General features: G+C 63.6%; 98 protein-coding genes, 2 rRNA genes, 4 pseudogenes and 1 riboswitch (1 of these 105 running past the window's edge). Of the genes and pseudogenes, 67 read left to right on the forward strand and 37 right to left on the reverse strand.

Annotated features, from left to right (window positions below; genetic code table 11):
• Positions 1-293: 293 nt before the first annotated feature.
• The 15 genes and pseudogenes from BDD18_RS11830 to BDD18_RS11900 all read left to right on the forward strand — a co-directional run.
• Positions 294-3172, forward strand: a 23S ribosomal RNA gene (locus BDD18_RS11830).
• Positions 3173-3313: 141 nt separating this feature from the next.
• Positions 3314-3426: ribosomal RNA gene (rrf, locus tag BDD18_RS11835) — 5S ribosomal RNA — on the forward strand.
• Positions 3427-3923: 497 nt separating this feature from the next.
• Positions 3924-4319, forward strand: coding sequence for a MerR family transcriptional regulator (locus BDD18_RS11840; protein WP_044396927.1), 396 nt, complete (start codon positions 3924-3926; stop codon positions 4317-4319).
• 122 nt (positions 4320-4441) lie between these two features.
• The gene (locus BDD18_RS11845) at positions 4442-4825 is read left to right on the forward strand and encodes a PaaI family thioesterase (protein WP_082758569.1); all 384 of its coding nucleotides are present in this window, start codon (positions 4442-4444) and stop codon (positions 4823-4825) included.
• Positions 4826-4854: 29 nt separating this feature from the next.
• Entirely contained in the window at positions 4855-6045 is a 1191-nt protein-coding gene (locus tag BDD18_RS11850) for an isovaleryl-CoA dehydrogenase (protein WP_066690655.1), read from the forward strand.
• A 28-nt stretch (positions 6046-6073) separates the two neighbouring features.
• The gene (gene can / locus BDD18_RS11855; protein ID WP_066690647.1) at positions 6074-6733 is read left to right on the forward strand and encodes a carbonate dehydratase; all 660 of its coding nucleotides are present in this window, start codon (positions 6074-6076) and stop codon (positions 6731-6733) included.
• 53 nt (positions 6734-6786) lie between these two features.
• Positions 6787-8592 (forward strand): bifunctional isocitrate dehydrogenase kinase/phosphatase, encoded by a 1806-nt coding sequence (gene aceK / locus BDD18_RS11860; RefSeq protein WP_142083371.1) that lies wholly within the window; start codon positions 6787-6789, stop codon positions 8590-8592.
• Positions 8593-8642: 50 nt separating this feature from the next.
• Positions 8643-9836 carry an acetyl-CoA C-acyltransferase gene (locus tag BDD18_RS11865; protein WP_066690642.1) on the forward strand — a complete coding sequence of 398 codons (1194 nt, stop codon included), beginning with the start codon at positions 8643-8645 and terminating at the stop codon, positions 9834-9836.
• Positions 9837-9946: 110 nt separating this feature from the next.
• A complete protein-coding gene (locus tag BDD18_RS11870; protein WP_142083372.1) occupies positions 9947-11032 on the forward strand; it encodes a DUF695 domain-containing protein in 1086 nt (361 codons plus the stop codon).
• Between the two features lie 110 nt (positions 11033-11142).
• Positions 11143-11811 (forward strand): SDR family oxidoreductase, encoded by a 669-nt coding sequence (locus BDD18_RS11875; protein ID WP_142083374.1) that lies wholly within the window; start codon positions 11143-11145, stop codon positions 11809-11811.
• A 38-nt stretch (positions 11812-11849) separates the two neighbouring features.
• Positions 11850-12980, forward strand: coding sequence for an acyl-CoA dehydrogenase family protein (locus BDD18_RS11880; protein WP_142083376.1), 1131 nt, complete (start codon positions 11850-11852; stop codon positions 12978-12980).
• Positions 12981-13137: 157 nt separating this feature from the next.
• Complete coding sequence (locus BDD18_RS11885) at positions 13138-14217, forward strand: IS630 family transposase (RefSeq protein ID WP_142083378.1); 1080 nt, start codon at positions 13138-13140, stop codon at positions 14215-14217.
• A 276-nt stretch (positions 14218-14493) separates the two neighbouring features.
• Positions 14494-15111: pseudogene (locus tag BDD18_RS11890) on the forward strand (alpha/beta fold hydrolase); the annotation flags it as partial.
• Between the two features lie 122 nt (positions 15112-15233).
• The gene (gene tnpA, locus BDD18_RS11895; protein WP_142083381.1) at positions 15234-15665 is read left to right on the forward strand and encodes an IS200/IS605 family transposase; all 432 of its coding nucleotides are present in this window, start codon (positions 15234-15236) and stop codon (positions 15663-15665) included.
• 107 nt (positions 15666-15772) lie between these two features.
• Positions 15773-15946, forward strand: a pseudogene (locus tag BDD18_RS11900) (alpha/beta fold hydrolase); the annotation flags it as partial.
• 36 nt (positions 15947-15982) lie between these two features.
• Here BDD18_RS11900 and BDD18_RS11905 read toward each other — a convergent pair.
• Positions 15983-16471, reverse strand: coding sequence for a DUF421 domain-containing protein (locus BDD18_RS11905; RefSeq protein ID WP_142083383.1), 489 nt, complete (start codon positions 16469-16471; stop codon positions 15983-15985).
• A gap of 150 nt (positions 16472-16621) precedes the next feature.
• Here BDD18_RS11905 and BDD18_RS11910 point away from each other — a divergent pair, with 150 nt between their 5' ends.
• The 4 genes from BDD18_RS11910 to BDD18_RS11925 all read left to right on the forward strand — a co-directional run bounded on the left by BDD18_RS11910 (position 16622) and on the right by BDD18_RS11925 (position 19884).
• Positions 16622-17320, forward strand: a complete 699-nt coding sequence (locus tag BDD18_RS11910) for a DUF4197 domain-containing protein (protein ID WP_142083384.1) — start codon at positions 16622-16624, stop codon at positions 17318-17320.
• Complete coding sequence (locus BDD18_RS11915; RefSeq protein ID WP_044396940.1) at positions 17317-17754, forward strand: YchJ family protein; 438 nt, start codon at positions 17317-17319, stop codon at positions 17752-17754. The genes BDD18_RS11910 and BDD18_RS11915 overlap by 4 nt, the downstream gene beginning before the upstream one ends.
• Positions 17755-17826: 72 nt before the next feature.
• Positions 17827-18489 (forward strand): HAD family hydrolase, encoded by a 663-nt coding sequence (locus BDD18_RS11920; protein WP_142083386.1) that lies wholly within the window; start codon positions 17827-17829, stop codon positions 18487-18489.
• Positions 18490-18840: 351 nt separating this feature from the next.
• Positions 18841-19884, forward strand: a complete 1044-nt coding sequence (locus tag BDD18_RS11925) for an IS110 family RNA-guided transposase (protein WP_066695817.1) — start codon at positions 18841-18843, stop codon at positions 19882-19884.
• A 285-nt stretch (positions 19885-20169) separates the two neighbouring features.
• Here the strand turns inward: BDD18_RS11925 and BDD18_RS11930 are convergent, their stop codons facing one another.
• The 3 genes from BDD18_RS11930 to BDD18_RS11940 all read right to left on the reverse strand — a co-directional run bounded on the left by BDD18_RS11930 (position 20170) and on the right by BDD18_RS11940 (position 22887).
• A complete protein-coding gene (locus BDD18_RS11930) occupies positions 20170-20958 on the reverse strand; it encodes an alpha/beta hydrolase (RefSeq protein WP_142083388.1) in 789 nt (262 codons plus the stop codon).
• Positions 20959-21003: 45 nt separating this feature from the next.
• The gene (locus BDD18_RS11935) at positions 21004-21672 is read right to left on the reverse strand and encodes a glutathione S-transferase family protein (RefSeq protein ID WP_142083390.1); all 669 of its coding nucleotides are present in this window, start codon (positions 21670-21672) and stop codon (positions 21004-21006) included.
• A gap of 81 nt (positions 21673-21753) precedes the next feature.
• Positions 21754-22887, reverse strand: coding sequence for an AraC family transcriptional regulator (locus BDD18_RS11940; RefSeq protein ID WP_142083392.1), 1134 nt, complete (start codon positions 22885-22887; stop codon positions 21754-21756).
• 106 nt (positions 22888-22993) lie between these two features.
• On the opposite strand from BDD18_RS11940, the gene BDD18_RS11945 reads away from it, so the two are divergent.
• From BDD18_RS11945 to BDD18_RS12020, 15 genes and pseudogenes are all read left to right on the forward strand, one after another.
• Complete coding sequence (locus BDD18_RS11945; protein WP_142083394.1) at positions 22994-24724, forward strand: AMP-binding protein; 1731 nt, start codon at positions 22994-22996, stop codon at positions 24722-24724.
• A gap of 166 nt (positions 24725-24890) precedes the next feature.
• Positions 24891-26495: a carboxyl transferase domain-containing protein gene (locus BDD18_RS11950; protein ID WP_142083395.1), complete on the forward strand. Its 1605-nt coding sequence runs from the start codon at positions 24891-24893 to the stop codon at positions 26493-26495.
• Positions 26496-26510: 15 nt separating this feature from the next.
• The gene (locus tag BDD18_RS11955) at positions 26511-27296 is read left to right on the forward strand and encodes an enoyl-CoA hydratase/isomerase family protein (RefSeq protein ID WP_142083397.1); all 786 of its coding nucleotides are present in this window, start codon (positions 26511-26513) and stop codon (positions 27294-27296) included.
• Positions 27297-27316: 20 nt separating this feature from the next.
• Entirely contained in the window at positions 27317-28036 is a 720-nt protein-coding gene (locus tag BDD18_RS11960; protein WP_142083399.1) for a DUF4126 domain-containing protein, read from the forward strand.
• Between the two features lie 115 nt (positions 28037-28151).
• Complete coding sequence (locus tag BDD18_RS22505; RefSeq protein WP_244939076.1) at positions 28152-30275, forward strand: acetyl/propionyl/methylcrotonyl-CoA carboxylase subunit alpha; 2124 nt, start codon at positions 28152-28154, stop codon at positions 30273-30275.
• Positions 30276-30312: 37 nt separating this feature from the next.
• Positions 30313-31233 carry a 2-hydroxyacid dehydrogenase gene (locus tag BDD18_RS11975; protein ID WP_066786770.1) on the forward strand — a complete coding sequence of 307 codons (921 nt, stop codon included), beginning with the start codon at positions 30313-30315 and terminating at the stop codon, positions 31231-31233.
• A gap of 32 nt (positions 31234-31265) precedes the next feature.
• A complete protein-coding gene (locus BDD18_RS11980; RefSeq protein ID WP_142083400.1) occupies positions 31266-32180 on the forward strand; it encodes a hydroxymethylglutaryl-CoA lyase in 915 nt (304 codons plus the stop codon).
• 32 nt (positions 32181-32212) lie between these two features.
• Positions 32213-32743, forward strand: coding sequence for a YbaK/EbsC family protein (locus BDD18_RS11985; RefSeq protein ID WP_142083402.1), 531 nt, complete (start codon positions 32213-32215; stop codon positions 32741-32743).
• Positions 32740-33003 carry a DUF1289 domain-containing protein gene (locus BDD18_RS11990; protein WP_066786778.1) on the forward strand — a complete coding sequence of 88 codons (264 nt, stop codon included), beginning with the start codon at positions 32740-32742 and terminating at the stop codon, positions 33001-33003. The genes BDD18_RS11985 and BDD18_RS11990 overlap by 4 nt, the downstream gene beginning before the upstream one ends.
• Before the next feature lie 49 nt (positions 33004-33052).
• A complete protein-coding gene (locus BDD18_RS11995) occupies positions 33053-33712 on the forward strand; it encodes a 2-hydroxychromene-2-carboxylate isomerase (RefSeq protein ID WP_142083404.1) in 660 nt (219 codons plus the stop codon).
• Between the two features lie 185 nt (positions 33713-33897).
• Positions 33898-35715 carry a DUF294 nucleotidyltransferase-like domain-containing protein gene (locus BDD18_RS12000; protein ID WP_142083406.1) on the forward strand — a complete coding sequence of 606 codons (1818 nt, stop codon included), beginning with the start codon at positions 33898-33900 and terminating at the stop codon, positions 35713-35715.
• 48 nt (positions 35716-35763) lie between these two features.
• The gene (locus BDD18_RS12005) at positions 35764-36696 is read left to right on the forward strand and encodes an IS5-like element ISAav2 family transposase (protein WP_142083407.1); all 933 of its coding nucleotides are present in this window, start codon (positions 35764-35766) and stop codon (positions 36694-36696) included.
• 170 nt (positions 36697-36866) lie between these two features.
• Positions 36867-37466: pseudogene (locus BDD18_RS12010) on the forward strand (porin); the annotation flags it as partial.
• Between the two features lie 97 nt (positions 37467-37563).
• Positions 37564-38613 (forward strand): IS110 family RNA-guided transposase, encoded by a 1050-nt coding sequence (locus tag BDD18_RS12015; RefSeq protein ID WP_125958942.1) that lies wholly within the window; start codon positions 37564-37566, stop codon positions 38611-38613.
• A 272-nt stretch (positions 38614-38885) separates the two neighbouring features.
• Positions 38886-39257: pseudogene (locus BDD18_RS12020) on the forward strand (porin); the annotation flags it as partial.
• A 594-nt stretch (positions 39258-39851) separates the two neighbouring features.
• Here the strand turns inward: BDD18_RS12020 and BDD18_RS12025 are convergent.
• Complete coding sequence (locus tag BDD18_RS12025) at positions 39852-41585, reverse strand: cation acetate symporter (RefSeq protein WP_066694662.1); 1734 nt, start codon at positions 41583-41585, stop codon at positions 39852-39854.
• Positions 41582-41890 carry a DUF485 domain-containing protein gene (locus BDD18_RS12030; RefSeq protein WP_066694664.1) on the reverse strand — a complete coding sequence of 103 codons (309 nt, stop codon included), beginning with the start codon at positions 41888-41890 and terminating at the stop codon, positions 41582-41584. The genes BDD18_RS12025 and BDD18_RS12030 overlap by 4 nt, the downstream gene beginning before the upstream one ends.
• 438 nt (positions 41891-42328) lie before the next feature.
• Here BDD18_RS12030 and BDD18_RS12035 point away from each other — a divergent pair, with 438 nt between their 5' ends.
• Both BDD18_RS12035 and BDD18_RS12040 read left to right on the forward strand, forming a co-directional pair.
• Positions 42329-43990, forward strand: a complete 1662-nt coding sequence (locus BDD18_RS12035) for an MFS transporter (protein WP_067511647.1) — start codon at positions 42329-42331, stop codon at positions 43988-43990.
• 148 nt (positions 43991-44138) lie between these two features.
• On the forward strand, positions 44139-44318 hold the full coding sequence (locus BDD18_RS12040; protein ID WP_044396957.1) for a hypothetical protein: 180 nt from the start codon (positions 44139-44141) through the stop codon (positions 44316-44318).
• Between the two features lie 95 nt (positions 44319-44413).
• On the opposite strand, the gene BDD18_RS12045 is transcribed toward BDD18_RS12040, so the two are convergent.
• Complete coding sequence (locus BDD18_RS12045; protein WP_142083411.1) at positions 44414-45526, reverse strand: ABC transporter substrate-binding protein; 1113 nt, start codon at positions 45524-45526, stop codon at positions 44414-44416.
• Positions 45527-45772: 246 nt separating this feature from the next.
• On the opposite strand from BDD18_RS12045, the gene BDD18_RS12050 reads away from it, so the two are divergent.
• The 3 genes from BDD18_RS12050 (at position 45773) to BDD18_RS12060 (ending at position 52981) form a co-directional block, all read left to right on the forward strand.
• Entirely contained in the window at positions 45773-51667 is a 5895-nt protein-coding gene (locus tag BDD18_RS12050; RefSeq protein ID WP_142083413.1) for an excinuclease ABC subunit UvrA, read from the forward strand.
• A gap of 174 nt (positions 51668-51841) precedes the next feature.
• Positions 51842-52342, forward strand: coding sequence for a hypothetical protein (locus BDD18_RS12055; RefSeq protein ID WP_142083414.1), 501 nt, complete (start codon positions 51842-51844; stop codon positions 52340-52342).
• Positions 52343-52639: 297 nt separating this feature from the next.
• A complete protein-coding gene (locus BDD18_RS12060; protein ID WP_142083416.1) occupies positions 52640-52981 on the forward strand; it encodes a hypothetical protein in 342 nt (113 codons plus the stop codon).
• A gap of 45 nt (positions 52982-53026) precedes the next feature.
• Here the strand turns inward: BDD18_RS12060 and ctlX are convergent, their stop codons facing one another.
• Together ctlX and BDD18_RS12070 are read right to left on the reverse strand one after the other, a co-directional pair.
• On the reverse strand, positions 53027-54022 hold the full coding sequence (ctlX, locus tag BDD18_RS12065; RefSeq protein ID WP_370541287.1) for a citrulline utilization hydrolase CtlX: 996 nt from the start codon (positions 54020-54022) through the stop codon (positions 53027-53029).
• Between the two features lie 107 nt (positions 54023-54129).
• Entirely contained in the window at positions 54130-55179 is a 1050-nt protein-coding gene (locus BDD18_RS12070; protein ID WP_142083418.1) for an ornithine cyclodeaminase, read from the reverse strand.
• A 237-nt stretch (positions 55180-55416) separates the two neighbouring features.
• On the opposite strand from BDD18_RS12070, the gene BDD18_RS12075 reads away from it, so the two are divergent.
• From BDD18_RS12075 to BDD18_RS12090, 4 genes are all read left to right on the forward strand, one after another.
• Positions 55417-55848 (forward strand): Lrp/AsnC family transcriptional regulator, encoded by a 432-nt coding sequence (locus tag BDD18_RS12075; RefSeq protein ID WP_142083420.1) that lies wholly within the window; start codon positions 55417-55419, stop codon positions 55846-55848.
• A gap of 128 nt (positions 55849-55976) precedes the next feature.
• Positions 55977-57065 (forward strand): IS5 family transposase, encoded by a 1089-nt coding sequence (locus tag BDD18_RS12080; RefSeq protein WP_142083422.1) that lies wholly within the window; start codon positions 55977-55979, stop codon positions 57063-57065.
• Between the two features lie 234 nt (positions 57066-57299).
• Positions 57300-58262, forward strand: a complete 963-nt coding sequence (locus BDD18_RS12085; protein WP_142083424.1) for a Bug family tripartite tricarboxylate transporter substrate binding protein — start codon at positions 57300-57302, stop codon at positions 58260-58262.
• A 72-nt stretch (positions 58263-58334) separates the two neighbouring features.
• On the forward strand, positions 58335-59831 hold the full coding sequence (locus BDD18_RS12090) for an NYN domain-containing protein (protein WP_142083426.1): 1497 nt from the start codon (positions 58335-58337) through the stop codon (positions 59829-59831).
• Positions 59832-59834: 3 nt separating this feature from the next.
• Here BDD18_RS12090 and BDD18_RS12095 read toward each other — a convergent pair whose 3' ends face one another.
• Entirely contained in the window at positions 59835-60893 is a 1059-nt protein-coding gene (locus tag BDD18_RS12095) for a PfkB family carbohydrate kinase (RefSeq protein WP_142083428.1), read from the reverse strand.
• A gap of 136 nt (positions 60894-61029) precedes the next feature.
• Here BDD18_RS12095 and BDD18_RS12100 point away from each other — a divergent pair, with 136 nt between their 5' ends.
• The 5 genes from BDD18_RS12100 to BDD18_RS12120 all read left to right on the forward strand — a co-directional run bounded on the left by BDD18_RS12100 (position 61030) and on the right by BDD18_RS12120 (position 65842).
• Complete coding sequence (locus tag BDD18_RS12100) at positions 61030-62043, forward strand: sugar ABC transporter substrate-binding protein (protein WP_142083429.1); 1014 nt, start codon at positions 61030-61032, stop codon at positions 62041-62043.
• 164 nt (positions 62044-62207) lie between these two features.
• A complete protein-coding gene (locus BDD18_RS12105) occupies positions 62208-63167 on the forward strand; it encodes an ABC transporter permease (protein WP_094291658.1) in 960 nt (319 codons plus the stop codon).
• 2 nt (positions 63168-63169) lie between these two features.
• Positions 63170-63976: an ATP-binding cassette domain-containing protein gene (locus BDD18_RS12110; protein ID WP_063461946.1), complete on the forward strand. Its 807-nt coding sequence runs from the start codon at positions 63170-63172 to the stop codon at positions 63974-63976.
• Positions 63977-63985: 9 nt separating this feature from the next.
• The gene (locus BDD18_RS12115; protein ID WP_066696364.1) at positions 63986-64438 is read left to right on the forward strand and encodes an RbsD/FucU family protein; all 453 of its coding nucleotides are present in this window, start codon (positions 63986-63988) and stop codon (positions 64436-64438) included.
• A 153-nt stretch (positions 64439-64591) separates the two neighbouring features.
• Positions 64592-65842: an ROK family transcriptional regulator gene (locus tag BDD18_RS12120; protein ID WP_142084079.1), complete on the forward strand. Its 1251-nt coding sequence runs from the start codon at positions 64592-64594 to the stop codon at positions 65840-65842.
• A gap of 241 nt (positions 65843-66083) precedes the next feature.
• Here the strand turns inward: BDD18_RS12120 and BDD18_RS12125 are convergent, their stop codons facing one another.
• Positions 66084-66869 (reverse strand): HAD-IIB family hydrolase, encoded by a 786-nt coding sequence (locus BDD18_RS12125; RefSeq protein WP_142083431.1) that lies wholly within the window; start codon positions 66867-66869, stop codon positions 66084-66086.
• 16 nt (positions 66870-66885) lie between these two features.
• Positions 66886-68514, reverse strand: a complete 1629-nt coding sequence (locus BDD18_RS12130; protein WP_142083433.1) for a peptide chain release factor 3 — start codon at positions 68512-68514, stop codon at positions 66886-66888.
• Between the two features lie 176 nt (positions 68515-68690).
• A riboswitch (S-adenosyl-L-homocysteine riboswitch) is annotated at positions 68691-68771 on the forward strand.
• 63 nt (positions 68772-68834) lie between these two features.
• On the opposite strand from BDD18_RS12130, the gene ahcY reads away from it, so the two are divergent.
• The 4 genes from ahcY (at position 68835) to BDD18_RS12150 (ending at position 72804) form a co-directional block, all read left to right on the forward strand.
• Positions 68835-70271, forward strand: coding sequence for an adenosylhomocysteinase (gene ahcY / locus BDD18_RS12135; RefSeq protein WP_142083435.1), 1437 nt, complete (start codon positions 68835-68837; stop codon positions 70269-70271).
• A 111-nt stretch (positions 70272-70382) separates the two neighbouring features.
• On the forward strand, positions 70383-71384 hold the full coding sequence (locus BDD18_RS12140) for a TlyA family RNA methyltransferase (RefSeq protein ID WP_142083437.1): 1002 nt from the start codon (positions 70383-70385) through the stop codon (positions 71382-71384).
• Positions 71381-72232 (forward strand): methylenetetrahydrofolate reductase [NAD(P)H], encoded by an 852-nt coding sequence (gene metF, locus BDD18_RS12145; protein ID WP_142083439.1) that lies wholly within the window; start codon positions 71381-71383, stop codon positions 72230-72232. Before BDD18_RS12140 ends, metF begins: the two co-directional genes overlap by 4 nt.
• Before the next feature lie 122 nt (positions 72233-72354).
• Positions 72355-72804 carry a septal ring lytic transglycosylase RlpA family protein gene (locus tag BDD18_RS12150; RefSeq protein ID WP_420837319.1) on the forward strand — a complete coding sequence of 150 codons (450 nt, stop codon included), beginning with the start codon at positions 72355-72357 and terminating at the stop codon, positions 72802-72804.
• An 18-nt stretch (positions 72805-72822) separates the two neighbouring features.
• Here BDD18_RS12150 and BDD18_RS12155 read toward each other — a convergent pair whose 3' ends face one another.
• Positions 72823-73710 (reverse strand): 23S rRNA (adenine(2030)-N(6))-methyltransferase RlmJ, encoded by an 888-nt coding sequence (locus tag BDD18_RS12155; RefSeq protein ID WP_142083440.1) that lies wholly within the window; start codon positions 73708-73710, stop codon positions 72823-72825.
• A 243-nt stretch (positions 73711-73953) separates the two neighbouring features.
• On the opposite strand from BDD18_RS12155, the gene BDD18_RS12160 reads away from it, so the two are divergent.
• From BDD18_RS12160 to erpA, 6 genes are all read left to right on the forward strand, one after another.
• On the forward strand, positions 73954-75891 hold the full coding sequence (locus BDD18_RS12160) for a serine/threonine protein kinase (RefSeq protein ID WP_142083443.1): 1938 nt from the start codon (positions 73954-73956) through the stop codon (positions 75889-75891).
• A gap of 196 nt (positions 75892-76087) precedes the next feature.
• The gene (rplM, locus tag BDD18_RS12165) at positions 76088-76519 is read left to right on the forward strand and encodes a 50S ribosomal protein L13 (protein WP_044396978.1); all 432 of its coding nucleotides are present in this window, start codon (positions 76088-76090) and stop codon (positions 76517-76519) included.
• A 12-nt stretch (positions 76520-76531) separates the two neighbouring features.
• A complete protein-coding gene (rpsI, locus tag BDD18_RS12170) occupies positions 76532-76924 on the forward strand; it encodes a 30S ribosomal protein S9 (protein WP_044396979.1) in 393 nt (130 codons plus the stop codon).
• 108 nt (positions 76925-77032) lie between these two features.
• On the forward strand, positions 77033-77749 hold the full coding sequence (locus tag BDD18_RS12175; RefSeq protein ID WP_142083445.1) for a DUF6776 family protein: 717 nt from the start codon (positions 77033-77035) through the stop codon (positions 77747-77749).
• Positions 77750-77877: 128 nt separating this feature from the next.
• Entirely contained in the window at positions 77878-78276 is a 399-nt protein-coding gene (locus BDD18_RS12180) for a bactofilin family protein (RefSeq protein WP_044397058.1), read from the forward strand.
• 59 nt (positions 78277-78335) lie between these two features.
• Entirely contained in the window at positions 78336-78701 is a 366-nt protein-coding gene (gene erpA / locus BDD18_RS12185) for an iron-sulfur cluster insertion protein ErpA (protein WP_044396980.1), read from the forward strand.
• A gap of 25 nt (positions 78702-78726) precedes the next feature.
• Here erpA and BDD18_RS12190 read toward each other — a convergent pair whose 3' ends face one another.
• Together BDD18_RS12190 and BDD18_RS12195 are read right to left on the reverse strand one after the other, a co-directional pair.
• On the reverse strand, positions 78727-79836 hold the full coding sequence (locus BDD18_RS12190) for an anhydro-N-acetylmuramic acid kinase (RefSeq protein ID WP_142083446.1): 1110 nt from the start codon (positions 79834-79836) through the stop codon (positions 78727-78729).
• Between the two features lie 56 nt (positions 79837-79892).
• Positions 79893-81251 (reverse strand): M23 family metallopeptidase, encoded by a 1359-nt coding sequence (locus BDD18_RS12195; RefSeq protein WP_142083448.1) that lies wholly within the window; start codon positions 81249-81251, stop codon positions 79893-79895.
• A 198-nt stretch (positions 81252-81449) separates the two neighbouring features.
• On the opposite strand from BDD18_RS12195, the gene tyrS reads away from it, so the two are divergent.
• Positions 81450-82682 (forward strand): tyrosine--tRNA ligase, encoded by a 1233-nt coding sequence (gene tyrS / locus BDD18_RS12200; RefSeq protein WP_142083450.1) that lies wholly within the window; start codon positions 81450-81452, stop codon positions 82680-82682.
• Positions 82683-82704: 22 nt separating this feature from the next.
• Here tyrS and BDD18_RS12205 read toward each other — a convergent pair whose 3' ends face one another.
• The 3 genes from BDD18_RS12205 to BDD18_RS12215 all read right to left on the reverse strand — a co-directional run bounded on the left by BDD18_RS12205 (position 82705) and on the right by BDD18_RS12215 (position 84936).
• A complete protein-coding gene (locus BDD18_RS12205) occupies positions 82705-83160 on the reverse strand; it encodes a diguanylate cyclase domain-containing protein (RefSeq protein ID WP_142083452.1) in 456 nt (151 codons plus the stop codon).
• The gene (locus BDD18_RS12210) at positions 83049-83879 is read right to left on the reverse strand and encodes a hypothetical protein (protein WP_142083454.1); all 831 of its coding nucleotides are present in this window, start codon (positions 83877-83879) and stop codon (positions 83049-83051) included. The genes BDD18_RS12205 and BDD18_RS12210 overlap by 112 nt, the downstream gene beginning before the upstream one ends.
• A gap of 61 nt (positions 83880-83940) precedes the next feature.
• Positions 83941-84936 (reverse strand): LysR substrate-binding domain-containing protein, encoded by a 996-nt coding sequence (locus BDD18_RS12215; protein WP_142083455.1) that lies wholly within the window; start codon positions 84934-84936, stop codon positions 83941-83943.
• A 346-nt stretch (positions 84937-85282) separates the two neighbouring features.
• On the opposite strand from BDD18_RS12215, the gene BDD18_RS12220 reads away from it, so the two are divergent.
• Together BDD18_RS12220 and BDD18_RS12225 are read left to right on the forward strand one after the other, a co-directional pair.
• A complete protein-coding gene (locus BDD18_RS12220; protein WP_066695817.1) occupies positions 85283-86326 on the forward strand; it encodes an IS110 family RNA-guided transposase in 1044 nt (347 codons plus the stop codon).
• Positions 86327-86641: 315 nt separating this feature from the next.
• A complete protein-coding gene (locus BDD18_RS12225; protein ID WP_142083457.1) occupies positions 86642-87199 on the forward strand; it encodes a DUF2917 domain-containing protein in 558 nt (185 codons plus the stop codon).
• Positions 87200-87263: 64 nt separating this feature from the next.
• Here the strand turns inward: BDD18_RS12225 and BDD18_RS12230 are convergent, their stop codons facing one another.
• On the reverse strand, positions 87264-87656 hold the full coding sequence (locus BDD18_RS12230; protein WP_142083459.1) for a BLUF domain-containing protein: 393 nt from the start codon (positions 87654-87656) through the stop codon (positions 87264-87266).
• A gap of 134 nt (positions 87657-87790) precedes the next feature.
• On the opposite strand from BDD18_RS12230, the gene BDD18_RS12235 reads away from it, so the two are divergent.
• From BDD18_RS12235 to BDD18_RS12245, 3 genes are all read left to right on the forward strand, one after another.
• On the forward strand, positions 87791-88546 hold the full coding sequence (locus tag BDD18_RS12235; RefSeq protein WP_142083461.1) for a Crp/Fnr family transcriptional regulator: 756 nt from the start codon (positions 87791-87793) through the stop codon (positions 88544-88546).
• A 169-nt stretch (positions 88547-88715) separates the two neighbouring features.
• Complete coding sequence (gene glmU, locus BDD18_RS12240; RefSeq protein WP_142083463.1) at positions 88716-90134, forward strand: bifunctional UDP-N-acetylglucosamine diphosphorylase/glucosamine-1-phosphate N-acetyltransferase GlmU; 1419 nt, start codon at positions 88716-88718, stop codon at positions 90132-90134.
• Between the two features lie 175 nt (positions 90135-90309).
• The gene (locus tag BDD18_RS12245) at positions 90310-91074 is read left to right on the forward strand and encodes a sensor histidine kinase (protein WP_142083464.1); all 765 of its coding nucleotides are present in this window, start codon (positions 90310-90312) and stop codon (positions 91072-91074) included.
• 29 nt (positions 91075-91103) lie between these two features.
• Here the strand turns inward: BDD18_RS12245 and BDD18_RS12250 are convergent, their stop codons facing one another.
• On the reverse strand, positions 91104-91595 hold the full coding sequence (locus BDD18_RS12250) for an Lrp/AsnC family transcriptional regulator (protein WP_142083466.1): 492 nt from the start codon (positions 91593-91595) through the stop codon (positions 91104-91106).
• A gap of 138 nt (positions 91596-91733) precedes the next feature.
• On the opposite strand from BDD18_RS12250, the gene glmS reads away from it, so the two are divergent.
• Positions 91734-93662 carry a glutamine--fructose-6-phosphate transaminase (isomerizing) gene (gene glmS / locus BDD18_RS12255; protein ID WP_142083468.1) on the forward strand — a complete coding sequence of 643 codons (1929 nt, stop codon included), beginning with the start codon at positions 91734-91736 and terminating at the stop codon, positions 93660-93662.
• A 65-nt stretch (positions 93663-93727) separates the two neighbouring features.
• Here the strand turns inward: glmS and ureG are convergent, their stop codons facing one another.
• The 17 genes from ureG to urtA all read right to left on the reverse strand — a co-directional run bounded on the left by ureG (position 93728) and on the right by urtA (position 109657).
• The gene (gene ureG / locus BDD18_RS12260) at positions 93728-94387 is read right to left on the reverse strand and encodes an urease accessory protein UreG (RefSeq protein ID WP_142083470.1); all 660 of its coding nucleotides are present in this window, start codon (positions 94385-94387) and stop codon (positions 93728-93730) included.
• A 62-nt stretch (positions 94388-94449) separates the two neighbouring features.
• A complete protein-coding gene (locus tag BDD18_RS12265; protein WP_066784564.1) occupies positions 94450-95160 on the reverse strand; it encodes an urease accessory protein UreF in 711 nt (236 codons plus the stop codon).
• Between the two features lie 11 nt (positions 95161-95171).
• Positions 95172-95861 carry an urease accessory protein UreE gene (ureE, locus tag BDD18_RS12270; protein ID WP_142083472.1) on the reverse strand — a complete coding sequence of 230 codons (690 nt, stop codon included), beginning with the start codon at positions 95859-95861 and terminating at the stop codon, positions 95172-95174.
• Positions 95862-95940: 79 nt separating this feature from the next.
• Entirely contained in the window at positions 95941-97659 is a 1719-nt protein-coding gene (gene ureC / locus BDD18_RS12275) for an urease subunit alpha (RefSeq protein ID WP_142083474.1), read from the reverse strand.
• 88 nt (positions 97660-97747) lie between these two features.
• Positions 97748-98053, reverse strand: coding sequence for an urease subunit beta (locus tag BDD18_RS12280; protein ID WP_066694813.1), 306 nt, complete (start codon positions 98051-98053; stop codon positions 97748-97750).
• 22 nt (positions 98054-98075) lie between these two features.
• Positions 98076-98690 (reverse strand): HupE/UreJ family protein, encoded by a 615-nt coding sequence (locus BDD18_RS12285; RefSeq protein WP_142083476.1) that lies wholly within the window; start codon positions 98688-98690, stop codon positions 98076-98078.
• 46 nt (positions 98691-98736) lie between these two features.
• Positions 98737-99039 carry an urease subunit gamma gene (locus BDD18_RS12290; protein ID WP_066694819.1) on the reverse strand — a complete coding sequence of 101 codons (303 nt, stop codon included), beginning with the start codon at positions 99037-99039 and terminating at the stop codon, positions 98737-98739.
• 230 nt (positions 99040-99269) lie between these two features.
• Positions 99270-100949, reverse strand: a complete 1680-nt coding sequence (locus BDD18_RS12295; RefSeq protein WP_244939077.1) for a nitric oxide reductase activation protein NorD — start codon at positions 100947-100949, stop codon at positions 99270-99272.
• Positions 100933-101757 (reverse strand): CbbQ/NirQ/NorQ/GpvN family protein, encoded by an 825-nt coding sequence (locus BDD18_RS12300; protein WP_211360749.1) that lies wholly within the window; start codon positions 101755-101757, stop codon positions 100933-100935. The genes BDD18_RS12295 and BDD18_RS12300 overlap by 17 nt, the downstream gene beginning before the upstream one ends.
• 60 nt (positions 101758-101817) lie before the next feature.
• The gene (locus tag BDD18_RS12305; protein ID WP_054254879.1) at positions 101818-102864 is read right to left on the reverse strand and encodes an aliphatic amidase; all 1047 of its coding nucleotides are present in this window, start codon (positions 102862-102864) and stop codon (positions 101818-101820) included.
• A gap of 156 nt (positions 102865-103020) precedes the next feature.
• Positions 103021-103371 carry an FmdB family zinc ribbon protein gene (locus BDD18_RS12310; protein ID WP_142083478.1) on the reverse strand — a complete coding sequence of 117 codons (351 nt, stop codon included), beginning with the start codon at positions 103369-103371 and terminating at the stop codon, positions 103021-103023.
• A 16-nt stretch (positions 103372-103387) separates the two neighbouring features.
• Complete coding sequence (gene fmdA / locus BDD18_RS12315; RefSeq protein ID WP_066696757.1) at positions 103388-104620, reverse strand: formamidase; 1233 nt, start codon at positions 104618-104620, stop codon at positions 103388-103390.
• Between the two features lie 51 nt (positions 104621-104671).
• Positions 104672-105361 carry an urea ABC transporter ATP-binding subunit UrtE gene (urtE, locus tag BDD18_RS12320; protein ID WP_044397000.1) on the reverse strand — a complete coding sequence of 230 codons (690 nt, stop codon included), beginning with the start codon at positions 105359-105361 and terminating at the stop codon, positions 104672-104674.
• A gap of 19 nt (positions 105362-105380) precedes the next feature.
• The gene (urtD, locus tag BDD18_RS12325; protein WP_044397001.1) at positions 105381-106124 is read right to left on the reverse strand and encodes an urea ABC transporter ATP-binding protein UrtD; all 744 of its coding nucleotides are present in this window, start codon (positions 106122-106124) and stop codon (positions 105381-105383) included.
• A 17-nt stretch (positions 106125-106141) separates the two neighbouring features.
• Entirely contained in the window at positions 106142-107347 is a 1206-nt protein-coding gene (urtC, locus tag BDD18_RS12330) for an urea ABC transporter permease subunit UrtC (protein ID WP_142083479.1), read from the reverse strand.
• A gap of 27 nt (positions 107348-107374) precedes the next feature.
• A complete protein-coding gene (gene urtB, locus BDD18_RS12335; protein ID WP_142083481.1) occupies positions 107375-108289 on the reverse strand; it encodes an urea ABC transporter permease subunit UrtB in 915 nt (304 codons plus the stop codon).
• A gap of 90 nt (positions 108290-108379) precedes the next feature.
• Positions 108380-109657 (reverse strand): urea ABC transporter substrate-binding protein, encoded by a 1278-nt coding sequence (urtA, locus tag BDD18_RS12340; protein ID WP_066698459.1) that lies wholly within the window; start codon positions 109655-109657, stop codon positions 108380-108382.
• A gap of 204 nt (positions 109658-109861) precedes the next feature.
• Between urtA and BDD18_RS12345 the strand changes: the two genes are divergently transcribed.
• Together BDD18_RS12345 and BDD18_RS12350 are read left to right on the forward strand one after the other, a co-directional pair.
• Positions 109862-113242, forward strand: a complete 3381-nt coding sequence (locus BDD18_RS12345; RefSeq protein WP_142083482.1) for a hybrid sensor histidine kinase/response regulator — start codon at positions 109862-109864, stop codon at positions 113240-113242.
• Positions 113232-113972, forward strand: partial view of a response regulator transcription factor gene (locus BDD18_RS12350; protein ID WP_066698448.1) — the 5' portion only. The gene runs 171 nt beyond the window's last position; only the first 741 of its 912 coding nucleotides appear in the window; it begins with the start codon at positions 113232-113234; the stop codon falls past the right edge of the window. The genes BDD18_RS12345 and BDD18_RS12350 overlap by 11 nt, the downstream gene beginning before the upstream one ends.

Raw genomic sequence — 113972 nt, forward strand, 5'->3', positions numbered from 1 at the left:
TCGGCTGTTCTTTAAAAATTCATAGAGTCGAATCAGAGTTGTCAGAGGAAATTGCACATTCGTAAAGGTTTAGTGCAGACCGTGCCTCTGATGACAATTTTTTGATTGCGTCAAAACGAATATTCAATAAGCGAAAGCTAGTTGAAATTCAGTAATGACGAATGTTCTCAGATGAAAGGCAGAAATGTCTGGAGTCGAAGAATTATTCACATTGCGGCATAACGCGTCAGGTGAAAGACCTGACAAGTCCTTGAGATGACGGCGATATCTTGCAAGAGATGTCAAAGTTATAGGGTCAAGTGACTAAGAGCATGTGGTGGATGCCTTGGCGATTACAGGCGACGAAAGACGTGATAGCCTGCGATAAGCTTCGGGGAGCTGGCAAATAAGCTTTGATCCGGAGATTTCTGAATGGGGAAACCCACCTCGCAAGAGGTATCGCATACTGAATACATAGGTATGCGAGGCGAACCGGGTGAACTGAAACATCTCAGTAGCTCGAGGAAAAGACATCAACCGAGATTCCGAAAGTAGTGGCGAGCGAAATCGGAAGAGCCTTCTAGTGATAGCACGACTGTTAGCAAAACGGAATGGAAAGTCCGGCCATAGCAGGTGATAGCCCTGTATGCGAAAACAGACGTGTGGTACTAAGTTAGAGAAAAGTAGGGCGGGACACGAGAAATCCTGTCTGAATATGGGGGGACCATCCTCCAAGGCTAAATACTCGTAATCGACCGATAGTGAACCAGTACCGTGAGGGAAAGGCGAAAAGAACCCCGGGAGGGGAGTGAAATAGATCCTGAAACCGCATGCTTACAAAAAGTAGGAGCCCGCAAGGGTGACTGCGTACCTTTTGTATAATGGGTCAGCGACTTACATTCAGTGGCAAGGTTAACCGAATAGGGAAGCCGTAGAGAAATCGAGTCCGAATAGGGCGAATCAGTCGCTGGGTGTAGACCCGAAACCAAGTGATCTATCCATGGCCAGGATGAAGGTGCCGTAACAGGTACTGGAGGTCCGAACCCACTAGTGTTGCAAAACTAGGGGATGAGCTGTGGATAGGGGTGAAAGGCTAAACAAACTTGGAAATAGCTGGTTCTCTCCGAAAACTATTTAGGTAGTGCCTCAAGTATTACCTGCGGGGGTAGAGCACTGTTTAGGCTAGGGGGTCATGGCGACTTACCAAACCTATGCAAACTCCGAATACCGCAGAGTACAGCTTGGGAGACAGAGCACCGGGTGCTAACGTCCGGACTCAAGAGGGAAACAACCCAGACCGCCAGCTAAGGTCCCTAAAATTGGCTAAGTGGGAAACGAAGTGGGAAGGCTAAAACAGTCAGGATGTTGGCTTAGAAGCAGCCATCATTTAAAGAAAGCGTAATAGCTCACTGATCGAGTCGTCCTGCGCGGAAGATGTAACGGGGCTAAGCCAGTTACCGAAGCTGCGGATGTGCAATTTATTGCACGTGGTAGGAGAGCGTTCTGTAGGCCTGTGAAGGTGTCTGGTAACGGATGCTGGAGGTATCAGAAGTGCGAATGCTGACATGAGTAGCGTTAAAGGGGGTGAAAAGCCCCCTCGCCGTAAGCGCAAGGTTTTCTACGCAACGTTCATCGGCGTAGAGTGAGTCGGCCCCTAAGGCGAGGCAGAGATGCGTAGCTGATGGGAAACAGGTCAATATTCCTGTACCGATCAATAGTGCGATGTGGGGACGGAGAAGGTTAGCTCAGCCAACTGTTGGATATGTTGGTTCAAGCCTGTAGTCGTGCCTGGTAGGCAAATCCGCCGGGCTTAGATGAGGGGTGATAACGAGTCTGCTTGCAGACGAAGTGAGTGATACCCTGCTTCCAGGAAAAGCCACTAAGCTTCAGCTATTGACGACCGTACCGCAAACCGACACTGGTGCGCGAGATGAGTATTCTAAGGCGCTTGAGAGAACTCAGGAGAAGGAACTCGGCAAATTGATACCGTAACTTCGGGAGAAGGTATGCCCCAAGTAGGTGAACTCGTACAGAGGGAGCCCAAAGGGGTTGCAAAAAATCGGTGGCTGCGACTGTTTAATAAAAACACAGCACTCTGCAAACACGAAAGTGGACGTATAGGGTGTGACGCCTGCCCGGTGCTGGAAGATTAAATGATGGGGTGCAAGCTCTTGATTGAAGTCCCAGTAAACGGCGGCCGTAACTATAACGGTCCTAAGGTAGCGAAATTCCTTGTCGGGTAAGTTCCGACCTGCACGAATGGCGTAACGATGGCCACACTGTCTCCTCCTGAGACTCAGCGAAGTTGAAATGTTTGTGATGATGCAATCTCCCCGCGGAAAGACGGAAAGACCCCATGAACCTTTACTGTAGCTTTGTATTGGACTTTGAACAGATCTGTGTAGGATAGGTGGGAGGCTTTGAAGTGAGGACGCTAGTTCTCATGGAGCCAACGTTGAAATACCACCCTGGTGTGTTTGAGGTTCTAACCTAGGTCCATTATCTGGATCGGGGACAGTGCATGGTAGGCAGTTTGACTGGGGCGGTCTCCTCCCAAAGCGTAACGGAGGAGTTCGAAGGTACGCTAGTTACGGTCGGACATCGTGACGATAGTGCAATGGCATAAGCGTGCTTAACTGCGAGACTGACAAGTCGAGCAGATGCGAAAGCAGGACATAGTGATCCGGTGGTTCTGTATGGAAGGGCCATCGCTCAACGGATAAAAGGTACTCTGGGGATAACAGGCTGATACCGCCCAAGAGTTCATATCGACGGCGGTGTTTGGCACCTCGATGTCGGCTCATCTCATCCTGGGGCTGTAGCCGGTCCCAAGGGTATGGCTGTTCGCCATTTAAAGAGGTACGTGAGCTGGGTTTAAAACGTCGTGAGACAGTTTGGTCCCTATCTTCCGTGGGCGCTGCAGATTTGAGGAAGCCTGCTCCTAGTACGAGAGGACCGGAGTGGACACACCTCTGGTGTATCGGTTGTCACGCCAGTGGCATTGCCGAGTAGCTAAGTGTGGAAGAGATAACCGCTGAAAGCATCTAAGCGGGAAACTCGTTTCAAGATGAGATCTGCCGGGGCCTTGAGCCCCCTAAAGAGTCGTTCAAGACCAGGACGTTGATAGGCTGGGTGTGGAAGCGCAGTAATGCGTTAAGCTAACCAGTACTAATTGCTCGTGCGGCTTGACCCTATAACTTTGATAGCCAATGCACTTCAGTGCAAAAGCTCAAAGATTGTTATGCCAAGTTAGACGCAGTCAAATACAAAATCTGATTCCAAACTCTATGAATTCGCCAGGCTGTTCACAAAAACAGCCCAGCACCAAGTTATGCCTGATGACCATAGCAAGTTGGTACCACTCCTTCCCATCCCGAACAGGACAGTGAAACGACTTTGCGCCGATGATAGTGCGGGTTCCCGTGTGAAAGTAGGTCATCGTCAGGCTCTTACAGCCCAAACCGCCCCTGTGCTCATTCGAGTACAGGGGCGTTTTGCTTTGGGGACGAAAGAATACCAAGGGTGACACCTGCTTGGCAGGCTAACGGGCCGCACAGCCCGTAGTCCATGGCGCTGCGATTGTGCTCGGTGGCTTTGGACCGGCCTACACCTCCAGCCTCCTGCCCTCGCTAAACACCACCAGCTCCCCCTTCCCAAACGCCTTCCACGCCTTGCTGGTTAAGGTAAGCGCTATTGGACTGTCGAATCGCTTTGTCGCCTAGGGGGTCCGCTTCCGGATGTCTGTATATCCTTCAGTTCGTGATCTCAGAGCCTCTGTACCCACATGTGCCTCCTCCCCTAGTTTCTCGTCTTCTTCGGTCTGAGCTTTTCCCAAGCTCCGAAGTCGAGGAAGCACAGTACCGTCATTGCTGTACGATTAACGTTGACGTAAAGGTCATAGCGGATTCAGTCTTTTTCGAACTTCCTTTGGGCTTCCCTTTTTCATGGCGACCACATACACAATTGGCGATCTTGCCAAAGAGTTTGATCTGACAACGCGGGCTATTCGCTTCTATGAGGACATGGGGCTGTTACAGCCAGAGCGCACGGGCGCGGGGGGGAGAAATCGTATCTATAGCCCCCGAGATAGAACCCGACTGCGGCTGACGCTGCGCGCCAAGCGCTTGGGCCTCTCCCTGACTGAGGCCAAGGAAATCATTGACCTGTACGACAGCCCGCGAGACACCGGCGTGCAGCTTCGCAAGTTTCTGGATGTATTGACGGTGCACCGCAAGCAGCTGGAAGCGCAGTTGGCCGATCTACAGGCCAACTTGGAAGAGGTGCGAGAGCATGAAAAAGAAGCGCGCACCCTACTGGCAAAGTCAGAAAAGCAAAAATGATCCATAATTGACGTTTACGTAAACGTCAATTTTTTGGGGGTGCCGTGACAGCTAACGCTTTTCAGCCCAAGCATCTCGCGTACAAAGCGCGAGTGGAAGAGAGCTTTCGCAAGCAAGGGGTGATGGCAACCTTGGGAGCCTCCCTTCAGTTGGTTGAGCCTGGAGTCGTTGATATCGCTCTTGACTGGGCCGAAGGTCTGACGCAACAACATGGTTTTTTGCATGCAGGGGTTGTTGCCACAGCGCTCGATTCCGCTTGCGGGTACGCCGGCTTGACCTTGATGCCAGAAGACGCTGCCGTCCTCACCATTGAATTCAAAATCAATTTGCTGGCGCCTTCTGCCGGAGAGCGCTTTCGCATGGAGGGACGTGTGCTCAAACCAGGGCGCACGATCACTGTGTGCGAAGGCCGCGCCTTTGCCTTGCAAGGCGAGCAAGAAAAGCTGGTCGCCACGATGGCCTGCACCTTGATGGCGGTATCGGGCCGAGAACAGCTACGCGACTGACAACAATTCATTTTGACAAGGAGACACCCATGAGCCTTCCATCCAACCTTCCTGGCCTCAACTTTCAACTGGGCGAAGACATCGACGCCCTGCGCGATGCTGTGCGTGACTTTGCCCAGTCAGAAATTGCGCCTCGTGCAGCAGAAATTGATCGGACCGACCAGTTTCCTATGGATCTCTGGCGCCGCATGGGTGACTTGGGTGTGCTCGGCATTACCGTACCCGAGCAGTACGGCGGCGCAGCGATGGGCTATCTGGCCCACATGGTGGCTATGGAGGAAATCTCTCGGGCCAGCGCTTCGGTGGGGCTGTCCTATGGTGCTCACAGTAATCTCTGCGTGAACCAGATCAACCGCAACGGCAACGAAGCCCAAAAGCAGAAGTATCTGCCCAAGCTCATCAGCGGTGAGCATGTCGGCGCCTTGGCCATGAGTGAACCGGGCGCTGGTTCGGACGTGATCAGCATGAAGCTGAAGGCCGAAGACAAGGGTGGCTACTACTTGCTCAACGGCAGCAAGATGTGGATCACCAACGGTCCCGACGCCGACACCTTGGTGGTGTACGCCAAAACGGAGCCTGAATTGGGTGCGCGGGGTGTGACTGCCTTCCTCATTGAAAAGGGCATGCCAGGCTTCAGCATTGCGCAAAAGCTCGACAAGCTCGGCATGCGCGGCAGCCATACGGGCGAGTTGGTGTTCAACAACGTGGAAGTCCCAGCGGCCAATGTGCTGGGTGGTGTGAACCAAGGTGCCAAGGTGCTCATGAGCGGCCTTGACTACGAGCGCGCCGTACTGACCGGAGGGCCTTTGGGCATCATGCAGTCGGTGATGGACAACGTCATCCCCTATATTCACGACCGCAAACAGTTCGGCCAGAGCATTGGTGAATTCCAGCTCATCCAGGGCAAGGTCGCTGACATGTACACCGTGCTGCAAGCCGGACGTTCGTTCGCCTATACCGTGGCGAAGAACCTGGACATGCTAGGCACGGACCATGTTCGCCAAGTGCGCAAGGACTGCGCCAGCGTTATTTTGTGGTGCGCCGAAAAGGCTACCTGGATGGCGGGCGAGGGCGTACAGATTTTTGGTGGCAACGGCTACATCAACGAGTACCCCTTGGGTCGCCTCTGGCGCGATGCCAAGCTGTATGAGATTGGTGCCGGCACCAGCGAAATCCGCCGCATGCTGATTGGCCGCGAGCTGTTTGCCGAAACCTGCTGACCACCATTGAACCTGACCTGAGGACACCATGCCCACATCCATCGACGACCTGTTTGTACACAACCGCGCCTGGGCGGCTCAGATGGAGCGTGAACGGCCCGGTTTTTTTACCAGCTTGCTGGCACAGCAAAAGCCCAAGTACATGTGGGTAGGGTGTTCCGACAGCCGGGTGCCAGCCAATCAGATCACCGGGCTGGAACCCGGTGAGGTCTTCGTTCACCGCAACGTGGCCAACGTGGTGGTGCCAACGGATCTGAATTGCCTGTCCACCATTCAATACGCGGTGGATCAACTCAAGGTGGAACACCTAATGGTGGTGGGTCACTACGGCTGCGGCGGTGTACTGGCTGCGCTGGAAGGCATTCGCGTGGGGCTGGCGGACAACTGGATTCGCCACGTGACCGACGTGCGTGATCGCCATCGTGATTTGATCGCCTCGGTGGAGCCGCAATGGCGCCATGATGTGCTGTGCGAACTCAACGCCATCGAACAGGTGGTCAACATCGCGCAGACCACGGTGATGCTGGACGCCTGGGGTCGGGGCCAGAAGGTCACGCTGCACGGTTGGTGCTATGGCCTGAAGGACGGGCTCATCAACAACCTGCACATGACGGTAGACAGCACCGAAGGCCTGGACGCTCTGTACCGCGCGGCCATCGCAGGTGTGGCCGCCACGCGCCGGGGTTAATACACCCGAGCAGGCCCAGGGTTACCCGGCGATCAGCTCCCACCGGCGAAGCCATGTTTCCCCAACGGCTTGACTCACCGCTGGCCTACGCCATTGCGAAGGCGATGATGGATGGTTTTAACCGCCATTACCGCCTTTTCCGCACCGAATCGGCCCGTGCCAAGCACCGTTTTGAAACCGCTGACTGGCTGGGCCAGCAGCGGGCACAGCGCGAGCGCATCGAGTTTTATGACCTGCGGGTGAAGGAATGCGTGCGGCGGCTGGAGAAGGAGTTTGGCGCAGGCAGCCAGCCCATGGAGGTGTGGCACCAGGCCAAGTTCCACTACATCGGGCTGCTCGTCAACCACCACCAGCCTGAACTGGCCGAGACCTTTTTCAACTCGGTCACCTGCAAGATCTTGCATCGCACGCATTTCCACAACGATTTCATCTTTGTGCGCCCTGCCGTCAGCACCGAGTACATTGAGAACGACGAGCCTGCGGCCAAGCCTACCTTCCGGGCCTATTACCCCACGCGCGAAACGCTGCACCAGACGCTGATCACGATTGTGGAGAACTTCCAGCTGCAGCGCGCGTTTGCCCACCTGGAGCGGGACACCCACCATGTGCTGGCTGCCGTGCAGGATCGGCTGGCGCTGGACCAGGTCAAGCTGCGCGCCAATTTCCAAATTCAGGTACTCACCAGCCTGTTCTTTCGCAACAAGGGTGCTTACCTGGTGGGCAAGATCATCAACGGCTTTACCGAAGTGCCGTTTGCCCTGCCCATCCTGCACGACCACCAGGGCAAGCTCACCATCGATGCAGCCCTGTTTGGCGAGGAAGACCTGCAAATCCTCTTCAGCTTTGCTCGCGCCTATTTCATGGTGGACATGGAAGTGCCCAGCGCCTATGTGCAGTTCCTGCGCAGCCTCATGCCCCGCAAGCCGCGGGCCGAGATCTACAACGCCCTGGGCCTGGCCAAGCAGGGCAAGACGCTGTTCTACCGCGACTTTCTGCACCACCTCAAGCACTCCAGCGACCAGTTCCGCATTGCGCCGGGCATCAAGGGCATGGTGATGCTGGTGTTCGATCTGCCCAGCTTTCCGTATGTGTTCAAGCTGATCAAGGACTTCTACCCCGCGCAGAAGGACACCACGCGCGAGCAGGTGAAGGCCAAGTACATGCTCGTCAAGCAGCACGACCGGGTGGGGCGCATGGCCGACACGCTCGAATACAGCGAAGTCGCCTTCCCGCGCGATCGCTTCAGCGACGAGCTGATTGCCGAGATTGAAAAGTTTGCCCCCAGCCAGCTCGAAATCAGCGACCGCGATGGTGACGGGCAGACCGAAGTCATCATCAAGCACCTGTACATCGAGCGGCGCATGATCCCGCTCAACATCTACCTGCAGGAGGCGCTGGACGCAGGCCCCGATGACCCGCACGCGCGCCAGCAGATCGAGCGCTGCGTCATCGAATACGGCAACGCCATCAAGGACATGGTGGCCGCCAACATCTTCCCGGGCGACATGCTGTGGAAGAACTTTGGCATCACCCGCCATGGCAAGGTCGTGTTCTACGACTACGACGAGATTGAATACCTCACCGACTGCAACTTCCGCCGCGTGCCCGCGCCCCGCAACGAAGAAGACGAGCTGAGCGGCGAGATTTGGTACACCGTGGGGCCACGCGATGTGTTCCCTGAAACCTTTGGCCCCTTCCTGCTGGGCAGCCCGCAAGTGCGTGATGTGTTCATGCAGCACCACGCAGACCTGCTGGACCCCGCCTTCTGGCAAGAACACAAAGAGCGCATCCAGGCTGGCCACTTGCTGGATGTGTTTCCGTACCACCAGGAACGCCGCTTCGTTCACACGCCTGCCTAAACCACAGGCCGCCTTTTCCCATCACCCCATTTCAACTCAGGAGACTTTCCATGCCTACACCCCACCAAGACCCCATCGTCATCGTCGGCGCAGCGCGCACCCCCATGGGCGCGTTCCAGGGCGACTTCTCCGACCTCGCTGCGCACGACCTGGGCGGCGCTGCCATCAAGGCCGCCGTGGCGCGCGCCGGCGTGGCCCCTGAGAAGGTAGACGAAGTGCTGTTCGGCAACTGCCTGATGGCAGGCCAGGGCCAGGCGCCTGCACGCCAGGCCGGCTTCAAGGGTGGCTTGCCGCGCAGCACCGGCGCGGTGACGCTGTCCAAGATGTGCGGCGCCGGCATGGAAGCCACCATCCTCGCGCACGACCAGCTCGTGGCCGGTAGCCGTGACGTGATGGTGTCCGGCGGCATGGAAAGCATGACCAACGCGCCCTACCTGCTCAAGAAGGGCCGTGGCGGCTACCGCATGGGCCACGACAAGATCTTCGACCACATGATGCTCGACGGCCTGGAAGACGCTTACGAAGCTGGCCGCTCCATGGGCACCTTTGGCGAAGACTGCGCCGCCAAGTACCAGTTCACCCGCGAACAACAAGATAAATTCGCCATGACGAGCGTCCAGCGTGCGCAAGATGCTATCAATTCGGGAGCGTTCAAGGCCGAGATCACCCCCGTCACCTTCAGCACCCGCAAGGGCGAAGTCACGGTGGAGCAGGACGAAGGCCCGCTGAAGATCCGCCTGGACAAGATCCCCACGCTCAAGCCCGCGTTCAAGAAGGACGGCACCATCACCGCCGCCGCCAGCTCCAGCATCAACGACGGCGCTGCTGCTCTGGTGCTGATGCGCCAGTCCACCGCGCAAGCGCTGGGCTGCAAGCCCCTGGCCAAGATCGTCTCCCACGCCACGCACGCGCAAGAGCCTGAGTGGTTCACCACCGCCCCCGTAGGCGCCACACAAAAGGCCCTCAAGAAGGCGGGCTGGTCGGTGGAAGACGTGGACCTGTGGGAAATCAACGAAGCCTTCGCCGTGGTGCCCATGGCTCTCATGGCCGACCTGAAGGTGCCGCACGACAAGGTGAACGTGAACGGCGGCGCCTGCGCCCTGGGCCACCCCATCGGCGCCAGCGGTGCGCGCATCATCGTCACGCTGCTGCACGCGCTGCAGGCCCGTGGCAAGAAGAAGGGCTTGGCCACGCTGTGCATTGGCGGTGGTGAAGCCACGGCCATGGCCATCGAGCTGGTCTGACGCAGACGGGGTGCCGCAACACCGTTGGCCTGGCCCCGCAGCCAGGTCCGGTGGCGGCACCACCGGCTTCTGAAATACTACGGCTCCTTCATTTTTTACCGGACCCCTGCATGCACCCCGCTTCCCCCGCCATCGCCGCTTTCTGGGCTGACTTTTCCGCGCAGGAGGCTGCACTGCACGCGCAGCCCCTGGTCGAGCGGGTGGAGCAGGCCAACACCCTGCTGGAGGCGCATGTAAAGGGCCTGGCCCTGGAGTTGCAGGGCCACCCGGAGGACGCCGTGGTGGACCTCATCATCACCGCGCACGGCAGCATCGAGCAGTTTCCGCTGCTCACGCAGCTGGTGGACGCCGCCCCCAAGCTGCGGCACCACCGCGTGGTGGCCTTCCGTGCCCGCACCGCCGAGCCAGACTTCCCCATCGGCATGGATGGCTTTGAGCTGGCCACCGCCGATGTGCTGGTGGCCCTGCAGCCCGACAACGGCCAGGCCGCGCTGGAACTGCGCTTTGCCCGCGACATCCCCGCTGAATTTGCCGAGCACGCGCGGCACATGACCTTCATCATGCTGGACCATGTGCTGGGCGAATACGACTTCGCCGTGAAAGTGGGCGCGGTGGACTTTGTGGGCGAAGACGACTACGACGCCGATGTGTCGTGGACGCCGCTGAGCCAGCTGCCCCCCGTGTTTGATGCCTTCTGGACCCAGACCCTGGGCCACACCGGCCACTTCCCGCAAGGCGAGCCGCAGTGGGAAGGGCTGGAGCTGGAATTCAACTGCGCCGTGGACGACGAAGGCAACCCCGTGGACGACCCTGAGGGCGATGCCGAAACCGGGGGCAGCGACGAAGGCGTGGTGGCGGTCAACCTGGCTGCCAACGCCGTGGCCATGCGCGCCGATTTGCCCTACGCACTCACGCTCGACCTGGCGGTGCCTGACAGCGCTGCGTTGGCTGCCGCACAAAACCTGCAAGAGCAGGCCGCCACCTTGCTGCAACTGCCGCAACTGGGCGTGGCTGCACTCACCCTGGCGCGCGCAGGCCGCCGCCAAGCGCTGTTCTATGTGAGCGACGAGCAGCTTGCCAAGCAAACGCTGGCCCCGCTGCTGCTGCGCGACGAAGCCGCCACGCTGGAGCTGAAGCTGCGCTACGACCCGGCCTGGACGGGCTACTTTGAGTACGCAGGCTACCTGCTCCACTGAAGGTTCTTGCCTCGCCCCGGCCATGCGCATTGAGTGATTTGCTATCGAAAGCATAGCTGCTTGCGCTTTCTGGATAAGCGCTAGAGGCCTATTTGATTGAAATATTTGCCATGAAGTCCATCCTCATCATCGGTGCATCGCGCGGCATTGGGCTGGAACTGGTGCGCCAGTACACCGAAGACGGCCGCCGCGTCATCGCCACCGTGCGTGACGACGCGGGGCGCGAACGCGTGCAGGCCCTGGGCGCTGACGTGCTCACGGTGGATGTGGCCCACCCCGCCAGCGTGAGCGGCCTGGCCTGGCAGCTCGATGGTGAAAAGCTCGACCTGGCGATCTATGTGGCTGGCATCATCCGCCGCCCCAACGCGCTTACCCCGCCCACGCAGCAAGACTTCGATGCTGTCATGCACACCAACGTGCTGGGCGCCATGCAGACCATTCCGCAAGTGGCTCCGCTGGTGGCCGATGCGGGCGGGGTGTTTGCCTTTCTCTCATCGTCCATGTCGCAAATCGGCAGCGTGCCGGGCAGCGACTCGTGGCTGTACCGCACCAGCAAGGCGGCTCTGAACATGGCCGTGGCGGCGGCGCAGCACAACTACCCCGGCGCAACGCTGGTCACCATCGACCCCGGCTGGGTGCAGACCGACATGGGCGGTGGCACGGCACCGCTGACGGTGGAAGACAGCGTGCGCGGCCTGCGCAGCACGCTGGCCAGCGTCACCCCGGCTGACAAGGGCCGCCTGCTGCACCACGATGGCCGCCGTGCCACGCACTGGTAAGGCCCCTTCATCACGAACAACAACTCTGGAGACAACCCATGCTGCTGACACAAGACCAGGAAATGATCCGCGACGCGGTGCGCGACTTTGCCCAGACCGAGCTGTGGCCGAACGCCGCGCGCTGGGATAAGGAACACCACTTCCCCAAAGAAGCCCACCAGGGCCTGGCCGCGCTGGGAGCCTACGGCATCTGCGTGCCTGAAGAGTTTGGCGGCGCGAACCTGGATTACGTGACGCTGGCGCTGGTGCTGGAAGAAATCGCCGCCGGTGATGGCGGCACCAGCACGGCCATCAGCGTGACCAACTGCCCCGTCAACGCCATCTTGCTGCGCTACGGCAACGCGCAGCAAAAGCGCGACTGGCTCACGCCCCTGGCGCGCGGCGAAATGCTGGGCGCGTTCTGCCTGACCGAGCCGCATGTGGGTTCCGACGCCTCTGCACTGCGCACCACGGCCGTCAAGCAGGGCGATGAATACGTGATCAATGGCGTCAAGCAGTTCATCACCAGCGGCAAAAACGGCCATGTGGCCATCGTCATCGCCGTCACCGACAAGGGTGCGGGCAAGAAGGGCATGAGCGCCTTCCTCGTGCCCACCAGCAACCCCGGCTACGTGGTGGCGCGGCTCGAAGACAAGCTGGGCCAGCACAGCAGCGACACGGCGCAGATCAACTTTGACAACTGCCGCATCCCGGCAGAGAACCTGATTGGCGCGGAAGGCGAGGGTTACAAGATCGCGCTGGGCGCGCTCGAAGGTGGCCGCATCGGTATCGCCGCGCAAAGCGTGGGCATGGCGCGCAGTGCGTTCGATGCCGCGCTGGCGTATTCCAAAGACCGCGAGAGCTTCGGCACCGCCATCTTCAACCACCAGGCCGTGGGCTTTCGCCTGGCCGACTGCGCCACGCAGATCGAGGCGGCGCGCCAGCTCATCTGGCACGCCGCCGCGCTGCGTGATGCGGGCAAGCCCTGCCTGAAGGAAGCCGCTATGGCCAAGCTGTTTGCCAGCGAGATGGCCGAGCGCGTGTGCAGCGCAGCCATCCAGACGCTGGGCGGCTACGGCGTGGTCAACGACTTTCCGGTCGAGCGCATCTACCGCGATGTGCGCGTGTGCCAGATCTACGAAGGCACGAGCGACGTGCAGAAGATCATCATCCAGCGCGCGCTGGCCTGATGTTGCTCTTGAGTTGATAGCTGATGGCGCCTTCCAGATAAGGGCTTGCGGCCAATTTCAGGCTCTTCTAGCGAATGCTAGTGTGGTGTCTCAAAAATAGATAGAACTATTTTGACCGGTGTTGGTCGAATCAGCTTCCTTATAGGAGACTACGCTGATGGCCCACCCTGGACGCCCCGCCACGAAGCTGCAGATCACCGATGCCGAGCGCGCAGAGCTGCATGCGCAACTGCGCGTACGCAAAGCGCCCGAGGACGAGAAGCTGCGCATGCGAATCGTGCTGGGCTGCGCAGATGGGGAGTCGGGCACCATGATTGCCCAACGCTTGGGCACGACGGTGCAAACTGTCTCCAAGTGGCGGCGGCGCTACCGGGCGTATCGTCTGGCGGGTTTGACCGATGCCCCGCGCGCTGGCCGCCCGCGCAGTGTGGGCGACGAGCAGGTTCAGCTCATTGTGGACAAGGTTCGCCAGAGCAAGCCTGACAACGCCACGCACTGGAGCGTGCGCCAGATGAGTCGGCACGCTGGCGTATCGCCCGCGACGGTGCAGCGCATCTGGCATGCCTTTGGGCTGAAGCCGCACCTGCAAGAAACCTTCAAGCTATCGACGGATCCCCATTTCGTGGACAAGGTACGGGATGTGGTGGGGCTGTATATGGCACCACCCGATCGCGCCTTGGTGCTGTGCGTGGACGAGAAGAGCCAGATCCAGGCTCTGGATCGCACCCAACCAGGGTTACCACTGACGTTTGGCAAACCCAGCACGCGCACGCACGATTACAAGCGCCATGGCACAACGTCGCTGTTTGCAGCGCTGGATGTGGCCACTGGCAAAGTCATAGGACAGCTCAAGCGCCGTCACCGCAGTGTGGAATTCCTGCAGTTCCTCAAAGCCATCGATGCAGCGGTGCCTGGCGAACAAGACATCCACCTGATCATGGACAACTACGGCACGCACAAGACGCAGGCAGTGCGGGCCTGGCTAGCAGCCCATCCTCGCTACCACGTTCACTTCACGCCCACCTCAGCGTCCTGGCTCAATCTGGTCGAGCGTTTCTTTAGCCAGATCAGCGAGCAGTGGATCAAGCGCAGCGCCCACACCAGCGTTGCTCAGCTGGAGCAATCCATACGGGAATACATTGATCGTCACAACGAGGATCCCAAGCCGTTCGTGTGGCATAAAAGTGCGGACACCATCTTGGCATCTGTGGCGCGGGCAGCGAGTACCATTATTTGATGCTTACTTTTGAGACACCACACTAGTGATGCACTCGATAAATGTCGTACGTCGAAATCGTCGTTTACAGACGTGCGGCGATTTCCATCACTACTATTCGCTAGAAGAGCCCAATTTCATTCATTTTTTGCCACCGCCGACTGCGGGGTGGTGCGCGTACCGGCACCTGCGGGCTGACGCCTGGGTGACTCGTGCGCAGCCTTTCGCGGGTTGCGCCGGTTGCAGTGCGGGCGGGCTTGTTCAAGGATGGAGGCCTGTTTTTTTCAGGAGCTCCGCATGCCTTTCGCGCACGTCAATGGCCAGAAGTTGTATTACGAAGACACGGGCGGAGAAGGCCCGGTCATCGTGTTTTCGCACGGGTTGCTGATGGATGGCAGCATGTTCGCGCCGCAAGTCGAGGCCCTTCGCAGCACATGGCGCTGCATCACCTGGGACGAGCGGGGCCATGGGCAGACGGCCGACCTCGCGCGCTGCGACCCCTTCACCTACTACGATTCGGCCAACGATCTGGCCGCGTTGCTAGGGCACCTGGGCGTGCGCCAGGCCGTGCTGGCGGGCATGTCGCAGGGCGGCTACCTGTCGCTGCGCTGCGCGCTCACCCACCCCGACCTGGTGCGGGCGCTGGTGCTCATCAACACACAGGCCCTGCCGGAGCAGCCGGAAAAGATGGCGGGCCACGAGGTGCTGATGAAAGCCTGGATGGAGAACGGCCTGTCGGACGAGATTGCCGGGGTGGTAGCCCACATCATCCTGGGCGACGGCTGGGCAGGCGCCCCGCAGTGGCAGGCAAAGTGGCGCGGGTTCACCGTGCCCAATCTGATGCAATGCTTTACCACCCTGGCCAGCCGCGACGACATCAGCGACCGCCTGGGCGCCATCACAGTGCCGGCGCTAGCTACCAAAAGGAGGCCCCCCGGCTCTGCCGGGGAGGCAGTAGAAGTTTGACTTTTCAGGAGGTTGTCCACCGTAGAGACTTTCAATCGTGAGCCGCCAAGCAAACGAAAGGAAGAAACACGATGGACAAGTATGAAAGTTTGAGTCCCACGGCCTGGGATTGCAAATATCACGTGGTCTTCATCCCCAAGTGTCGAAGGCGAACGCTGTACAAGCAGCTACGCGAACACCTGGGTGAGGTATTCAGAAAGTTGGCCGCGCAAAAGGAATGCAGGGTTGAAGAGGGGCATCTGATGCCCGATCACGTGCACATGATGCTGTCGATCCCACCGAAGTACTCGGTGTCGCAGGTGGTGGGCTTTATCAAAGGCAAGAGCGCAATCCACCTTGCGCGGGTGTACGGAGAGCGAAAGCGCAACTTCGTGGGTCAGCACTTCTGGGCGCGAGGGTACTTCGTCTCGACGGTGGGACGCGACGAAGCGGTGATACGGGAGTACATCCGAAACCAGGAGAAGGAAGACGAGAGGTTGGACCAACTCGGTCTATGGAGGTGAGTAGCCACCGATAGGTGGCCCCAAGAATGAGGGGCCGCGTTAGCGACCCCTTACAGCCGCTTTGAGCGGCTCACATCCCGAATGCCCCCGGCTTTGCCGGGGGATGGTTACTGGTGCATGGCGAACTGGACAACGCCATTGATCTGCAACGTGCTCAGGCTATGGCCGACGGCCTGCCGCGCGCGAGCATGGTGGTGGTGCCCGGCGCCGGGCATGCCAGCAACCTCACGCACCCCGAGCCCGTGAATGCTGCATTGGCGGCGTTTCTCGCCCGCCTGTAAAACACCAAGCGCCCGTGATGGGCGGGGGCGCCGCGGTCACGTTGCGTTCAGTGGCCGGTGCGCGGGCCGCAGCACCACGGTAATTTGTCCATTGGTTTCGATGGTGGCACGTTCCACCTCGTGCGCGTGCAGGCAGCCGCCAGCACGCAGCGCGGCCTCCACGTCGTCGCGGGTCAGCAGCTCCTTGCGCATCAGCGTCTGGTTCAGTTCACCCTTGTCAATCAGCACCTGGGCCTTGCCATCCACCCAGGAGCCCACGCGCGGAAAGTGAAACGCCAGCCGCGCCAGCGCCGCATGGCACAGCATCAGCGTGCTGGCAGAGATCAATCCGCCCACCAGCGAGTTGTCGCCCGCGTTCATCGAGTTTTGCACCGCGTTCGACAGAATCAGCAGCAGGATCAAATCAAACGGCTCGTACTGCCCCGTCTGCCGCTTGCCCGTGAGGCGCATGAACACCAGCAGGAACAGGTACACGACGATGCCGCGCAGTACAAACTCCCACCACGGCACGCTCATCTGCCACATTGCAAGGCTCCTTCCTGGATGCTGGACGGGTGCAGTCTACGGCCTGTGAACCAAGCTTGGAGCCTGAGCGAAAATCGGGTACCTCCGGCCCGCGGTGCAGTTGCTGCCCTGCGGGAACCATCCGTCGCTTTCACCGAAAGAACCGCCGCCATGCAACGCCGCCAATTCCACCAAACCAGCCTCGTCGGGGCGCTGCTGTGCACCACCTATCAGCATGCCTGGGCGCTGTCGCTGGGCGATATTTCCAACGCCGATGCCGGCCGTGGCGTCAAGGCTGCGCTGGCGCAGGGCGCGCAGGCCGCCGTGGCGCTGCTGGGGCGCCCCGATGGCTTTCTGGGCAACCCCAAGGTGCGCATTGGTCTGCCGGGCTACCTGGAAGATGCCGCCAAGGTCATGAAATCCATGGGCCAGGGCAAGCGCATTGATGAACTGGTCACCTCCATCAACCGCGCCGCTGAAGCCGCCGTGCCGCTGGGCAAGGACATCCTGGTCCAGGCCGTGCAGTCCATGAGCGTGACCGATGCCAAAAACATCCTCACAGGCGGCGATACGTCGGTCACCGAGTTCTTCGTGACCAAGACGCGCGCTCCGTTGTCTGAGCGCTTTTTGCCCGTGGTGAACAAGGCCACAGAAAACGTGGGCCTCACCCAGAAGTACAACGCCTTTGCCGGCAAGGCGGCCAGCTTTGGCCTGCTCAAGCCCGAAGAAAGCAACCTGGCAGGCTACGTCACGGGCAAGACGCTTGACGGCCTGTTCTTCATGATTGGCGAAGAAGAACGCAAGATTCGCCAGAACCCGGCAGGCGCAGGCAGCGCTGTGTTGCAGCGCGTGTTCGGGGCCTTGCGGTGAGCCGCACGCCTGCCGTTCCTTCTGCTGCCTGCCCCTGCGGCCGCCTGCAAGGCTCCGGCGCCAAGGCCAAGCCCCTGGCCTATGCCGACTGCTGCGGCCGTTTTATCGACCATTGGGATGCCCAGCCCGCGCCCGACGCCGAATGCCTCATGCGTTCGCGCTACACCGCCTTTGTGCGCGAGCGGGCCGACTACCTGCTGGCCACCTGGCACCCCAGCCACCGCCCCGCCACGCTGGACTTTGACCCCGCCACCCAATGGCTGGGGTTGGAAGTGCGCGGCCACTGGGTGAAAGACGTCGACCACGCCGAGGTCGAATTCGTCGCTCGCCACCGCCTGGGCGGCCGCGCCGTGCGCCTGCACGAACGCAGCCGCTTCCTGCGTGAAGGCGGACGCTGGTACTACGTCGATGGCGACATGCTCCCTGTGCGTTGAACTGGCTTCCCACCACTTTTCCATTTTTAATGAAATTGGCCTCCAGCGCTTTCTGGATAAGCGCTACCAGCTATGAAATTTGAAGCAATATTGTTCGACTGCGATGGCGTGCTGGTAGACAGCGAACCCATCACCAACGGCGTGCTGTGCACCATGCTCAACGAAGCGGGCTGGGCCATTAGCGCGCAAGACTGCATGGAGATCTTCATCGGCAAAACCGTGCGCAGCGAAGCCGCTCGCATTGAAGCGCACACCGGCCAGCCGCTCACTGATGCCTGGATGGCCCAGTTCTACGCCCGCCGCAATGCCGAACTGCAAGCGCGCCTGCAGCCCATCGCCGGTGCGGTGAATGCCGTGCGTGCCGTGCACGCGCTGCTCGGTGGCCGCATCGCCTGCGCCTCGGGCGCAGACCGGCAGAAGGTGGAGATGCAACTCGCCCAGGTGGGGCTGGCCAGCTACTTTGGTGACCGCGTTTTCAGCGGCCACGAAATGCCTCGCACCAAGCCCGCGCCTGATGTGTACCTGGCTGCCGCCGCCGCGCTGAAGGTAGACCCCGCCCGCTGCCTGGTGGTGGAAGACACGGTGACCGGCGTTACCGCCGGTGTGGCGGCCGGGGCCACGGTGGTGGGCTACAGCCCTTCATCGGTAGGCCACAGCTCGCCCGAAGCCCTGCGCGCCGCCGGGGCCGTGCAGGTGATTGCCGACATGGCCTTGCTGCCTGCGTTGCTGGCATAGCGCCGCTGCGTGGATGGGGCTTGGCGCGCCCTGGACGATGTGCGCAGAAGATCCATAGGGATGTCCTGCATAACTCCCTGCGGTCTGTGATAGCGCGGCCTCGGGCAGTCCGCTGCGTTGCTTTTCTTGCCAATAGCCCGGCTATTGGCTGCAAAAAGACGCCTTGCAGCCTATCCCGATCCGCACTACCACCGACTCGCGAGGGTTATGCAGATGGCATGGACGTCTCCACCTACACCGCCGTTGGCGCCGTCGGCCTGTTACCCGATACAAGGTGGGGCCTGGCGGTAACGGCATCAAAGTGCCAAAGTGGAAGTTCGTCGCAACCACCTTTGAACCGGAGGCCCCACCATGCAATTTACTGCAACGCTGCCAGTCATCGGAATGGATATTGCCAAGCACGTGTTCCAGCTGCACGTCGTGGATGCCCAGACAGGCGAGGTCACCCGGCACAAGCTCAGGCGTGATCGAGTAACCGCATTCTTTGCCAATCGTCAGAAGTCCCTCGTCGCGATGGAGGCTTGTGGCGGTGCGCACCACTGGGCCAGAACGCTGCAGACGCTGGGACATGAGGTCAAGCTGCTGCCCGCCAAGCATGTTCGCGCCTTTGTGCTGCGCGACAAGACTGACGCCCGTGATGCCCAGGCCATCTGGGTAGCGGCCCAGCAACCTCACATCAAGGCCGTGCCTGTCAAGAACGAGCAGCAGCAAGCTTGCCTGACACTGCACCGTATGCGCGCTCAGCTCATGAAGGTGCGCATCATGCAAACCAACGCGCTGCGCGGGTTGCTCTACGAGTTCGGAATCGTGCTGCCTGAGGGGCACCGGGCATTGCTCAAGCTCGTTCAGGACGCACTGGCCAAAGCCCAGGAACAGCGGCTGCCAGAAGTGGTGGTCGTCAGCATTCAGGATCAACTGCGTCGTATCGACAGCCTGCAGTGCGATATCGATCAGCTGGACAAACGGCTGGCCTCGATGGTCAAGCAAAACCAGCACATGCTGGCACTGCAAGCCATACCGGGCATCGGTCCGTTGACGGCGACAGCCTTGGTATCTACTGCAACCGACCTGTCCAGCTTCGAGTCCGGCAGGCAATTCGCCGCCTGGCTGGGACTGACGCCCCGACAGACTGGCACCGGAGGGAAGACCCGGCAGTTGGGGATATCCAAACGCGGAGACCCTTATGTGAGGACCATGCTGATGCACGGCGCTCGCGCCGTGATTGCCAGGAGTCAGCGAAGCGGCTGGATCGAGAGACTGTTACTGCGCCGCCCATACAGCGTGGTGGTCGCGGCGCTGGCCAACAAGCTGGCCCGAACAGTCTGGGCAGTCCTGGTCAAAGGCAAGGCCTTTGACCAGGTGAGATGGAATCCGGTCGACCTCGCCGCAGCCTGAGACCACCACAATGAACTGAGAACACCAAACGCTAGGAAACCGTTTTGAAGGAGAGCATGCAAGAAGCTTGTGTGATGGGTCAACAGGTCAAACCGGGGTGGGGGCAATCCGATAGGGATACAGGGCATCAAGCCCGATGTGCAGACAGGAGCCTCACCCGCGAATGCCATCAGGGCCAGCAGGACGAACACCCTGCACCGACAGGCCGTATGTAAGACTGCAAACCCTTCAGACCTTCACGCCGCCGAATCTTGCTCTTCTGGAGACGTCCATGTAAGGACATCCCTACCGGGCCGGGGCCAGAATCCAGTCGGCCATTTGCCCTACCACGTCAGCCTCCAGGCCGTTGAAGCCATGGTGCGCAAAGGCCGCGCAGGCATCCCCCTGGTTTTTGCCACCCGTGGCGGTGATGAGGTGGCTGCGGGGTGTGTGGGTCAGCTTGGCCATCAGGGTGGGAATCTCGCTGTACGCACAGTAAGAGCAACCATCTTGCTGGTGGTGCACCACCAGCACAGGCACTTTGATGTGCTCCAGTGGCATGGCGGGAACCGGGCGCTGTTTGTCATCCGCCAGGATGGTCGCCGTCAACACCACGCCATCCGGCGCGTCTGCGCCCTGCAACACGGTGGCCGCATAGGCTGCCGATTGCGTGCCACGGCTGGTCCCCACCAGCCACACGGGCACTTTGGCGGTGGCTCGCGCCCAGGCAATGGTGGCTTTCAAATCGGCCGCGTGCTCTTCCGTTTGGCGAAAGCCGTTGAGAAACGGTGCGCGCAGCCGATCTGAGGGCGCGTCCACTACCACCGCCATCAACCCCTTGTCGGCAAACAGTTGCCGCGACCGGACGAGGAAATTGCCTTCCCCCCATTTGAACGACCCGTTCTGAAATAGCTGCAACCCGCCATGCCCGCCCGCCAGCAGGATGACGGTGGCTTTGGGCTCGGGCGGGGTGGTCACCAGCATGCGCTGGGTGACGCCAGGGCGGGTGGGCAGGTCCACCACCGTGGGTGGCTGCTGGGCTGCGGCGGTGAACGACAGGGCCAGTGCGGCGATGCCAATGAGTTGTTTGAACACGTTGCGCGCTCCGTGAAAACGGGTGGGGTGTGGCGGGGAGGTGGCTCAAGGCCGCGTGTCTGGCGCAGGCGTGGTGGGCACGCCTTGCTCCACAGCCGCCCGCAGTTGCGCCGCCATGGCCCGCTGGTAACCGGGCCGCGCCTGCAGCCGCTGCCAATAGGCTTGGGTGGCCGGGCCAAACTGCGGCGCCAGGCCCAGGTGTTGTGCCAGCAGCAAGGCATAGCCAACCGCCACATCGGCCGCTGTAAAGCGCCCAGCGCACAGGTATTCGCTCTGCGCCACCGCGGCCTCCACCGCCCGCAGCCGCGCCAGAAACCAGCGCGTGTAGTCCACCACCACTTGCGGCTGCTGGCGCTCGGCGGGCTCAAAGCGGCCATAGCGCAGCACCAGCGTTTGCGGGAAAGTGAGCGTCGCATCGCTCATGTGCAGCCAGTTCAGGTACGCGCCATACGCTGGGTCGTTGGGCGGCACATCCAGCCCCGCGTCGGGGTGCGTGGCCGCGAGGTATTGGCACATGGCCGCCGATTCGGTCATGCGCACATCACCCTGGGTCAGCAGCGGCACCGTGCCCAGCGGGTTCAGTTCCAGAAAGCTGCGCGCCAACGCCCGGGGCGGGAAGGGCAGCATGTGCAGCTGGTAGGGGAGTTGCAGCTCTTCAAGCATCCACAGGGGGCGGAAGGAGCGGGCGCTGACGCAGTGGTGGAGGTGGAGCATGGCAAGCAGGTCGAAGTCAAGGGCCAGTGTAGTGAGGCTGCAATGCCGTGGCGTGACGCGACCCGTCACGTTGGGGGCAAATCATGCCGTGTGGGTTTGGCGGCGAAATTCGGCGGGTGACTGCCCCGTCCACCCGCGAAACGCCCGGATAAAACTCTTCTCGTTCTCAAACCCCGCCGCTTCCGCTACCTGCTTGATGGGCCGCTGCGTGCGGTGCAGCAGTTCCACCGCGCGGGTGCGGCGCACCTCGTCTTTCAGGCCCTGCAGCGTGGCGCCTTCTTCCTTCAATTGCCGGTGCAGTGTGCGCGGCGATACGTGCAGCAGCGCGGCCAGGGATTCGGCGCTGTGCTGGGGCAGGGCGTGGGCGGGCTGGCCGGGCAGGGGGGCGGCCAGCAGCTGGCGCACCCGCTGCACCAGCAGGCGGTCGCGGCGGTAGTGCAGCACCGTCAGGGGCAGGGCGTGCTGCAGCATCTGGCGCAGGGCCTGTTCGTCGCGGCGCAAGGGCAGGTGCAGGTAGCGGGCGTCGAAGTGGATGGCGGTGCGCGGGGCGCTGAAGGTGACGGGGCCGCGGAACAGCACGGCGTAGGCATCGGCGTGGGGTGGCGCGTCAAAGGCGAATTCCGCAGCGATGAGCGGGATGCGCGAGTCCACCATCCAGCAGGCCAGGCCGTGGGCATTGCGCAGCACCGACACCAGGCAGAACTCGCGCAGCGCGCCCAGGTCGCGGGCCTCGGTGATGGCCAGGGTGGCGGTGTCGCCGCTGGTGGTGAGCTGCAGCGCAATGTCGTCCGCCAGCAGGCCGTGGTGGCGGCACCAGCGGGCCAAGGCCACTTGCAGCGTGGGCGAGCTGATGCTGGCGCGCGCCAGCATGCCGTAGCTGCCCCAGGGCAGGCGGCGGCTGAACCAGCCCAGGGCTTCGTCGTCCAGTTCCTGCATGGCGGCGTCGGAGATCTGTTCCATCTGCCACGCGGTGATGCGGGCGGCGTCGTCCTGCAGCAGCTGCGGCGCAATCTGTGCCTGGGCCAGGGCGCGTTCGGGGCTCATGCCGCGCCGCTCATAGGCCAGAACAATGGCGCGCACGAAGGCTATCGGCGTGGCTGCCGGTGCGATGGGTGTGGCTGTGGGGGCTGTGGCGGGGGTGGACAAACGGTGGGTGGTTGGGGCAGGTGGCTTCACGTCAGAGAGTGTGCCACCCGTGGCACGATTTGCAACCATTGTGGCAACCCGGCCGGGCCGTGGGCTTCTATGCTTGCCTATGCTTTCGAATGGCTCGCCACGCGCGCTCTGCCCGCGCTGGACGGATGACCGAGGAGACAAACCCGTGACGACTGCAGCCGCAACGAATACCGCATCGCTGGTGGAAAGCTACGCCCGTGGCACCACCGATGTTCCCCTGATCGAGCAGACCATCGGCGCCTTTTTTGCCGACATGGTGGCCCGCCAGCCCGACCGAGAGGCGCTGGTGAGCGTGCACCAGGGCCGCCGCTACACCTATGCCCAGTTGCAGACCGAAGCCCACCGCCTGGCCAGTGCGCTGCTGGGCCTGGGGCTGGTGCCGGGCGACCGCGTGGGCATCTGGTCGCACAACAACGCCGAATGGGTGCTGATGCAACTGGCCACCGCGCAAGTGGGCCTGGTGCTGGTCAACATCAACCCGGCCTACCGCACGGCCGAGGTGGAATATGCGCTGAACAAGGTGGGCTGCAAGCTGCTGGTGACCATGGCGCGCTTCAAGACCAGCGACTACCTGGGCATGCTGCGCGAGCTGGCGCCCGAGTGGGCGCATGGCACGCCGGGCCAGCTGGAGTCGCAACAGCTGCCTCACCTGCACACTGTCGTCTGGATCGACGAATCTGGCGTGGGTGGCGAAGAGCCTGGCCTGCTGCGCTTTTCGGATCTGATCGCGCGCGGCAACCCGGACGACCCGCGCCTGGCGCAGGTGGCAGCGACGCTGAAGGCCACGGACCCCATCAACATCCAGTTCACCAGCGGCACCACGGGCTTCCCCAAGGGCGCCACGCTCACGCACCGCAACATCCTGAACAACGGCTTCTTCATTGGCGAGTGCATGAAGCTCACGCCCGAAGACCGGCTGTGCATTCCCGTGCCGCTGTACCACTGCTTTGGCATGGTGCTGGGCAACTTGGCCTGCCTGACCCACGGCGCTGCCATCGTGTACCCCAATGATGGGTTTGACCCGCAGACGGTGCTGCAAACGGTGCAGGACGAGCGCTGCACCGGCCTGCACGGCGTGCCCACGATGTTCATTGCCGAGCTGGACCACCCACGCTTTGCCGAGTTCAACCTCAGCACGCTGCGCACCGGCATCATGGCCGGGTCGCCTTGCCCCACCGAGGTGATGAAGCGTGTGGTGGAGCAGATGAACCTGCGCGAGATCACCATTGCCTACGGCATGACCGAAACCAGCCCCGTGAGCTGCCAGAGCAGCACCGACACGCCGCCGGAAAAGCGCGTATCGACCGTAGGCCAGGTGCAGCCGCATCTGGAGATCAAGATCGTGGACCCCGAAACCGGCGCCATCGTGCCCCGTGGCGAGCGTGGCGAGTTCTGCACCAAGGGCTATTCGGTGATGCACGGCTATTGGGAAGACCCCGCCAAAACGCATGAAGCCATTGACGCCGACGGCTGGATGCACACCGGCGACCTGGCCACCATGGACGCCGAGGGCTACGTGAACATCGTAGGCCGCATCAAGGACATGGTGATCCGTGGCGGCGAGAACATCTACCCGCGCGAGATTGAAGAGTTTTTGTACCGCCACCCGCAGGTGCAGGACGTGCAGGTGGTGGGCGTGCCCGATCAGAAATACGGCGAAGAACTCTGCGCCTGGATCATCGCCAAGCCCGGCACGAAGCCAACCGAAGACGATATCCGCGCCTTCTGCAAAGGTCAGATTGCGCACTACAAGGTGCCGCGCTACATCCGCTTTGTCACCAGCTTTCCGATGACGGTGACGGGCAAGATCCAGAAGTTCAAGATCCGCGACGAGATGAAGGATCTGCTGGGTCTGGAAGAACAGAAAACCGCTTGAACTGATGACCCCCCTGAGCCGCTTCGCGTCTTCCCCCCAGGGGGACGCCGCCACTGGCCCGGCAAAGCCGGTTCCACGGCGGCCCGCGCTTGGCCTGCTCCGCGGCCTTCAGTGCCACCGGCCAGCCGGTGGCGCTACGTAAACCCAAGATATCGATGGAGCTTGCATGATTCTTGACACCCAACTCAACGCCCGCTCGGCGGACTTTCTGGCCAATGCTGCCGCCATGCGCACGCTGGTGGATGACCTGCGCGCACAGCTCGACAAGGTGGCCCAGGGCGGCGGCGAAGCGGCCCGCGCCAAGCACACCGCGCGGGGCAAGCTGCTGCCCCGCGAGCGCGTGCAGATGCTGCTAGACCCCGGCACGCCGTTCCTTGAACTCGCGCCACTGGCGGCGCTCAACATGTACAACAACGACGCACCCAGCGCCGGGCTCATCGCGGGCATTGGCCGCGTGAGCGGCGTGGACTGCATGATCGTGTGCAACGACGCCACAGTGAAGGGCGGCACCTACTACCCGCTCACCGTCAAGAAGCACTTGCGCGCGCAGGAAGTGGCGCAGCAGAACCACCTGCCCTGCATCTATCTGGTGGACTCTGGCGGCGCCAACCTGCCCAACCAGGACGAAGTCTTTCCTGACCGCGACCACTTCGGCCGCATCTTCTTCAACCAGGCCAACATGAGCGCCATGGGCATCTCGCAGATCGCGGTGGTCATGGGATCGTGCACGGCGGGTGGTGCCTACGTGCCGGCCATGAGTGACGAGTCCATCATCGTCAAGAACCAGGGCACCATCTTCCTGGGCGGCCCGCCGTTGGTCAAAGCCGCTACGGGCGAGGTGGTGAGCGCGGAAGACCTGGGTGGCGGCGATGTGCACACCCGCCTGTCGGGCGTGGCCGACCACCTGGCGCAGAACGACATGCATGCGTTGCAGTTGGCGCGCAATGCGGTGCGCAATTTGAATAAAAACAAGGCTCCAGCGCCCGCAGATCAAGCGCCGGTAGCTCCTAAATTTGCAGCAGAAGAGCTGTACGGCGTGATTCCGGTGGACACGCGCAAGCCGTTTGATGTGCGCGAGATCATTGCCCGCATCGTCGATGGCAGCGAGTTTGACGAGTTCAAGGCGCGCTACGGCACCACGCTGGTCACGGGCTTTGCGCGCATCGAAGGGATGGCTGTGGGCATCATCGCCAACAACGGCATCCTGTTCAGCGAGTCGGCCCTCAAGGGCGCGCACTTCATTGAGCTGTGCTGCCAGCGCAAGATACCGCTGGTGTTCCTGCAGAACATCACCGGCTTCATGGTGGGCCGCAAGTACGAAAACGAAGGCATTGCCCGCAACGGCGCCAAGATGGTGACGGCCGTGGCCACAGCGAGTGTGCCCAAGTTCACCATCATCATCGGCGGCAGCTTTGGCGCAGGCAACTACGGCATGTGCGGCCGCGCGTACAGCCCCCGCTTCCTGTGGATGTGGCCCAACGCGCGCATCAGCGTGATGGGCGGCGAGCAGGCTGCTGGCGTGCTGGCCACGGTGAAGCGCGACGGCATCGAGGCCAAAGGCGGGCAGTGGAGCATGGAGGAAGAAGAAGCCTTCAAGGCCCCCATCCGCCGCCAGTACGAAGACCAGGGCCACCCCTACTACGCCACCGCCCGCCTGTGGGACGACGGCGTGATCGACCCCGCCGACACCCGCCGCGTGCTGGCCCTGGGCCTGGCGGCCACGCGCAACGCGCCCATTGAGGACACGAAGTTCGGCATCTTCCGCATGTAAGAAGGCGTGTCCACCATGAGCCAGAACCTTTCCATCACCCAGTCCGGCGCGGTGGCGCGCATCACGCTCACGCAGCCGGATATTCGTAACGCCTTCAGCGATGAAGTGATTGCCGAGATCACGGCCGCCTTTGTGGACGTGGGCAGCCGCGCCGATGTGCGCGCCGTGGTGCTGGCGGCCGAAGGCCCCGCATTCTGTGCTGGCGCCAACCTGAACTGGATGCGCCGCATGGCCGACTACACGCGCGACGAAAACATCGCCGACGCGGGCAAGCTGGCCGATATGTTGCGCGTGATTTATGAATGCCCCAAGCCCACGATTGCCCGCGTGCAGGGCGACGTGTATGCCGGCGGCATGGGCCTGGTGGCCGCGTGCGACATGGCCGTGGCGGTGGATACCGCAGGTTTTTGCCTGAGCGAGGTGAAGCTGGGGCTCATCCCCGCCACCATCAGCCCCTACGTGATCCGCGCCATGGGCGCGCGTGCTGCGCACCGCTACTTTCTGACGGCCGAGCGTTTTGGCGCCGCCGAGGCGCTGCGCATCGGCTTTGTGCACGAGGTGGTGGCTGCCGATGAGCTGGATGTCAAGGTGGACGAACTGCTCAAGGCCCTCACCACAGCCAGCCCCAACGCCGTGCGCGTGTGCAAGAAGCTGGTGATCGACGTGGCCGAGCGTGAGATCAACGCCGGGCTGATTGCCGCCACCGTGCAGGGCATTGCCGACATCCGCGCCAGCGACGAGGGCAAGGAAGGCGTGCAGTCGTTCCTGAACAAGCGCAAGCCCTCCTGGCTTCTGGGCTGACGGGTTCAAGGCACGCCACCATGGACCAACTCTGGCTCCACATCGTGCAGTGGCTCCACACCGTGGGGCTGCATATCGACGGCGGCACCGCGCGTGCCGTAGGAGATGCGGCGGCCAATGCCACCGCGCAGCTCGACATGCCCAGCCTGCTGGCGCTGGCTGCAGCCCTGGGCTGGGCCAGCGGGTTTCGGCTGTATGCCGTGGTGTTCCTCGTGGGAATGATGGGCGTGCTGGGCTGGATGCCCCTGCCACCAGGTCTTGCTGTGCTGCAAAGCCCTCTGGTGCTGATGGTGAGTGGCGCACTGCTGGTGGTGGAATTCTTCGCCGACAAGGTGCCCTGGGTGGACAGCGCCTGGGATGCCGCGCACGCCTTCATCCGCGTGCCCGCAGGGGCGGCGCTGGCCTACGGCGTGTTTGGCGCTGACAACGCTGCGATGGCTGTGGTGGCGGGGTTGCTGGGCGGCTCGCTCTCGGCCACCGCGCTGGCCACCAAGATGACCACCCGCGCCGCCGTGAACACCTCGCCCGAGCCGTTTTCCAACTGGGGGCTGTCGTTCTTTGAGGATGGCCTGGTGGTGGCGGTGGTATGGCTGGCTACGCAGTACCCGGTGGCGTTTGGTGTGGCGCTGGTGGTGATGGTGATCGTGTCGGTACTGCTGCTGGTGGTGCTGTTCAAGTTTTTGCGCGCCGTGGTGCGGCGCTTGTCTTCTTTCTTTTCTGGTTCTGCCAAGGTGGCTTAAATGTTCAAAAAGATTCTGATTGCAAACCGCGGTGAAAACGGTTGCTCAGCAACCGTTTCGACAAATCGTATGGCACGCGTAGCGTGCGCAGGCGATCTCGCCGCAGGAGGGCGCAATGTTTAAAAAGATCCTGATCGCTAACCGCGGCGAGATCGCCTGCCGTGTCGCAGCGACTGCCAAGCGCCTGGGTGTGAAGACCGTCGCCGTGTATTCCGATGCCGACGCACAGGCCAAACACGTGGCCGTGTGCGACGAAGCCGTGCACATTGGCGGTAGCGCACCCAAGGAGAGCTACCTGCGCTGGGAGCGCATCATCGACGCGGCCAAGGCCACAGGCGCGCAGGCCATCCACCCCGGCTACGGCTTTCTGAGCGAGAACGAAGACTTTGCCAAGGCCTGTGCCGACGCGGGCCTGGTCTTCATCGGCCCGCCTGCCAGCGCCATCAATGCCATGGGGCTCAAGGCCGAGTCCAAGCGCCTGATGGAGCAAGCCCAGGTGCCCCTGGTGCCCGGCTACCACGGTGCGGACCAGGACCCCGCGCTGCTGCAGCGCGAGGCCGATCGCATTGGCTACCCCGTGCTCATCAAGGCCAGCGCTGGGGGCGGTGGCAAAGGCATGCGTGCGGTGGATAAGAGCGAAGACTTTGCCGCAGCACTCGAATCGTGCAAGCGCGAGGCCATCAACAGCTTTGGCGACGACGCAGTGCTGGTTGAAAAGTACGTGCAGCGCCCTCGCCATATCGAGATCCAGGTGTTTGGCGACACGCACGGCAACTGTGTGTACCTGTTCGAGCGCGATTGCTCGGTGCAGCGCCGCCACCAGAAGGTGCTGGAAGAAGCCCCCGCCCCCGGCATGACGCCGGAGCTGCGCGCCCGCATGGGCGAGGCTGCCGTGGCCGCAGCACGGGCGGTGAACTACGTGGGCGCAGGCACGGTGGAGTTCATCGTCGAGCAGCCCGGCGGCTATGGGCTGGAAGGTGCAGATGAAGGTTTCGCCGCCGGGCCGCCCCAAGGCGTGGACTTGGGGTTTTGCCAAACGCGGCCCCCTCGGGGGGCAGGGAGCGACACGCAGTGCGCGACCGTGGGGGCCAGGTTCTACTTCATGGAGATGAACACCCGCCTGCAGGTGGAGCACCCCGTGACCGAAGCCATCACCGGCCTGGACCTGGTGGAGTGGCAATTGCGCGTGGCCTCGGGCGAGCCCTTGCCGCTCAAGCAGGAAGACCTGCGCATTCACGGCCATGCCATCGAGGCGCGCATTTGTGCCGAGAACCCTGACAACAATTTCCTGCCCGCCACCGGCGCGCTGAATGTGTATGCGCTGCCCGAGTGCGTGACCTTCGAGAGGGGCGCGGTCCGCGTGGATTCCGGCGTGCGCCAGGGCGATGCGATCAGCCCCTTCTATGACTCCATGGTGGCCAAGCTCATCGTGCACGGCGACACGCGCGAGCAAGCTCTGGCGCGGCTGGATGAAGCCCTGGCGCAGACCCACATCGTGGGCCTGGCGACCAACGTGCAGTTCCTGCGCCGCGTGGCCCGCACCGATTCGTTTGCCCAGGCCAAGCTCGACACTGCCCTCATCCAGCGCGAGCAGGCCGTGCTGTTCCACCAGGAACCCGTGGGCCTTCCGCTGGCTGCTGCGGCGGCTGTGGCCCAAACGCTGCTGAACGAGCGAGCCAGCGAAGGCGTGGACCCGTTCAGCCGCCGCGACGGTTTCCACACGCACGGAGTGGTGCAACGCCGTTTTGAATTTGAGTTTGCAGGCGAGCACGTCAAGGCATCGCTGACTTACGAGCGCGGCGGCAGCTTGACCCTGTCGGTAGGCAGTGGCGAGGCCATGGTGACCAGCCCCCTGGTGTTCGAGCAGCGGGCGAGCGGCATCGAACTGCAATTTGCCGGCCAGCGCACCCGCGCCGCCGTCTACCCGCAGGGCGAGGTAGACCATGTGTTCACCCCGCTGGGTGCCACGCAGATCACGTCCATCGACCTGCTGGCCCACTCGGGCGAGACTGCGGCCGAGGGCGGGCGCCTCACAGCCCCCATGCCGGGCAAGGTGGTGTCGTTTGCGGTGAAGGCAGGCGATGCCGTCACCAAGGGCCAACCGCTTGCCGTGATGGAGGCCATGAAGATGGAGCACACCATTGCCGCCCCCGCCGATGGCGTGGTGCAGGAACTGCTCTACGCGCCCGGCGACCAGGTGACCGAAGGGGCCGAGCTGCTCAAGCTTTCCGCTGCGTGACAGCACGCAGCGGCTGGGCGCTGTACGCTCGGCAGCCATGAAAATCACCTTTTGCTGTACCGACACCAAGGCCGAGCCCTGGTTGCAGGGCCTGGCGGCCGCTTTGCCCGATGCAGAGATTTCTGTGTGGCAGCCGGGCGCGCCACAGGCCGACTACGCCGTGGTCTGGGCCCCGCCCCAGCAGTTCATGGACGAGCAGGCAGGCCTCAAAGCCCTGTTCAACATCGGTGCGGGTGTGGATGCGCTGCTCAAGCTGCGCCTGCCACCCCAGGCGCTGGTGGTGCGGCTGGACGACGCGGGCATGGCCGTGCAGATGGCCGAATATGTGTGCCACGCGGTCATCCGCCACTTTCGCGAGTTCGATGGCTATGAAGCTGACATGGCGGCAGGCCGCTGGGGCTACCGCAAGCCGCGCCTGCGCGGCGACTTTCCCATCGGCGTGATGGGCCTGGGTGTGCTGGGCGAGCGTGTGGCCAAGGCGTTGGCGCAGTTTGACTTTCCCATCAACGGCTGGAGCCGCACCCCCAAGGCCATAGCCGGCGTGCGCGCTTTCACGGGGGCCGAGCAGTTCAACGACTTTCTGGCCGCGAGCCGGGTGCTGGTCAACCTGCTGCCGCTCACGCCTGAAACGGCCAATGTGATGAACCAGGACACGCTGGGCCGCCTGCAGCCGGGCGCCTATGTCATCAACGTGGCGCGTGGCGCGCACCTGGTGGAAGAAGACTTGCTGGCCTTGATCGACAGCGGCCATGTGGCGGGCGCCACGCTCGACGTGTTCCGCACCGAGCCGCTGCCTGCGGGCCATGCGTTCTGGAACCACCCCCGCATCACCATCACCCCGCACACCTCGGCGCGCACGCTGCGCGACGAAAGCATCGCCCAGATCGCCCGCAAGATGGCGGCGCTGGAGCGCGGCGAGGCGGTGGCGGGCATCGTCAACCCCGCACGCGGCTACTGATTGCGCGTGTTTTCCATTTGTTGAGGCCTTTCATGACTTCCTCCATCCCCTCTCGCGTACGCCTCATCGACGTGGGCCCCCGCGATGGCCTGCAGAACGAGAAAACCCCCGTGCCCGCCGCCGTCAAGGTAGAGCTGGTGCACCGCCTGCAGCAGGCGGGGCTGAAAGAGATCGAGGTCACCAGCTACGTGTCGCCCAAATGGGTGCCGCAGATGGGCGACAACCACGAGGTGATGGGCGGCATCGCGCGCCAGCCGGGCGTGGCGTATTCGGTACTCACGCCCAACCTCAAGGGCTTTGAGGCGGCGGTGCTCGACAAGCCCGACGAGATCGTGGTGTTCGGCTCGGCCAGTGAGGCCTTCAGCCAGCGCAACATCAACTGCAGCATTGCCGAGAGCATTGAGCGCTTTGCGCCCGTGGTGCAGGCCGCGCTGGCCGCGGGCATCCGCGTGCGCGGGGCCATGAGCTGCACCGTGGGCTGCCCGTACGAAGGCGACATTGCCCCCGAGCGCGTGGCGTACCTGGCGGGCCTGCTCAAGGGCATTGGCGTACAGCGGGTGGATGTGGCCGACACCATTGGCGTGGGCACGCCGCGCAAGGTGCAACGCGCCATCGAGGCGACCTTGCAGCACTTTGGGGTGGATGAAGTCTCGGGCCATTTCCACGACACCTACGGCCAGGCGCTGTCCAACACGCTGGCCGCGCTGGAGATGGGCGTGTGGAACTACCAGTCGTCCGTGGCAGGCCTGGGCGGCTGCCCTTATGCCAAGGGTGCCACCGGCAACGTGGCGACGGAAGACGTGGCCTACATGCTGCACGGCATGGGCATTGATACCGGCATTGACCTGGACCGGTTGATTGACGCTGGCGCTTACATTAGCGGCTTTCTCGATCGCAAGCCCAACTCCCGAGTGGCCAACGCACTGCTGACCAAGCGTGCAGGCTGAGTGCGGGGCGCGGGCAAAAAGGATGGATGTGTATGTGTGGAAGTGAACTGACCGCGCTGCCCGATGGTGTGCAGCGCGTGGCGGCAGCCTTGCAGGAAAAGGGGCATCCGCATGCGCCCCGCATGCTCGACAACTCCGCCCGCACCGCGCAGGAAGCGGCAGACGCCCTGGGCATTGCCGTGGGGCAAATTGCCAAGAGCATCATCTTCCGGCGCAAGAGCGATGACGTGGCCGTGCTCGTGGTCACCTCGGGCGACCGGCGGGTGGACGAGAAAAAGGTCGAGGCGCATGTGGGCGGCAAGATCGGCCGTGCCGATGCCGACTTTGTGAAAAGCCGCACGGGCTTCTCGATTGGCGGCGTTTCGCCCGTGGCCCACGCCACACCGCCCGTGACGCTGATCGACCAGGACCTGCTGCGCTTTGACGTGGTGTGGGCCGCCGCCGGGCACCCCAACGGCGTGTTCCCGCTGCACCCCAGCGACTTGCAGCGCTTGACGGGTGCGCCCGTGGTGGATGTGGTGCAGGCCAGCGCCCCCCAGGCCAATGGAGCAGGTGCCGTATGACTGCTACTGAACCGATAGCAGCTCGCGCCCGTTTGATGAGCGAAGCGGGCTATTTTGATGAAAACTCTGACGAGGTGGTGCCTTCGCCCTGCATCTCGGTGTGCCGCATGACGGAAGACCGCAGCCGCTGCGAGGGGTGCTTTCGCACCATCGATGAAATCCGCGCCTGGGCGGCCGCCGACAGCACGCAGCGCCGCGCCATCTGGGTGCAGTTGCTACAGCGTGCCGGGGCCGATGTGCCCGAACCCCTGGCCCGCTGATTCCCTTTGTTTGTTGCACGCAGCCCTTGGCAGCGCAGGAGCCCAGCCCATGAAGCACATCACGTTTTATCTGGACTTTGTTTCGCCCTACGCCTGGCTGGCGTATGAGCGACTGCCCGATGCGCTGGAGGGGCTGAGCTACAGCGTTTCCTACAAACCGGTGCTGCTGGGCGCGTTGCTGCAACAGCACGCCAACCCCGGGCCTGCTGGAATTGCCCCCAAGCGCGACTGGACCTACCGCCACGTCACCTGGCTGGGCCACGCGCAGGGCACGCCGCTGCAGATGCCGGCACGCCACCCGTTCAACCCGCTGCCCCTGCTGCGCCAGGCGCTGGCTTGCAGTGACGATGGCTGCATCAACCGCTTTGTGGCTGGTGCACTGCTGCGCCACGTGTGGCAGGGCGGGCACGACGCGCTGGACGCCGAGCGCTTGCGCGTGCTGGCCGAGCAACTGAGTGAGCAGGTGCGCCCCGGGCAGGACATGCACAGCGATGGTCCCAAAGCCCTGCTGCGCGCCAACACCGAAGCCGCCCAGGCCGCCGGGGTGTTTGGCGTGCCTGCCTTTGAGGTGGACGGCAAGCTGTTCTGGGGGCTCGATGGCTTGCCCATGCTGCGCGCGTATCTGGCGGGCGATGCCTGGTTCGACGGCCCGCAGTGGGATGCGGTGGCGCAGGTGCCATCAGGGTTGGCGTCAGCCGCCAAGGGTTAATTTGCTATTGATTTGATAGCTGGTGGCGCTTTCTAATCAAGCGCTGGAGGCTGATTTTATTTAAATCAGTTTGCGGTGCGGAGTGGGCCAAGCCATGGCTTGAAACCGCGCTGTTGCAAGCCCCCTGCAAGCGCGCAGTGGTGGAATGAGAGCATCCGGACTCGTTCCGATGGAGGCCGCTGCGCATGCCCAACGCATTCCCGTTTTCGTTGTCACCGTTCGACTGCCTGGACCCGGACGAGCGGCGCCAGGTGCGCGGCAGCGTGGACATTGCCTACTTCCCGCAGCAGGCCGTGATCCTGGAGCCCGGCGCCACGCCGTCGCACCTGTTCGTCATTGTCAAAGGCTACGTGCAGCAGATGGACGAGGGCGAGGTGGTGGCCACTTTGGGGCCTGACGATTGCTTTGACGGGCGCAGCCTGGTGGCCGGGCGCGTCAGCAGTCGGTTTGTGGCGGCGCAAGAAGTGGTGGCCTACCAGCTGGCGCGGCAGACGGTGATTGAGCTCATTGCCAGCAACGCCACCTTTGGCGCGCTGCTGTTTGCCGACCTGGGCCACAAGCTCAGCGTGCTGGCAGAGCGCCAGCAGCCACGCGAGCTGCCGTCGCTGAGCCTCTCGCGCGTGGGCGAAGCTTTCTTGCGCCCGGTGCACAGCGTCGATGCAGCGACTGACATCCTGAGCGTGGTGCGGCTGATGCGCGAACAGCGCACCTCCAGCGTGGTGGTGCTGGACGCGGTGAGCGGGCGCAAGGGCATTTTCAGCCGCACCTTGCTGCAGCAGGCCATTCTGGACGGGCGGCCCCTGCAGACCATGCCGGTGGGCGACTGGGCGCGCTACCCGCTGATCGAAATCCGCTCGACCGAGCTGCTGGGCGACGCCATGGCCACCATGCTGCGCCACCGTATCCACCGCCTGGTGGTGGAAGAGGGCGGCCAGATGCTGGGCGTGCTGGAGGCGCTGGATTTGCTCAGCTACCTCTCCAACCAGTCGCACATCGTGACCTTGCAGATCGAGCAGGCGCGTGACCTGGACAGTCTCGCCTCTGCCGCAGCGCAGATCACCAAGGTGATCGCATTGCTGTTTCGCAGTGGCTCGCGGGTGGAGCTGATTGCGCGGCTCGTGCAACAGCTCAACGCCCGCCTGTTTGAGCGGGCCTGGCAGCTCATTGCACCGCCCGACCTGGTGGCCAACAGCTGCCTGTTCGTGATGGGCAGTGAAGGCCGGGGCGAGCAACTGCTCAAGACCGACCAGGACAATGGTCTCATCCTGCGCGACGGCTACGAACCGCCCGCTGATCTGCCTGCCATCTGCGAACGCTTTTCGGCGGCGCTGGGTGTGTTCGGCTACCCGCCATGCCCCGGCGGCATCATGCTCAGCAACCCGGCCTGGCGGCGCACCGCGCAAGACTTTGCTGCCACGCTGCTCGAGTGGGTGTGGCAGCCGGGCGGGGACAACCTCATGCACCTGGCGATCTTCATGGACGCCCACGCGGTGGCCGGCGATGCGGCGCTGCTCGCCCAGGTCAGCGACAGCCTGCACCAGCTGGCGACCGACAACGACGCGCTGCTCGGGCGCTTCGCCGCCGCCATCGATGCGTTCGAGGCCCATGCGGGTTGGCTCAGCAAGCTGTTTTCGCTGGGCGAAACGCCGCCACCGCTGCACCTGAAAAAGGCGGGCCTTTTCCCGCTGGTGCATGGCGTGCGCAGCCTGGCGCTGGCGCACCAGGTCCGGGCCACGTCCACCGCTGCACGTGTGCAGGCGCTGGTCGGCCTGGGGGCACTGTCGCTGGGCGAAGGCGAGGATTTGGCCGAGGCGCTGCACGTGTTCATGGCGCTCAAGCTGAAGGCGGGCCTGGCCGAGCAGGAACAGTCGCGGCCGGTGAGCGGCACCGTGGTGGTGCAGCAGCTCAGCAGCCTCGACAGGGATCTGCTCAAGGACGCGTTGGGTGTGGTCAAGCGCTTTCAGCAACTGCTGCGCACTCGTTTTCATCTGGGGGCCTTGTGATGGGCGTTGTTGCACAAATGCCGGTCGCAGCTGAGGTAGGCTCGGGAGATGAGAGAGACGAGCTGGGGTCGGGTTAAGTACCTCACAACGAACTGGAAGGCTTACAACGCAGCGTTGAAGGCGCGAGGTGAGCTGACCATTTGGCTCGATAGGGATATGCAGTGGCTAGCTCAGCCCACGGGCAAGCGTGGTCGTTGCCAAAAATTCTCAGATGCGGCCATTCAGTTTTGCCTGACCATCAAGTGCTTGTTTGGCCAGCCCTTGCGCCAGACACTGGGCCTGGTTGAGTCGCTATTGGGTATGGCAGGCCTGGATTGGCCAGTGCCCGACTACAGCACGGTGTGTCGCAGGCAAAAGAGCTTGGATGTGCAGGTGCGCTACCGTGCAAGTGACAAAGGCTTGCACATGCTGGCCGACTCCACGGGCATCAAGTTCTTGGGCGAAGGTGAGTGGAAAACCAAAAAGCACGGCGCACAGCGGCGCCGCCAGTGGCGCAAGGTGCATCTGGGTATTGATGCCCAGACACTGCAGATTCGGGCCATCGCAGTAACAACCAATGAAGTGGGCGACTCGCCCATGGCAGCAGACCTGCTAGGTCAAATTCCAAGCAATGAAGAGATAGCTAGCTTTACCGGTGATGGGGCGTACGACACGCAGGATGTACATAAGGCGTGCTACCTGCGGGGAGCCATTCCAATCATCCCGCCGCGCAAAGGAGCGAAGCTGCGCAAAGGGCTGGCATTTGCTCACCGCAATGAAGCGGTCAAGGCGTGTAGGCAGTTGGGGCGGGCTATCTGGAAACGCTGGAGCGGCTACCACCGAAGGTCACTGGTGGAGACCAAGATGAATTGCTTCAAGCGCCTGGGCGAGAAGGTCATGGCCAGGACGTTTGAGCGCCAGGTGACCGAGCTGCACATCCGAGCTTCAATCCTCAATCAATTTACCGATCTGGGTACGCCCCAGACGGTCGCTGCTGCGTAAATCTTTTTGGGATTGGGGATGCCTTGGCCTATGGCCGATTTATGCAACAAAGCCCCGGAGCGGCGCAACACCTAAAATTTGTGTAGTTGTAGTGACAGCTTTTGCTGGCGACCCCAGTGAAGCTGCAATGCCACTCCTCCTGATGGACTAAAAGCAAACAAGGAACCCTCATGCAAAAGACGAATCGTTTGGCACTGGCTGTGCTGGCTCGCCTGGGCAGCACCGCTGCTTTCGCTCAAAGCAGCGTGACCCTGTATGGTCGCGTGAACACCACCGTGGAACGCCAAGAAGTGGGCAACGTCAAGACGACTGGCCTGTTCAACAACTCCTCGCGTTTCGGCTTCAAGGGCACGGAAGACCTGGGTGGCGGCCTGAAGGCTGGCTTCCAGCTGGAAAGTGGTTTTGAATCTGACACCGGTGCCTCTTCCGGCGCTTTCTTCGGTCGCCAAAGCGAAGTGAACCTGTCCGGCGGCTTCGGTACTGTCCGTTTGGGCAATTTCATTGCTGAGTCCTACTACGCCACTACTGACTACGTCAGCATGCACAACCACGACACTGGCTCTTCGATTGACGCCCTGTACGCTGGCGTGATGCGTGATGTCAATAAGATTGGCTATCGCACTCCTACCTTCGGTGGTCTGACTATCGACGCAGCTGTGTCTTTGCACGAAGCTCCTACAGGTACCAGCGGCAAGAACGCTTTCGACTTGGCTGCTAACTACAACCTGGGCGCTCTGGCTCTGGGTGCTGGCTACTCCAAGCAAGGCGACGTGAACCAATGGGATGGACGCCCCCACCCTAAACGGCATCGAAAGTGCCACAGTGGAGATGTCAGTTTTTCCACCTCAACGAGCAGGAGCGTCCACCATGAAGATTACAACCATTGGCATCGATTTGGCCAAGAATGTGTTCCAGGTCCACGGCGTGGATGAGCACGGCAAAGCCGTGTTCAACAAGCCGCTCAAGCGCGAACAGATGGCTGCCTTCTTCGTGAACCTGCCGCCCTGCCTGATTGGCATGGAAGCCTGCGGCAGCGCCCACCACTGGGCGCGCAAGCTTCAGGGCATGGGCCACACCGTGCGCCTGATGGCACCCCAGTTCGTCAAGCCCTACGTCAAGACCAACAAGAACGATGCAGCCGATTCGGCTGCCATCTGCGAAGCCGTCACCCGCCCGAGCATGCGCTTCGTACCGATCAAGAACGTGGAGCAGCAAGGCGTGCTGGCCCTGCACCGGGTGCGCCAGGGCTTTGTCAAGGCCCGCACTGCACAGGCCAACCAGATCCGGGGCCTGCTGGCCGAGTTTGGGGTGATCGTTCCCCAAGGCATAGGCCACATTACCCAACGGGTGCCAATGCTCATTGAGGATGCAGCCAACGAGTTGCCCGGCGTGTTTAGACTGTTGATACAACGTCTGCTCGAGCACCTCAAGGAGCTTGACTGCCAGGTGCAGGAGCTGGAGGCACAAATCGTGGCCTGGCACCGCCAAAGCGACTTGAGTCGCAAACTCGGGCAGATCCCCGGCATTGGCCCCATCACGGCCTGCGCATTGGTGGCATCTCTGGGGGATGCAAAGAACTTCAAGGATGGCAGGCAGGTGGCAGCCTGGCTAGGGCTGGTGCCACGCCAACACTCCAGCGGGGGCAAACAAAACCTGCTGGGTATCAGCAAACGGGGCGACACGTATTTGCGCACCTTGCTGATTCACGGAGCGCGCTCGGTGATCTATCACGCCCAGAAAAAAGACCAGCACCAAGGCCAGGGCAGCGCGCAGTGTGGCTGGCTCAATGGTGTGCTGCAGCGGCGCAACAAGAACGTAGCGGCGGTGGCGCTGGCCAACAAGAATGCCCGCATCGTGTGGGCGTTGCTCGCGCATGACAGGAGCTACGAGCCGGGCTACGTACGAGAGTCGGTCTGAGCAACTAGCGCCGGCACGACAAGAACGAGGAGCGGGAGAAAACCAACCGATTGCTCAAGCAATCATGAAGTGATGGCAAGACAGGTCAGACCGTGGTGGATGAAATCCGATAAGAACGTGGCACTTGGAGTGCGTTGAACCGATAGGACCTCCACCAGCGATTCCCATCAGGGACCGTGGCTCGCGCCACAACAAGTCCGGATATACGGGTGCAATCTTTACCTTCTTGGCAGCAGTGAGTGAGGGCTTGGCTTATTCGGGGCGTCCATATACAGTTCGCAGCCCGCGCTCTGTACACCTTCGGTGCTTTCACCGTTGGCGGCTACGTGCAACGTGACGAAGGCGCTTTTGTTGCTAACGGCGGCAAGCGCAACACCTTCCGTCTGGCTGGTGCTTACAACCTGGGCGCTTCTGAGTTCCACGTGAACGTGGGCCGTGCAGGTGAGTACAAGAACATCAACGACAGTGATGCTACCCAGTACACTGTTGGCTACAACTACAACCTGAGCAAGCGCACCAAAGTGTACGGTTACTACACTCGTATCAACAATAGCAGCGAAGGCACTTATGGCCTGGGGCGTAGTCCGGTTGGTCGAGGCGTTGACTCTAACTCCCTCGCAGTTGGTATCCGCCACAATTTCTAATTGGGCTTCAATGCTGGCAGCTGAGGCTGCCGGTCTTGGTCTGATAACAGAGCCTTGCATCCTTTGGGATGTGAGGCTTTTTGCTTTGGTGCCTGGCAACGGATGTAGTAGGCAAGACGGAGCGCAGGAGGTGCTGTTTCGCTCCACTCCACCCACCTGCTGCACTGTTTACCGTGTTCTGCCGAGGTTCTCGGGGGGGGCGTGGATGTGCAGATTGAGCATACGTTTTGGTGAGTTTCGACAAGGCCATCTCCTACCGGAGCATCTACATCTGATTCAGCTGTCTCTGAAGGTGCCCGAGCTGTTAGGAACTGGAGGTGCCTGCAGACTTTTGCCAAAGGCTTTGGCGGTCGCGGCCACCCCCGCAGGGTGCCTGGTGTGCACGCCAAGTCATCGTCGGCAGGCAGGCTTCAGAAGGAATTAGAGAGATGAGGGGGCGTGCTTGGTGGGGATTGTGTGCTATTCCCCTGTAGCCCCCTGCGCGTTGGCAGAGGGCCTGGACGGACTGTTGCCGCCCTTGATGAACGAGTTTTGATGGAGCTACGGCGGCACAGCACTTGCTGCGCCGCCAGGTTGGGTCATCCGTTTAATCGGTCAGTGCCCCGAGGCACCGGCCGCACCCAGACCGGTTTCCGAACGCACTTGCTGCGCCGGGAAGGCTGCACGCTCACGTTGCGCGTTCGCGCTGCGGTCTAGCAAGGAGAAGATCCAGATGCCTGCAAAGCCGATGGCCATGGAGAACAGCGCTGGGGAGGTGTACGGGAACAGTGCGCTGCCTTTGGGGTTGCCCAGAACGGCTTCCCACACCGAGGGAGATACCACCGTGAGGCCCACCGACGACACCAGGCCCATGAAGCCGCCGATCACGGCGCCCTTGGTGGTGCAGTCCTTCCACAAAACGCTCATGAACAGCACCGGGAAGTTGGCAGAAGCCGCAATCGCAAAGGCCAGCGACACCATGAAGGCAATGTTCTGCTTCTCGAACACAATGCCCAACACCACGGCCACCACGCCCAGCGTCAATGTAGTGATGCGCGATACGCGCAGTTCTGCGGCGCTGTCAGCCTTGCCCTTCTTGAACACGGTGGCGTACAGGTCGTGCGACACGGCCGATGCGCCCGACAGCGTCAGGCCTGCCACCACCGCCAGAATGGTGGCGAAAGCCACGGCCGAGATAAAACCGTAGAACACGTCGCCACCCACGGACTTGGCCACCAGCACGGCAGCCATATTGGCTGTGCCTGCACCGCCCTTGATGACACCCGTCACGGTGTCAGAGAACTCGGGGTTTGTGAGCACCAGGGTGATGGCGCCGAAACCGATGATGAAGATCAGCACGTAGAAGTAGCCGATCCAGGTGGTGGCCCAGAACACGCTCTTGCGGGCTTCCTTCGCGTCGGGCACGGTGAAGAAGCGCATCAGGATGTGGGGCAGGCCGGCGGTACCGAACATCAAGGCCATGCCGAAGCTGATGGCGGAGATGGGGTCTTTGATGAAGCCACCGGGGCCCATGATGGCCAAGCCGATCTTGGCGGCTTCTTCAGCGGGCTTGCCAGAGTTGGCAGCAATGGATGTCTTCACAGCCACGCCTTTGGCAAACAATGCTTCGGGGCTGAAGCCGAACTGCGCCATCACCATGAAGGCCATGAAGGTCACGCCCGCCAGCAGCAGGCAGGCTTTGATGATTTGCACCCAGGTGGTGGCGGTCATGCCGCCGAAAAGCACATACACCATCATCAAGCCGCCCACCAGTACCACGGCGATCCAGTAGTCCAGGCCGAACAGCAGTTTGATGAGTTGGCCCGCGCCCACCATCTGGGCGATCAGGTAGAACGCCACCACCACCAGCGTGCCACTGGCGGCAAAGGCGCGGATGGGCGTTTGCTGAAAGCGATAGCCTGCCACGTCGGCAAACGTGAACTTGCCCAGGTTGCGCAGCCGCTCGGCCATCAAAAAGGTGATGACAGGCCAGCCCACCAGGAAGCCGATGGAGTAGATGAGGCCGTCATAGCCGCTGGCCATCACGGCGGCGGAAATGCCCAGGAAGGATGCGGCAGACATGTAGTCGCCTGCAATCGCCAGACCATTTTGAAAACCGGTGATACCACCACCGCCGGTATAGAAGTCAGCGGCAGACCGCGTTTTGGCGGCGGCCCATTTGGTGATCCACAGCGTGCCGGCCACGAACAGGCCAAACATGACAATTGCAGTCCAGTTGGTGGATTGCTTGGCGGCTTCGCCCACGTCGCCGCCCGCAGCGTGCGCCAGCGTACCCAGGCTCAGGGCGGCCAGAACGGCCGCTATAGAAGTGATGTTGCGCGTTTTCATCGGGCGGCGTCCTTGAGAATGGCTTGGGTCAGTGCGTCATAGCGTCCATTGGCGCGGCGCACATAGATGCCTGTGATGACGATCGTGAACACGATGACGCCGAACCCCAGTGGCACGCCCAGGGTGGTCACGCCGTTGCCGATGGGCTGCGCCAGAAACGGCTTATTGAACGCGATCAGCGCGATGTACCCGTAGTAGACGAAGAGCATCAACACGGTGAGCAGCCAGCCAAAACGGTTGCGCTCACGCTTGAGTTCCAGGTACTTTGGGTGGCTTTGAATTCTTTCTGCCACGGGGTCGGTCATGGTTATCTCCAGAGGTTTCAGGATCGTCTGCAGAGCCGTTTGGAAGCCTCTGCATGTTGGAGAGGATTCTGAAAACGGGGACTGACCAGCCACTTACGCACGCATTGGGTTTGACTAGGGGTTTGTCCTTGGCAGGGTTGTCCCGGAGATGTGGAGTCAGGACTTACCCGAATCCTCAGCGTCGCCCATAGTGGTCTGGGACGACATTTGTTGGCACCGTGTGGCGTGTTTCTCGCATCAAGAAAAAAGAGATCAGGGTTGGCACTGATCGGATCGAGGGGTGTCGTCTGTTACTCGCAGCTGCGCTTTCAACGGCGGCGTGACTTTGTCAGTTTTGGGTCAGATGAGACTCTGATATTGCGGCCCACGGAGCGGTGAGGGCATTTCGGTGTAACGCCTTTTTCGCATCCGAAAACACCTACACAGGAGACACACACCATGGCAACAACCCATCCCGCACCGCGGCCGATGTCGCCCGAAGAGAGGAAGGTCATCTTCGCTTCGTCCCTCGGCACCGTTTTCGAGTGGTACGACTTTTATCTATACGGTTCGCTGGCAGCCATCATTGCCAAGCAGTTCTTCAGCGGCCTGGACGCGGGCTCTGCCTTCATCTTTGCGCTGCTGGCTTTTGCCGCAGGCTTCATTGTTCGTCCGTTCGGCGCCATCTTCTTCGGCCGCCTGGGCGACATGATCGGCCGCAAGTACACGTTCCTGGTCACCATCCTGATCATGGGCCTGTCCACGTTCATCGTGGGCATCCTGCCGACGTATGCTTCGATCGGCGTGGCGGCCCCCATCATCCTGATCGTGCTGCGCCTGCTGCAAGGCCTGGCACTGGGCGGTGAATACGGCGGTGCTGCCACCTATGTGGCCGAGCACGCCCCCCACGGCAGGCGCGGTGCCTACACGGCATGGATTCAGACTACCGCCACGCTGGGCCTGTTCCTGTCGCTGATGGTGATTTTGGGCACACGCACCATCACTGGCGAAGAAGCGTTCGCCGACTGGGGCTGGCGCGTTCCGTTCATCGTGTCCATCGCACTGCTGGCCATTTCGGTGTGGATCCGCCTGGCCATGAACGAATCGCCTGCCTTCCAGAAAATGAAGGCCGAGGGCAAGACCTCCAAGGCTCCGCTGAAGGAATCCTTCGGTGAGTGGAAGAACCTCAAGATCGTGATCCTGGCACTGGTGGGTCTGACCGCCGGTCAGGCCGTGGTGTGGTACACGGGCCAGTTCTATGCCCTGTTCTTCCTGACGCAAGCGCTGAAGGTCGATGGCGCCACCGCCAACATCCTTGTGGCCGTTTCGCTGCTGATCGGCACGCCGTTCTTCATCGTGTTCGGTGCCCTGTCCGACAAGATCGGCCGCAAGCCCATCATCCTGGCAGGCTGCCTGCTGGCGGCCCTCACGTACTTCCCCGTGTTCGGTGCACTGACCAAGGCGGCCAACCCCGCCCTGGCGGAAGCCCAGGCCAAGAACAAGGTGGTGGTGGTGGCCGACCCCAACGAGTGCTCGTTCCAGTTCAACCCCACCGGCACCGTCAAGTTCACCAGCTCGTGCGACATCGCCAAGCAGGTGCTGGCCGGCGCTTCGGTGAGCTATGAGAACTCGCCCGGCGCCGCAGGCACCCCCGCCGTGATCAAGATCGGTGAAACCGCCATCACCGGCTACAGCAGCAAGGGCCTGCCCGCTGACGAAGCCAAGAAGAAGGACGCCGAGTTCAAGAAGGCCGTGGCCGATGCGCTCAAGGCCGCCGGCTACCCCACGAAGGCCGACCCGGCCCGCATCGACAAGGTCATGGTTACGGCCATCCTGGTGTACCTGGTGCTGCTGGTGACCATGGTGTACGGCCCCATCGCCGCCATGCTGGTCGAAATGTTCCCCACCCGCATCCGTTACACGTCCATGTCCCTGCCGTACCACATCGGTAACGGCTGGTTCGGCGGCCTGCTGCCTACCACGGCGTTTGCCATCGTGGCCCAGACCGGCAACATGTACAACGGCCTGTGGTACCCCATCATCATTGCCGGTGCCACGGTGGTGATCGGTGGCCTGTTCATCAAGGAAACCAAGGACGTGGACATCTACGCCAACGACTGATCGTTACTGAGCGGTGTACAGGGCCTGCCCGGGAACGGGCGGGTCCTGTGTTCCATCAAGGGGCTTGTGTCGTGCACCAGTACAACCCACAACCCTGCGCCTCAGGCAGGCCCTTTGATTGAACAAACCCAACCCAGAAGGAATTGCTATGTGGAAAATTATTGTTGGCTTCGTCTTGTTTGCCGCCGTGTCGATGTACGTGATCATCATGGCGGGCGACAAGGCTGATATGGGCGGTGAAAAGCACGGCGCAGACGCTGTGCATGCTCCTGAACCTGCTGCATCCGCCGCGCCTGCAGCCCCAGCCGCGCCTGCCAGCGCTCAGTGACATTCTGGGCCGCGTAGTCTGCTGCGCAGCATTCGCCAAGTAAAAAGGCCCGCTCTTTCATCAGAGCGGGCCTTTTTTTATGGGGGCTTGCTGCTTTAGCGTCGGAACTTGCCGTCGGTGCCAATGATGGAGAGGTCCGCAAAGTCCAGCCCGGTGTGGTCTTCGGGGCTGTAGGAAACCTCCAGGCCGCCCAGGTCAAACTTGCGCAAACCTTCAAGCGCCGCCTGGATTTTTTCGCGGGATGGCTTGGGCCCTGCGCGTTTGAGTCCTTCCACCAGCACCTTGGCAGCGGCAAAGCCTTCCAGCATGGCGGGGCTGATATCGCCCAGGCCTTGGGCACGCGCCAGGTCCTGGGCTTCCTTCACCATGGGGTACGTTACTGCGCGTTCATTGGGGTAGACCTGGGTCACGATGACGCCGCGTGCGTTGGCGCCCATGCTCTTGATGAAGCCGGTAGAGGCATTGTTCGACAAGGTCACGATCTGCGCGGCGGAGCCTGCCCCGCGAATGGCGTTGCTGGCCTCCACCACGGACGAGCCCGAGGCAATGATCAGCACCGCCTGCGCGTCTGCCTTGGTCAGCTTGGCGGCAATGGGCGCAAAGTCGGGCTTGGCGCGGTCAAACTTTTCTTGCAGCACCGGCGTGAGTTTGGCGGCCACCAGTCCCTTTTGTGCGCCCGCCAGGCCATCGGCACCGAAGCTGTCATCGGCATAGACCACGCCAATGCGTGTGATGCCCATGGATGCCAGGTGGGTCATGGCCTTTTCGGCTTCACGCTGGTAGGTGGCGCGCACGTTGAACACATGCTTGCGCACTGGCTGGTGCAGCACCATGGCCCCGGTGGATGGGCCCACCAGCGGCACGCCATGCTTGTCCAGCAGCGGGATGATGGCTTCGGTGTGGGGGGTGCCCCGGTTCAGGAACAGCGCCAGCACGTTGTTTTCTTCGATCAGCTTGCGCGCGTTTTCGGCAGCGAGCTTGGGGTCGAACTTGTCGTCCAGCGCGATGAGCTCGATCTTCTGGCCGTTGACGCCGCCCTTGGCGTTGACCATGTCAATGTAGAGCTTCGCCCCATCAGAGGCTTCTTTCACCCCTGCAGCCACCTGCCCGGTGAAACCTGCGGTCTGCCCCACCAGCAATTGGGCCTGGGCGGCCCCCAGCGTGGCGCAGAGGGCTGCGGCGATCCAGCATTTCTTCAAGGCGTGCATGGCTTGTCTCTCCTGGTGAATTTTTGTTGTCGCTGCTGTAGCGGAGTCCTGTTTCTCCTCCGTAACTCCCCAGGGCCGCACGTTATTCAGGGCGGATTGGGCAGGGATGCCGTCTTGGTGTTGGGCTGCGCACTGACGCGGGCCGAGCTAACACCGCAGTACCGTCAAGGGTTGCAACCTGCTGCCACTGCGTTGTCAGCAGGCGCTGCCTAGAATGTTCGGCCTTATTCCTGAAAGACTGCCTCCATGACCCAGGGAACCATTCGCATCCGTGGCGCACGCCAGCACAACCTTCGCAACCTGGACCTGGACATCCGCACCGGCGAGCTGACGGTGGTGACGGGCCCCAGCGGCTCGGGCAAATCCAGTCTGGTGTTTGACACGCTGTACGCCGAGGGGCAGCGCCGCTACGTGGAAACCTTCAGCGCCTACGCGCGCCAGTTTCTGGACCGCATGGACAAGCCCGCGGTGGACCGCGTGGAGGGCGTTCCACCCGCCATCGCCATCGACCAGACCAACCCCGTGCGCTCCAGCCGTTCCACCGTGGGCACGATGACGGAGCTGAACGACCACCTCAAGCTGCTGTTTGCGCGCGCGGGCCAGCTGTTTGACAAGCAGACTGCGCAACCCGTGCGGCACGATTCGCCAGAGACCATTTACGCCGAGCTGCAGCAGCGCTCCGCCGCAGCGGGTGACCCACGCATTGTGTTGACCTTCCCGGTCGAGTTGCCTGCCAACACCAGCGCCGAACAGGTCGAGCAATGGCTGTCGGCCAGTGGTTTCACCAAGGTGCAGGCTGAGCGCGAAGTAGCCACACCTACCGGCCCGCGCAAGCTGCTGGATGTGGTGGCAGACCGCTTCAGGCTGGGCAATGCCGAGAAGGCGCGTGTGATCGAGGCGATTGAAGTGGCGCTCAAGCGCGGCAGCGGGCGGCTAAATGTGTACCGGTTGGTGGATGAAGGCGAGCCCGAACTCTGGCGCTTCTCCACCGGCCTGCATTGCCCCGACAGCGACCTGCGCTACAGCGAACCCATCCCCTCCGCCTTCTCGTTCAACTCCGCCGTGGGCGCGTGCGACACCTGCCGGGGCTTTGGCCGGGTGATCGGGGTGGACTGGGGCCTGGTCATCCCCAACGACAAGCTCACGCTACGCTCGGGCGCGATCAAGCCCATCCAGACGCCCGCCTGGCAAGAGGCGCAAGACGACCTCATGCGCCATGCTGAGGCCGCAGGCATTCCGCGTGACACGCCCTGGTACCAGCTCACGGCCGAGCAGAAGAAGTGGGTGATTGAAGGATCGCCGAACTGGAACGGCAAATGGAACCAGCAGTGGTACGGCATCCAGCGCTTTTTTGATTACCTGGAGAGCAAGGCCTACAAGATGCACATCCGTGTGCTGCTGTCCAAGTACCGCAGCTACACGCCGTGCCCGGTGTGCGCCGGTGCGCGGCTCAAGACGGAAAGCCTGCTCTGGCGCATCGGCCGCAAGGAAGACGCCGATGCGGTGATGGACCCGCCGCAGCGCCGGGCCGCCCCAAGCAATGGCAGCCCCCTTGGGGGGCAGCGAGGACACGAAAGTGCCGAGCGTGGGGGCGCAGAGTTCCAACGCTTCATGCCCCAAGGTGTGCAGTGGTCGCGTGCGCAGCTCGAAGCCTTGCCCGGCCTGTGCCTGCACGACCTGATGCTGCTGCCCATCGACCGCCTGCGCCAGTTCTTTGCGCGCATGCAGTTGCCGGTGGGCGACGATGCCAAGGGCGGCGACGCCCAGGCGCTGAAACTGCTGCACGAAGAAATTACCACACGCCTCAAGTACCTGTGTGATGTGGGCATTGGCTACCTCACGCTCGACCGGCAAAGCCGTACATTGAGCGGCGGGGAGGTGCAGCGTATCAACCTCACCACCGCCCTGGGCACCAGCCTGGTCAACACCTTGTTTGTACTGGACGAGCCCAGCATTGGCCTACACCCGCGCGACATGCACCGCATCACTGAGGCCATGCTGCGCCTGCGCGATGCGGGCAACACCCTGGTGGTGGTGGAGCACGACCCCGCCGTGATGCTGGCGGCCGACCGCATGATCGACATGGGCCCCGGCCCCGGCCGCAAGGGCGGCAGCATTGTGTTTGACGGCACCACGGCCGATTTGCGCCAGGCGGACACCCTCACCGGCAACTACCTGGGCGGGCGCAAGCAGGTGGGCTTTGGCTTCAAGCGCATGGTCACCGATTCGACCCCTCGTCTCATCCTGGAAGGCGCGCGGGAGCACAACCTGAAGGATGTGTCGGTCGAATTTCCGCTGCAGCGGCTGGTGACGGTGACGGGCGTGAGCGGCTCGGGCAAGTCCAGCCTGATCCAGGACGTGCTCGCCCCCGCGCTGATGCGCCACTTTGGCAAGGCCACCGAAGCCCCCGGCGCACACGACCGCCTGCTGGGCGGGGACCACCTGGCCGATGTGGTGTTTGTGGATCAGTCGCCCATCGGCAAGACGGCGCGCTCCAACCCCGTGAGCTACGTGGGCGCGTGGGACAGCATTCGCGAGCTGTTTGCCACCGCACCGCTGTCCAAACAGCGCAGCTACACGGCGGCCAAGTTCAGTTTCAACAGCGGTGACGGGCGCTGCCCCACCTGCGGGGGCTCGGGCTTTGAGCATGTGGAAATGCAGTTCCTGAGTGACGTGTACCTGCGCTGCCCCGATTGCGATGGCAAGCGCTACCGCCCCGAGATTCTGGAAATCACCATCGAACGTGGCGGCAAAACACTGAACGTGGCCGATGTGCTTGAACTCACCGTGGCCGAGGCCGTGGCCCTGTTCGCAGGCGACAAGGACGTGGTGCGTGCCCTGCAGCCCATTGTGGATGTGGGCCTCGACTACGTGGCGCTGGGCCAGCCCGTGCCCACCCTCAGCGGTGGCGAGGCGCAGCGCCTCAAGCTGGCGGGCTTTCTTGCCGAGGCGGCCAAGACCGCTGCCAAGTCGCGCCAGAACGTGGCCCGCAAAGGCACGCTGTTCTTGTTTGACGAGCCCACCACCGGCCTGCACTTCGACGACATTGCCAAGCTCATGCGCGCGCTGCGCAAGCTGCTGGAGGCCGGGCACTCGCTCATCGTCATCGAGCACAACCTCGACGTGATCCGCGCCAGCGACTGGCTCATCGACCTGGGCCCGGAAGGCGGGGAGGGCGGTGGTTTGGTCGTGGCCGAAGGCACGCCCGAAGACGTGCGCGAGCACGCCACATCGCACACCGGCCAGGCGCTGCGCGACTATGAGCTGGCGCTGGGCGTGGGCGGCCATTCGGTGCACGAAAAAGCCGCAGCGCTACGAAAAAAGGAGCTGCTTGCGCTTGCTGGTAAAGCGCCAGAGGTCAATCAGGCTAAAAACGCCATTGAAATCGTCAACGCCAAGGAGCACAACCTCAAGAACCTGAGTGTGGACATTCCGCGTGGCAAGTTCAACGTGGTGACGGGCGTGAGCGGCTCGGGCAAGTCCACGCTGGCGTTCGACATCCTGTTCAACGAAGGTCAGCGCCGCTACCTTGAAAGCCTCAACGCCTACGCCCGCAGCATCGTGCAGCCCGCAGGCAGGCCCGAGGTGGATGCGGTGTACGGCATTCCGCCCACCGTGGCGATTGAGCAGCGCCTGTCGCGCGGCGGGCGCAAGTCCACCGTGGGCACCACCACCGAGGTGTGGCACTTTCTGCGCCTGCTGTACGTCAAGCTCGGCACGCAGCACTGTGTGCACGACGGCGCTGCCGTGCAGCCGCAAACGCCCGAGAGTATTGCTGCGCAGTTGCTCACGCAGTTCCGCGGCCAGCACATCGGCCTGCTGGCCCCGCTGGTGGTTAATCGCAAGGGCGTTTACACCGAGCTGGCCGACTGGGCGCGCCCACGCGGCTACACGCACCTGCGGGTGGATGGCAACTTCCTGCCCACCACCAACTTCCCGCGCATCGACCGCTTCAAGGAACACACCATCGAGCTGCCCGTGGCCAGCCTCGATGTCTCGCCCGAGAACGAGGCCGCCCTGCGCACCGCGCTGGCCGATGCGCTGACCCACGGCAAGGGCGTGGTGCATGTCCTCTCCAGCATCGGCACCCTGGCCGCCGCCATGGAAAGCGGCGCGCCCACCGCGGGCATCGGGCATTTGCAGGTGTATTCCACCAAGCGTGCCTGCCCCGTGTGCGCCACCAGCTATGCCGAGCTGGACCCGCGTCTGTTCAGCTACAACAGCAAGCACGGCTGGTGCCCCGACTGCGTGGGCACGGGCGTCAAGCTCACCAAAGAGCAGCGCAAGGTGTTTGACGACTCGGTCCTGGCCGACAAAGAAAAAGGCCGCGAGCAGACCTTTGCCGAGCCCGAGGTGGAAGACCTGGACGGCACTACCGTCTGCCCCACCTGCCAGGGCACGCGCCTGAACGCCACGGCCCGCGCCGTGAAGTTTGCCGGTGTGGGCATAGCCGACATTGCCGCTCTCTCCGTCAGCGATGTGCGCCGCTGGGTGGAGGGCCTGCGGGCCGCGGGTGGCATGACGCAACGCGAGGCCGACATCGCCCGCGACCTGGTGCCCGAGATTCAGAGTCGCCTGGAGTTTCTGGAAGAAGTGGGCCTGGGCTACCTCACGCTGGACCGGGGCGCGCCCACATTGAGCGGTGGCGAGGCCCAGCGCATTCGCCTGGCGGCGCAGCTGGGCAGCAACCTGCAGGGTGTGTGCTACGTGCTCGACGAACCCACCATCGGCCTGCACGCACGCGACAACCAGATTTTGCTCAACGCCCTGCACAAGCTGGGTGACAAGGGCAACACGCTGGTGGTGGTGGAGCACGATGAAGACACCATCCGCCGTGCCGACCACATCATCGACATTGGCCCCAGCGCCGGCAAACGTGGTGGCCGCCTGGTGGCGCAGGGCAGCGTGGCCGATGTGCAGGCCGCAGAAGACTCGCAAACCGGCCGCTACCTGCTGCACGCCATGCGCCACCCGCTCCAGGCACGCCGGGCGGTAGCTGCTATGGATTTAGTAGCTACCAGCGCTCATCCACAAAGCGCTACAGGCCCAAAAGATGCAGAACAGGGTACCGACAAGCCCCTGCACTGGCTGCGCCTGCACGGCGCGCACCTGCACAACCTGCAGCAGGTGGATGTGGCCGTGCCGCTGAACCGGCTGGTGGCCGTGACGGGCGTGAGCGGTTCCGGCAAATCCACCCTGGCGCGCGATGTGCTGCTGACCAATGTGCAGGCCTGGGTGCAGCAGCGCAGTACCAAGGCCGGGCGCGACGCCATGGACGCTGGCAAGGCCCCGGCCCTCGTGGGCAGCACCGGGCTGGCAGGCTTTGAAACCATTGACCGCGTGCTGGAGGTGGACCAGACCCCCATCGGCAAAACCCCGCGCAGTTGCCCCGCCACCTACATCGGTTTCTGGGACACCATCCGCAAGCTGTTTGCCGAGACGCTGGAGGCCAAGGCACGCGGCTACGCTGCCGGGCGCTTCAGCTTCAACACCGGCGAAGGCCGCTGCCCCAGCTGCGAAGGCGCGGGCGTGCGCACCATCGAGATGAGCTTCTTGCCCGATGTGAAGGTGCCCTGCGAAACCTGCCACGGTGCCCGCTTCAACCCCGAAACCCTGGCCGTCACCTGGCGCGGCAAGAGCATTGGCGATGTGCTGCAGATGGAGGTGGACGAGGCGGTGGAGTTCTTCGCCAGCATGCCCAGCATCGCGCACCCGCTGCAACTGCTCAAAGACGTGGGCCTGGGTTACCTCACCCTGGGCCAGCCCTCGCCCACGCTTAGTGGCGGCGAGGCGCAGCGCATCAAGCTGGTGACCGAGCTGACCAAAGTGCGCGACGAGGTGGGCCGCCGCGGCCAGAAGGCCCCGCACACCCTGTACGTGCTCGACGAGCCCACCGTGGGCCTGCACATGGCCGACGTGCACAAGCTCATCCGCGTGCTGCACCGCCTGGTCGATGGCGGGCACAGCGTGGTCGTCATCGAGCACGACCTGGACGTGATCGCCGAGGCCGACTGGATCATCGACCTGGGCCCCGAAGGCGGCAAGGACGGCGGCCGCATCGTGGCCACCGGCACGCCAGAGGATTTGGTGCGCCTGGGCACGCACACGGGCAAGGCGCTGGGGCCGGTGCTGGCGCGCTGAACAGGCGCTGAACATGCGCTGGGCACGCGCTGGCCGGAGAGGGCGGCCGTGCCCCCAGCGCGTGCGGTGCCGTCCTACGGCGGGTGCTGCCGTTGTCGGACGTGGGCGGTGCAGTGGCATTTTTACGATGACCCCACTGCCAACCAACCCCGGCCGCCAGATGGCCCCACTGAGATGAACTCCTCCTTCAAAACCTGCCTGGCCCTCGCTGCATCCTCCGTTCTGCTGGTGGCTTGCGGTGGCGGCAATGACGATGACCCCACCCCCAGCAACGAGCCAGGCGTGCTCACCGTGACCAGTTCCACCGTGGACGGTCTCAACGGCATTTACGGCAATGGCTCCTTGAACATCACCGATGTGGACAAGAAGAACCCCGTGGGTTCATCGCCCGAGGTGTGCACGTTCAAGTTCGACGGTGCCAACAAGGTTGGCTCTGATGCCACCGCGTTCGGCGATATCCGCTACCAGGTCAACGGCACCGTCACCTACCAGGTGTTCATGACATTTGCCGGCAAGGAATACGCCAGCGGCGAGGCGGTGGACTCCGCGGTGGAGCGCGAAAGCGACCGCGTGCGCTTTACCAGCAAGACCCTGACGGCCAGCGACGGCTCCGGCGCCACGCTCAAGGTGAGCGGTATCGTGCCCATGCGCACGGGCCGCCCTAGCGGCTGCTGATCGGGCTTTGGCCCGACGGTGCCCACAGCGCTGCAGCGCGGGGTAGGGCACCTTCCTTGTCTCTCTTGTCTCTTGTCCCCCTCGGGCCGGTTCTTCTCTCTTCCCTTCTGACCGGCCTCTTCGCCCCAGCTATTTCCGCAATAGCTGGGGTCTTTTTTTGGCGTTGGCGGCTTTTGCTGCACCCTTGCGCGGGGCATGATCTGGGGCTGCTGCAGTGTCGCCAGACGCTGCTCTGATTGCCTCGCCTTCCATGCCCATCGTCTCTTTCACGCCAGCCCTTTTGGGCGTTGCCTTGGCATGACCCAGCCTTCTGCGCCCGTCGTGTGGCTGCAGCCTGCGGCACCGCCCAAGCCAGCCGAGGGCGAATCGTGCAATGGCTGCGGCCTGTGTTGCCTGGCAGAGCCCTGCCCGCTGGGGGTGCTGGTATCGCGCCGACGCCGTGGTGCTTGCGTGGCCTTGCGCTGGAGTGACCGCGACCAGCGCTATTGGTGCGGCATGGTGGCCGAGCCTGCAAGCGTCACCGGCTGGCGCCATCCGTGGGTGGTGCGCGGCCTGTCGCTGCTGGCGCGGCGCTGGATCGCTTCGGGCGTGGGGTGCGATGCCGACTTGCAGGCGCAGGCCGCGCCACCTGATGCATGATTTTTGCTATTAAAAATATAGCTGCTTGCGCTTGTGTATCAAGCGCTAGGTGCCAATTTGAATGAGATTCGTGCTTGTGGCGCTGGCTTCACGCGATGCCGGCGCCATGCTGGGACGGGGTGCCAGGTGGATGCCCGCGAGCATGCAGCGCACCGACCCGCCTGCCAGTTCAATGGTGGGCACCGCCAGCGGGAGCAAGGTGGTGTGCTGCTCTAGCGCCCGGCGCTGTGCGGGCGTGAGGCACGCAGCCGCGCGGGCCGACAGGGCCAGCACGGGCCCACTGCGGCTTTGCAGTTCCAGTGCGTTGGCCGCAAAGTTGGTGATCTGCTCTGGGCCCAACTCGATCAGGTTGCGGCCGCTTTCCCACAGGCGCTCTTGCACCTCGCGCCGGCGCTGCGGGTCGCTGACCATGTGAAACCCGCCCATCGCAAACTCGGTGCCGATGCACAGCATCACGTTGGTGTGGTAGCAGGGCTGGCCCGTTGCGTCGGCCGTGGCAAACACCATGGGCTCGTACTGAAAGTGGGTGCAAAAGCGCTCCAGCGCCACCGGGTTGGCGCGGTGCGACTGGGCTGTGTAGGCCACGCGGCCCACATGGTCCAGCACCATGGCGCCGGTGCCTTCGAGGAACACGTTGTCGGCTTCCAGGCCGGAGTAGTCCACCACCTCTTGCACCCGGTACTGTGCCTTGAGCAGCTCGATGATGTCGCTGCGCCGCTCGCGGCGGCGGCTGGGCGCGTACATGGGGTACAGCGCCACATGGCCGCCCGCGTGGGTGGAAAACCAGTTGTTCGGAAACACCGAATCCGGCGTGGCTGGCTGGCCCATGCTGCCGTGCGGGTCTTCGTCGTCAAACAGGTGCACGCGCACCCCGGCCTGGCGGAGCTGCGCTGCGGCCTCGGTCACTTCGGCGTGGGCACGGCGTGCCAGTTCGCTGGCGGGTGCGCCGCTGCAGCCTTGGTAAGCGTTGTCGGCAGCGGTCTCCGGGTTGGGGTGAAAGTGGTGGGGGCGCACCATCACCACGGCGGCAGGTGCCTGCATGGAGGCGCGCGCTGGTCCTTGGCGCGGGGGCGCAGAGGAGATGGCTTGGGGTGTGGCGCTGGGCGTGGCGCAGGGTGAAGCGTGGGTCATGGCATGTCCACCGGCCATCAAGCCACACGGCGCAGGGCCACGCGTTGGCGGTCACCGCGGGTGCGGCCGAAGAGGTCTTTGGGGTCGCCATCGGTGGGCACGAGTTCGACCTCTATGCCCAGGTTTTCTGCCGTGGCCCGTTGATGGATGTAGCGCAATGCAGCGTAGTCTTCGAGCGCGAAGCCCACCGAGTCAAACACGGTCACGTCGCTGGCCGACTGGCGCCCGGCGGCCTGGCCTGCCAGCACGCGCCACAGCTCGGTGACGGGGTGGTGGGCGGGCAGCTGCTGTATGTCGCCCTCGATGCGGGTTTGCGGCTCGTATTCGACAAAAATCTTTGCGGCGCGCAGCACATCGGGATGCAGCTCGGTCTTGCCAGGGCAGTCGCCGCCCACCGCGTTCAGGTGCATGCCGGGCTCGATCATGTCGGGCGTCACGATGGTGGCGTTGGCCTTGTCGGCGGTGATGGTCGTGACGATGTCGGCACCGCGCGCCGCCTCGGCTGCAGACGATGTGGGCACCACGCGCAAGCCGGGCACGGCTGCCAGGTTGCGCTGCAGTTTCGCTGTGGCGGCAGGGTCAATGTCAAACACCCGCAACTCGTTCACCCCCAGAAGGGCGTGGAACGCTATGGCCTGGAACTCACTTTGCGCGCCGTTGCCAATGAGCGCCATGCAGCGTGCATCGGGCCGTGCCAGGGCCCGTGCGGCCATGGCCGATGTGGCCGCAGTGCGCAGCGCGGTGGTCAGCGTCAGCTCGGACACCAGCAGCGGGTAGCCGGTAGCCACTTCGGACAGCACACCAAACGCCATCACCGTGGGCAGCCCGCTGATGGGGTTGCCGGGGTGCCCGTTGACGTACTTGAAGCTGTAGTACGCGTTGTCGGCCACGGGCATGAGCTCGATCACGCCGCCCGCGCTGTGGCTGGCCACGCGGGCCGTCTTGTCAAAGTCTTGCCAGCGCAGGTAGTCGCTGTGCAGGTGCTCGGCCAGCTCGGTCATGAAGCGGGCAGGGGTGATGTGGTGAACGAGCTGGGCCAGCGTGGGAAGGTCGATCAGGCGGGTCATGAAAGTCTCCGGTGTAAAGCGGCTCACAAAACTGCCTTGCGCACGGTGAGCATCGGGCTGCGATGGCCTGCGGCACCAAGGCGGTCGAGGAGAAGTTTTTGGGGTCGCTCTGTGAATCAAAAAAGCAATGTCGCGGTGCAACGGAAGAAATTCTCCCGAGGGCATGCGCCAGCGAACAGCCCGCAAGCTGCTCAAATAGTGCTGTAAATTGGCGTTTTGTATTGCAGGTATGACCAAATGTTCAAAATGGACGACACGGACCGGGAGATCCTGAGCATCCTGCGTGCCGATGCGCGCACGCCCGTGGCCGTGCTGGCGCAAAAGCTGCGCATAGCCCGTGGCACGGTGCAAAACCGCCTGCGCAAGCTCGAAGACAGCGGTGTGATTACCGGCTACACCGTGCGCCTGCGCCCCGAGTCAGAGCCGCAGCGCATCCGCGCCTGGATGAGCATCGCCGTGGAGGGCAACGCAGCCCCCGAAGTCATTCGCGCGCTGCGCGGCGAGCCCGCAGTGGGCACTTTGCACACCACCAATGGGCGCTGGGACATCGTGGCCGAGGTGCGCGCTGAAAGCCTGGAGGCGTTTGACGCGGCGCTCGGCCGCATTCGCCTGACCACCGGCATCGCCAACACGGAGACCAGCATCCTGCTGTCCACCTACAAGGCGTAAGGCTCATCGATGTGCGGGCGTGGCAGGGCGCGCCTCCTGAGCTTAGCAGGCCGTTGAAAAATCCTTCGCCGCCGCCCGTGTGGGCCGCTACGATCTGAAGCCATCGGCGAACAACCCAGACGAGGACGATGAGAGGCAACCAAGACTTCCAGGGGGCGATGTTCAGCTACATCAGCCTTGAAGAGCGCGTGCCGCAGACACACCCGCTGCGCAAACTGCGCGCCGTGGTCGATGCGCTGCTGGCGACGATGCACAGCGAGTTCGAAGCGGTGTATGCCCGCCGCGGGCGCCCCTCGGTGCCGCCCGAGATGCTGCTCAAGGCCTTGCTGCTGCAGATCCTGTTCTCCATCCGCAGCGAGCGCCAACTGGTCGAGGCGGTCAACTACAACCTGCTGTACCGCTGGTTCGTGGGCCTGAACATCGAAGACAAGGTCTGGGACCACTCCACCTTCAGCGCCAACCGCGAACGCTTGTTCAACGAAGACCTCGCCCGTGCCTTCTTCGAGCGCGTCAAGCTCAGCGCCCAGTGGGGGCGGCTTGCCAGCGACGAGCACTTCAGCGTGGACGGCACGCTCATCGAAGCCTGGGCCTCGCACAAGAGCTTCAAGCGCAAAGACGATGACAGCGACACGCCGCCCGGACGCAATCCCGAGGTGGACTTCAAAGGACAGGAGCGCTGCAACGACACCCACCAAAGCACCACGGACGCTGATGCACGGTTGTTCAAGAAGAGCGCGGGTGACAAGTCCCGCCTGTGCCACATGGGGCACATCCTCATGGAAAACCGCAACGGGCTGATCGTGGATGTTGAGATCACCCACGCCAGTGGCACCGCCGAGCGCGAAGCGGCGCTGGCCATGCTGGGGCGCCGGGGCAACAGGAACAAGCGGGCCACGGTCGGGGCCGACAAGGGCTACGACAGCAAGGCCTTCATCAAGGGCTGCCGCCGGCTTTTGGTCACGCCACACGTGGCGGCCAAGGACAAGCACTCGGCGGTCGACGCCAGAGTCACGCGGCACGAGAGCTACAAGACCAGCCTGAAGGTGCGCAAGCGCATCGAGGAGGCCTTTGGCTGGATCAAGACCGTGGGTGGTCTGGCCAAGACCAAGCTGATCGGTCAGGCCAAGCTCGCGGGCCAGGCGCTGCTGTGCTTTGCCACCTACAACCTGGTGCGCATGGGCAGTCTGGGTGGCTGGTGGGACGCGCATCATGCGTGAGCCATGGGATACGTGCGCCCGAAACGGGCAAAACGGCCTGCAAACAGGCCGAAATGGCCCTCGAATTTGATTCGTGGGCGCGTCTGGGCGACTTGCTTCTTCGAAATCCACGACCTTGATGCGTTCGAAGAGCACTTTTTCAACGGCCTGCTAAGGGGTTTCCGCATTACGGCGGGCGGCTTGCCTGCGGTGCAATGGCGCCGTCATTGTTTTGCCAGTCAGGAGCGCCTCACCATGCAACGTCGCCAGATCATCCAGTGGGGGGCCGCCAGCCTCGCCGCGCCGACAATCACAGCGCGCGCCCAGAGCTTTCCCGTCAAGCCCATCAAGCTGGTGATTGCCTTCCCCGCCGGGGGGCCCACCGACATCACCATGCGCGTTCTGGCCGACAACGCCAGCAAGATCCTGGGCCAGCCCGTGGTGGTGGAGAACAAACCCGGCGCTGGCGGCACGCTGCCCGCGCAGGCCCTGCAAGGCACCTCGGCCGATGGCTACACGCTGGCGCAGATTCCGCTGGGCGTGTTCCGCCTGCCCTACACCACCAAGATCAACTGGGACCCGGTCAAGGACATCAGCTACGTGCTCAACGTCACGGGCTACGCCTTTGGTGTGGTGGTGCCGGCAGACTCCCCGCTCAAGACCTGGACGCATTTTGTAGCCTGGGCCAAGGCCAATCCGGGCAAGCTCAGCTACGGCTCCACCGGCACCATGACCAGCCCGCACCTGACCATGGAACTGGCGGCGCAGAAGCTGGGCATGGAACTGCTGCACGTGCCTTACAAGGGCAGCGCCGATTTGATGCAGGCCATTCTGGGCGGGCAGCTCATGGCCGCGGCCGACTCCACCGGGTTCGCCCCGCAGGTAGAAGCGGGCAAGCTGCGCGTGCTCAACACCTGGGGCGCAGAGCGCCTGGCCAAGTTCCCCGATGCACCCACGCTCAAGGAGCTGGGGCTGGATTTGGTGCAGAACTCGCCCTTCGGCATTGGCGCCCCCAAAGGCACGCCAACCGCCGTGGTCAAGCGCCTGCACGATGCCTTCAAGCAGGCCATGGAGCAGGACAGCTACAAGACCGCGCTCGCCCGTTACGACATGGTGCCCATGTACATGAGCACGTCGGCGTACAAGAAGTTTGCGCAGGACACCTTCACGCGCGAGAAGGCGCTGGTCGAGAAATTGGGCTTGGCCAAACCCACCTGAGGCCACTCCCTTCGGAGGGGGCAATGCGTTCCGTGTGATGATCCGCAGCATTGAACGGAACTCACACACGATATGGCATCCCCCTCCGACAGCATCAGCATGGCCCTGTTCTGCGACTTTGAAAACGTCGCCCTGGGCGTGCGCGATGCGCAGTACGAAAAGTTCGACATCAAGCCCATCCTGGAGCGCCTGCTGCTCAAGGGCTCCATCGTGGTCAAGAAGGCCTATTGCGACTGGGAGCGCTACAAGGGCTTCAAGGCCACCATGCATGAGGCGAACTTTGAGCTGATCGAAATCCCGCATGTGCGCCAGTCGGGCAAGAATTCGGCCGACATCCGCCTGGTGGTGGACGCGCTGGACCTCTGCTACACCAAGTCGCACGTCAACACCTTCGTCATCATCAGCGGCGACTCGGACTTTTCGCCGCTGGTGTCCAAGCTGCGCGAGAACAACAAGCAGGTGATCGGCGTGGGCGTGAAGCAGTCCACGTCCGACCTGCTGATCGCCAACTGCGACGAATTCATCTTCTACGACGACCTAGTGCGCGAAAACCAGCGCGCCCAGGCCCGTCGCCAGAGCCCTGGCAGCAACCCGCCACCCGCGCTCCGCCGCAGTCCCGAAGAAGAGCGCAGCCGCAAGGAAAGCCAGGACGCACGCCGCACCCAGGGCGTGGAGCTGGCCGCCGAAACCTTCGAGGCCCTGCTGCTGGAGCGGGGCGACACGGGCAAGATCTGGGCCTCGGTGCTCAAGGAGGCGATCAAGCGCCGCAAGCCGGATTTCAGCGAAGGGCGCTATGGCTTCCGCACCTTTGGCAACCTGCTGGAAGAAGCCCAGGCGCGTGGGCTGCTGGAGTTTGGGCGCGATGAAAAATCAGGCGCGTATGTGTACCGCAGCCATGGTGGGCCGAGCGCCCCAGCCGCGCACGCACGGCCCGAAGGCGCCGGTGAGCGCACCAATGAGCGCACCAGCCAAGGCGGAGCGACACGGCACGATTTCCATGCGGTGGCGACGGCACCCGATCTGCGCTCTGAAGGTGGCGAAGGGCAGGGCGCGCCGGGTCGCAGCCGAGGGCGTCGTGGTGAGGGTGCAGACCGCGCAGACCGTGGAGACAATCGCCCTGCGCAGCGCAACGAACACCCTGAGTCCGAGCAGGCCGATACCCCCGCTGAGCGCCCGGCCAGCCGCTATTTCAGCCAGCCCGTGGCTCTTGAGGTGGTGCCGCCAGAGCCGGTGATCGATACCACCGCGCCGCAAGCACAGCGCTCCGAAGCAGAAGAGGGCGCGGACACCCCGGAGGTCAGTGCGTCGACCGAGGCCGACCGCTCCGAAGCGGCTACCCCTCGCCGCAGCCGTGCGCGCAGTGGAGACAGGGCAAAGCCTGCGGCCAGCCCACGCAAGGCCGCCACGCCCCGTGCACGCGGTGCGCGTGCTGGGGGTGAAGCTGCCGATGCCCCGGCCGCTGCGCCCGAGGACTCTGCCGCAGAGGCAGAAGGCACCACGCCCGCTAAGGCACCCGCTGCCCGTCCCCGCAGCCGGGCCCGCAAACCGGCCGCCAAGCCCGCCGAGTAAGGGCTACCGGCCTGCGGCGGTCGTTGAGCGCCGCAGCGCCAGCCTTTCGCGCACTTCTTCGTAACGGGGGGGCGTGCAGCCCGCCCGCTCTACGCAATGGCTGGCACTCGCCAGCGCGTGGTGCAGCACGGTGCGCAGCCGGGCTTCCGTGATGGGCGCCGTGATGCCCCCCGCGCGCAGGGCTAGCGCTTCTTCTCCCCGTTCGGGTCCGGCCAACAAGGCGGTGATCAGCCCCGCCAGAAAACAATCGCCCGCCCCCACGGTGTCCACTACCGTGATTGGCGCTTCTTCGCGCGCATGCACAGCCAGCCCATCGCGCTGCAGCAGCCAGGCGCCTTCTGGCCCCAGGGTCAGGGCAAGCCATTGCGCCTGTGTTTGCTGCTGCAAATAGTGGGCGCGCTCCAGCACGGTGGCGCCCGGCACGGCCAGCGCTTCCAGGTCGTCGTCGCTCACCTTGATAAGGTGGGCGTGCTGCAGGGCGGCCATCACATTGGCGCGGTAGGCCTCAGCATCATCCACGGCCGACAAGCGCAGGTTGGCATCGACCACCACCATGCGGCCCGCTGCGCGCTGCGCTGCCAGCCAGGGCAGATAGATGGCGGCGTCCTGCGCCACCAGCGCCAGGCAGCCGGTGGCCACCACCTGCAGGTCGGGCAACGCAGCGCAAGCAGCCGTCAGCGCTGCGGCCGTCACCTGGCGGTCGGCCACGCCATCGCGGTAGAAGCTGTAGCTAGCCTTGCCCTCGGCATCCAGCGCGGCCAGCGCCAGCGCGCTGGGCGCACGCACTGGCGTAGGCGCTGCCAAGGCCACGCCTGCCTCATGCAGACCGTGCGCCAATTGCCGCCCCAGCATGTCGCCCGCCAGCGGGTTGAGATACTGCGTGCCCACGCCCTGCAGGCCCAGCGCGCGGGTGAGGTTGTAGACCGCGCCGCCCGCGCAGGGTTTCAGGCGGCCATCGGGCTCTTCGATCAGGTCGAACAAGGCCTCGCCCGCCGTGGCCACACGCAGCGGCGGTGCGGTGTGGACAGTGGCAGAACCGGCGGACTGGATAGGGAAAACCATAAGTAAATCCACTTGATTTATTAACTTGTCGGCCACTATAGTTTGATCCCATCCACCCGACAAGAGTGGTTCACCTGCCAGCCGCGCAGCACGGGGCCGACAGGAATCTGCCATCCCAAAACCCGGAGACAACGCCATGCAACGCACCCCCGCTTTCGCGCTTTCTGCCCTTGCCCTCACCGGCGCCCTGGCCTGTGGCCTGGCCCAGGCACAGACGTCCGAGCCCGTCATCGGCCTCATCACCAAGACCGAGACCAACCCCTTCTTCGTGAAGATGAAAGAGGGCGCCACAGCCGAGGCCAAGAAGCTGGGCGCCAAGCTGGTGTCGGCGGCAGGCAAGACCGACGGCGACAACGCAGGCCAGGTCACGGCCATGGAGAACCTGATCGCTGCAGGCGCAAAGACCATCCTCATCACCCCCAGCGACGCCAAGGCCATCGTGCCCGCCATCAAGAAGGCGCAGGCACGTGGCGTGATGGTGATTGCGCTGGACAGCCCCACCGACCCCATGGATGCGACGGACGCGCTGTTTGCCACCGACAACTACAAGGCGGGCGAGCTGATCGGCCAGTACGCCAAGGCCGCCGCTGCGGGCAAGAAGCCCGTGATCGCCACGCTGGACCTGTTCCCCGGCCACCCCGTGGGCGCGCAGCGCCACAACGGCTTCTTGAAAGGCTTTGGCCTGCAGGCCAACGATGCCAAGAGCAACGAGCTGTCGCGCCCCGCCGAAGTGGTCTGCATGGCCGACAGCTTTGGCGACCGCGCCAAGGGCCAGACCGGCATGGAAAACTGCCTGCAGAAGAACCCCGACATCAACATCGTCTACACCATCAACGAGCCCGCTGCCGCCGGTGCCTACAACGCGCTCAAGGCCGCAGGCAAGGAGAAGAACGTGCTCATCGTGTCGGTGGACGGCGGCTGCGCAGGCATTGCCGATGTGGGCAAGGGCGTGATCGCCGCCACCAGCCAGCAGTACCCACTGCGCATGGCCGCCATGGGCGTGGCGGCGGGCGTGGAATACGCCAAGACCGGCAAGAAGGTCAGTGGCTACACCGACACGGGCGTGACGCTGATTGCTGCCAAGCCCATGGCGGGCGTGGACAGCAAGGATGTGAAAACTGGCACCGACCTGTGCTGGGGCGCCAAGTAGGAGCCGCTCTCAAAACTCTTCTGGCGTCGTTGCTGCGTCTTGTCGTACTACCGTACTGCCTGCGACGCAGCGCCTGGCCAGAACCGCTTCGCTGAGTTTTGCGAGCAGCTCTGAAAAAACGCCTTCTCTCTGAGAGTCATCTCATCCATCCGCACGGAGCCGCCATGTCCTCGACCGCTTCCAAACTACCGCCGCTGGCCACGCTGGGGCCGTTCATCGCGCTGATCCTGGCGTGCGCCTTTTTTGCCACGCAGAGCGAGCGTTTTCTGTCCGCGCAGAACTTCGCGCTCATCCTGCAGCAGGTTATGGTGGTGGCGGTCATCGCCATTGGCCAGACGCTGGTCATTCTCACGGCGGGCATTGATCTGTCGTGCGGCATGGTGATGGCGCTGGGCGGCATCGTGATGACCAAGATGGCGGCGGACTACGGCCTCTCGGCCCCGGTGGCCATTGCCTGCGGCATGGCGGTGACCATGCTGTTCGGTCTGATTAACGGCCTGCTCGTCACCAAGATCAAGCTGCCGCCTTTCATCGTCACGCTGGGCACGCTCAACATCGCGTTTGCCGCCACGCAGCTGTACTCGGGCGCGCAGACCATCACCGACATCCCTGCGGGCATGACCGCGCTGGGTAACACCTTCCAGCTGGGCCAGACCGCCATCGTCTGGGGCGCGGTGCTGATGCTGGTGCTGTACCTCGTCACCTGGTTTGCGCTGCGCGAGACTGCACCCGGCCGCCATGTCTACGCCGTGGGCAACAGCCCCGAAGCCACGCGCCTCACCGGCATTGCCACCGACAAGGTGCTGCTGGGCGTGTATGTGCTGGCAGGCCTGTTCTACGGCATTGCGTCGCTGCTGTCGGTGGCGCGCACCGGCGCAGGCGACCCGAACGCGGGCCAGACCGAAAACCTCGACGCCATCAGCGCTGTGGTGCTGGGCGGCACCAGCCTGTTTGGCGGGCGCGGTGTCATCCTGGGCACGCTGGTGGGGGCGCTGATTGTGGGCGTGTTCCGCAACGGGCTCACGCTCATGGGCGTGTCGTCGGTCTACCAGATCCTGGTCACCGGCATCCTCGTGATCCTGGCCGTGGCCACCGACCAACTCTCGCGCAAAGGAGTGCGTTGACCATGACCACTTCCACCCAGACTACGAACGTTCCGCTGGTCATGCAGGCCAAGGGTCTGGTCAAGCGCTACGGCCAAGTCACCGCACTCGATGGCGCCGACTTTGAGCTGCGCGCGGGCGAAATCCTGGCCGTGATCGGTGACAACGGTGCGGGCAAATCCAGCCTCATCAAGGCGCTGTCCGGCGCCACCGTGCCGGACGAAGGCGAGATCCTGCTCGACGGCCAGCGCATCCAGTTCAAGAGCCCCATCGAGGCGCGCCGTGCGGGCATCGAAACCGTGTACCAGGACCTGGCCGTGGCCCCCGCGATGACCATTGCCGAGAACCTGTTCCTGGGCCGCGAGCTGCGTCGCCCGGGCCTCTTGGGCACTGCACTGCGCATGCTCGACAAAAAGAAAATGCTCGAAGAAAGCGTGGCCCGCATGGCCGAGCTGAAGGTGGGCATCCGCTCCATGACGCAGGCGGTGGAGACCCTGTCGGGCGGCCAGCGCCAGTGCGTGGCCGTGGCGCGTGCAGCAGCGTTTGCGCGCCACGTGGTCATCATGGACGAGCCCACTGCCGCCCTGGGTGTGAAGGAGGGCAACATGGTGCTGGAGCTCATCCGCCGCGTGCGCGACAAGGGCCTGCCCGTCATCCTCATCAGCCACAACATGCCCCATGTGTTCGAGATTGCCGACCGCATCCACATCGCCCGCCTGGGCAAACGCGCTGCGGTGGTCAACCCGAAAAAAATCAGCATGAGCGACACCGTGGCGGTGATGACGGGGGCCATGGCCGCGTCCGATCTGCCCGCCGAATGCCTTGCCTGAAACGCCCCCATGCTGAAGAACATTGATCCCCTGCTGACCCCCGACCTGCTCAAGGTGCTGGCCGAGATGGGCCACGACGACGCCATCGTGCTGGCCGACGCCAACTTCACCGCCATGAGCCTGGGCGCAGGCAAGCCCGTGCTGCGCCTGCCCGGCATTGGCATGGCGCGCGCCGTGCAGGCCGTGGCCAGCGTGTTGCCCCTGGCGCAAGATGTGCCGCACCCCGTGGCCTACATGCAGGTGGGCGGCACCGAGGCGCCGTACCGCTCGGCCCTGCAGCGCGAGGCGCTGGCCGTGCTGGCACGCGAGGGTGTGGCTGGCGAGCAGGCTGAGGGCGTGGAGCGCTTTGCCTTCTACGAGCGTGTCAAGAAAGCCTACGCCATTGTGGTGACGGGCGAGCTGCAACCCTTTGGCAACTTCCTGCTGCGCAAGGGCGTCATCGGCGAAACTCTGCGGGATTGATCGGGCTCGTGTTCAATCACCGGAAACCGTTCGGGCTGAGCCCTTCGACAGGCTCAGGACAGGCTTGTTGAAGCCCTGCGCGGCGCTTCGACAGGCTCAGCGTGAACGGTTTTGTATTTTCGAAGGCCACTTGGTATGAACCTCCCGCCCGCCATGCTGGAAACTGACCCATCCCCACCACCCGTAGACTTGGGCGAACCTCCCAGCAACGGCCCGGCCCTGCTGCGCCAGCGCGGCTCCAACCACGTAGGGCTGCGCCAGTTCAACGAGCGCGTGGTGTTGCAGGCTCTGCGCACCCACGGCAGCCTGGCCAAGGCCGAGATGGCGCGCGTCACGGGCCTCACGGCGCAGACCATTGGCCTCATCACCGCACGGCTGGACGAAGACCAACTGCTGCGCCGCGAAGCCCCGGTGCGTGGCCGCGTGGGCCAGCCCTCGGTGCCCATTGGCCTGAACCCCGACGGCGCCTTTGCCATCGGCATCAAGATTGGCCGGCGCAGTGCCGACTGGCTGCTGGTGGACTTCACCGGCCATGTGCGTGAGCGCGTGGTGCTCGACTACGCCTTCCCCGACATCGACGTGCTGCTGCCCGCCATCCGCACACACCTGAACCAGCTGCTCGACGGCCTGGGCCCGCTGCGCTCGCGCGTGGTGGGGGTGGGTGTGGCGGCACCGTTTCAGCTGGGTGGCTGGCATCGCATGCTGGGGCTGACCGAGGCGCAGTCCGAGGCCTGGAACAACATCGACCTGGCCGAGCAGGTGCAGCAGATGACCGAGCTGCCCGTGAGCTTTGCCAAAGACACCTCGGCCGCCTGCGTGGCCGAACTGCTGCAAGGCCGCGGGCGCGACATCCCCAGCTTTCTGTACCTGTTCATGGACACCTTTGTGGGTGGCGGGCTGGTCATCAACTCGCACCTGCACCGCGGCCTGCATGGCAATGCGGGCGCGGTGGCCTCGCTGCCGCTGGCACCGGCCCAGCCGGGGCAGGCCCCTGCGCAGCTCATCAGCCAGGCATCCCTGTGGGAGCTGGAGCAGCGCTTTTGCGAACATGGCCTCGACCCCATGGCCGCCTACGACAAGCGCGTGCTGCAGGCACCGTGGCTGGAACACAGCCGTGCCTGGATCGCCCATGCTGCGCGGGCGCTGGCGCATTGCGTGGTGTCTGGCGCAGCCTTTCTGGACCTTGATGCCGTAGTGCTTGACGGCGCCGCAGCCCCCGAGCTGCTGCAGGCCTTGTGCGAAGGCGTGCGCCAGTCGCTGGCCGACTACAACTGGGAAGGCCTGCACCAGCCACCGCGCCTGGAGCTGGGCAGCATCGGCTCAGACGCCCGGGCCCTGGGCGGAGCGCTGCTGCCGCTGCACGCCTGCTTTGCGCCAGACCATGAGATTTTTCTCAAGGCGTGATGCCCGCGCAGCACGATCATGGACTCGACCTCTTTGAACTTGAAATATCCGTTCGGGTTGAGCCTGTCGAAACCCTGCACGGCTTTGGACTCTGCGCTCAGTGAGCGGTTCAAGCAGGCCCAGGCCGGATCAATAGTGTTGATTTGCTATTGAATCAATAGCTGCTTGCGCTTGATTGGCGGGAGATGCAGCCTGTTTTTGCATGAGATGCATGTCCCTCATCTGCTGCGAGGGGCACTGATTAACGGTTTGCCAGGATGGCCTGCACCAATTCAGCAAACCCTGCGCCGCGCTCGCCCTGCGTCACATAGCGCGGCAGGTGCTGCAACTGCGGCACAAAGCGCGCCACATTGGCCACACCCACGCTGTGCGCGAAGTGCTGGAACATCAACTGGTCGTTGGTCGAATCGCCTACATACACCCAGCGGTTCATTTCTGCATCGAGATCCCGGCCCCACAACTCGCGCACGATCCACCGCGCGCCTTCGAGCTTGTTGTGCGCGCCAAACCAGCCATTGATGTGGATGCTGCTCACCGTGGCATTCATGCCCGCCGCCCGCATGATGCGCACCGCCTCGTCAATGCCCTGCTGGGGCAGGTGCGTGAACTCGCTGTGGTCGATGGCGATGTCTGTCTCGCGCCCCGGCGAGTCGGTGGCACGGCGCGCGCCGGGCACTTCGCGCTCAATCTGTGCAAGCACTTCCTGCATGCGGGCGTAGTTTCGCTGGCGGGTGGTTTCGTCCTGCTGGTAACGCTTGACCAGCCTTTGGCCGGGCAGTGGCTGCAGCGCCACCGCACCGTTCTCCGCCACGATGGCATCCACCGGCCAGCTGCCCGCAAAGGGCTCGCTCCAGCCCACGGGCCGGCCAGTGATGGCGGCCACGTGCAGCCCAGCTGCCTTGAGCTTGCCCAGTGCTTCCAGCGCATCGGAAGTGATGGCGCCGTCGGTGGTGAGGGTGTCGTCGATGTCGGTCATGACGCCCAACAAGGGGCGTTGATGAAAAAGATCGCTCGTGAGTGGATGCATGGCTACCGACCCAAGCTCAACCCGCATTACCCAAACTCAGCCCCGCATGCTCCCGCAGCGGATGAAAGTGAATCTTCGGAAAACGTTCTTGCGCCAGTCGCACGTCATAGGGCGATGTGCACAGATATGCCAGCGTGTCGGCTGCGTCATGGGCCATGCGCAGCGGGTAGGCGGTTTCGAACTCGCGCAGCTCGGCTGGGGTGTCTGCAGTGATCCAGCGTGCGCCGGTGTATTGGCAGGCTTCCAGGCGCACATCGCAGTCGTATTCGGTTTTCAGGCGGTGCTGCACCACTTCAAACTGCAGCTGGCCCACGGCACCCAGCAGCATGTTGCCGCCGGCGTCGGGTTTGAACACCTGAATGGCGCCTTCTTCGCCCAGTTGCATCAGGCCCTGCTGCAATTGCTTGGTGCGCAGCGGGTTCTTCAGAACCACGGTCATGAACATTTCCGGGGCGAAGAAGGGCAGGCCGGTGAACTGCAGGTTGGGGCCATCGGTGATGGTGTCGCCCAGTTGCACGCCGCCGTGAGTGGTGAAGCCGATGATGTCGCCTGCATAAGCCTCGTCCACGGCTTCGCGGCGCTGGCTCATGAAGGTCACCACGCTGGTGGGGCGCAGTTCTTTGGCGGTGCGCTGCACTTTCATCCGCATGCCAGGGGTGTATTTGCCCGAGGCCACGCGCACAAAGGCGATGCGGTCGCGGTGGTTGGCGTCCATGTTGGCTTGCACCTTGAACACCACGCCTGAGAAGCTCTCGTCTTCAGGCTGGATGATTTTTTCTTCGCGGTTGCGGTTGACCTCGGTGTAGGCCACGCGCGGGCCGGGCGGGGGCGACATATCGACCACAGCGTCCAGCACTTCCATCACTCCGAAGTTGTTCACCCCGGAGCCGAAGAACACGGGGGTGAGCTTGCCTTTCAGGAAGGCGTCGTGGTCCCACTCTGCGGATGCGCCCACGGCCAGCTCCATGCTCTCCAGCGCGTCGTCGAATGCCTGGCCGAAGCGGGCGCGCAGGTTGTCTGCGTCGGACAGGGGAATGGTCTCGAAGTCCTGCGGGCGCTTTTCGCTGCCGGGCTGGAACACGGTCATGCTCTTGGTGCGCAGGTTGATGATGCCGCCAAAGCTCTTGCCCTGGCCCACAGGCCAGGTGATGGGGCAACAGGGCATGCCCAGCTCGCGTTCCACTTCGTCCATGATGTCCAGCGGGTCGCGCACTTCGCGGTCCATCTTGTTCACGAAGGTGATGATGGGCGTGTCGCGCTGGCGGCACACCTCGATCAGGCGGCGGGTCTGGCTTTCCACGCCGTTGGCGGCGTCGATCACCATCAGCGCCGAATCCACGGCGGTGAGCACGCGGTAGGTGTCTTCCGAGAAGTCCTTGTGGCCGGGGGTGTCGAGCAGGTTCACCACATGGTCGCGGTAAGCCATCTGCATCACCGACGATGCCACCGAGATGCCGCGCTGCTTTTCAATCTCCATCCAGTCCGACGTGGCGTGGCGGCTGGCCTTGCGGCCCTTGACGGCGCCGGCGATCTGGATCGCGCCCGAGAACAGCAGCAGCTTTTCCGTCAGCGTGGTCTTACCTGCGTCAGGGTGGGAAATGATGGCGAAGGTGCGGCGGCGCCGGGTTTCTGGAGCGTAGGACACAAGGGGTTCCAAATGGGTGGGCAGGCGCGACAGGCGCCGCGCTGCGGGTTCAGAGGGTGCGCAGCCCCTGTGGAGCGCGGTGGCGCGGGGGCTTTTGGTTGGCGATTTTACCCAGTGGGCTTGGAGGCTGAAGTGGCACGCGAGACGCCTGCATGGTGACTGCTTTTATAATCCGCACTTCCGAGGAGCGTTGCAGCGCCCCCTGCCATCTGCGGGGCGTGAGGCTCGGAGTCATCAAGCAACGACGCTCATCCACTTTTCGTGTGGTGAGTTGCATCTTCCCCGTCAAGTGGCTTTTCAAACCTGCTTTGGAGCACACCATGAACGCACGCGTCAACGCCCCCGTCAACACCGACTGCATCATTGCCGACATCGGCCTGGCCGAATGGGGCCGCAAGGAAATCCGCATCGCTGAAACCGAGATGCCCGGCCTGATGGCCATCCGCGAGGAATTCGCGGCCAAGCAGCCCTTGAAGGGCGCGCGCATCACCGGTTCGCTGCACATGACCATCCAGACGGCTGTGCTGATCGAAACCCTGCAGGCCCTGGGCGCGCAGGTGCGCTGGGCTTCCTGCAACATCTTCTCTACGCAAGACCACGCTGCCGCTGCCATTGCCGCCACGGGCACTCCCGTGTTCGCGGTAAAGGGCGAGACACTGGTGGATTACTGGGATTACACCCACCGCATTTTTGACTTTGGCCCTGCAGGCACCGAAGGCGAAGGCCCCAACCTGATTCTGGACGACGGCGGTGACGCCACGCTGCTGATGCACCTGGGCAAGCAGGCCGAAAAGGACCAAAGCGTGCTGGCCAACCCTGGCAGCGAAGAAGAGCGCATTTTGTTTGCCGCCATCAAGGCCAAGCTGGCGGTGGACCCCACTTGGTACAGCCGCAAGAGCGCACAAATCATCGGTGTGACGGAAGAAACCACCACCGGCGTGCAACGCTTGAAGGAAATGTCTGCCAAGGGCAGCCTGATGTTCCGCGCGATCAACGTGAACGACTCGGTGACCAAGAGCAAGTTCGACAACCTGTACGGCTGCCGCGAATCGCTGGTGGATGGCATCAAGCGCGCTACCGACGTGATGATTGCTGGCAAGGTGGCCGTGGTTGCGGGCTACGGCGATGTGGGCAAGGGCTCGGCCCAGGCCTTGCGCGCCCTGAGCGCCCAGGTGTGGGTGACCGAGATTGACCCCATCAACGCCCTGCAGGCCGCCATGGAAGGCTATCGTGTAGTGACCATGGAATATGCCGCCGACAAGGCCGACATCTTCGTGACCACCACCGGCAACCGCGACGTGATCACGTTCGAGCACATGAAGGCCATGAAGGACCAGTCCATCGTCTGCAACATCGGTCACTTCGACAACGAAATCCAGGTCGCCAAGCTCGAAGAGCACTGCCAGTGGGAAGAAATCAAGCCCCAGGTGGACCATGTGATCTTCCCTGACGGCAAGCGCATCATTCTGCTGGCCAAGGGCCGCCTGGTGAACCTGGGCTGCGGCACGGGTCACCCCAGCTTTGTGATGTCTTCCAGCTTTGCCAACCAGACGATTGCCCAGATCGAGCTGTTCACGCACAGCGACTTCTATGAAAACGGCAAGGTCTACGTGCTGCCCAAGCACCTGGATGAAAAGGTCGCACGCCTGCACCTGAAGAAGGTGGGCGCGATGTTGTCGGAGCTGACAGACGAGCAAGCCGCCTACATCGGCGTGCCCAAGCAAGGCCCTTACAAGCCAGATACCTACCGCTACTAAGCCCTGGCGATAGAGGTTGAATGCTCCTGATTTAGGAGCTGCTAGCACTTACTGGGTAAGCGCTAGCACCTGTTTTTATTCAAATTTCCGTCAGATGACGAGAGAGTACGCATGCGCGCAGATGTTTTTTTGGTGGAAGGCGGCCATGCCGCTACGCGCTCACAGGCGCAACGCCTGATCGCCTCGGGGGTGGAGTGGCGGCTGACGCCGCTGTCTGCCTGGAACAAGGTGGTCAAGAACGGCGATGACATTCCACCCATGGCAGAGGTGCGCTTGCTCGACGATGCCGAGGCGAAATACATCTCGCGTGGCGGGCTCAAGCTCGAAGGCGCCCTCAAGGCGACGGGGCTGGTGGTCAAAGGCTTGCGCTGCCTTGATGTGGGGCAGAGCACCGGCGGCTTCACCGACTGCTTGCTGCAGCACGGCGCTGCCCAGGTCATTGGTGTGGACGTGGGCCACGGCCAGTTGCACGAGCGCTTGCGCGATGACCCGCGCGTGGTGGGCGTGGAAGGCCTGAATGCACGGGCGATGACTGCCGAGTCCCTCCTGGAAGGCTGCGAAGTGGCCTTGTCTGAAGAAGAGGTGCAGGACGAAGAGGACAACGAAACCCAGCCCGTGGCTCCCTACAGCTGGATGCGCAACGGCGGGCTGGTGGATGAAGAGTACGACGACAGCGACGACGCCAAGGAGCAGGACGTGGAAGCCTTCAAGGCCGAGCGCGCAGCCAAGGCCAAGGCGCGTGCTGAGGGCTCTTTGCCCGTGGTGCGCCGTCGCAAGCCGGGGCGTGAGGAGGTGAACATCACGCCTGTGTTCGATGTGATCACGGGCGATTTGTCGTTCATCTCGCTGACACTGGTGCTGCCTGCGCTGGTGCCGCTGTTGGCCCCTCAGGGCCGGCTGCTCATGCTGGTCAAGCCGCAGTTTGAGTTGCAGCCCGGCCAGGTCGGCAAGGGCGGCATTGTGCGCGACGAAGCGCTGTACCCCGTGGTGGAAAAGCGCATCCGCGATTGCTGCGCCGAGGTGGGCCTGGACGTGTTGTCGTGGATCGACAGCCCCATTCAGGGCGGCGACGGCAACCGGGAATTCTTTATTGACGCAAGGAGGGCTGCATGAACGCTGCCAAGACCGAAGCCACCGGTTTCCCGGTGAGCCTGGAATTCTTTCCGCCAAAAACCGAAGAGGGCGCGGTCAAGCTGCGTACCGTGCGCCAGCAGCTGTATGCCCTGCATCCAGAGTTTTGTTCCGTGACCTATGGGGCGGGTGGCTCCACGCAAGAGGGCACCTTCACCACGGTGAAAGAGATCCTTTCGGAAGGCGTCAGCGCGGCCTCCCATTTTTCGTGCATTGGCGCCACGCGGCAGTCGGTACGTGAACAGTTGGCTGTGCTCAAGGGCATGGGTGTGCGGCGGCTGGTCGCTTTGCGGGGCGACTTGCCCAGCGGCTATGGCGCGGGCGGCGAGTTTCAGTACGCCAGCGACCTGGTGGCCTTCATCCGCGAAGAAACGGGGCGGGACTTCCACATCGAGGTCGCCGCCTACCCCGAGGTGCATCCGCAAGCCCGCTCGCCCGAGGCTGACCTCAAGGCCTATGTGGCCAAGGTGCGTGCGGGTGCTGATGCCGCCATTACCCAGTATTTCTACAACAGCGATGCGTACTTCCGCTTTGTGGAGGACACGTACAAGCTGGGTGCAGACATTCCCGTCGTGCCTGGCATCATGCCCATCTCCAGCTCTACGCAGCTGATGCGTTTTTCGGATGCCTGTGGCGCCGAGATTCCGCGCTGGATCCGGCTGCGCCTGCAGGCGTTTGGCGACGATACCGCCAGCATCAAGGCGTTTGGCCTGGACGTGGTGACCGATCTGTGCGACCAGTTGCGCAGCGCCGGGGTGCCCGCCTTGCACTTCTACACCATGAACCAGAGCGCGGCCACGCTGGAGATTTGTCGCCGACTGGAGCTGTAAACGTGCCAGGGCAGCGCGCGGCAATGCTTGCAGGTGGGCGCAGGTTCTGGGCTGCCTTGCTGGCTTGTACCGCTATGGTGCTGGCTTGGCCTGTCGTTGTTCTTGCCCAAGAGGATTCGGGCATGCCCGACCCCGGTGCGACGCCATCCTCTGATGCGGAAAAACCGCTTTCCCCCCAGCGCTCCGCCATCGATCTGCTGAGCAGCGATGAGGACGAAGAGGGTGAGGAGGAGGCGGAAGTCTTGCCCAGCGAAACCGGGCTGGCTTCCTGGTACGGCCCTGGTTTTCACAAGCGCCGCACCGCCAGTGGCGAGCGCTTTGATATGCATGCCATGACCGCTGCCCACCGCACCTTGCCGTTCGGGACCATGGTGTGCGTGCGCAGCCAGATCACAGGGCGCGGGGTGGTCGTTCGCATCAACGACCGGGGCCCGCATGCCGCCAACCGGGTGGTAGACCTGAGCCGGGGCGCTGCCATTGCCCTGGGGCTGCACGGCTTGGGGCTCAAGCCGGTGGATGTGTTCCCCCTCGGTGCGGGCGAAGATGCCTGCCCGCCCAAGCGACCAGACTAAGTCGCTGCAGGCATTTTCTTAGCTGCCCGATTCCAGCGTGTAGGTGGCGTGCTTGTCTTGTGCCAGCAATTCCACCATTTGCGGCAGGGCTTCCTTCAGCGCGGGCTTGAGGGTGAAGGGCGGGTTGATCAGGAACATGCCACTGGCTGGCAAGCCGGGGCGCTTGGTTTCTCCGGCCGCGTTTTCCGTGACCTTGCTGGATTTCACCGTCAGCGTGGCATGCAGCCAGCTCTTGCCCGCCTTGGTGGCCAGGGTCTTCAAGCGTCGTGGCAAATCATGGGCCTCTGGGCGGGGGATGATGGGGTACCACACCGCATAAGTGCCGGTGGCAAAGCGCTTGAGCGAATCGGTGACCATGTCTAGCACCTTGCCGTAGTCGCTCTTGATTTCATAGCTGGGATCGCACAGCAGCAAAGCGCGGCGGGCTGGTGGAGGCAGAAACTTTTTGACGCCTTCAAAGCCATCCTCGTGCAGCACGGCCACTTGCCTGCCGGCTTCCAGCTGGGCCACGTTGCCAGCCAGCGCGCGCATGTCCGTGGGGTGGAGTTCAAACAGCTTGAGCTTGTCATGCCCGCGCAGCAGGCGCTGGCTGATGAAGGGCGAACCGGGGTACACCTTGGTTTTGCTGCCTTGGTTGAAGGCCCGCACCATGTCTACATACGCTGCCAGAGCCGGGGTGAGGGGCGGTACTTCGGGGGCGACCAGGCGCAGGATGCCATCCGAGGCCTCTGCGCTGGTGCTGGCGTAGTCGCCATCCAGCCGGTAGAGGCCCGCGCCGGCGTGGGTATCCAGAACGGTCAGCGCCGCGTCTTTCTCCGTGAGATATTGCAAAGTGGCAATCAAAACCGTGTGCTTGAGCACATCGGCATGGTTGCCTGCGTGGAATGCGTGGCGATAACTGAACATGCCCGTATGGTAACGATTGCGTACCTTGACGACGGAAAGTGCTGAGAAACCTCATACGCATGGGTCAGGAGCCGGGCAAAATCACAACCTTCCGGCGGTCTGTGATGTTTTTCTCAGACAGTGTGCTTTTTGTAGCTTCTCTACAGGCTTTGATATCGCATCATCGCGTCTGTTGCCCAGCCGAGACGCTTGGCAGGCACCGATTGAGTGCCCTTTCAGACCCGGTCCTGCTCCCTTCCCACCATGATCGAACGATCCAGTCAAACCCCTGCCGCCGGCGTCAGCCACGTTGATGCGCTGCCGCCCGGCACCAGGCTGGCTGAGTTTGAAATCCTGGGGCTTCTGGGTGTGGGCGGTTTTGGCATGGTCTACAAGGCGTTTGACCATTCCCTGCACCGCGCGGTGGCCATCAAGGAATACATGCCGACGGCTCTGGCAGGGCGTGTGCACGGGCAATCCCTGGGGGTTCGCTCTTCGTCCGATCAGCAGACCTTCCAGGCCGGGTTGGCTTCCTTTGTGGGCGAAGCGCGCTTGCTGGCCCAGTTTGATCACCCTTCGCTCGTGAAGGTGTTCCGTTTCTGGGAGGCGAACAACACGGCTTACATGGTCATGCCGCTCTACAGCGGCATGACGTTCAAGCAAGCGCGTGCGCAGATGCGCACTCCGCCGCCAGAGGCCTGGCTGCGCAAGGTGCTGTGGTCAGTGCTGGGGGCGCTGCGGGTGCTGCACGACGGCAAGACGCTGCACCGCGATATCTCTCCAGACAACATCTTCTTGCAAGACTATGGCCCCCCCGTGTTGCTGGACCTGGGGGCCGCACGCCACGCCATCAATGACCAGGGGCGCCAGCACACTGCGGTGCTCAAGGTCAACTATGCGCCCATCGAGCAGTATTCAGAAACCGATGATGATCTGCGCCAGGGGCCCTGGAGCGATTTGTATTCGCTGGCGGCGGTCGTGCATGGCTGCCTGTGCAATGACACGCCTTTGCCGGCCACCTTGCGTTCCATTCGAGATCGCATGGTGCCGTTCCCCCGCATTGCCAAGACCGTGAAGCGGCAGTTTGGTGTTGAGTATTCGCCTGCATTTGTCGCAGCGGTGACCCAGGCCCTCTCTTTGCGCCCCGAAGATCGTCCTCAGAGCATTGACGCCTTCTTGCAGGCCATGGAAATGGTGTCTGCACCTGAAGGTATTGACGGATTCGATTTCCGCGCTGATCTGGGCGACATCTGGGTCGAGCCTGCGGACCAGCCCGGCCCTGGGTTGCTGACGCCCACCGTGGATGTGACCTCTGCGCCCAAGATCGTGGCGGATATCCAGGCATCGCTGGCAGGCGCGCAAGCCGCGGTCTCTGCTCCTGCCGCTTTGCGCGAGTCCAAGCGGGTGGATGCTGACTCAGGCCCTCACACGGTGGCTGTAGAGACTGCAGATACCGTCTTCATGGATCCGGGCGATACGGTGATGATGGAGGAGTTGGAGTCTTCCAGCCCGTCAGGTCATAGTTCAGGATCGGGCGCGCACCGCGAAATAGGGGGGCATGCTCCAAAGGCATCCAAGTCTGCTGGCGCTTCGCACGAATCGAGTCAACGGGCCCGCGCTGCTGTCTCGCGTCGCCACAAGAGTTTGCGCTGGGGGGCTGTGGCTGCGGTTGCTCTCATGGCGGTGGCGAGTGCTGGCTGGGGGCTGTATGCACGCAAGGCTCCGGTGGCGGATGACATCATCACCGAAGTGGCTGAGCCACCAGCCGCTTTGACGCTGGTGGAAGCGTCTGCCCCGGTGGCCAGCGCCTCGGTCGCCAGTGAGGTGGCTGTGGCGGAGCCCAGTCTCGTGGATCCTCCGCTGGTTGCAGCTTCTGCGTCCCAGCCGGCTACGGCGCCCAAGCCCGTGGTGCGCAACAGCGCCGCTGCAAGAAAGGTGGCTCCAGAGCCTGCCCCCGCGCCGGTGGTGGCTGTGGAAGCGCCTCCTCCGCCTCCCCCGCCACCGCCTGAGCCGAAACCCCGGCCAGCACCCGCCAAAATCCCGACGCCCCAAGAGGTTTGCGCGAATGCTGGCTTCTTGGCCAAACCCATGTGCATTCATCAGGAATGCCAAAAGCCGTCGCAGGTCGGGCAGGCCATCTGTGTCGAGAACCGAAAGCGCTACGAGGCTGAGGAGCAGCGTGCCCGGCAGATGGGCAACTGAGTGGTTTGGCGCCTCGGCGGACGGGCTTCGGGACGAGCGGTTGTCCCGTTTTTGTGAAACTTCGTATAATCACAGGCTTCGCAGCGATTGAGCGGCCCCGCGGCGAACACATCAGTCCCACCTAAGAGGCTTCCTTCAGAGAAGCACCGACCGTGGAAAAGGGCCCTTACAAACCCCCTCTTGAAAAGAGAAACTCATGACTACTACTTTCAGCGCAAAGCCCGCTGAGGTTGTGCACGAGTGGTTTGTGATTGACGCGACCAATAAGGTCCTCGGACGAGTAGCCAGCGAAGTTGCTCTCCGTTTGCGCGGCAAACACAAGGCCATTTACACGCCTCACGTCGATACCGGTGACTTCATCGTCGTTATCAACGCAGCCCAACTCAAGGTTACCGGCACCAAGTCCCTGGACAAGGTGTACTACCGTCACTCGGGCTATCCCGGCGGTATCACGGCCACCAACTTCCGCGACATGCAAGCCAAGCACCCTGGTCGTGCTCTGGAAAAGGCTGTCAAGGGCATGCTGCCTAAGGGTCCCCTGGGCTATGCAATGATCAAGAAACTCAAGGTGTACGGTGGTGCTGAGCATCCCCACGCCGCCCAGCAGCCCAAAGTGCTGGAAATCTAAGGAGCCTTGAGAATGATTGGTGAATGGAACAATGGCACCGGCCGTCGCAAGTCCAGCGTCGCCCGCGTGTTTCTGAAAAAAGGCTCCGGCAAGATCACTGTGAACGGCAAGGACATCCAGTCCTACTTCGGCCGCGAAACATCGATCATGATTGCCAAGCAGCCCCTGGTGCTGACCAACCATGTCGAAACTTTCGACATCCAGGTCAATGTCCACGGCGGTGGTGAATCCGGTCAAGCCGGTGCAACCCGTCACGGCATCACCCGCGCTCTGATCGACTACGATGCAACACTCAAGTCTGCACTGAGCCAAGCCGGCTTCGTGACACGTGATGCACGTGAAGTGGAGCGTAAGAAGGTCGGTCTGCACTCTGCACGTCGTGCAAAGCAGTTCTCGAAGCGTTAATCTTCGCAGTCTTCAGAAGACCGGGTTTTCCCCCGGCCTCTGCAAAAACCGCCTTCGGGCGGTTTTTTCGTTTATGGTGCGTGCTTCTTCAGGGGGGATGGTTCGTACATGCGTTTTCGTTTGCTTCGTCGGCGGTTGACCATTAGCGCACCCAGGGTGGCCATTCGCAGTGCGATGCCGTGGCCCCTGCGCTGGCTGGTATTGGCGCTTGCCTTGGGCCTGAGCGCAGCCACCGCTTTGTGGGCTTTTGAGTTTGGTAAGTCGATTGCAGGCCTTGAGCCCACTTCGCGGCAGGAGGTGATGCAACTGCGCGCCGAGATTGATCGATTGCGGGAGCAGTCACAGCAAACCCAGTTGCTGTCGCAAACGGCGGAGAGTCTCTTGACTGCTGATCGTGCAACACTGGAGCGCCTGACTGCCCAGGTGAAGCAGCTGGAAGCGGAGAATCGCGCTCTGCGAGACGATCTGGGCTTTTTTGAAAAACTCATTCCTGCGGCCAAATCGGATGGCGTCACCATACGTGGCCTGAAAGCGGAGTTGGTGGGTGGTGCGCAGCTGAAGTGGCAGGTGCTGGTCATTCAGGCTGCTGCTGCACGCAATGCGCCGGAATTCAAAGGGCGCCTCGAATTGGTGCTTGCGGGTGTTCTCAACGGCAAGCCTTGGACGCAGGCCTTCCCGCCTGAAGGGCAGGCGCTCCAGTTTCGCCAGTACCGCCGCTTGGGAGGCGTATTCGCTTTGCCTCTGAATGTCGTGGTAAAAACCGTGACCGCCCGTGTCTATGAAGGCCAGGCCATTCGGGCAATCCAGGCGGTAGATCTGGATTGAGTCCGCCGAGGGAGCTCGCGGACGTGTGCGCAATGCACTGGTGCTGGGGTTTGCTGTCTGGCGTGGTGGTGCGGTGTCTCAATGATTTCGTAGTGGAGCGCCGCAAAGGCGTCTGAGGAGGAGTTCCAATGTTTTCTCGCAAGAAGCAGCCGCCCATCAAAAGCTTGATTGCCCATGGCACCCGCATCGAAGGCAATGTTTTGTTTGAAGAAGGAATCCGGATCGACGGGGATGTGGTAGGTGATATCCGTGCTTCGACCGAGCAACCCAGCATCTTGGTGATTTCCGAAACGGCCCGAGTGGAGGGCGCTGTGCATGCTGACCATGTGATCGTGAATGGGTCGGTGGTGGGGCCAGTGCACGCCGCGGAGCTGCTGGAACTGCAGCCCAAGGCGCGCATCACAGGCAATGTGAACTACAGGGCGCTGGAGATGCACCAAGGGGCAACGATTGCGGGTCAGTTGCAACCTGCAGCCGTGTTGATTGAAGAAAAGCCCCCACTCAAACTAGCGTCAAACAACCAGTGAGCTGAGCGCATGGGGGTGTTGCAGTACCATCGCATGCAAATTCTGAATCCGGAGTCCCCATGAGTACAGTTGCTGAAAACGTCCCCACCGAAATGCCCGCGCCGATTCTGTTCACCGACAGCGCTGCGGCCAAGGTTGCGGATCTGATTGCCGAGGAAGGTAACCCGGATTTGAAGCTGCGCGTGTTCGTGCAGGGCGGCGGGTGCTCTGGCTTCCAGTACGGTTTCACCTTCGATGAAATCACCAATGACGACGACACCACCATGACCAAGAACGGGGTGTCGTTGTTGATCGACGCGATGAGCTACCAATATCTGGTGGGCGCTGAGATCGACTACAAGGAAGACCTGCAAGGCGCACAGTTTGTGATCAAGAACCCGAACGCTACCACCACCTGTGGTTGCGGTTCCAGCTTCTCTGCCTGACCAGGCCAAGCCCTGCAAAAGGGCATCAAGCGGGGTAGATGGCCCCTAAAACACGGGCGCCTTGTGCGCCCGTGACGTTTGGAAGGTTCCCTGCTTGCCCAAGGACGGTTTGACGGGCCAGCCACGCAAAAGCGCAGGCTTCCACCTGCATCACAGGCAGGCCCAGCACATCCGTTGGCTCCACGGGTAAAGGGGCCAGCAAGTCCTTCAGGCGGTGCATCAGGTGGTTGTTGAGCGCGCCGCCACCGCACACTGCCATCAAAGTTGCGCCTCCACCGTATTGTTTGACTGTGTTCGCGCAAGCCTGGGCAGTCAGCTCGGTCAAAGTGGCTTGTATATCGGCGGGGCGCAGTTCCGCAAAGTGCTGCAACTTGCTGTTGAGCCACGCCACATTGAACAAGTCCCTTCCGGTGCTTTTCGGTGGCGCTTTCTGAAAGAACGGCTCTTTCAAAAAGGTTTCCAGCAGGGCCGGGTGCACAGTGCCCTGGGCCGCCCAGCGGCCTTGAGCATCGTAGGGTGCGCCAGTGTGCTGTTGGCACCAGTAGTCCATGAGCGCATTGCCGGGGCCGCAATCAAAGCCGATCACCGGTCCTTGCGCTGGTAGCACACTGATGTTGGAAATGCCGCCAATGTTCAGCACCAGCACGGTCTGGTTGGGCTTGCGGAAAACACCGTGGTGGAATGCAGGAACCAAAGGTGCGCCCTGGCCCCCGGCCGCGACGTCGCGGCTGCGGAAGTCGGCCACTACACGAATGCCGGTGAGCTCCGCCAACAAGGCTGGGTTTTGCAACTGCAGTGTGTAGCCCGTGCCGTCGAACTCCTGGGGGCGATGGCGAACGGTTTGTCCATGGGCGCCAAGGGCACTGATTCGACTAGCGTTGAGTTGCAGGTCACTCAGCAGTTGCTGGACCAGGGATGCATAGATGCGAGAGACAGCGTTGCCCGCGAGTGCAGCTCTGTGCAACTCGTCGGCTCCAGACGTGTTCAGGGCCAGCAGCTCGCTTTTGAGCTCGTCCGAAAAAGGGGCAGATCGGTGCCCCAGTACCTGGAGGCGTTCTCCGGCAAAGTCCACCAGAACAGCATCCACCCCATCCAGCGAGGTGCCAGACATCAGTCCGATGTAGAGATCACCCATGGTTGTGGCGTCTGGCTCATTCCCCCGCTGGCCGTGCGCAGGCGGGGGGAATACTTTTACTGAGCGCTGGCCTGCTGGATCAGGTCTGCTGACGACAGTTGGGTGCGCATGGCGGCGGCCAAGCGCTGGAAGGCGGGCCGCGCCGCAGCAGAGACCGGTGCTGCTGCCTCGCTTTGCTGGGCGATGGTTTGTGGGTCCTGGTGCTGACCGTTGATGCGGAACTCAAAATGCAGGTGCGGTCCGGTCGCCCAGCCCGTGGCGCCCACGGCACCCACGGTTTGGCCTTGTTCTACCGACTGACCATTCTTGACATCAATGCGGCTCAGGTGGGCATACACAGTCACGTGCTGGTTGCGGTGCTTGACGAAGACCACGTTGCCAAAACCGTTCTGTACCCCTGCAAACTCCACCACGCCATCACCCACCGTGCGCACCGGGGTGCCTGTAGGGGCTGCATAGTCGGTGCCCAGGTGTGCGCGCCAGGTTTTCAGGATCGGGTGCATCCGCATCTTGAAGCCGCTGGTCACTCGAGAGAATTCGACGGGAGAGGCGAGGTACGCGCGGCGCATGCTTTCACCCTCCAGGGTGTAATAGGCGCCTTTGGATGCCTCGGGTTCCTGGAACCACACGGCTTCATAGGTCTTGCCGTTGTTGCGGAACTCGGTGCTCAACACGCGGCCGGTGCGCAGCGGCTCGCCATCGGCTTCCAGTGTTTCGTAAACTACGGCGAAGCGGTCGTCCTTGCGCAGGGAGCGGTGGAAATCGATGTTGCCGGAGAAGATTTCCGCCACTTGCACGGCAACGGCATCGGGAATGTTGGCGGCGTCTGTGGCTGCAAACAATGAACTGCGAATCACGCCACCAGCCAGGCGGGTGCCTTTGGTGAGGGGGGCAGTTTCGATGCGGGAGGCGAAGCCTTCGCCCTTGCGTTCAACCACCAGTCGGCGGAAAGTGCCGCTGTCGTCGGGGGCCCAGCGTGCCGTCAGGCGTACCAGGCTGTGGTCGTCCGTGGTTTCTGCGGAAACCAGGCGGCCCGCACGGCCCAGCAAGTTTTGGCGCACCGTGTTGTCAGAGCGCAAGAATGCCGCCGCGGCTGGATCGGCAACGCCCATGCGTTGCAGCAGCGATTCAGCAGTGTCACTGCTGCGAGTCTGCTCAGACCGGTACAGCGAGAAGCCTGGTGCTTCCAGTGCCTCGAGGGAAAGGTTTTCTGCCAGAGATTCAACCGGATAGCTCACCAGTTTGGTGGGCAGGTCCGACGCATCGGGGCCAAGCGAAGCCACAGCAAACGCCCCGCCGCCACCTGTCAGCAGCACAGCGGCCACTGCAGCGGTGATGCGCTTGGGGTGTTTTTGGGCGGTTTGGGACAGGCGATCAAGCAAAGCCAGGCTGGCGGTGGTCAAGCCGTGAATCAAGTTCTATCCCCAGAATTGGTGTGTCAACGTCTGAGCCGGGAGCGGATGGCTCGGTGGCACGTGGAGGCACTGAGATGGATACAAGGCAAATATCGGCCGGTGAATCCAGTGCCGAAACGGCGGCCCTACTAGAATCCGCCTTTGCAATGGAGCCCGAGTATAGCGGCGCGCGATCCCCAGACATCGAAAAAAACCCTTATGAATCAATCTGCTGTTACAACAAGCCCGCTGTCCGATGGTGTACGAAAGGCCCTGGAAGTCTCGCTGCGGGGTGTGGAAGAGTTGCTGCCGCAGGACGAGTGGGCCAAGAAGCTGGCGCGCTCCGAATCCACGGGCAAGCCCCTGCGTATCAAGCTCGGCCTGGACCCCACGGCACCTGACATCCACATCGGCCACACCGTGGTGCTCAACAAGATGCGGCAGCTGCAGGATCTGGGCCACCAGGTGATTTTTCTGATCGGCGATTTCACGACGCTGATCGGTGATCCTTCGGGCCGCAACAGCACGCGCCCGCCGCTCACGCCCGAGCAGATCAAGTTCAACGCAGAAACCTATTACACCCAGGCCGCCAAGGTGCTGGACCCCGCCCGCACCGAGATTCGCTACAACAGCGAGTGGTGTGACGCCCTGGGCGCGCGCGGCATGATCCAGCTGTCGGCCAAGTACACGGTGGCCCGCATGATGGAGCGCAACGACTTCCACCAGCGCTTCACCGATGGCAGCTCGATCAGCCTGCATGAATTCCTCTACCCCCTGCTGCAGGGTTATGACTCGGTGGCCCTCAAGAGCGACCTGGAGCTGGGCGGCACGGACCAGAAATTCAATCTGCTGATGGGCCGCCATTTGCAGCAGGAGTATGGCCAGGAGCCGCAGTGCGTGCTCACCATGCCGCTCTTGGTGGGGCTCGATGGCGTGGACAAGATGTCCAAGTCCAAGAACAACTACATCGGCATCACCGAAGACGCCAACACCATGTTTGCGAAGGTGCTGTCGATTTCGGACACCCTGATGTGGGACTGGTACACCTTGTTGTCCTTCAAGAGCCTGGACGAGATCGCCGCGCTCAAGGCCGAAGTGGCGGGCGGGCGCAACCCCAAGGATGCGAAGGTGGCGCTTGCCAAGGAGATCACGGCCCGCTTCCACAGCGCTGCAGCGGCCGATGCGGCCGAGCAAGACTTCATCAACCGCAGCAAGGGCGGCGTGCCCGACGATATTCCTGATGTGGCGTTGTCCGGCGCACCTCTGGGTATTGGCGCCTTGCTCAAGCAGGCCAATCTGGCGCCATCGACCAGCGAGGCCAACCGTTTGATCGACGGCGGCGGCGTGCGTGTGGATGGCGGTGTGGTCAGCGACAAGGGCTTGAAGCTGGAGGCTGGCACCTATGTCGTGCAAGTGGGCAAGCGCAAGTTTGCCCGCGTGACGCTGGGCTGACCTGACCGGTTTTTTTGCGGGCTCAGTCCTGCCGCATGGCAGGGCTGCGCGCCCGCTCCGGCAGCGCATCTTGCCCCGTGGGCGCTTGGCTCAGCACGACCTGGTTGCGCCCTTGCTGCTTGCCCTGGTACAGCGCTGCATCTGCGCGGTGTACTGCGTCCAGCAAGTCTTCGCCGGCGCGCACGGCGGCCACGCCGATGGTCACCGTCACATGCAACACTTTGCCTGAACCCACCCTGAACGGGGCGGTGACAACGGCCTGGTGCAGGCGCTCTGCCAGGTCGCGGGCCCCTGCGGTGGGGGTGTCTGGCAGCAAAATCAGAAACTCTTCGCCGCCCCAGCGGCAGATCGTGTCGGTGGATCGGGTCACCCCCAGTGCGCGGCGGTAAAAATCCTGCAGCACCAGGTCTCCTGCGCGGTGGCCATGGGTGTCGTTGATGCGCTTGAAATGGTCCAGGTCACACAGCAGCAGGGCCAGGGGCGGCTCTCTTGCTGCTGCTTTGCCATTTCGCTGCGCCCCATGTCCATCAGGCGGCGGTTCACGGCGCCAGTGAGGGGGTCGGTGGACGCTTCCTTTGCCAGCGCGGCCTGCGCCTGGGTCACCATGTTGTAGTAGCCGCGCGAGAGGACGATGAAGGCCAGCAGCAGCGTGACGATGTTCTGGTAGCGCAGCAAGTCCAGCACGGTGTCGTCCAGAAGGTACTGAGGTGGGTTGTTGTCACTCCAGCCGTCCAGGCCCAGGTAGATGGCAGACAGGCACAGCGCAATGGCGTTCTTGGTCATCCGGTGTTCGCTGGATGACAGCATGGCCACCGGCACCACGGGCAGCATCAGGTAATGAAAGCCCGCCTCCCAGCCGATGACCACCGTGGCGGCGATGGCGTGCACGGTGATCTCGGCGATCAGCACCAGGGATGCGGCCCTGACGTGGCGGTCGGTGCGCGACAGCCAAAACGCAACGCAATGGGTGAGCACGCTGGCCACATTCAGCCAGGCCAGTGCATCGACTTTGGCCCACACAAAAAGCGCGATGTACAGGCTGTGCACAAGCACACACAAGGCCGACGCCTGGCGTATCAGCAGGCGAAAGTTGTCGTTGCGGGCCTCGATCGGGTGCATGGTGGCGGCAGGGGTGGGGCCGTGGTCAGCGGGGTGCCCCGGCTTGGTGTGATCGGGTGGTGCGGTGGGGCAGCCCATGGCCAGTGCGAAGTGTCCTCCGAGAGGCTGCGGCGGTGACTGGTGTTTTCACGGGGGCCTTTCAGTCGTGGTGGTCTTGCGTGTCGGGGTCGGGCCCATCGCCAATGGCCGCACGCGTGATTTCAGCCTGCGCCGCCAGCCAGGTGCAAAACGCCTTGACTTCGGGGCGCTGTGCGCTACGCGGGCCCACCATGAGCCAGTAGGCCAGCGGGGTGTCGATGCGGTGCTGGGGCAGCACCTCCAGCAGGTCCCCCGCTGCCAGCGCGTCGGCAATCAGGGGCATGCGCGACAGCGCCAGCCCCTGGCCGCTCAGGGCGGCCTGGGCAATCTGGTGCGCGTAGTTGAAATACAGCCAGCGCTCGGGCTGCAGCTTGTCCACGCCGTGGATGTCCAGCCAGCGCCGCCAGCTCAGCCATTCCAGGTGGGCGGAGCGGTGCGCGTCGCTGGCCTCGATCAGGGTGAACTGTGCCACGTCGGCCGGTGTGCGCAGCTCGGGCTTGCCTTTGAGCAGCCAGGGGCTGGCCACCACGGCCAGCTGCTCGCCAAACAGGCGCATGCCGCCTTGCGTGGCGGGGCCGGGCACGCTGTAGCGCAGTGCCAGGTCCACGTCCGAGGTGTCCAGGTCCAGCTGCGCGTCGCTGGCATCAATGCGAATGTCGATACCGGGGTGGTCGCGCTGGAATTCCTCCAGCCGGGGGATGAGCCACATCGATGCAAAGCTGGCCCAGGTGGTGATGGCCACGCTGCGCCGCCCGGCCGTCTGGCGCACCAGCCGCACGGCGGCGTCCATGCGCTCAATGGCCGGCCCCACGGCGCGGTGCAGCTGTGCCCCGGCGCTGGTCAGCTCCACCGCACGCGTGTGGCGGAGGAACAAAGGCACGCCCACCTCGTCTTCCAGCGCCTGGATCTGCCGGCTGACCGCCGACTGGGTGAGCGCCAATTCATCCGCCGCCGCGCGGAAGTTGAGGTGCTTGGCCACGGCCAGAAAGGCGCGCCAGTGGCCGGTGGCAACAGCCCGGGTGCGGACGATGGCGGGGGCGTTTTCGGCAGGAGTCATGGGGTGTGATTGATGCACTATCGGAATCAATAGGGTAGCGCGTTGTCATTGGACTGTGCAGGCCCGCGCGCGCACGATGCGGGCCTATGGACCCTCTGCACAAACCACCGCGCCGTGTGCATCTGCGGTCTCGGGCGGTCTGCTGCGTTTTGCGCCTTGCAGCCCATCCCGATCCGCAGCGCACCCTTGGCCAGCTCGATGCGTGCAGATGGCATGGACGTCTCCACCTACACCGCCGTTGGCGCCGTCGGCCTGTTACCCGATACAAGGTGGGGCCTGGCGGTAACGGCATCAAAGTGCCAAAGTGGAAGTTCGTCGCAACCACCTTTGAACCGGAGGCCCCACCATGCAATTTACTGCAACGCTGCCAGTCATCGGAATGGATATTGCCAAGCACGTGTTCCAGCTGCACGTCGTGGATGCCCAGACAGGCGAGGTCACCCGGCACAAGCTCAGGCGTGATCGAGTAACCGCATTCTTTGCCAATCGTCAGAAGTCCCTCGTCGCGATGGAGGCTTGTGGCGGTGCGCACCACTGGGCCAGAACGCTGCAGACGCTGGGACATGAGGTCAAGCTGCTGCCCGCCAAGCATGTTCGCGCCTTTGTGCTGCGCGACAAGACTGACGCCCGTGATGCCCAGGCCATCTGGGTAGCGGCCCAGCAACCTCACATCAAGGCCGTGCCTGTCAAGAACGAGCAGCAGCAAGCTTGCCTGACACTGCACCGTATGCGCGCTCAGCTCATGAAGGTGCGCATCATGCAAACCAACGCGCTGCGCGGGTTGCTCTACGAGTTCGGAATCGTGCTGCCTGAGGGGCACCGGGCATTGCTCAAGCTCGTTCAGGACGCACTGGCCAAAGCCCAGGAACAGCGGCTGCCAGAAGTGGTGGTCGTCAGCATTCAGGATCAACTGCGTCGTATCGACAGCCTGCAGTGCGATATCGATCAGCTGGACAAACGGCTGGCCTCGATGGTCAAGCAAAACCAGCACATGCTGGCACTGCAAGCCATACCGGGCATCGGTCCGTTGACGGCGACAGCCTTGGTATCTACTGCAACCGACCTGTCCAGCTTCGAGTCCGGCAGGCAATTCGCCGCCTGGCTGGGACTGACGCCCCGACAGACTGGCACCGGAGGGAAGACCCGGCAGTTGGGGATATCCAAACGCGGAGACCCTTATGTGAGGACCATGCTGATGCACGGCGCTCGCGCCGTGATTGCCAGGAGTCAGCGAAGCGGCTGGATCGAGAGACTGTTACTGCGCCGCCCATACAGCGTGGTGGTCGCGGCGCTGGCCAACAAGCTGGCCCGAACAGTCTGGGCAGTCCTGGTCAAAGGCAAGGCCTTTGACCAGGTGAGATGGAATCCGGTCGACCTCGCCGCAGCCTGAGACCACCACAATGAACTGAGAACACCAAACGCTAGGAAACCGTTTTGAAGGAGAGCATGCAAGAAGCTTGTGTGATGGGTCAACAGGTCAAACCGGGGTGGGGGCAATCCGATAGGGATACAGGGCATCAAGCCCGATGTGCAGACAGGAGCCTCACCCGCGAATGCCATCAGGGCCAGCAGGACGAACACCCTGCACCGACAGGCCGTATGTAAGACTGCAAACCCTTCAGACCTTCACGCCGCCGAATCTTGCTCTTCTGGAGACGTCCATGTAAGAGGATCCCTAGACCACTCTTTCATTTAGGAGCCGACCATGCCAGCCCGCCCCCTTGTTCCCCCACTGCAACCCTGCGCGCAGCCTTCGGTGCACCGCCGCGCGGCAGCGGGGTGCTGGCGCCTGGCACCCGGGCGGGCGTTGTCGCTCGAGCCGCGTGAGTCGGGGGTGTTGCGCATTGCCCGGGGCCGGGTCTGGTTGAGCGGTGCAGCGCCCGCGCAAGACCTGGTACTGCAGGCGGGCGATGCGCTGGCCGTTGCCGTGGGCCAGCACGTGGTGCTGGAACCCTGGGGATGGCCGGGAGAGTGCGACGCGCCCGTGCTCTTCCGGTGGGACCATGTGGCCCCGCAGCCCCACCGCCACCAAGCACGCACCCGCGCCGCCCGCGATTGGGAGTTGGGCGTGGTGCAGCCCTTGCAAGAACTGGGGAGAGCGTTCGCTGGTGCTGGGCGGGCCGTAGGCGCAGCCGCGGTCCAGGTCACGGCAGTGGCGGGGCGGCTGGGTGCGGGGTTGGCAGGATTTGCCCTGGGCCGGGTGATGGCCACCGCAGCGCCAGGCGAAAAGGAGGTTTGCATGAAAAATGGCTGTAGCGCTTGACTGTCAAGCACCACTAGCTATCAAAATAATAGCTTTTGATGCGTTTGGCGCAGGTGGTGTCGGCTCACAGCACCAGCGATTCGCGCACCACGTCGAACGCGGCCAGCGCTGCTTGCCCGTCCAGTTGCTCCAAGCGCGCCAGGGCCTCTTCGTCTTCTACGGTGCTGAATGCCAGGCTGAACTCCCGAAACCGCCGCGCCTCCAGCAGGCCGTGGTGCACCACTTCCACGTTCACATGGCGTGTGTCGTCGCCGATGCGCTCCATCAGTTTGAGCACTGCCTTCTGCGGCCCTTCCAGTTGCTGGCAAAAACGTTGGCCGTCAAAGATCAGCAGGCCAGTGATGTCCATGCTGGCATTGGCCGGGCGGGCGTGGGCCGCAATCTCGGCCACCACCTGCAGCGGTTGGTCGGGGGCGAGGGTGCTCACATAGAGGACTTCGTAGAGTGCGGTGTTCATAAGAGCGGCCCAATATAAGACGCGCCCTGACCGCGCCGCAATGTACTAAGACATAGCGCCAGCGGCATGTGTGGCGCCCATGCCCACAGCGCGCGGGCCAGCACCGTCGGCCGCCTGCCTAGAATGGCGCCACCATGAACGCCACCCTTCCCACCTCCGCTTGTCCGCCCGCCTGCGATGCCTGCAGGCTGCGGCGCACCGGGGCGTTCACCCCTGTCCAGCCCGAGCAGCTGGACTTCATCCAGCGCTTTCGGGCAGACACGGCCACGGTGCCCGCAGGCGGCGCTGTGGTGCATGAAAACCAGGACAATGCCCGCCTTTTCACGCTGTATTCGGGCTGGGCGTTTCGCTACAAAACGCTCAGCGACGGGCGGCGCCAGATCCTGAACTTCTTGCTGCCGGGCGACCTGGTGGGCTTGCAGCAGGAGTTTGGCGATGCCTCGATGCACGGGGTGGAGGCGCTTACCGATTGCACGCTGTGCGTGTTCCCCAGCGATGGCCTATGGACGCTGTTTCGCGAGCACCCGCGTCTGGGCTATGACATCACCTGGCTGTCGGCGCACGAAGAAGGCCATGTGGACGACCACCTGCTGACGGCTGGCCGGCGCAACGCCACCGAGCGCGTGGCCATGCTGCTCATGCACCTGTACCGGCGCATGGAACGCATCGGGCTGGTGGAAGGCGGCTCGGTGGCATTCCCGCTCAACCAGCAGCACATTGCCGATGCGCTGGGGCTCTCGCTGGTGCACACCAACAAGACGCTGCGGCGCCTGTCGGTCTTGGGTCTGCACGAACTCAAGAACGGGCGGCTGCGCATGCTCAACACCCGGGCGCTGGCGCGCATTGCCGAGTATTACGACCGGCCACCCCGGCTGCTGCCCCTGCTGTAGCGCGGTGCCAAGACGCCGCCGCATGACGCAAAAGTGCCTGTGGCGCCCGCTGTAAAAGCGCAGGCAGCTATTGTTTACATAGCGCGCCAACGCGTGGCGGGCCAGCCCCGATAATCAGCGGCAACCCGCGCGGCGGCTGCCCGCTGCGCCCACCCACGGATTTGCTCTCATGACTCCACTCGACATCCTCATCATGGCGGCCGGCAAGGGCACGCGCATGAAAAGCCGCACTCCCAAGGTGCTGCAACGCCTGGCCGGGCGCCCGCTGCTGCACCATGTTCTGGACCAGGCAGCCCACCTGCAAGCCCGCAGCGCCATCGTCATCACCGGCCACGGTGCTACAGAAGTAGAAGCGGCCACCGCTGGATTTACGGGCGCTACAGGCAGTTTTGACTTGAAATTTGTGCGGCAGGAGCCGCAACTGGGCACCGGCCACGCCGTGCAGCAGGCCGTGCCCCATTTGCCTGCGGACGGCACGGCGGTCGTCCTCTCGGGTGATGTGCCCCTGACCCAGGCCGACACCCTGCGCGCCCTGGTGGCTGCCAGCGGTGGTGAGCGGCTGGCGCTGCTCACCGTCACGCTGCCCGACCCCACCGGCTACGGCCGCATCGTGCGCAATGCCGATGGCGCCGTGCAAGGCATCGTCGAACACAAAGACGCCAGCGATGCGCAACGCGCCATCACCGAGGTGTACAGCGGCATCATGGCCGTGCCCGCACGCCTGCTCACGCCCTGGCTGGCGCGGCTGACGAACCACAACGCCCAGGGCGAGTACTACCTGACCGACGTGGTCGCCATGGCCGTGGCCGACGGCGTGCCCGTGGTGGCCCACCGCATCACCGATGCCCTGCAGGTGGCGGGCGTGAACAGCCCCCTGCAACTGGCCGAGCTGGAGCGCGCCCACCAGCTGCGCCAGGCCCGCGCCTTGATGGAGCAAGGCGTGCGCCTGGCCGACCCTGCCCGCTTTGACCTGCGCGACGACACCCGCACCGGCGTGCGTGGGGAGCTGGTCTGCGGCCAGGATGTGGAGATCGACGTGAACTGCGTGTTCACTGGCCGCGTGGAACTGGGCGAGGGCGTGAGCATTGGCGCGAACTGCTGCATTGCCAATGCGCGCATTGCGGCAGGCGCAGTCATCCACCCCTACACCCACATCGACGGCGAAAAGACCGGCGCCACCGTGGGCGAAGGCGCGCTGATCGGTCCCTTTGCCCGCCTGCGCCCCGGCGCGCAGCTGGGCCGCGAGGTGCACATCGGCAACTTTGTGGAGGTGAAGAACAGCACGCTGGCCGACGGCGCCAAGGCCAACCACCTGGCCTACCTGGGCGACGCCACGGTGGGCGAGCGCGTGAACTACGGCGCAGGCAGCATCACCGCCAACTACGACGGCGCCAACAAGCACCGCACGGTGATTGAAGCGGATGTGCACATCGGCAGCAACTGCGTGCTGGTGGCGCCCGTCACCATCGGCGCTGGTGGCACGGTGGGTGGTGGCAGCACCATCACCAAGAGCACCGAGCCCGGCGCGCTGAGCGTGGCCCGCGGCAAGCAAGTCAGCATTGCCAACTGGCAACGCCCAAAAAAATGAGGCACCCCCTGAGGCGCTTTGCGCCTTCCCCCTCCAGGGGGACGACAGCCTTTGCTGCGGGGCGGCCCTTGCTGGCTGTCCTCGCCTGTGTCTTCGTGCATGGCGCGTTGGTGCCTCGTTGCGCCGTGCGCGCTTCTGTGGCTGGTGGCAGGAGGTGAAAGTGGCTGGTGCAGACATGACCCCTGAGCAGTTGCGCGCCGCGCTGGCCGCCAGCCAGCGGCAGGTGGCCGACATGGCGGCTGCGCAGGAGGAGTTTTTGCGCGTGGTTTCGCACGACCTGCGTGCGCCGCTGCGCCACATCACGTCGTACGGTAAGCTGGTGCGCGAGGTGCTGGGCGACCTGCCTGCCGATGTGCTGCAAAGTCCGGCGCTGCAAGAAGCGCAAGAGTTCGTCGGCACCATGGAGCAATCGGCCCGCCGCATGGCACAGATGTTGGATGGGCTGCTGGCTTTGTCTCGCGTGGGCCGTGCGCCGCTGCAGCTGCAGCCGGTGGCATTGGCCGGTGCGATAGAAAAAGCCCGGGCCGCGCTGCCCATGGCAGAGGCCGCGCAATGGAGTGTGGCCGCCGACGTGCCCACCGTGCAGGCCGACCCGGCCCTGCTGCACGAGCTGCTGGTGCAGGTGCTGGGCAACGCCCTCAAATTCAGCCAGCACCAGCCAGCCCCCGGCATTGCGGTGCGCACCGTGCCCGCAGCGCGCGGCGCAGGCTGGGTGGCGTGGGAAGTGCAAGACAACGGCGCGGGCTTCAACCCCGAGCGCGCTGCAGGCCTGTTTGGCATCTTCCAGCGCCTGCACCGCGAAACCGAATTTGACGGCGTGGGCGCAGGCCTGGCCGTGTGCCGCGCCATTGCCGAACGCCACGGCGCCCACATCACGGCCACGGCGGCGGTGGGGCAGGGCTGCACGGTGCGGGTGGAGTGGCCTGCGGCGGCAGTTTGATTTGCTATTGAAAATATAGCTGCTGGCGCTTATGGGTTAAGCGATAGCGGCACTTTTGTTTCAAATTTTGCCCGCTTGGTGCTGAAGAACGCCTTGACGTTGCGCACGTTCGCATCGGCGGTGAACAGCCTCTGCGACAACGCCAAGTAGCCTGGCATATCGCGCGTGTGCACCACCAGCACAAAGTCGGGCCCCGGCGACACGCGCCAGCACTGCTGCACCTCAACATCGGCCACGGCGCGGGCTTCAAAGGCGTCCAGCGCCTCGGCGCTCTGGCGGTCCAGGCTCACTTCCACAATGCAGGCCAGCCCGTGGCCCTGCACGGCGGCCAGCCGGTCGGGCTGCAGCAGGGCCACCTGCCGCTCGATCAGGCCCACATCGTGCAGCCGCTTCACGCGCCGCAGGCAGGTGGGGGGCGATACGTGCACCCGCTCGGCCAAGGCCTGGTTGCTTTGGGCGGCATCGTGCTGCAGCAAGTCCAGCAGTTGCAGGTCGATGGCATCGAGGGTGATTGATTGCATAAAAGAGTTGATTATGAAATATTATTTCTGAACGGATGGATGTAGAAATTAAATTTCACTTTCATTGAAAAATCAACTGCATATTTCTCCGACGCCTGCCTACCATCCGTCGCATTGGTTTTATCGGAGGCACCATCCATGTGCGGCATCGTCGGCGCGGTATCCACGCGCAACATCGTTCCCATCCTTGTGCAGGGCCTGCAACGGCTCGAATACCGCGGCTATGACTCCTGCGGTGTGGCAGTGCACGCCGCCAGCCTTGATGCGTCGCGCAACGGCACGCCCCAGGGTGGCCTGCAGCGCGCCCGCAGCACCGCCCGCGTGGCCGAACTGCTGGAACAAGTGACCGCCGAGCACCTGGACGGCGCCACCGGCATCGCCCACACCCGCTGGGCCACGCACGGCGCACCGGCCATGCACAACGCCCACCCGCATTTCAGCCACGGCACGGGCGATGCCGCCAGCCAGCCAGGCCGTGTGGCGCTGGTGCACAACGGCATCATCGAAAACCACGAAGAACTGCGCGCCGCCCTGCAGGCCCGTGGCTACGTGTTTGTGAGCCAGACGGACACCGAAGTCATCGCCCACCTGGTGGACAGCCTCTACCAGGGCGATTTGTTTGAGGCGGTGCAGGCCGCTGTGGCACAGCTGCACGGCGCTTACGCCATCGCCGTCATCCACAAGGACGAACCCCACCGCGTGGTGGGCGCACGCGCAGGCTCGCCGCTCATCCTGGGCGTAGGCAAAGACGGCTCGGAACACTTCCTGGCCAGCGACGCCATGGCCCTGGCGGGCGTGACCGATCAGATCGTTTACCTGGAAGAGGGTGACCTGGTGGATCTGCAACTGGGCCGCTACTGGATCGTGGCCCAGGGTGCGGCCACGCGCCAGGCGCTGACGCCCGCCGAACGCCCCGTGCGCACTGTGCTGGCCCACAGCGGCGCGGCCGAGCTGGGGCCGTATCGCCACTACATGCAAAAGGAAATCTTCGAGCAGCCGCGCGCCATTGCCGACACGCTCGAAGGCGTGGAAGGCATCGTGCCCGAACTGTTTGACGGCGCAGGCCTGCACGGCGAGCCCGGTGCCGCCGCGTGGCGCGTATTCAAGGAAATCGACAACGTCCTCATCCTGGCCTGCGGCACCAGCTACTACAGCGGCTGCACCGCCAAGTACTGGCTGGAAGACATCGCGGGCATTCCCACCCAGGTGGAAGTGGCCAGCGAATACCGTTACCGCACCAGCGTGCCCAACCCGCGCACCCTGGTCGTCACCATCAGCCAAAGCGGCGAAACCGCCGACACCCTGGCCGCGCTGCGCCACGCGCAGTCGCTGGGCATGCAGCACACGCTCACCATCTGCAACGTGGCCACCAGCGCCATGGTGCGTGAGTGCAAGCTCGCCTACATCACCCGCGCCGGGGTCGAGATTGGCGTGGCCAGCACCAAGGCCTTCACCACGCAGCTCGCGGGCTTGTTCCTGCTGACCTTGGCGCTGGCCCAAAGCAAGGGGCGCCTGACCGAAGCCCAAGAGGCCGAGCACCTCAAAGCCATGCGCCACCTGCCCATAGCCCTGCAGGCCGTGCTGGCGCTGGAGCCGCAGCTCATCAGCTGGGCCGAAGACTTTGCGCGCATGGAAAACGCACTCTTCCTGGGCCGGGGCCTGCACTACCCCATTGCGCTCGAAGGCGCGCTCAAGCTCAAGGAAATCAGCTACATCCACGCCGAGGCCTACCCCGCAGGCGAACTCAAACACGGCCCCCTCGCGCTGGTCACCAGCAGCATGCCCGTGGTCACCGTGGCGCCCAACGACGCCCTGCTGGAAAAGCTCAAGAGCAACATGCAGGAAGTGCGCGCCCGCGCCGGTGTGCTTTATGTGCTGGCCGACGCCGACACCCACATCGAAAGCGCCGAAGGCCTGCACGTGATCCGCATGCCCGAACACTACGGCGCCCTCAGCCCGTTGCTGCACGTGGTGCCGCTGCAGCTGCTGGCCTACCACACGGCCTGCGCGCGAGGGACGGATGTGGACAAGCCTCGTAACCTGGCCAAGAGCGTCACGGTGGAGTGATCTCTGTGGAGCAAAGCCCCGGTGTTCAGCAGCCCACGTGCTGGTGTCCACCGTGAGCGATGCACTCAGGCCTTGAGCAAGCCGCTCTTCTCGATAAATCTCACGACCTCGTCCAGGCCAGACTGTGTCTTGAGGTTGGTCATCACGAAGGGCTTGAGGCCTTGCGCTGTCTTGCGCATGCGCTCGGTGTCGGCGCGCATCACCTCCAGGTTGGCGCCCACGTGGGGGGCCAGGTCGGTTTTGTTGATGACGAACAGGTCGCTTTTGGTGATGCCGGGGCCGCCCTTGCGGGGGATTTTTTCGCCAGCAGCCACGTCGATGACGTAGATGGTGAGGTCGCTCAGCTCGGGGCTGAAGGTGGCTGCCAGGTTGTCGCCGCCGCTTTCCACAAACACGATGTCGGCGTTGGGGAACTCGCCCAGCATGCGGTCGATGGCCTCCAAATTGATGGAGCAATCCTCGCGGATGGCCGTGTGGGGGCAGCCGCCGGTTTCCACGCCCAGGATGCGCTCAGGCGGAAGCGCGCCGCTGACGGTGAGCAGGCGCTGGTCTTCCTTGGTGTAGATGTCGTTGGTGATGGCGATGAGGTCGTAGTCATCGCGCATGGCTTTGCACAGCATTTCCAGCAGCGTGGTTTTGCCGGACCCTACGGGGCCGCCGATGCCCACGCGCAGGGGGGGCAGGTTTTTGGTGCGGTTCGGGATGTGGTGCAGTGCGGTGGTCATGGTGTGGGTGATGGCGTCATTTGCTATTAAATAGATAGCTGCTTGCGCTGATCCTGCTTGCGCTAGGAGCGAAAAAGTCTTGAATATTGCACTTCGTGCTGGGCGCTCAGAATGGCCAGCATGGGCGAAAACGCCTGGCGCTCGCTGTCCATCAGGCTGGCGGCGTGGTCTGCGGCCAGCGGAATGGCCGCAGCCAGCCGGGCCAGGATGCGCTGGCCTGCGCTTTGGCCCAGTTGCATGGATTTGAGTGCGGCCTGCACCATGTTCTCGGCCCAGCCAAAGGCGTAGGCCAGCAGCACTTCGCGTACCGGGGCCTGGGTGATGGATGCGGCCAGGGCGAAGGCCACGGGGTAGGTGGGGGGCAGGGCGGCCAGGTGCCGCACGGCGGGCATCAGGGCCTCGTCGCCTTGGTACTGGTTGCGCAGCCAGTCGGCCATGGACCGGCCCATTTGCTCGGTCTGCAGGCGCAGCTCGCTGGTTTCGCGGGTGTGGAGCACCCAGTCGTTGAGTTCTTTCACATGCCCCATGTCGCCGCGCCGCCAAGCGCCCACGGCCTTGGCGATGAGGGCCATGTCGCCGCGCGCCTGGGTGATGTGGAGCTGATCCAGCAGCCAGTCGCCCACGGCGGCTTCGCTGGCGAGGCCCGCGTTTTCAATGGCGCTTTCCAGCCCTTCGGAGTAAGAGAACCCACCCACGGGCAGCGCGGGCGAGGCCAGCCACATCAGCTGCAAGAAGCTGGCGGCAGGCAGAGGCGTGGGGCGGTCCAGGCGCATGGAGCGGGGGGTCAGTGGTCGTGGTTGCAGTCGGGGCCGTGCACATGCCCCTGGGCCACTACGGGGATGGACACGGTGCGCCCACGGGCCGGGGCTGTGGCGGGCGCAGCTGCATGGCTGTGTTCGTGGGTATGTCCATGATCGTGGGTATGGTCATGGTCATGGTCATGTGAGTGGCCCTGGCCGTGACCGTGGTGATGATCGTCGCCATGTCCATGCCCCCCATGGCTGTGTCCACCACCATGCCCTGCTGCATAAGCACCGCCTTCGGGCTCAAACGCCATGTTCTGCTCCGTCACGATCAGGTGCATCGCGCGCAGCATGTCGGCCAGCACATGGTCGGGTTCGATTTTGAGGTGGTCGGGCTGCAGCTCGATGGGCACATGGCGGTTGCCCAGGTGGTAGGCGGCGCGGGTCAGGTCGAACGGCGTACCGTGGTGTTGGCAGTGGGTAATGACCAGCACCGGCTGGGGCGCTGCAATCACGCGGACCATGGAGCCGTCTTCGGCCACCAGCACATCGCCGCCGCGCACCAGCGTGCCGCGTGGCAGGAAGATGCCGAGTTCGCGCCCGGCCGAGTCGGTGGCGGCAAAGCGGCTTTTCTGGCGCACGTCCCAGTCGAGTTCGACGGTGGTGGCGCGCTTGAGCAGGACGGGCGCAAGACCTTGGCCCTGGGGGAGAAGTTTGGAGACTTGGAGCATGGGTTTCCGTCGCAACAGGCAATCAACAAAACGCGCATTGTGGCCCCGGCATGTGCGGTGCGTGGGCGGCCTGCGTTGCTCAGAACAAAAAGTACCGCTGCGCCATGGGCAGCACCGTGGCGGGCTCGCAGGTGAGCAGCTGGCCGTCGGCGCGCACGGTGTAGGTCTGCGCGTCCACCTCCATCTTGGGGGCGTAGCTGTTGTGCACCATGTGCTGCTTGCGCACGCCACGGATATTGCGCACCGCGCTGAGCGTCTTGCGCAGGCCAAAGCGCTCGCCAATGCCTGCGGTCAGCCCCGCTTGCGACACAAAGGTGAGCGAGGTCTTGGCAATGGCCCCGCCAAACGCGCCGAACATGGGGCGGTAGTGCACGGGCTGGGGCGTGGGGATGGAAGCATTCGGGTCGCCCATCGCGGCCATGGCGATCAGCCCGCCTTTGAGGATGAGCGCAGGTTTGACGCCAAAGAAAGCGGGCTTCCAGATCACGATGTCGGCCCATTTGCCGACTTCGAGCGAGCCCACCTCGTGGGCAATGCCGTGCGCAATGGCGGGGTTGATGGTGTACTTGGCCACGTAGCGCTTGATGCGCGTGTTGTCGTTCCGGGCGTTGTCGCCTTGCAGGCTGCCGCGCTGCACCTTCATCTTGTGCGCGGTTTGCCAGGTGCGCAGGATGACTTCGCCCACCCGGCCCATGGCCTGGCTGTCGCTGCTCATCATGCTGATGGCACCCAGGTCGTGCAGGATGTCTTCGGCGGCGATGGTCTCTTTGCGGATACGGCTTTCGGCAAAGGCCAGGTCCTCCGCAATGCTGGCATCGAGGTGGTGGCAGACCATGAGCATGTCCACATGCTCGTCCAGCGTGTTGTGCGTGTAGGGCATGGTGGGGTTGGTGGACGATGGCAAGAAGTTGTCTTCGCCCACCACGCGCAGGATGTCTGGCGCGTGCCCGCCGCCCGCGCCTTCGGTGTGGAAGGCGCAGATGCCGCGCCCGGCCACGGCGGCGATGGTGTTCTCCACAAAGCCTGATTCGTTGAGCGTGTCGCTGTGGATGGCGACCTGCGTGTCGGTTTCGTCCGCCACATCCAGGCAGTTGCTGATGGCCGAGGGCGTGGTGCCCCAGTCTTCGTGCAGCTTGAGGCCAATGGCACCTGCGTTGATCTGCTCGTGCAGCGCATCGGGCAGGCTGGCGTTGCCCTTGCCGAGGAAGCCCAGGTTCATGGGGAAGGCATCGGCCGCCTGCAGCATGCGCTCCATGTTGAAGGGGCCGGACGTGCAGGTGGTGGCCAGCGTGCCGGTGGCGGGGCCGGTGCCGCCGCCCAGCATGGTGGTCACGCCGCTGGCCAAGGCCTCTTCAATCTGCTGCGGGCAGATGAAGTGGATGTGGCTGTCGATGCCGCCCGCGGTGACGATGTTGCCCTCGCAGCTGATGACCTCGGTGCCGGGGCCGATGATGATGTCCACGCCCGGCTGTGTGTCGGGGTTGCCTGCCTTGCCAATGGCCGCGATGCGGCCCGCTTTGAGGCCGATGTCGGCCTTGAAGATGCCGGTGTGATCGACAACAAGCGCATTGGTCAGCACGGTATCCACAGCGCCCTGGGCATTGCTGCGCTGACTTTGCGCCATGCCGTCGCGGATGGTCTTGCCGCCGCCAAATTTCACCTCTTCGCCGTAGCTGCCTGCGCGCAGGGTGTAGTCGGCTTCGACTTCGAGGATCAGCTCGGTGTCGGCCAGGCGCAGCCGGTCGCCCACGGTGGGGCCGAACATTTCGGCATAGGCGCGTCGTCCAATGGTTGCCATGGGGGTGCTCCGCTAGAACGGTTTACTATGGTTTTGATAGCTGCTCGCGCTTATCCAATAAGCGCTAGAGGTCGATTTGTTTCAATGTTCAAAGCGCGCCCTGCGTCAGGCCCTGAAAGCCATACACCTTGCGCTCGCCTGCGTAGTCCACCAGCTCCACGGTGCGCTCCTGCCCGGGCTCAAAGCGCACGGCGGTGCCCGAGGCAATGTTCAGCCGCATGCCGCGTGCAGCGGCGCGGTCAAAGCCCAGGGCGTTGTTCGTTTCGGCAAAGTGGTAGTGCGAGCCGACCTGGATGGGCCGGTCGCCGGTGTTGCGCACCACCAGCGTGACGGTGCGGCGGCCCGCGTTGAGCACGTGCTCGCCGGGTTCGGTGATGAGTTCGCCGGGGATCATGAAGGCTCCTTGCAGGGAGGGCTCAGGCCATTTGCGCCAGCAGCACGCCACCAAACGCTGCAACACCTGCGCCAGCAGCGCGGGCCAGCCACACATGGCGGTGGCGCAGCGCCCAGCCCGCAGCCAGGCCTGCGCTGTGCAGCAGCACGGTAGCCGTGAGCATGCCCGCCAATGTTTGCCAGGCGCTGGCGCTGCCTGCCAGCTCAAAGCCATGGGCCACGCCGTGGAAGACGGCAAACACGCCCACACCCAGCGCCGCCACCAGCCCGGGCACGCGCAGGCGCGACACGACCAGCAAGCCGGTGATCAGCAGCGACGCGGCAATCATCGGCTCCACCGCTGGCAGCACCACGCCCTGCAGGCCCAGCACTGCGCCCACCAGCAGCATGGCCGCAAAGCCCACGGGGCCCCATAGCAGGTCGCGCCCGGCGCTGCGGGCGGCCAGTGCGCTCCACAGGCCCACGGCCACCATGGCAGCCAGGTGGTCCAGACCGAACAGGGGATGGGCCAAGCCGCTCAGAAAGCTGTTGTGGATGTGCGATTCAGCGCCTGTATGGGCGCTGGCGCCCGTGCTGATTGCGCTGGCAGCTATTAAAAAAAGAGCGGCTGTGTGGCGGTGTGAGAAGGCGATGCGCATGGGGGCTCCACAGAGAGAAGAGGGGGGATAGAAAGTAGAAGGGGGTTCAGACGATCGGCTGGTGTACGGTGACCAGCTTGGTGCCATCGGGAAAGGTGGCCTCGACCTGGATGTCCGGAATCATCTCGGGGATGCCGTCCATCACATCGTCACGCGTGAGCACGGTGCGGCCTTCGCTCATGAGCTGCGCCACGGTCTTGCCGTCGCGTGCGCCTTCCATCACGGCGGCGCTGATCAGGGCCACCGCCTCGGGGTAGTTGAGCTTCAGCCCCCGGGCCTTGCGGCGCTCGGCCAGCAGGGCGGCGGTGAAGATCAGCAGCTTGTCTTTTTCGCGGGGAGTCAGTTCCATATCGCTTCGCTTCCACATCAGACCGCGCGGCTGTCAAGGCAGGCCGAACGCGGGGGCGGTTCCATGGCGCTCGTTCATGCAATTGCCGTGCCGCCTTCTTGTGGCCGCCAGGGCGCCCGCGGGATGGCGAGGCCGCGGGCACGCCCGTGCTTGGTGCGCACGCCAGCGCGCACCACAGTGGTGCTGCGCACCATGTTGGAGTGCAAGACGAGGTGGGTTAATGCCGGGGCTCAGCGTGCTGCCAGTCGGTCGTAGAGTTCGCCCAACTGGCGCGGCAACTGGGCGGCGGTCAGGGCCACGCGGTAGTTACGCCAGCCGAAGATGCGGCGTACGTAGGCGTCAGCCCCGGGGTCGACCACCAGGCCATGGCACTGCACGCCCAGGCGCCGCGCGGCCAGCACGGCGGCGCGGGCATCCTCGGTCAGGTAGCGGGCATCGAACATGTCGATGTCCGACGGTGCGCCGTCGGTGATGAGCACGATGGCGCGCGGGCCGGCGGGCTCGGCCAGCAGGCAGCGCGTGGCATGGCGCAGCGCAGCGCCGATGCGGGTGGACCCGGCAGCGCGGGTGCCCAGGATGCGCTGGGTGTGCGCCGCATCCAGCGGCGTGCCGAAGTCCAGCAGCCGCAGGTATTGCACCGCAGCGCGGGTGTTGGAGGCAAAGCCGTGGATGGCGATGCGGTCGTGCCCGGCCTGGGCGGCACGCGCCAGCAGCAGCGCTGCCTGCTGCTCGACGGCCAGCAAGGGCTGCGTGCTGCCGGCGGCAACGTCGCCGGTGGAGGCCGACAGGTCGAGCAACACCAGCACGCTGCAGCGCGGCGCCTCGATGCCGGGGCGCACGAACAACCGCCCATCGGGAGCCAGCGCCAGGCGCCGTTCCACCTGCACATCGATGGCGGCGTCGAGATCGAGGTCTTCACCTTCCCACTGCCGGCGCAGGCGCTGGTTGCGGCTCAGACGGCGCCGGCTGCGCCAGGGCGTGGCGGGCTCGGCGGCGGGCGGCAAGCCGTGAAGTGTTGCGGCCGGGGGCACTACCTCGCGCACGGTGCACCAGTCGGTGCGTTCGCGCTGCAGGCGGTAGTCCCATTCCGGGTAGAGGTGGCAGATGCCCTCGTCGATGGGTTGTTCTTCGGCATCGGTCGGCGGAGTGTCGGCCACTGACGCGTCGGCGGGCGGGGGTGGCGCGGCGGGTACCTGCAGCGCTTCGGTGGTGTCGTCGGCCGTGGCGCCGTGTTGCCAGAGGTAGCTATGGTCGTCGCGGTAGGCGGCCGGCACCACGCACTGCTGCGGGTCTAGCCGCACGCGCATCTGGCCCAGGTCGTTGGCGAGGATGGAGGCCAGGCGCCGGAAGGCGGCGTGGTCCGCCAGACCGTGGTCATGGCGGGTGGCGGCAAACAGTGTGCGGCCCTTGTGCACCCAGTGGTTGCCGTCGGCGTAGTGGCCGTCGAGCAGCGCGCGGCCCAGGCGGGCCAGCAGGCTGGGCACGTCCAGCCCGTGCGGGTCGTGCGCCGGCTGGGCCTGCAGGAACCAGCGGCGCACGCCGGGCAGGCGCTGCATCAACAGCGCTTCAACGCGCGCATCCTCGACCATTGACGCCACGGCCAGGCCCAGTGGCTTGAGCGTGCCCGCAGACTGGGCCTGTGACGAATACAGCAGGTGCGCCGCTGCGTGGGCAATGGCCGCGCGTGCCAGCGTGGCATCCTGCATGACCGCCGCTGGCAGCAGCAGGTGCGTCGTACTGAGCACGGCGCGCGGAGCCGCAGACGGCGATGGGGAGGCGCCGGCCAGTGTTTGCAGCGTGAGCGTGCGCCGGCTCAGGCCACCGAGCAGCAGGCCCAGCGCGGCAAGGGTGGGCGTGTCAGCGTCGGCCCGGTACATCGCGGTACATCGCGGCTCAGGGGAAGTGGGCATCCACGAGCTGGCGCAACGCGGCCAGCAGGTCCGGGTCGTCGGTCAGCGCGCGCGTCATTGTCATCTCGCAGCTGTCGCGCGGGGCCACGCCGTCGCGGATCAGGATGCCGGCATAGATGAGCATACGGGTGGAGATGCCTTCGTCCAGGCCCTGCTGGCGCAGCGCACGCGAGCCCTGCGCCACGCCGACCAGTTGCGCGGCCAGCGCGGCGTCGATACCAGCCTCGTGCGCCACGATCTCGGTTTCCACCGTCGCGTCGGGGTAGTCGAACTCCAGCGCCGCGAAGCGCTGGCGCGTGGACGGCTTCATGTCCTTGGCCGCGCTCTGGTAGCCCGGGTTGTAGGAGACCACGAGCTGGAAGTCCGGGTGGGCGTGCACCAGCTCGCCCTTGCGGTCCAGCGGCAGCATGCGGCGCGCGTCGGTCAGCGGGTGGATGACCACCGTGGTGTCCTGGCGCGCCTCCACCACCTCGTCGAGGTAGCAGATCGCGCCATGGCGCGCCGCCAGCGTGAGCGGCCCGTCGTGCCAGCGCGTGCCGTCGGCGTCGAGCAGCCAGCGACCCACCAGGTCGGCCGCCGTCATGTCCTCGTTGCAGGCCAGTGTCACCAGCGGGCGGCCGAGCGTCCAGGCCATGTACTCCACGAAGCGTGTCTTGCCGCAGCCGGTCGGCCCCTTGAGGATGAGCGGCAGGCGGTGGGCGTAGGCGTGCTGGTACAGAGCCACCTCGCCACTGCATGGGCGGTAGTAGGGTGCTTCGTTGATGCGGTAGGCCGCGAGCGGATCGGAGACAGGGACAGGAGCAGACACGGCGCAGCCTCGGGACAACAGGGGACATGCCGGCCCGGGCTGCGGGCCGGCGGTGGTAGCTCAGCGGTGGCTGGGGGCTTCGTTCGGAATGCCGTCAATCGGGCACTCGGCCGTGCCGACGGTGGAGCGCGTGAACGACTCGACCTGCTTGCGTGTGCCTTCGGGGTCGCTGATCCACTTGCCGTAGAACTCATACGGGCAGGCGGCTACCCCCTTGGCGTCATCCCCGCTTTCGCCGGAATTGATCTTGCCGGTGTAGCCACGGTGCAGCAGCTTGAACAGGTGGTTCTCGCTCTGGCCGTTCTTGCGGAAGTCGCGGATCAGGCTCTTGGACAGCGCTGCATACTGCACGCCCATTTCCTCTTCCCCGCATTCACCCAGCGTGCGGCCGTCGAAGCCGATGAGCGCGCTGTGGCCGAAGTAGCTGTAGACGCCATCCCAGCCGGTGGCGTTGGCCACGGCCACGTAGCTGTTGTTGGCCCAGGCCATGGCCTTGGCCATCAGCACCTGCTGGTCTTTGGCCGGGTACATGTAACCCTGGCAGCGCACGATGAGTTCGGCGCCCTTCATGGCGCAGTCGCGCCAGATCTCGGGGTAGTTGCCGTCGTCGCAGATGATGAGACTGACCTTCAGGCCCTTGGGGCCTTCGCTCACATAGGTGCAGTTGCCGGGGTACCAGCCTTCGATCGGCACCCAGGGCATGATCTTGCGGTACTTCTGCACGATCTCGCCCTGGTCGTTCATCAGGATGAGTGTGTTGTAGGGCGCCTTGTTCGGGTGCTCTTCATGGCGTTCGCCGGTGAGCGAGAAAACGCCCCAGACCTTGGCCTTGCGGCAGGCCTCGGCAAAGATGGCGGTCTCCTCGCCCGGCACGGCGGCGGCGGTGTCGTACATCTCCTTGGCGTCGTACATGATGCCGTGGGTGCTGTACTCGGGGAAGATCACCAGGTCCATACCGGGCAGGCCCTGCTTCATGCCGACCACCATGTCGGCGATCTTGCGTGCATTGGCCAGCACTTCGGCCTTGGTGTGCAGGCGCGGCATCTTGTAGTTGACAACGGCAACGCCGACGGTGTCGTTGCTGCTGGAAATATCGCCGTGGATCATGTCTTTACTCCTTCGGAGTGAGTGTTTCGTTTATTGGGTTGGTATGAGAGGCCGCTTTTTCCACCCCCTATCCCCCCCGCCCTTTCCACCCCTGCGGGGGGATAGGGAGGGGAAGAAGAGGCGCACATAAAGAAGCACGACGGCAAAGAAGAAACCTCAGTGACTGATCATCCAAGGCCGCTTGGAGGGAAAGGCCTTGGCGCCATTGGGCGCCGTCACCGTGGCCCCATGCTTGCCGCTGGTCGAGCAACAGCCACACCCTGCCGGGTGCTTGAGCCGCCCGTACGAGCCATCGCGCGAGGAACGCGGGGCATGCGATGCCCGTTCGTTGGTCTCGTGCGCGCGGCGCGTCTCGCTGCTCAGGCAGGCCAGGCGTGGTGCGGCCACGAACACGCGCGTGGAGGCAGTGCCGCAGTCCGGGCAGCTGCAAGGCTCATCGCGCTGCGACAGGCTGCGCAGCGCTTCGAAGCCGCCGCAGGCCGGACAGGCGTAGTCATAGGTGGGCATGCAGGGCTCCTGGGGCTTACTTCTTGTCGGGTGAGATCGGCATCTGCACGCTGCCGTCGATGAACTTCACCGGGCCGGCCGCCGTGGGGTTGATGTCGAAGTCGAAGATCTCGGTTGGCAGCCACAGCGTGGCGCAGGCGTTGGGCACGTCCACCACACCGCTGATGTGGCCCTGCACCGGCGCTGTGCCGAGGATGGAGTAGGCCTGGGCGCCGCTGTAGCCGAACTTCTTCAGGTATTCGATGGCGTTCAGGCAGGCCTGGCGGTAGGCCACGGTCACATCCAGGTAGTGCTGCTTGCCTTGCTCGTCGACCGAGACACCTTCGAAGATCAGGTAGTCCTTGTAGTTGGGCGTGATCGGGCTGGGCTTGAAGATCGGGTTCTTGATACCGTACTTGGCCACGCCGCCCTTGATGAGGTTGACGCGCATGTGGACCCAGCCTGCCATCTCGATAGCACCGCAGAAGGTGATCTCACCGTCGCCCTGGCTGAAGTGCAGGTCGCCCACGCTCAAGCCGCCGCCATCCACATAGACCGGGAAGAAGATGCGCGAGCCGCGCGACAGGTCCTTGATGTCGCAGTTGCCACCGTGCTCGCGAGGCGGCACGGTGCGTGCGCCTTCGGCGGCCACTCTGTTGGCAACATCCCCCTGGGCCTTGCCGCAGTGCGCGGTGGCCGCAAAGGGTGGGTTGGCCAGGCTGGGCACTCGGTCGGGGTCGGTGGCGATCAGTTCGGCCTCGCGCTTGTTCCACTCGTCGAGCATCTTCTTGTCGGGCAGGCAGCCGATCAGACCCGGGTGGATCAGGCCGGCGTATTCCACGCCCGGCACGTGGCGGCTCTTGGTGAACATACCGTTGAAGTCCCAGATCGACTTCTGCGCCAGGGGGAAGTGGTCCGTCAGGAAGCCGCCGCCGTTCTGCTTGCTGAAAAAGCCGTTGAAGCCCCACTGGCTGTCGTCCCTGGCGCCGATGTCCAGCAGGTCCACCACCAGCAGGTCGCCAGGTTCTGCGCCCTGCACGCCCACCGGGCCTGAGAGGTAGTGCACGGTGGTGAGGTCGACGTCACGCACGTCGTCCGCACTGTCGTTGTTTTTGATATAGCCGCCGGTCCAGTCGTAGGTCTCGAGGATGAAGTCGTCGCCTGGCTTGACCCACACGGCAATCGGGATGTCCGGGTGCCAGCGGTTGTGCACCAGCGGGTTGCTGGGGGCGGGTTGGGTCAGATCAACTTTGATGAGGGTGTCAGCCATGGCGATGCTCCTTGAGGACGAAAGAAAACGGATGGATCAAAGGGATGGATTTCAGACAGAGAGATAGGACTTGATGCGATTGACGTCGGTCTGCTCGCGCAGCGTCTCGTGCACGAGGCGGCCGCCTTCGATGACGAACAGGCGGTCGGCCACGTCCATGGCAAAGGACAGCACCTGCTCGGACACAACGATGGTGATCTCGCGCAACTTGCGGATCTCGTTAAGCGCTTTGGCGATGTCCTTGATGATGGAAGGCTGGATGCCTTCGGTCGGTTCGTCGAGCAGCAGCACCTTGGGGTCGGTAACCAAGGCGCGGGCAATCGCCAGCTGCTGCTGCTGCCCGCCCGAGAGGTTGCCGCCCTTGCGCCGGCGCATGTCCCACAGCACGGGGAACAGCGCGTAGATCTCGTCCGGAATCTGCTTGGTTCTGGAGTTCTCCAGGCCGGTCTGGATGTTTTCCTCCACCGTGAGGGTGGGGAAGATCATGCGACCCTGAGGCACGTAGGCAATGCCCTTGGCGACGCGCTTGTAGCTTTCGTCTTTCGAGACGTCCTGGCCCGCGACTTCGATGCGACCGGACTTCAGCGGCAGCACACCCATGAGGCTCTTGAACAGCGTGGTCTTGCCCATGCCATTGCGGCCCATGATGGCAACCGTCTCGTTCTTGTGTCCTTCGAAGGAGATGCCGTGCAGCGCTTCGCTCTGGCCATAGGCCGTGTACATGTCGGTGACTTTGAGCATGGTGTGTTCTCCGGTGAAATCAGTGGCCCAGGTAGACGTCGATCACTTTGGGGTCGGCCTGTACGGCTTCCATGGAGCCCTCGGCGAGGATCTTTCCCTGGTGCATCACAGTGACCTTGTGCGCGATCTGCTTGACGAACTCCATGTCGTGCTCGATCACGATCACCGAGCGGCCTTTGCAGATGCGCTTGAGCAGCTCGGCTGTCAGCTCGCGCTCGCGGGCGCTCATCCCGGCAATGGGCTCGTCGAGCATCAGTAGCTCGGGCTCCTGCATCAGCAGCATTCCGATCTCCAGCCACTGCTTCTGACCATGCGAGAGCAGGCCGGATTCCATCTCCAAGGCGTCGGCCAGGCCGATCTCCTCGGCAACTACCTGCACGCGCGCCTTCACCTCGTCGGTGCGTTTGAAGCCGAGGGCGCCGAAGACCGAGCGACCGGCGGGGTAAGACACCTCAAGGTTCTGGAAGACGGAGAGGTTTTCGTAGATCGAGGGGGTCTGGAACTTGCGGCCGATGCCGCGGCGCACGCGGATGTGCTCGTCCAGCCCGGTGAGTTCCTCGTTCCTGAATTTGATGCTGCCGCTGCTGGCCTTGGTCTTGCCACAGATCAGATCCAGCAGCGTGGTCTTGCCCGCGCCGTTGGGGCCAATGATCACGCGCAGCTCGTTCTTGTCGATATAGAGGGTCAGGCTGTCGATGGCCTTGAAGCCGTCGAAAGAGACCGTCAGGTCTTCAATGGCCACGGCGAAGTCGGTGTTGCTCATGATGGACTCCTGGGGTTTCAGGCGTTTTGGCCCGTGGGGGTGGCATGCAGCGGATGCACAGTACTCGGCGCGTTGATGTCGTCAGTGGGGGGCGCCGGCGTGGCAGCATCGCGCGCTACGGCCGCGCGGATGGCCAGGCGTTCGGCCTGCTTGCGCGACCACCAGGGTTTGACTTTCTTCTCCCACACGCCAGCCAGCCCGTCGGGGAAGGCCATGGTCACGCCGATGAACAGCCCGGCCATCAGGAACAGCCAGAGGTCGGGGAAGCTCTCGGAGAAGTAGGTCTTGCCGAAGTTCACCAGCAGTGCGCCGTAGACCGCGCCCACCAGGCTCATGCGCCCGCCCACGGCGGCGTAGATCACCATCTCGATCGAGGGAACGATGCCCACGAAAGACGGCGACATGAAGCCCACCTGTAGCGTGAACAGTGCCCCTCCGATACCGGACAGCGCGGCCGCCAGGCAGAACACGAAGACCTTGAACATGGCCACGTCGTAGCCCGAGAAGCGCACCCGGTCTTCCTTGTCGCGCATGGCCAGCAGCAGGGTGCCCAGCTTGCTCTTCTGCACCCAAAGGCACAGTGCGATGCTGCCCAGCAGCAGCAGGGCGCAGACGTAGTAGAGGATGTACTTGGCGCTGTCGGTGCGGATGTCCCAGCCCAGCAGCGTCTTGAGGTCGGTCATACCGTTGACGCCGCCCGTGTAGCCCTGCTGGCCGATGATGAGCACCGTGAGGATCAGCGCCACCGCCTGGGTGATGATGGCGAAGTACACACCGCCCACGCGTCGCTTGAACATGGCGTAGCCGATGATGAAAGCCAGCAGCGTGGGAATGGCGACGACGGCAATCAGCGCGAAAGGCAGGTGCTCGAAGGGCTGCCACCACAGGGGCAGCTCTGTGAGCTGGTTCCAGTCCATGAAGTCTGGGATGCCGGGCGTGGACTGGATCTTGGTGCTCTCGGGGTCGGAGGCCTCCAGCTTGAGGAACATGGCCATGGCGTAGCCGCCCAAGCCGAAGAAGACCCCCTGGCCCAGGCTCAGCACGCCGCCATAGCCCCAGAGCATGACCAGGCCCAGCGCCACGAAGGCGTAGGTCAGGTACTTGCCCACCAGGTTGAGACGGAAGATGTCGAAGGCGAGCGGGAAGAGGACCAGCAGCACGACGGCCAGGACGAGCACGCTGCTCAGCCCCTTGCTGTTGATCCATGCGGTGAACTTGTTCATGGTAGGACTCCAGAATTGAGGGCAGGATCAGCGGCGCACCTTGCTGGCGAACAGGCCCTGCGGGCGGATCATCAGAATCACGACGATCAGCGACAGCGTGAGCACCTTGGCCATGGAGCCACTGATGAAGAACTCGCTGATGGACTGCGTCTGCGCGATGCCGAAGGCGGATACCACGGTGCCCAGCAGGCTGGCGGCACCACCAAAAGTCACCACCAGGAAGGAATCGACGATGTAGAGCGAGCCGCTGGTCGGCCCCGTAGAGCCGATGGTGGTGAAGGCTGCCCCCGCCACACCAGCGATGCCGCAACCGATGGCGAAGGTCAGGCGGTCGGTCTTGCTGGTGTTGATGCCGATGGCGTTGGCCATGGTGCGGTTGCTCACCGTGGCGCGCACCCGCAGGCCCCAGCGGCTCTTGTAAAGGGCAAGTAGAACGCCGCAGGTGACCAGCAGCGTCAGGCCCAGCACAAACAGGCCGTTGATCGGAATGTCCAACCCCGGGGCCGGAGCCCAAGAGCCCATCAGCCATTCGGGCAGCGCAGGGCTGACTTCCTTGGGACCGATGGCTGAACGGAACACCTGCTGGATGGCCAGGCTCAGGCCCCAGGTGGCCAGTAGCGTGTCCAGCGGGCGCTTGTAGAGAAAGCGGATCAGGCCCCACTCCACCAGCCAGCCGACGATGAAGGCCAAGATGAAGGCCACACCGATGGACAGCGGGAAGTAGTAGGGCATAAAGCCGGGTGCGAACTTCTCTGTCAGCGTGGAAAAGAGAAAGACCGTGTAGGCGCCGATGGTCATGAACTCGCCGTGGGCCATGTTGATCACGCCCATCTGGCCGAAGATGATGGCCAGGCCCAGGCCCATGAGCAGCAGCACCGAGAACAGACTGAGTCCTGCGAAGCCCTGCATGAGGGCGATGTTGAGCATTTCCGAAAATTCCATGGCGTCACCTGTCTGTCTGAGAACAAGGGTGGCGGCCATCCGTTGCTGCAACCATGGCCGCCACCGGCACCCCCTCGCGGGGATTCCTGCTTACTGATAGCCCTTCGGGAACGGATCGGGCTCGATCAGGTTGGGCGACTCGGCCACCACCTTGAAGGTGCCGTCCTTGTTACCCATGGCGATGCGCGACTTGCTCCACAGGTGGTGGTTCTGGTGCACCTTGACATAGCCTTCGGGTGCGGTTTTGAGCTCGATGCCTGGCGAGGCGGCCACCACCTTGTCAACGTCGAAACTGCCCGCCTTCTCGACGGCGGCTTTCCACAGCCAGGGCCCCAGGTAGCCCGCCTGCGTGACGTCGCCGATGACGGCGTCCTTGCCGTACTTGGCCTTGAAGGCTTCGACGAACTTCTTGTTGTTTTCGTTGTCCAGGGTCTGGAAGTACTTCATCGAGCTGTAGAAGCCGGCAAAGTTTTCGCCGCCCACGCCCGTCATCTCGTCTTCGGTGACCGACAGCGTCAGCAGGAACTGCTTGTCGCCGGTGATGCCGGCGGCCTTGAGCTGCTTGTAGAAGGCCACGTTGGAGCCGCCCACCACGGCGGCAAAGATGCAGTCCGGCTTGGCCACCTTGATCTTGTTGATCAGTGAGTTGAAGTTGGTGTTGCCCAGCGGGTAGTACTCCTCGCCAACCACCTTGCCCAGTTTGGCCACGCTCTCGATGTGCTTGCGCGCGATCTTCATCGAGGTACGCGGCCAGATGTAGTCCGAGCCGACCAGGAAGAAGGTCTTGGCCTTCTTCTCCTTCGCGCCCCAGTCCAGGCCGTAGATGATCTGCTGCGTGGCTTCCTGACCGGTGTAGATCACGTTCTTGGACTGCTCCAGGCCTTCGTAGAAGGTGGGGTAGTAGAGCAGGCCGTTTTCCTTCTCGAAGATCGGCAGTACGGCCTTGCGCGAGGCGCTGGTCCAGCAACCGAAGACCGCGGCCACATGGTCGTTGACCAGCAGCTTCTTCGACTTTTCTGCGAAGGTTGGCCAGTCGGAGGCGCCGTCTTCCTTGATGACGCGGATCTTGCGGCCCAGGATGCCGCCCATGGCGTTAATTTGGTCAATGGCCAGCTGCTCGGCCTGGATGGAACCGGTTTCAGAGATGGCCATGGTGCCGGAAGACGAGTGCAACTGGCCTACCACCACCTCGGTGTCGGTCACGGCAAGCTTGGTCGTGTTGACCTTGGCGGTGGGAAACTGCTGGGCCATGGCTATGCCGGGCAGACCGACCACGGACATGGCGCCCATGGCCTGCAGAAGGCGGCGGCGCTGCAGGTCGGCGGCAGCAGACGGGTGGAGCAGGGACGGATCGGTCTGGTCTTTCATGGGGCACTCCTGAAGAGAAGAGTTGGGAACCAAGAACACCTGCGGGAGGTGCTGGGCGACACGGCGTCACCACGGCCTTGAGATTAGGGACAACCCTCTCCACGGCCCATACGTCAATTGACGTACGCGGGCTGCGCGCATCGCTGAGTACGGTTCTTGCGTGTGCACTGGTATTGACAGTGCATGCACCAAAAAAGCGCAGGCATGAACCACGCACCACAAAAGATCTTTCGCATCCGCCGCGACTACAACTCCTGGGTAGCCAACGAGACGTTGGAGGACTACGCGCTGCGCTACACGCCCCAGAGTGCACGCAAATGGAGTGAGCTGCGCGTGGCCAACACAGCCTTGGGCGGCGTGTCCTTTCTGGCGCTGGAGGCCATCGGCGGCGCCATCGCGCTGAACTACGGCTTTTCCAACGCGCTCTGGGCCATATTGGTCATGGGCCTGGTCACCTTCCTCACGGGTCTGCCCATTGCCGTCTATGCGGCACGCTATGGGCTGGACATGGATCTGCTCACGCGCGGCGCTGGCTTCGGCTACCTGGGCTCTACCGTCACCTCGCTCATCTACGCCAGCTTCACCTTCATCTTCTTCGCCCTGGAGGCGGCCATCATGGCGCTGGCGCTGCAGCTGGTGCTGGACTGGCCGCTGGTGTGGTGCTATGTACTGTCCTCGCTGGTCATCATCCCCATGGTGCTGCACGGCATCACCTTCATCTCCCGTCTGCAGGCCTGGACCCAGCCGCTGTGGGTGGTGCTGCTGCTGTGGCCCTTCGCATGGTTTGCGCTGGCCCAGCCCGATTTCTACGTGCAGTTCACCGGCCTGTCCGGACTGACCTCGGGCAGCAACGACTTCGAGCCGCTGATGTTCGGCGCTGCCGCCGCGGTGACCTTCGCGCTCGTGCTGCAGATCGGCGAGCAGGTGGACTACCTGCGCTTCATGCCTGCACGCACCTCGGCCAACCGCTGGCGCTGGTGGGGCGCAGTGCTCGTGGCGGGCCCGGGCTGGATCTTGCCGGGCATGCTCAAGATGCTGGGCGGGGCCTTTCTGGCCTTCGTCGCGCTGCAGTACGGCACATCGCCGCTGCACGCTGCCGAGCCCACGCAGATGTACCTGGTGGGCTACCTGCGCTCACTGAGCGACCCCACAGCTGCGCTGCTGCTCACGGTGTTGTTCGTGGTGATCTCGCAGGTCAAGATCAACGTCACCAACGCCTATGCCGGCTCACTGGCATGGAGCAACTTCTTCGCGCGGCTCACGCGCAGCCACCCGGGCCGCGTGGTCTGGCTGGTGTTCAACGTCATCATCGCCATGCTGCTCATGACGCTGGGCGTCTTCGGCGCGCTCGAGCGCGTGCTGGGCCTGTACGCCAACGTGGCCATCGCCTGGGTGGGCGCGCTGGTCGCGGACCTGGTCATCAGCAAGCCGCTGGGTCTGAGTCCCAAGGGCGTGGAGTTCCGCCGCGCTTACCTCTACGACATCAACCCTGTGGGCCTGGGTGCGATGGGACTGGCCGTGGTGCTCTCGGTCGTGGCCCACTTCGGCTGGCTGGGCGAATACGCTGCCGCCTTCGCGCCCTTCATCGCGCTCTTCACCGCCATGGTCACGGCGCCGCTGCTGGCCTGGGCCACCCGGGGGCGCTACTACCTTGCGCGCCGCGATCCTTCGCCCTGGCAGGTCGGTGAACTCGTGCGCTGCAGCGTCTGCGAAAACCCGTTCGAGAGCACCGACATGGCTGCCTGCCCGGCCTACGGTGCGCCGATCTGCTCGCTGTGCTGTTCGCTCGAATCACGCTGCCATGATCGCTGCAAGACCCAGGCGCGCGCGGCTGACCAGGTGCGCGCCGCGCTCGCAGCCATCCTGCCACCCAGCCTGAACAACCGCTTCAACTTCCGCGTCGGCCAGTACTTCACGGTCTTCCTCTCCCTTTGCGCCGTCATGGCCTTTGTGCTGGGTGTGGTCTACATGCAGGAGAGCCTGACCGCGCCGCCCGACGCGTTGCGCGGACCCTTCGTCAAGGTGTTTTCGCTGCTTGCTCTGCTGGCCGCAGTGTGGGCCTGGTGGCTGGTGCTGGCCAACGAAAGCCGGCGCATGGCGCACGACGAATCTGAGCGACAGACCCAGTTGCTGCAAAAGGAAATCGACGCCCACCAGCGCACCGACGCCGCGCTGCAAAGCGCCAAGGAGGTGGCTGAGAACGCCAGCCAAGCCAAGACACGTTATGTGGCAGGTATGACGCACGAGCTGCGCACGCCCCTCAACAGCATCCTGGGCTATTCGCAAATCCTGCTGCGCAGCGGCGAGCTTCAGGGCAGCGCGCGCGAGGCCGTCACGACCATCCAGCAAAGCGGCCAGCACATGCACGCACTGATCGACGGCCTGCTGGACCTGGCTCGCATCGAGGCAGGCCGCCTGAGGCTGGACCCAGCGCCGCTGCCCTTCCAGGAATTCCTCTCCGAACTGGCGCGCATGGTGCAGCCCCAGGCCGAGGGCAAGGGCCTCGCGTTCCGCCTCGAAACCCAGGGCCGCGTACCCGCTTGGGTGCAGGCCGACGCCAAGCGCCTGCGCCAGATCCTCATCAACCTGCTGGGCAACGCTGTGCGCTTCACCAACCGGGGTGCTGTCGTGCTGCGCGTGGACTGCCGACACGAAGTGGTGCGCTTCGAGGTGGAAGACACTGGCATCGGCATCGCCCCGCAAGACCAGGAGCGCATCTTCCAGCCCTTCGAGCGCGGCAGCGCCGGACGGCGTGCCAGCGAAGCGGGAACCGGCCTGGGCCTGACCATCACCAGTCTGCTCACCAGCCTCATGGGCGGTGAGCTCACACTGCGCAGCGCCGTGGGCAAGGGCAGCACCTTCAGCGTGCGCCTGTATTTGCGCGAGATCAAGGCCCCGGTCGCGCGCACCCTGCGCCACCTGCGTCCCATCGTCGGCTACCTCGACCCTCGCCGCACCTTGCTCGTGGTGGACGACCAGCCCATCCAGCGGCAGCTGCTGGCCAGCCTGCTGCTGCCGCTGGGCTTCATCATGCGCGAGGCAGCCAGCGGCCGCGAATGCCTGGAGATCTTGCAGCAGCACCGGCCCGATGCGGTACTGCTCGACATCAACATGGACGACCTCAACGGCTGGCAGACCGCGCAACTCATCCGCAGCAATGTCGAGCCCGACTTGCCGATCATCTTCGTCTCGGCCGACCCGTTCGAGAACCGACCCGAGCTGCTGGAAGCCGTTGGCTGCCAGGGTTTCGTGAGCAAGCCAGTGATCGAATCCGAGCTGCTGGACCTGCTGGCGCGGGTCCTGCAGCTGGAGTGGGTGCACGAGCACAACCTGCCGCACACCCCTGAAGTCCCATCGGTGAAGCGGGAGTCGGAAGACAAGTTGCCACTGCCAGATGAACTGCGCCACCGTCTGATCGGCCTGGCTCGCATGGGCAATGCCAGTGGCTTGCGTGGCCTGCTGCGCAGCAGTGCCGAGCAGGAGCCGGCGATTGCGGAAGTGCTGCAAAGCCTGACGGTGCACGTGGACCGTTTTGACTTCTCTGCCCTGATCGAACGCCTGAAAGATACCGAAGATGAAAGCTGAACCCGTCATGCCGCCTGCAGTCTCCAGCGTCGTGCTGGTGGTGGACGACGCGCCCGACACCCTGCGCATGCTTTGCGATGCGCTGGCAATCGACGGCTACACCGTGCTGGTGGCGCGCGACGCCATCGAGGCGCTGGAGCGCTTCGAAATGGCCGTCCCCGACGCCGTGCTGCTCGACGCCATCATGCCGGGCGAGAACGGTTTTGCTCTGTGCCGCCGCCTCAAGTCCGAACCCTCCTGGGCCCACGTGCCAGTGATCTTCATGACTGGCTTGGCCGAGACTGAACAAATCGTTGAAGGGTTTGCCAGCGGCGGAGTGGACTATGTGGTCAAGCCGCTGAAGATTCCCGAGGTGCTGGCACGCTTGGCCACCCACCTGCGCAATGCGCATGTCAGCCGGCTGGCGCGCGAGGCAGTGGATGTGGCCGGACTTGGTGTAGTGTTGCTCGACAGCCAGGGTCGCATCGCCTGGCGTTCGCCGCAGGCCATGCACTGGCTGGAAGAAGCGCTGGGCCCGCAGGACGACGCGACGCCGCTAAAGGGCTGGTTGCAGGCTGCCATCACGCAGGGTGAGACGTTAACCCCGCTGCCCAACGGCAGCCAGTTGCAGGCCCAATACCTAGGGCAGACCGGCCCGGGCGAGACCATGATCCTGTTGCGCCAGGGCGGTCCCGCAGTGAATGCGGCACACAAACGCCTGGTTGGCGCAGTCCTCACACCACGTGAGACC

Origin of the sequence: Acidovorax temperans (assembly GCF_006716905.1) — a bacterium.
Taxonomy (GTDB): domain Bacteria; phylum Pseudomonadota; class Gammaproteobacteria; order Burkholderiales; family Burkholderiaceae_C; genus Acidovorax; species Acidovorax temperans.

Coding starts and splice junctions, on each gene's coding strand:
- BDD18_RS11840 (WP_044396927.1), top strand. CDS start 3,924: ATGGCGACCACATACACAATTGGCGATCTTGCCAAAGAGTTTGATCTG.
- BDD18_RS11845 (WP_082758569.1), top strand. CDS start 4,442: ATGGCAACCTTGGGAGCCTCCCTTCAGTTGGTTGAGCCTGGAGTCGTT.
- BDD18_RS11850 (WP_066690655.1), top strand. CDS start 4,855: ATGAGCCTTCCATCCAACCTTCCTGGCCTCAACTTTCAACTGGGCGAA.
- can (WP_066690647.1), top strand. CDS start 6,074: ATGCCCACATCCATCGACGACCTGTTTGTACACAACCGCGCCTGGGCG.
- aceK (WP_142083371.1), top strand. CDS start 6,787: ATGTTTCCCCAACGGCTTGACTCACCGCTGGCCTACGCCATTGCGAAG.
- BDD18_RS11865 (WP_066690642.1), top strand. CDS start 8,643: ATGCCTACACCCCACCAAGACCCCATCGTCATCGTCGGCGCAGCGCGC.
- BDD18_RS11870 (WP_142083372.1), top strand. CDS start 9,947: ATGCACCCCGCTTCCCCCGCCATCGCCGCTTTCTGGGCTGACTTTTCC.
- BDD18_RS11875 (WP_142083374.1), top strand. CDS start 11,143: ATGAAGTCCATCCTCATCATCGGTGCATCGCGCGGCATTGGGCTGGAA.
- BDD18_RS11880 (WP_142083376.1), top strand. CDS start 11,850: ATGCTGCTGACACAAGACCAGGAAATGATCCGCGACGCGGTGCGCGAC.
- BDD18_RS11885 (WP_142083378.1), top strand. CDS start 13,138: ATGGCCCACCCTGGACGCCCCGCCACGAAGCTGCAGATCACCGATGCC.
- tnpA (WP_142083381.1), top strand. CDS start 15,234: ATGGACAAGTATGAAAGTTTGAGTCCCACGGCCTGGGATTGCAAATAT.
- BDD18_RS11905 (WP_142083383.1), bottom strand. CDS start 16,471: ATGTGGCAGATGAGCGTGCCGTGGTGGGAGTTTGTACTGCGCGGCATC.
- BDD18_RS11910 (WP_142083384.1), top strand. CDS start 16,622: ATGCAACGCCGCCAATTCCACCAAACCAGCCTCGTCGGGGCGCTGCTG.
- BDD18_RS11920 (WP_142083386.1), top strand. CDS start 17,827: ATGAAATTTGAAGCAATATTGTTCGACTGCGATGGCGTGCTGGTAGAC.
- BDD18_RS11925 (WP_066695817.1), top strand. CDS start 18,841: ATGCAATTTACTGCAACGCTGCCAGTCATCGGAATGGATATTGCCAAG.
- BDD18_RS11935 (WP_142083390.1), bottom strand. CDS start 21,672: ATGCTCCACCTCCACCACTGCGTCAGCGCCCGCTCCTTCCGCCCCCTG.
- BDD18_RS11940 (WP_142083392.1), bottom strand. CDS start 22,887: ATGGTTGCAAATCGTGCCACGGGTGGCACACTCTCTGACGTGAAGCCA.
- BDD18_RS11950 (WP_142083395.1), top strand. CDS start 24,891: ATGATTCTTGACACCCAACTCAACGCCCGCTCGGCGGACTTTCTGGCC.
- BDD18_RS11955 (WP_142083397.1), top strand. CDS start 26,511: ATGAGCCAGAACCTTTCCATCACCCAGTCCGGCGCGGTGGCGCGCATC.
- BDD18_RS11960 (WP_142083399.1), top strand. CDS start 27,317: ATGGACCAACTCTGGCTCCACATCGTGCAGTGGCTCCACACCGTGGGG.
- BDD18_RS22505 (WP_244939076.1), top strand. CDS start 28,152: ATGTTTAAAAAGATCCTGATCGCTAACCGCGGCGAGATCGCCTGCCGT.
- BDD18_RS11975 (WP_066786770.1), top strand. CDS start 30,313: ATGAAAATCACCTTTTGCTGTACCGACACCAAGGCCGAGCCCTGGTTG.
- BDD18_RS11980 (WP_142083400.1), top strand. CDS start 31,266: ATGACTTCCTCCATCCCCTCTCGCGTACGCCTCATCGACGTGGGCCCC.
- BDD18_RS11985 (WP_142083402.1), top strand. CDS start 32,213: ATGTGTGGAAGTGAACTGACCGCGCTGCCCGATGGTGTGCAGCGCGTG.
- BDD18_RS11990 (WP_066786778.1), top strand. CDS start 32,740: ATGACTGCTACTGAACCGATAGCAGCTCGCGCCCGTTTGATGAGCGAA.
- BDD18_RS11995 (WP_142083404.1), top strand. CDS start 33,053: ATGAAGCACATCACGTTTTATCTGGACTTTGTTTCGCCCTACGCCTGG.
- BDD18_RS12000 (WP_142083406.1), top strand. CDS start 33,898: ATGCCCAACGCATTCCCGTTTTCGTTGTCACCGTTCGACTGCCTGGAC.
- BDD18_RS12005 (WP_142083407.1), top strand. CDS start 35,764: ATGAGAGAGACGAGCTGGGGTCGGGTTAAGTACCTCACAACGAACTGG.
- BDD18_RS12015 (WP_125958942.1), top strand. CDS start 37,564: ATGAAGATTACAACCATTGGCATCGATTTGGCCAAGAATGTGTTCCAG.
- BDD18_RS12025 (WP_066694662.1), bottom strand. CDS start 41,585: ATGAAAACGCGCAACATCACTTCTATAGCGGCCGTTCTGGCCGCCCTG.
- BDD18_RS12030 (WP_066694664.1), bottom strand. CDS start 41,890: ATGACCGACCCCGTGGCAGAAAGAATTCAAAGCCACCCAAAGTACCTG.
- BDD18_RS12035 (WP_067511647.1), top strand. CDS start 42,329: ATGGCAACAACCCATCCCGCACCGCGGCCGATGTCGCCCGAAGAGAGG.
- BDD18_RS12040 (WP_044396957.1), top strand. CDS start 44,139: ATGTGGAAAATTATTGTTGGCTTCGTCTTGTTTGCCGCCGTGTCGATG.
- BDD18_RS12045 (WP_142083411.1), bottom strand. CDS start 45,526: ATGCACGCCTTGAAGAAATGCTGGATCGCCGCAGCCCTCTGCGCCACG.
- BDD18_RS12050 (WP_142083413.1), top strand. CDS start 45,773: ATGACCCAGGGAACCATTCGCATCCGTGGCGCACGCCAGCACAACCTT.
- BDD18_RS12055 (WP_142083414.1), top strand. CDS start 51,842: ATGAACTCCTCCTTCAAAACCTGCCTGGCCCTCGCTGCATCCTCCGTT.
- BDD18_RS12060 (WP_142083416.1), top strand. CDS start 52,640: ATGACCCAGCCTTCTGCGCCCGTCGTGTGGCTGCAGCCTGCGGCACCG.
- ctlX (WP_370541287.1), bottom strand. CDS start 54,022: ATGCAGGCACCTGCCGCCGTGGTGATGGTGCGCCCCCACCACTTTCAC.
- BDD18_RS12070 (WP_142083418.1), bottom strand. CDS start 55,179: ATGACCCGCCTGATCGACCTTCCCACGCTGGCCCAGCTCGTTCACCAC.
- BDD18_RS12075 (WP_142083420.1), top strand. CDS start 55,417: ATGTTCAAAATGGACGACACGGACCGGGAGATCCTGAGCATCCTGCGT.
- BDD18_RS12080 (WP_142083422.1), top strand. CDS start 55,977: ATGAGAGGCAACCAAGACTTCCAGGGGGCGATGTTCAGCTACATCAGC.
- BDD18_RS12085 (WP_142083424.1), top strand. CDS start 57,300: ATGCAACGTCGCCAGATCATCCAGTGGGGGGCCGCCAGCCTCGCCGCG.
- BDD18_RS12090 (WP_142083426.1), top strand. CDS start 58,335: ATGGCATCCCCCTCCGACAGCATCAGCATGGCCCTGTTCTGCGACTTT.
- BDD18_RS12095 (WP_142083428.1), bottom strand. CDS start 60,893: ATGGTTTTCCCTATCCAGTCCGCCGGTTCTGCCACTGTCCACACCGCA.
- BDD18_RS12100 (WP_142083429.1), top strand. CDS start 61,030: ATGCAACGCACCCCCGCTTTCGCGCTTTCTGCCCTTGCCCTCACCGGC.
- BDD18_RS12105 (WP_094291658.1), top strand. CDS start 62,208: ATGTCCTCGACCGCTTCCAAACTACCGCCGCTGGCCACGCTGGGGCCG.
- BDD18_RS12110 (WP_063461946.1), top strand. CDS start 63,170: ATGACCACTTCCACCCAGACTACGAACGTTCCGCTGGTCATGCAGGCC.
- BDD18_RS12115 (WP_066696364.1), top strand. CDS start 63,986: ATGCTGAAGAACATTGATCCCCTGCTGACCCCCGACCTGCTCAAGGTG.
- BDD18_RS12120 (WP_142084079.1), top strand. CDS start 64,592: ATGCTGGAAACTGACCCATCCCCACCACCCGTAGACTTGGGCGAACCT.
- BDD18_RS12125 (WP_142083431.1), bottom strand. CDS start 66,869: ATGCATCCACTCACGAGCGATCTTTTTCATCAACGCCCCTTGTTGGGC.
- ahcY (WP_142083435.1), top strand. CDS start 68,835: ATGAACGCACGCGTCAACGCCCCCGTCAACACCGACTGCATCATTGCC.
- BDD18_RS12140 (WP_142083437.1), top strand. CDS start 70,383: ATGCGCGCAGATGTTTTTTTGGTGGAAGGCGGCCATGCCGCTACGCGC.
- metF (WP_142083439.1), top strand. CDS start 71,381: ATGAACGCTGCCAAGACCGAAGCCACCGGTTTCCCGGTGAGCCTGGAA.
- BDD18_RS12150 (WP_420837319.1), top strand. CDS start 72,355: ATGCCCGACCCCGGTGCGACGCCATCCTCTGATGCGGAAAAACCGCTT.
- BDD18_RS12155 (WP_142083440.1), bottom strand. CDS start 73,710: ATGTTCAGTTATCGCCACGCATTCCACGCAGGCAACCATGCCGATGTG.
- BDD18_RS12160 (WP_142083443.1), top strand. CDS start 73,954: ATGATCGAACGATCCAGTCAAACCCCTGCCGCCGGCGTCAGCCACGTT.
- rplM (WP_044396978.1), top strand. CDS start 76,088: ATGACTACTACTTTCAGCGCAAAGCCCGCTGAGGTTGTGCACGAGTGG.
- rpsI (WP_044396979.1), top strand. CDS start 76,532: ATGATTGGTGAATGGAACAATGGCACCGGCCGTCGCAAGTCCAGCGTC.
- BDD18_RS12175 (WP_142083445.1), top strand. CDS start 77,033: ATGCGTTTTCGTTTGCTTCGTCGGCGGTTGACCATTAGCGCACCCAGG.
- BDD18_RS12180 (WP_044397058.1), top strand. CDS start 77,878: ATGTTTTCTCGCAAGAAGCAGCCGCCCATCAAAAGCTTGATTGCCCAT.
- erpA (WP_044396980.1), top strand. CDS start 78,336: ATGAGTACAGTTGCTGAAAACGTCCCCACCGAAATGCCCGCGCCGATT.
- BDD18_RS12190 (WP_142083446.1), bottom strand. CDS start 79,836: ATGGGTGATCTCTACATCGGACTGATGTCTGGCACCTCGCTGGATGGG.
- tyrS (WP_142083450.1), top strand. CDS start 81,450: ATGAATCAATCTGCTGTTACAACAAGCCCGCTGTCCGATGGTGTACGA.
- BDD18_RS12210 (WP_142083454.1), bottom strand. CDS start 83,879: ATGGGCTGCCCCACCGCACCACCCGATCACACCAAGCCGGGGCACCCC.
- BDD18_RS12215 (WP_142083455.1), bottom strand. CDS start 84,936: ATGACTCCTGCCGAAAACGCCCCCGCCATCGTCCGCACCCGGGCTGTT.
- BDD18_RS12220 (WP_066695817.1), top strand. CDS start 85,283: ATGCAATTTACTGCAACGCTGCCAGTCATCGGAATGGATATTGCCAAG.
- BDD18_RS12225 (WP_142083457.1), top strand. CDS start 86,642: ATGCCAGCCCGCCCCCTTGTTCCCCCACTGCAACCCTGCGCGCAGCCT.
- BDD18_RS12230 (WP_142083459.1), bottom strand. CDS start 87,656: ATGAACACCGCACTCTACGAAGTCCTCTATGTGAGCACCCTCGCCCCC.
- BDD18_RS12235 (WP_142083461.1), top strand. CDS start 87,791: ATGAACGCCACCCTTCCCACCTCCGCTTGTCCGCCCGCCTGCGATGCC.
- glmU (WP_142083463.1), top strand. CDS start 88,716: ATGACTCCACTCGACATCCTCATCATGGCGGCCGGCAAGGGCACGCGC.
- BDD18_RS12245 (WP_142083464.1), top strand. CDS start 90,310: ATGACCCCTGAGCAGTTGCGCGCCGCGCTGGCCGCCAGCCAGCGGCAG.
- BDD18_RS12250 (WP_142083466.1), bottom strand. CDS start 91,595: ATGCAATCAATCACCCTCGATGCCATCGACCTGCAACTGCTGGACTTG.
- glmS (WP_142083468.1), top strand. CDS start 91,734: ATGTGCGGCATCGTCGGCGCGGTATCCACGCGCAACATCGTTCCCATC.
- ureG (WP_142083470.1), bottom strand. CDS start 94,387: ATGACCACCGCACTGCACCACATCCCGAACCGCACCAAAAACCTGCCC.
- BDD18_RS12265 (WP_066784564.1), bottom strand. CDS start 95,160: ATGCGCCTGGACCGCCCCACGCCTCTGCCTGCCGCCAGCTTCTTGCAG.
- ureE (WP_142083472.1), bottom strand. CDS start 95,861: ATGCTCCAAGTCTCCAAACTTCTCCCCCAGGGCCAAGGTCTTGCGCCC.
- ureC (WP_142083474.1), bottom strand. CDS start 97,659: ATGGCAACCATTGGACGACGCGCCTATGCCGAAATGTTCGGCCCCACC.
- BDD18_RS12280 (WP_066694813.1), bottom strand. CDS start 98,053: ATGATCCCCGGCGAACTCATCACCGAACCCGGCGAGCACGTGCTCAAC.
- BDD18_RS12285 (WP_142083476.1), bottom strand. CDS start 98,690: ATGCGCATCGCCTTCTCACACCGCCACACAGCCGCTCTTTTTTTAATA.
- BDD18_RS12290 (WP_066694819.1), bottom strand. CDS start 99,039: ATGGAACTGACTCCCCGCGAAAAAGACAAGCTGCTGATCTTCACCGCC.
- BDD18_RS12295 (WP_244939077.1), bottom strand. CDS start 100,949: ATGCCCACTTCCCCTGAGCCGCGATGTACCGCGATGTACCGGGCCGAC.
- BDD18_RS12305 (WP_054254879.1), bottom strand. CDS start 102,864: ATGATCCACGGCGATATTTCCAGCAGCAACGACACCGTCGGCGTTGCC.
- BDD18_RS12310 (WP_142083478.1), bottom strand. CDS start 103,371: ATGCCCACCTATGACTACGCCTGTCCGGCCTGCGGCGGCTTCGAAGCG.
- fmdA (WP_066696757.1), bottom strand. CDS start 104,620: ATGGCTGACACCCTCATCAAAGTTGATCTGACCCAACCCGCCCCCAGC.
- urtE (WP_044397000.1), bottom strand. CDS start 105,361: ATGCTCAAAGTCACCGACATGTACACGGCCTATGGCCAGAGCGAAGCG.
- urtD (WP_044397001.1), bottom strand. CDS start 106,124: ATGAGCAACACCGACTTCGCCGTGGCCATTGAAGACCTGACGGTCTCT.
- urtC (WP_142083479.1), bottom strand. CDS start 107,347: ATGAACAAGTTCACCGCATGGATCAACAGCAAGGGGCTGAGCAGCGTG.
- urtB (WP_142083481.1), bottom strand. CDS start 108,289: ATGGAATTTTCGGAAATGCTCAACATCGCCCTCATGCAGGGCTTCGCA.
- urtA (WP_066698459.1), bottom strand. CDS start 109,657: ATGAAAGACCAGACCGATCCGTCCCTGCTCCACCCGTCTGCTGCCGCC.
- BDD18_RS12345 (WP_142083482.1), top strand. CDS start 109,862: ATGAACCACGCACCACAAAAGATCTTTCGCATCCGCCGCGACTACAAC.